The sequence below is a fragment of the Paeniglutamicibacter sp. GQ140 genome, from assembly GCF_059759235.1.
The window spans coordinates 1-109,252 of sequence record NZ_JCAXDW010000012.1 but is presented as its reverse complement, the minus strand read 5'-3'; the positions used below and the strand labels follow the sequence as shown (position 1 = coordinate 109,252).

The following is a 109,252-nucleotide window of genomic DNA, read 5'->3' as shown; positions in this document are numbered from 1 at the left end:
CATCGGCGGTTCCCGCGACGGCGCGCAAGCGCGAGGGGTGACCGATCTGACCGCCCGAGGACTTGCCGCCCGCGTGCAGGGTGTGCGATCTTGGAACTATTCCCGACTCGGGGATTCCGGACGATGGGTGCCGTACCCGGTGTGCGACAAGACGGCCCGCAAGGGGTCTTGTCATGGCATGGTTGATTCTCATTGTTTCCGGCGTTCTCGAGGCCGTATGGGCCACCGCACTGGGGAAGTCCGAAGGATTTACGAAGGTGGCACCCACTGTTGTCTTCGGGGTGGGGCTGGTATTGAGCATGGCCGGGTTGGCCTATGCGATGCGGGAACTGCCGGTCGGCACCGCGTACGCCGTGTGGGTGGGCATTGGCGCGACACTGACCGTGATTTACGCGATTGCCACGGGTGCCGAGTCACTCTCGATTCTCAAGGTGCTCTTCCTGCTGATGATCGTCGGCGGCGTCGTGGGGCTGAAATCCCTTCATTCCTGACCGGTTGACCCGCGGCCGTCTCGGGCACTGATATCCGGCTGCCGGTTCAATGCGTGCCAGACCGCGATCTCCGAGCGCGAGGAGAACCCGAGTTTGCGCAGGGCGCTGCTGACGTGGTTCTCCACGGTCCGCTCCGAGAGATAGAGACGTTCGGCGATCGCCCGGTTGCTCAGGCCCCGGGCCAGCAATCCGGCGACCTCTTCTTCGCGCGCAGACAACTGGCGCGGGAGGTCAGGCAACCTTTCCATCAGTTCCGTGGCCTGCTTGGCGTAGTGGCGTGAATTGAGCGACGAGGCCTGGGCAAGGGCGGCCCCGAGGTGCTTCCGGGCGTCTCCGGAGTCACCCAACATCGCGGCCAAACGCCCGAGGTAGAGTGCCACCGGTCCGCGGGAGGGCGTGAGTGCATTGCCGATGGCCTGGAAGCGGGCGAAGGGCAAAAGCTCGCCGTAGAGCCGGGCGCCGGTTGCCCGGTCGCCGAAGGCTACGCATAGGTCCGCATGCGTGGTCGTTGCCACGCGGATCATGGAGGCATGGTCCATTGTGGGGGACCCGGACCGGCGATTTGACTACGATTCCTGGCTGCTGGGCGAACCTCCGCCAGGCGAGCGATACCTGCCGGCGGAGTTAAGGCACGCCGTGGAACCTGTTCACCGGGCCGGGCCGCCACGGGCCGCCTCCGACGCCGCCAGGCAGCGCCGGATACCGGGATCACTTGCACCCGAACCTACTGCGGGATCGCCTTTCCCCGCAGCCGATGGCACCCGTACCGTCCAATCCGCTGCGCCGCCCGCGGGTGGGGCCCCGGCCGCCGGGACGCCTGGGTCTCCACCGGATTCACCGGCGCAGGCCCAGCAGCCGTTTGACCCGCAACAGCTGTCCTGGTGGGAGGCTGCCCTGGACAAAACGGAGACCATCGGGCCGGGCTACAAGGGTCTGCGCCTGCTGGTCGACCTCGGCGTCATGGCCATGGTCATCGGTCCCCTGATTGGCCCGGCGATCTCTGCACCATCGGTTGCCACGACGCTGCCCATCGGGCTGTTCGCGCTGTCACTGCTCTTGCTGGGGCGCCTCTGGCCACGGGCGGTCTCGCGCCGGGCAGCGAACCAGCGGGTGTTCGGCGTCGGCGGCGGAACATTGACCAGTGGCCGGAGTCGGTTCAGCAAGGAAAACGTGGCCAAGGGCGTGGCGGGCGAGCGACGCACCGCGTTGGCCCTTGAGTCGCTCTTGCGCATCCCGGGAACGCGGATCTTCCACGGGCTGCGGTTCCCCGGCAGCAAGGTCGCGGACATCGACCACGCGGTGGTCAACGGCGACCGGGTGGTCTTCATCGACAGCAAGTTCTGGAAGCCGGGGGAGTACCGGTGGCTGGACGCTGACAAACTTGGCTACGTCCGTGGCCGCCGCGTCGACCGCCGCGACATCCACATGGACCACCTCCAGCGGCATCCGGCGACGGCGAAGGTTGCGGCCGAGGTCGGCTGCCACGTACTGATCCATTCCAATGCCGATGGGCCCATCACCTTTACGCCGGATGGGCACATCTCCCCGACCGGGATCCCGGCAACGGATATCCGGGACGGCATGGAAATGATCGGATGCTGGCTGCTGGAGGGAAGGAAGTCAGGGCTGGTCGACCGTTATCTGGTGGCGCGGATGATCGCCATGCTGAAGTAGGGGCGCGTGCGAATGATCCACTGGCCCGTGGGTCTGCGGACATGGAAGGGGGAACCGCCGAGAGGTGGTTCCCCCATCCTGCTGCTTGCCGTTACGGGCCGGAGTGTCCGCACTCGCCGTTGAGCTTGTGCCCAAGCCAAGCGGGGCTGCTCAAATCGGTGAATCCGTCTGAAGTGGCGATCAGCGACCTCAGGTCGCTTTGGGTTGAGTGGTGGCCGTACCCGGGTGTAACCCCGGGAACCTCCGCCACATCGCCGAGCGGGTGGTGCTCGTTTGCGGTGGCGTTGGCGCAGTCGACCGACTCAACGATCGGGTGGATGGTCGCCGAGGCGGCCGGCAAAAAGGCGAAGGTTGCCATGGCGAGCACGGCACCAGCTGTCAATGATTTCCTCAAGAGTCCCATGTGCAAATTTTCTGTGCGAGAAGGGTGGAAGGCGGGGTCGCGTTCCACCCCCAGTAAGCTCCCGGCGAGGGTGTATTGCAAGGTTTGGCGAGGCCCAAATTTGCGCCGATCCATCATGCGCTGGCACCAATGGCCAAGCCCACGCTTGGGTGCCTAAAGGCAGCCGCCCTGTTGCCGAAAGTAAACGAAGGACCATATGGCCGGGGCCGGATGCAGCGCCGCTGCATCCGGCCCCGGCCGGCCCGCTACTCGGCGACGGAGTGCGTCAGGACCTGCGCCTGGTCGGCAAAGCGGACGGTTAGTTCAGCCTCACCGCCGGTCACCGAGGTGCTCGAGCTGCCCGCAACGATGGACCAGGGCCCGCCGGGGCAGGTGTTCAGCTTCTGGCCGTCGGTTTCCGACACGGAGCTGGATCCGTCGGCCAACCCGGTGAGCAGGAAGCCGGTGACCTTGTCCTGTGGATTGGTCCGGGCGTCGTGCAGGAGTCCGCCGGTGATGCTGGCGGTGACAGTGTGCCAGCGCGCCTGGGTCTGCTGGTTCTTTGAGTTGAGGCAGGACCAGGTGGTGGTCGTTGTTGATTCGGCGGTCAGCGCGAACGCGACCCCCTCGTGGTTTGCCTGCAGATCGTGGTCGTTCCAGCCAAACGCGTCCTGCACGTCGCCCTTGCCGACGAACCCGGTTCCGGTGGACGCGTCCACCGACCAGTCCGCGGATGCCGGTGTGGCGGCAAACAGGGCAGCAGCGGCGAATCCGGACATGGCAAATAGAGCCAATGATTTCTTCATGGTTTCCCCCAAGATTAAGTTGTTTCCCCAAAAACACGATCTTAAAAAGGTCGCTGACTTGGACAGTAGCAGACGGCAAACCGCCGTGTAAATGGTCGGTGCGCTCCGCGGCGGGACCGGCCGAAGCGGCGGCCGCCCGTGGGGCAGACAGTGTCACGGATCGCGGCTAGGCTGGGCCGCAAACACCGGCATCCCGCGGCGCAGCGCGCCGCACGAGCATGAGGAGCACGGCCATGGGATACACGCACAGCATCACCGTTTCGCTGGATTGGGAGGAAGCCGTGGCCCGCACCAGGGAGGCCCTGGGACGCCAGGGCTTCGGGGTGCTCACCGAGATTGACGTGCATGCCGTCTTGGCGGCGGAAATCAGTCCGGAATCGGCCGACAGGATCGGCGACTACATTATCCTGGGGGCCTGCAACCCGCACCTGGCCAATCGGGGCCTGCTCACCGAGCCCGAACTCGGGGCGTTGCTGCCGTGCAACGTGGTGGTCCGCCGGGCACCGGGCGCGGACGAAACCACGATCGAAACCATTGACGCGCAGGTCCTGGCCCGGGTCAGCGGAAACCCGGCCATTCGCGAGGTGGCTTCCGATGCGGATACGCGGTTGAAGGCGGCGCTGGACCAACTGCGTGCCGCCTGAAAATTGCCCTTTTCCGGGGGCCTGCCCGCCATTGAATGACCACTCCGCGAGTCCTACCCTGTAGGTGACTCACGAGAGGCAGGCACACCATGAAGCGCATGTTGGCAGCGATGGCGGTCTTGGCATTGGCCCCGTTGGGTGCCGCTCCGGCGGCCGCGGCACCGAACATCTACCACGTGATTTCCTCCACCCACGGGGGAGCATACGTGGCCGTGGAGGACGGCTGTGAGCTGACGGAGGTGTTCCTGTCCTCAAGCGTGGGCAAGTTTGCGGCCCAGCCGGGTCCCGTCAACAAGCAGGGGCTTACTTCCGTCTTCGTTCGCGTCACGGATACTTGCGGTCCCGCGGCGGCGGCCGGCGGCGGTGCCGTCCTGTTCGAGGCCGAGGCCATGAACATGGCGAAACTGGTGGCCGACCCGAGGCTGCGCCATGCTTCGGTGTCCACCGTCATGGAGGGCACGGACGCCGCAGGCAACGCGGTCACCGTGGAACTGGACGCCACGTGGACCGGGACCGGGGAGCTGGAGCACACCGTCATCAGCAGCCCTGGCCATTTCCCGGAGGGCAATGTCATCGCGGTCGACAACAACCTGCGCCGCGCCGCGATCGCCGAGGTCAACGTGGAGGTCGCTGGTCGGTCGGTGTCGGGGACGGATCCGGCCGCGAGCCTGGAACTGGTCAAGGCCAATTGCGTGGAGGTGGCCCGGCCCGGGGTCGAGGGGTTCTTCCCCTGCTTCGGCTTCCCCGGGTAGTGCCGATCCCGGCCACCAAGGCCGAACACCACGGAACACCCCGCGTCACACGGAAGGGTGACCCCGATGTGCCCCGCGGCTACGAGGGCGTGGTGTTTGTTGCCGCCCGGGTGGCGGCGGCGTCCAGGTATTCCTCGGCCCCGTTGGGGTCCAGGAACCACTCGCCGAAGTCCGCCGGGTTATCGAAGCCATTGGCGAAGCGGGCCGCGATCTCGGGGTACCGGCCTGCGGATCCCAGCAGATTGAGGACGTGGGGCGGAGGCGGGGCAAGCAGGGCGTTGGTCCAGTCGACGATGGGCTTGGCCTGGGCGAAGTACGCCTCGAAAGTGGCCCGCTGAAAAGCCGCATCGAAGGCGGCATCCCCGTGGGCGAGAATCTGCTCCAGGTAAACCTGTGCGCAGCGCGACGCGTTGTTTGTCCCCTGCCCGGTGATCGGGTCGTTGAGCACCACGACATCGGCCATGCCCAGCACGGACCTGCCCGAGGGCAGGGTTGCGACAGGGTGGCGCACGGTGGGCGGGTACCGGCCCTGCAGCACGCCCATCGGGTCGGTCAGCGATGACCCGGCGGCCCGGTCGGCCTCCCACGGCAGGAAGGTCCGCAGGATCCGCAGCGAGTTTTCGAAGTGCTCCTCGGGGCCGAGGTTGGCCCAGGAATCCATGGGGCCACCCGGAACACCCTCAAAGACCATGATGTGGCAGGGGCCGCTGAGCGTCAGCGCGGGGAAGACGAAGTATTCGCCGACTCCGGGAATCAGGTTGAAGCTCACCGTCGAATACTCGGGTTCCGGGGCAAGCCCGTGGACATAGGTGAGGGCAAGCGCCCGCTGCGGGGCGTCGTGGACGGAGCGGGCCGCATCGCGGGTGAAGAGCCGGGCGATCTCGCCCTTGCCGGCGGCGACGATCACCAGGTCGTCTTCCCGGGCGTAGCGTTCGAGCTTCACGACATCGGCGTCCTCGAATACCAGCTCGCCGCCGCGTCCGGCGAAAAGCTCCATCAGCGCCGGGTACTTGATCCGCTGGTCGATGGACTGGGCGGGTGCGTCAAGCCGGGCGCGCCAGCCGAAAAGTTTGGTGCCGGACGTGTCCGGGTGCGGGAGGCTGACGCCGATGCCTTCCACCGGCGGGGCGTCGAGCCACTGGTCGATGCCGACCGAGCGCTCGTGGGCGAGCGGGGTGGCGAACATGCACTGGCTGGAAGCCACCCGGCCGTCCCGGATCTCCTCGGGCGTCCGGTTGGACACCAGGCGGACCTCATATCCGGCTTGGAGTAGCCCGAGGCCGAGCTGCAGGCCCGATTGGCCGGCCCCGACGATCGTTATCTTTCGCTGGCCCATGTCTCTTGCCTTTCGTCGTGGAAACGGGGGCGTAAAGCGCAGGAAGCTGCTGGCGGCGATGAAGCGAGGCACGGGTCGGGGCCCACGGTGCCTGGATGCCCGTGGGCACCTGCGTCCCCGGCTTGCCCTTAGACCGCCTCCCAGGGGTTAGCCACTGGTCAGGCCGTCACTTGAGGTTCAGGCCCGACAGATTCGAGCGTACCTTTGGGGACCGGATTTCGATGCCAAAAAAGTTTTCGGCGTGCCCGCTGGATCCGTCCGCACCAATGGCAGAGTTCCAGATCCGGGTCGAAGGGTTCCCTCCTGCGGCTGATGGAGGGTGTCTATAGTTGCGGCACGCAGGCGCCGGTGCCCAGCAGGGCAAGGCCGGCCCGGTCCCCGTCCGCCAGCTTCGCGCGGTCGTTACTGCCGCCGTACATCAGCTGGCCAGGGTCATCGACATGGTCGAGCCCCAGCACGTGCCCGAGCTCGTGGATGACGACCGCACGAATCAGTTCGGGCCCTCCGGGGTACCCCAGGATCGGGGCCAGCCCCGGTGCATCCAGCACGACCTGGCCGGCCACGTAGACGATGGGATGCCCGGGGACATGGGCGTAGTCGCTTCCGCCAAGGCCACCCACGTCGCCTGCCAGGTCAGGGGTTTCCTCGGGATCCGACCAGGTGAGCAGCACCGGCGCCCAGCGTTTGCCGTAGCGCTCGGGTTGGTAGGTTTCCCGTTCCTTGCTTGGCCCCTCCGCGGTGGGGCCGTCGTAGACGAAGCGCAGGCCGCTGGCGGAGGAGATCTCGGCGACAGCCTGGTGGATCAGGGCCTCACCGCCGGCCGGGGAATTCTCCGGACGGATCACATAGTGGATGGGGCGGCAGGGGTCGTAGGCGACGAAGTCCTGATTGGGATCGGGAGACTCCTGCAGTCGGAACGAGCCGGAGCCGGTGCCCGCCGGCGGCCTGCCCAGGGGATCCGCCGCCGCCTCGACCCCGCGCGGCGGAACATTGGAGCCGGGAACCAGCGGCGTAATCGCCGGCATGATGTGCCGCTCGAGGACCCCGGGGCTGTAATAGAGCCCCACCAGAACTGCGATGACGAGCCACAGGTTCGGGCCGCGACCGCGCCGGGATTTCCGCCGTCTGGAAGGCTTCGGCGGGGCGGTGGCGCGGGCACCGAAAACCAGTGCCTCGGCACGGCGTGCATCCTGGTCAAGGACCCATTGCGGGACCCTTCCGCTGGGCGCGGTGCGCGGATGCGGACCCCGTTTCGCGGAGTCGGCATCGTGGTTCCACTGTGGTTCGTGCGGCATTGTTCCCCCAAGGTTGGTGCCCGTGCGGGACTCCCCAGCCCCACACCACCCAAGCATAGGCCGAAAAATGCGAAAAACCGGGGGCGGGAATGAACTTCCCGCCCCCGGTCCGTCGACGGCTACGCCGCGAGCGCCGCCTCCCGGCGTGCCGCGACCCGCAGGCCCGACCCGTCGGCGGTGACCTCCACGGTCCCGCCGCCGGCCAGCTCGTCGCTGACCAGCAGGTCCGCGACCTTGTCGTCGAGCTCGCGCTGGATCACCCGGCGCAGCGGGCGGGCGCCGAACTCCGGTTCGTGGCCCTCCTGCGCGATCCAGCCGACCGCTGCCTCGTCGACCTCCAGGCCGATGCCGTGGGCGGCGAGCCGGGCCTCGGTGCGGCGCAGCTGCAGCCGCACGATCTCCCGCAGCTGCCCGGCCTCCAGCTTGCGGAAGAGCACCGTCTCGTCGATCCGGTTCAGGAATTCCGGGCGCATGGTCTCGCGCAGCCGGCCCATCACCTTGGCGCGGAGCTCGCGCTCGGACCCGGCCCCGGAATCGGAACCGAAGCCCAGCGGGGCGCCGCGGCTGGCCAGGAACTCCGATCCCAGGTTGGAGGTCATGATGATGACCGTGTTGCGGAAGTCCACGGTGCGGCCCTGCCCGTCGGTGAGCCGGCCGTCGTCGAGCACCTGCAGCAGCAGGTTGAACACGTCGGGGTGCGCCTTCTCCACCTCGTCCAGCAGCACCACCGAGTAGGGGCGGCGGCGCACGCGCTCGGTCAGCTGCCCGGCCTCGTCGTAGCCGACGTACCCCGGAGGGGCGCCGACCAGGCGGGAGACCGTGTGGCGCTCGCCGAACTCGCTCATGTCGAACCTGACCATGGCAGACTGGTCGCCGAAGAGCGACGCGGCCAGCGCCTTGGCCAGCTCCGTCTTTCCCACGCCCGTGGGGCCCAGGAAGAGGAAGCTGCCGACCGGGCGCCCCTCGTCGCCCAGGCCAGTGCGGGAGCGCCGCACGGCCTTGGCCACGGCGGCCACGGCATCGTCCTGGCCGACGACTCGCTCGTGGAGCTCGTCCTCGAGCCGGGCCAGGCGTGACTTGTCGTCCTCGGTCAGCCGCGCGGCGGGGATGCCGGTGGCGCGGGAGATGACCTCGGCGATCTGGGTTTCGTCGACCACCGCCGCCGCGGTGTCGGCGCCGCCCTCCCGTGCCTCGGCCAGGCGGGCGCCCAGTTCCTCGGCCTCGTCGCGCAGCTTCGAGGCGTCCTCGTAGCGCTCCTGGGCCACGGCCCGGTCCTTGGCCGCGCCGAGCTCGGCGATCCGCGACTCCAGGGACTCGGTGTCCACGCCGGGGCCGCGTTTCAGGCCCAGCCGGGCACCTGCGGTGTCGATCAGGTCGATCGCCTTGTCCGGCAGGAACCTGTCGGTCACGTAGCGGGCCGACATCTCGACCGCGGCACGGATCGCCCCGTCGGTGTAGGTGACCTGGTGGTGCCGGGCGTACCTGTCCTTGAGCCCGTGCAGGATCGCCACGGCGTCCTCGACCGAGGGCTCGCCGATGGTCACGGGCTGGAAGCGGCGCTCCAGGGCCGGGTCCTTCTCCACCTTGCGGTACTCGGCCAGCGTGGTGGCGCCGATGAGGTGCAGCTCGCCGCGGGCCAGCCGCGGCTTGAGGATGTTGCCCGCGTCCATGGAGCCCTCGCCCCCGCCGCCGGCGCCGACCACGGTGTGCAGCTCGTCGATGAAGACGATCACTTCCCCGTCCTGCGCGGCGATCTCGTCCATCACCTGGGTGAGCCGTTCCTCGAAGTCGCCCCGGTAGCGGGTCCCGGCAACCATGGCCGGCAGGTCGAGCGCGACCACGCGCTTGCCCGACAGCTGCGCCGGGACCTCGCCGGCGACGATGGCGCGGGCCAGGCCCTCCACGACGGCGGTCTTGCCGACGCCGGCCTCGCCGATCAGCACCGGGTTGTTCTTGGTCCGGCGGGCCAGGATCTCGATGGCCTGCTCGATCTCCTCGGTGCGGCCGATCACCGGGTCGAGCCCGTCCGCCGCGGCACGGGCGGTCAGGTCCATGCCGAACTTCTCGAGCAGCGGCGTCTGGCCCTTGACGGGTGTGCCTTCCTCGGCGGGCTTCTGCGGTGCCGTGCCCGAGGCCGGCTGTTCGGCGCCCTCGGCGGCGGCCTGCAGGGACTGAGGCGTGACCCCGGCCGCGCCCAGCACCTGCCCTGCGGGGGACTCGGTGTTAAGCACGAAGGCCAGGAACAGGTGTTCCGGATCAATGTAGGTGGAGCCGAAGGCGCGGGCCACCTGGTAGGCGTCCAGCAGGGCGCGCTGGGCGGAGGACGTCAGGGCGGGGGCCGATTCGTTGTGTCGCGGCCCGGATTCGGGCAGGCGCTGTTCGGCGTCGCGGGCGATTGCCGCGGCGTCGGCACCCGAGCGGCGCAGGGCCTCGCCGACGGGCTCGGTCTCGAGCATCACGCGCAGCAGATGAAGCGCGTCGATGTCGGTGTGTCCGTGTTCGACGGCGAATTGCGCTGCACGGGTCAACACCTCGTGTGTATGGCGGCTAAGCAACCGGGTGATGTCAATGGGGCGCCCGAGGCGGCTGGTGCGCTGTCCTTGCAGATAGCGCGCCAGGAAATCCTCGAAAGAGCCGTTGCCGGCGCCTGACGGGCCAAAAAATGCTGGCATGTTTCCTCCTATGGATACTTGAGTGCCATCGACTCAAGTTAACGCGGATGCCAACAGATTATTCCCGTGCATCAACCCGGAGGGGTCGTGTTCGCCCACGGCGAGACGAAGGGGCGGTGCGCGCCGGAGTGCCCGGCCCTTGCGGATTCGCCGGGCGCAAAGCGGTCGGTCGACGGATGTATATGCCCGGTGCCGATGAATTCCATCCGTTCGGGGCCCGCCGTGCCGGCGCGATCCTTGCTATGCCAGGGTGAGGAAAAGCTTTTCCATGTCGACCCGGTCGGCCGCGGGGTTCTCGCTGGAGAGGCACTGCTCCAGCCCGGTGGCGATGATGGAGAATCCGGCGCGGTCGATCGCCTTGGAGGCGGCGGAAAGTTGTGTGACCACGTCGCGGCAGTCGCTGCCTTCTTCGAGCATGCGGATCACGGCGTTGAGTTGGCCTTGGGCTCTTTTGAGTCTGTTGATTGCCGGTCTCATGGTGTCAGAATCCAACTGCATGACAGGTTCCTCCTGGGTGGTCGACTTCCCCATCCTATACCCCCGGGGGTTTCAACATTCCCGGCAGTCCGCGATTTTCTATACCCCTGGGGGTATGAAACACTCGGACATGTCAGGGCGTTTGGCCCTGGCCTGAACCCTGGAAACAAGGAGCAATTGCATGTGTCGAGTAGTCAAGTGCCGCAAGTGCGGAAAGGCCACTTGGGCTGGTTGCGGCCAGCATGTCAAGCAGGTCATGGTGAACGTGCCTCGGGCCGACCGCTGCTCCTGCGATGCGAACCGGTCCGCGAAGAAGGGCGCCGCCAAGGGCTTTTTCGCGCGCCTTATCGGCCGATAGTCCGGGGCATTCGGCGGCCTGGAGTCACGACCCGGGCGCGGGAAGTTGTGGGTGCCCGCTGCGAAGCGCTGCCCGTGGCGTGCGTTTGGGACGTGGCTATCGCACAGGGTGGCCGTCTCGCTGGCGTTCCGGGCGCCGGGACATCGTTGCGGTGGACGCCCTCCGTGTGGCCGGGGATTGCGGTGGCCCTCCGGCTAAGAACTGCACGCTCGACGAAGCGGCTGGCGCGCTTTTTGCCGAAGGCAAAGATTCGCCCTTGCCTGGTGAAAGGGTTTCGGCGTGGCCGTCGAACAGCGCGCATGGTGTCGCACGTCACTTCCGGGTCGGGAATGGGGGTGCCCCGCGGGCGGTTGAGTTTGATTGACGTATCAAGCACAGCCCCCGAAACAGGAGACTCTCCCCATGGCAACCACAGTCCTTACCCTCGTCGGATCCCTCCGCAACGGTTCCACCAACCAGCAGCTGGCCGAGGCGACCTCCGCGAACGCTCCCGAGGGCGTCGAGGTGAACATCTACTCCGGCATCGAGGACATTCCGTTCTACAACGAGGACATCGACGTCGAGGGCCAGGTTCCGGCGGCCGCTGTCGCCCTGCGCGAAGCCGCCGGTGCGGCCGACGCCCTGCTGCTGGTCTCCCCGGAGTACAACGGCACCATGCCTGCAGTGCTGAAGAACGCCATCGACTGGCTCTCCCGCCCGATGGGTGCCGGCGCCGTCTTCGGCAAGCCGGCCGCCGTCATCGGCACCGCCTACGGCCAGTTCGGCGGCGTGTGGGCCCAGGACGAGGCCCGCAAGGCCGTCGGCATCGCCGGCGCCACCGTGCTGGAAGACGTCAAGCTCTCCATCCCGGGTTCGCTGGTCCGCTTTGCCGAGACCCACCCGAACGACGACGCCGAGGTCGTGGGCCAGGTCGCAGCCGTGCTCGAAGGCATCCGCGCCGCCGCCGAAAGCAACTAGTTCCCACATCCCGTTGCCCCCCTCCGGGGCGATGAACCACGCCAGTGGCCGGCACCTTATCCCCAAGGTGCCGGCCACAAGCGTCTTCGGCGCAGGTATGGTGGACCGACGCGGTTCCGCGGGCGTGGCTAGTATTGGCACATGAACGACGTCATGACGCTGCGTTTCCTCGCCGCCCCGACCGATGTTTCCGAAGACGGGCTCACGGTCCAGGCCGGACGGGTGCTCGAGTGGATCGACAAGGCAGGGTACGCCTGCGCGGTCGGCTATTCCGGCGGGTACTGCGTCACCGCCTACGTCGGGAACGTCCACTTCACCCGGCCCATCGAAAACGGCGACCTGATCGAGGTCACCGCCCGGATTGTGCACACCGGGCGCAGCAGCATGCAGGTGGTGGTCACCGTCGACGCCGCCGACGTGCGCGAACGGGTCTTCAGGCCGGCCATGGACTGCATCCTGGTCTTCGTGGCGATGGACGAGAACCGCCGCGCCAAGGCGGTGCCGCCGTGGGAGCCAGCCGACGCCGAGGCAGCCCAGCTGGCCCAGGGGGCCGCGGCCCGCGTGGCCGCGCGTGCCGAGATCCGCGACGCCATGCTGGCCCAGGAGTACACGGATGCGGGCACCGCGCCGCGGGAGAGGTTCAGGTTCCTGGCCTCCCCGACCGACGTGAACTGGGGCGGGAATGCGCACGGCGGGATCGTCATGCGCTGGATCGACGAGGTGGCGCGGGCCTGCGCCATGGGCTGGTGCGGCGACGATGCGGTGGCCGTCTACTCCGGGGGCATCCACTTCATGAACCCCATCCACATCGGCGACATCGTCGAGCTCGAGGCGCGGCTGATCCACACCGGCCCGCATTCGATGCACATCGCCGTGCACGTGCGCGCCCGGGACCCCCGCGAAACGCAGTGGCGCGACACCACCCAGTGCATGACCATCTTCGTCACCCGCGACGACTCCGGCCGCGCTTCCGAGGTGCGGCAGCTGGTGCCCGCCAGCGAGGAGGACCGTCGGCTTGATGCGCACGCCGTGGACCTGGTCCGGCGGCGGGCGGAACTGAGCCCCCTGCAATTCGCCACGGCCCGGGTCTACTGAGGCCGGCGCGGCCCGGCGGCGTTTACGCCGGTTCCGGCGAATCCTCCCGATGCGGCTCGTCCCGGCGGGCGGCGAGGGAGGCGACGGCGACAGTCTTCAACCCGGGGTGTGCAGGGTCCCCGTCCCGCGCCACCCCGGTAAACCAGTTCAGCGCCAGCCCGTCGCCGGTGTCCTCGAGGATGGCCAGGTTGTTGTCGAACCAGGGGCCCTTGATCAGGTCCCACTCAAAGGGAGGGCTTGGCACGTGTGTCCGGCGCGCCATCCAGGCCCCAAAGGGGACCGCGGGACCAAAGGCAAGGGCCGCGGCAAAGTAGCGCAGGAACCGGGGCAGCGGGTTGCGGATCGGGGAGCAGACGGCCTGCAGGATCCGGCTGCCGTGCCCGCGTTCGATCTCCGACACGTAGGAGAAGTGCACGTCCCCCGAGAGGAACGTGACGGTCTGCGGCGCGGGTCCGCGCTTGCCGTCGGCGACCTCGGTGACGATGCGAGCCACCTCCTGGAAGGAACGCTGGAACGCCGCCCAGTGCTCAAGGTCAAGCTTGCGGCGCAGCCGCTCGCCCAGCCACGCCCCCGGCCGCCCCCGCCCTGAACTGGAGATCGCCTCGTCCCAGGACTCGACGTGGTGCAGGCCCATGGGCAACAGGAAGGGCAGCGAGGTGCCGATGAGCAGGTGGTTGAAGCCGCCGCGCATCCGCTCATCGAGCCAGGCAAGTTCCCCCGGGTCCAGCATGGCGCGCTGCTCGGGGTCGAGCCTGCGTGCGGCCCGCGAGTCGAGTACGACCAGGCGCACCCCGCCCCAGTCCCGGCAGTAGCTCCAGCGGTGGCTTTCGGGTTCGGCGTCGACGCGCTCGGCGAATGCGACCAGTTCCGGGCCCAGATCCAGCTCTCCGGGACCCGTATGGTCCGCGACGAGCCGCCACAACGGGTCTTCCGCCCGTTGGCCGGGCGAGAGGTTGCCGAGGTGCTGGTAGATCCAGTACGAACCGAGCCCGGAGACGAGGCGCTCGTGCCACCATGTGGTCTGCTCAATCTCGCGCTTGGAGCTGATGGAGGAGTTCCAGTCGTCGCGGATGTCGTGGTCGTCGAAGATCATGGCGCTGGGCAGCGTCGAGAACAGCCAGCGGTTGGCCGGGTCCGACCAGGCCAGGCGGTACAGGTGGGCGTATTCCTCGAAGTCCTTCAGCTCGGCGCCGGGTTCCTCCTTGATGTCGCGCCGCCTGCGGATGAACTCCTGCATTTCCAGGCTGGTCGAGTCGGCATAGACCTGGTCGCCGAGGAACAGCACCGCATCGGGCCAGCGGCCGTGCCCGGGCGCCGCCATGGACAGCGCATAGGCACGCATCGCGTCGATTCCGTGGGTGCGGTTGCCGGCTTCGTCGTGCGGAATGCTGGTGCGGCAGGAGCCGAAGGCCAGCCGCGGCGCCCGACCCGGGTCCAGGGTGGCGATCATCGAGTCGGGGAAGCCGTCCCTCAGGGGCCAGACCGGCACCCCGTCCAGGTGCACGGTGTAGGGGCACACGCTGCCCGGCTCCAACCCCGAGACCTCGACCAGGGCGTAGTGGTGTCCGTGGGCGCCAAAGGTCGCCGCGCGCCAGGCCTCCGCGCCGCAACGGACCTCGACGGTGCAGGCCATCGCGGTTTCGACCCAGATGCTCGCGTTGGTTTCGTCCACGTGGCGAAGCAGCGGGCCGAGCAGCAGGCCCCGGGACGGCTCCTGGCCAGTGGTTCCAGTGCTCATCGGGTTCCCTCCAATGGTGCCGGTCAACCCAGAATGGCACACCGGAAACCTCCGGCATAGACCGATCCCCCATGAAAGCCAGGACGGCCCCTGTCCCGGTCCGATGTGCCCCGGCGCGGTCCGGGAGGTGCATAGGATGGGCTGATGACTCCCTCCCGCTACCTGCAGACCCGCAGTCGGTTCGTCCCCGCCGCCCCGCACGAGGTCTTCGAGCTGCTCGCGAATCCCGAAATGCACCCGGTCATCGACGGCTCCGGAACGGTGCGGGCCTCCAGCGGCCGGCAGCAGCGGCTCGCCCTGGGCAGCGAATTCGGCATGCAGATGCGCCTGGGCGTTCCCTACCGCATCAGCAACACCGTGGTCGAATTCGAGCAGGACCGGTCGATTGCGTGGAGGCATTTCAGCGGACACCGCTGGCGCTACGAACTTGAGCCCCAGGATTCCGGGACAATGGTCAGCGAAACCTGGGACGCCAGCCGGCTGCGGCATAAATGGATGCTTCGGCTCCTGGGCTTCACCCGGACCACCGGCCCGAACATGGAAAAGACCCTCGAGCGGCTCGCCGCGCAGTTCCCCGGCCGCGAGTGGTAGGCATTCCGGAGGGCAAAACACCGTGCGCCACCGCGCATCACGCACCGCCGAGTGCCGGGCACTAGGCTGAAAGCCATGAGGCAACCACCCGCCCCGGGCCCCCCGAAGCCGCGGCTCGCCCCGATGCGCATCACCGTGCCGAGCCGCAGCGACGCCTTCCTGCGCAAGTTCACCGAGGTCATCGGCGGGCCGCTGGGCAGGCACTCCAGCCCGGGGCGGATCACCCCAGGGTTCTTCACCGTCGAGCGCGTTCTGGTCATCTTCACCGTCATCGCGGCCCTGCTGGCGGTCCTGGCGAAGAACGCCTGCCGGATCAACGGCTGGGGTGGCACCAACCCCTACGCGTGGGCCTGCTACTCGGACTGGACGGCGCTCTTCCACGCCCGCGGCTTCGCCGATAACGCCTTCGCGCCCTTCGCCTCCGGCGCCGAGTTCGAGTACCCGGTGCTGATGTCGGTCATCGCCTCGCTGACCGCAGCGCTGGTCCCGGCCGGCGAGTACAACAGGTCGCTTGCCTTCTTCGACCTGAACTTCTTCCTGGTGGCGGGACTGTGGCTGGTGGTGGTCGTGGCCACCGCGCGCACCGCCGGGCGCCGGCCCTGGGACGCCGCAATGGTGGCGCTGGCCCCGGGGATGATCCTGGCCTCCTCCATCAACTGGGACATGTGGGCCGTGGCGTTCCTGGCCCTGGCCATGCTCGCCTTCTCGCGGCAGAACACCTTCCTGGCCGGGGTGCTCATCGGCCTGGGCACGGCGATGAAGGTCTTTCCGCTGCTCTTCTTCGGCGCCGTGATCGTGCTGGCCATCCGCACCGGCAGGTACAGGCCGCTTCTGGTCTCCCTGGCCGGGGCCGCACTGTCCTGGCTGGTGGTGAACCTGCCGTTGGCCCTGGCGAACTTCGAGGCGTGGAAGCACTTCTTCACCTTCACCGAGGACCGCGGGGCGGGACTGTCTTCCTTCTGGCATATCTTCAACGTCACCGCCGGCGTCGTGCCGCAGATGCAGGAGCTGGATGCCTCCGCCATCAACGCCCTGGCCCTGGGGCTCTTCGTGGCCAGCTGCGCCTTCATCGCCTACCTGGGCCTGAACGCCCCGGTGGCCCCGCGGCTGGGCCAGCTGGTGTTCCTCATCGTCGCCTCCTTCATCATGTTCAACAAGGTCTACTCCCCGCAGTTCGTGGTGTGGCTGATCCCGTTGGCGGCGTTGGCCTGGCCGAAGTGGAAGGACTTCCTGCTCTGGCAGCTCTTCGAGGTGCTGCACTTCTGGGCGATCTGGATGTACCTCTATGCCACCACCGCCGACATCCAGGCCTCCAACACGTTCCCCACTTCCTTCTACGTGTTTGCCGTGCTGGGGCACATGATCGCCACCGGGTACCTGATGTACCGGGTGGTCCAGTCGATGTACGACCCCGAACTGGACCCGGTGCGCCGGGTGGGGCAGTTCGACCCGCAGGCCGGCGCCTTTGCCGGGGCGGAAGACAAGTTCGTTTTGGGAGCAAAGCATGGCGCATGACGCCGCAGTGATCGGGGCCGGACCCAACGGGCTGGCCGCAGCCCTCACGATGGCCCGGGCGGGGCTTTCGGTGCGGCTCCTTGAGCGCAACGACACCGTGGGAGGTGCCGCGCGCACCCGGGAGCTCGGGTACCCCGGCGCCATCCACGACCTGGGCTCCGCGGTCCACCCGATGGCGCTGCTCTCCCCGTTCTTCGGGCAGATCGGCCTGCGGGACCGTGTGGACTTCGTGGTCCCGGAAATCTCCTTCGCCCACCCGCTTCCCGACGGCCGGGCCGGCATCGCCTGGCGCGAGCTGGAGCGGACCGTCCGGGAGCTGGGGGCCGACGGCCCCGGGTACCAAAGGATCCTGGGACCCGTCGTCGAGCGCATGGAGGGGACCGCGGAGCTGCTGCTCCACCCGCTGCTGCGCGTGCCCCGGCAGCTCGGCGCCCTGTCCGTCTTCGGGCTGCGCGCAGCGCAGCTCATGGTCCCGGGACTGGGAACCGGGGAGATCGCCGCGGCGATGGTCGCCGGCTGCGGCGCCCACACCGCCGGGGGAGGGCGCGGACCGGCGGCCACGGGTGCAGGCCTCTTCCTCGCAGCCGCGGCGCACTCCGGGGGGTGGCCGATCCCCATCGGCGGCTCGCAGGCGATCTCCGATGCGCTGGCGGAAATGTTCGTTGAGGCCGGGGGGAGCATCGAGCTGGACACCGAGGTCACCGACCTGGCCCAGATCCCCGAAAAGACAGTCCTGTTCGACACCTCGCCGGAGGCCCTGGCCTCCATCGCGGAGAAGGCCCTGCCGCAGAAGTACAAGGACATCCTCACCGGCACGCGCCGGGCGCCGGGCTCCTGCCTCATCCACTACGTGCTCAACGCCCCGGTGCCGTGGCGCAACCGGCAGCTCGCCGATGCCGGGACCATCCACCTGGGCGGCACCGCCGCGCAGATCGGGCGGGAGGAACGCCGGGTGCGCACCGACGTCTCGGCCGCGCCCTACGCCATCGTGTCCCAGCCCAGCCGCTTCGATGCAGGCCGGGCACCGGCGGGCAAGCACGTGCTCTGGGCCTATTGCCACGTGCCCAACGGCAGCCCCGCGGACCTCACCGCCGTGATGAACCGCCAGCTGGAGGCAGTGGCCCCGGGCTTCACCGACACCATCGAATACAGCGAAGCTGTCACCGCGCCGGGACTGGCCGCGCAGAACCCCAACCTGGTCGGCGGGGACCTCTCGGGCGGGGCAACCGACATGCGCGGCATGCTGATCCGCCCCACGCTGTCCACCGATCCATGGAGGACACCGGCGCAGGGGATCTACCTGGCTTCCAGTTCAACCCCGCCGGGTCCCTCGGTGCACGGAATGAGCGGCCACCTGGCCGCCCTTAGCGCCCTGCGCCACGAGTTTGGGATCCAAATGTAGGCAGCGAGAATCTGCGGGGAGAGAGTATAAGAAAAAACCTATACTCCCGTATAAATCCATAGACTTCACTAGTTTCCGCTATGAACAGGGAGAGCTCCGGCCGTTTCCTGAGGGAGACGACGCTTGGACTCAACCATTTGGTGGAACCGGTCGGTGAAGGTGCGGCGCTACGCTGGGTGATGTGACAGATCCTGCCCAGCAACCAAGCCCCGGTGCCAAGCCGGGCCTTGCAGACGCCCCAACGGCCTCGGCCGGCGAGATGGTGTTGCGCGTCCTGCGGGTGGGGTTGCACGTAGGCTTCGCCGCACTGCTGGGTGTCGGGCTGGTGCGCGTGCTGCTTTCCGAAACGACGATGCCCCGGCGGATCACCGCCGTCGCCCTCACCGCCTTGCTGGCCGCGCTGTACCTGGCCGGGACCATCGCGGAGAAGCGGCATGCCGCCGGACGGGCGCCAAGCACGGTGCGCTGGGCACCCTGGTGGCTTGCGGGGGTCGTGCTGCTGTGGCTCGTGCTGCTCTACCTGCACGCCGACTACTCCTGGCTGGCGTTCCCGCTCTTCTTCCTGCACCTGCACATCCTGGGCCAGCGCCATTCGCTCGTCGCTGTCGCGTTGCTGACCGCCGCGGTCGTGGCCGCCGGCTGGTACCACTCCGGCTCCCTCGCCCTGCCCCAGATCCTGGGACCGGTGGTCGGCGCGATCTTCGCCGTCGTCATGGGCATGGCCTACCGGGCGCTGTACACCGAGGGCGTGAACCAGCGCCTGGCGCTGGACGAATTGCGGGCCACCCGGGCGGCGCTCGCCGAGGAGCAGCACCGTGCCGGGACCCTGGCCGAACGCACCCGGCTGGCCCGTGAAATCCACGACACCCTGGCCCAGGGACTCTCCAGCATCGTGCTGGTCTCCCGCTCCGCCTCCGCGGCCCTGGCGGCGGGGGACACCGCGGCCGCGGCAGAACGGCTCGAAACCATCGGAACCACCGCGTCCGAGAACCTCGCCGAGGCCCGCGACTTCGTGGCGGATTTGTCCACGGCCGGCGACGGCGCCCAGTCCCTGGCCGGCAAGCTGCGCCGGCTCTGTGCCTCCACCCAGCGCACCGCCGCCGCTGCCGGCCACGGGTTCGACGTCGCCTTCCGGCAGGACGGCACCGCCACCGCCCTGCCGGCCCAGGTGTCCGCAGCGCTGACCAGGGCCGCGCAGTCCGGGCTGGCGAACGTCGCGGCCCACGCGCATGCCAGGCGCGCGGTCCTCAGCCTCGGGTACCTGCCCGATGCCGTCACCCTGGATATCTTCGACGACGGCGACGGCATGGACACCGGCGACCTCCCGGCCGGGCCGCGGCCCGACGGCACCGGCTACGGGCTGGCCGGCCTGCGCGAACGCCTGGGACTGCTCGGCGGATCCCTGGAAATCGAATCCGCGCCGGGCGAGGGCACCGTCCTGGCCGTGCGCATCCCGCTCACCACCGCAGAAAGCAGGCCCTGATGCCCACCCTGAAGATCATGCTGGTCGATGACCATCCGGTGGTGCGCGCCGGCCTGCGCGCGGTGCTCACCGAACAGGGCGGGCTCTCGGTGCTGGCCGAGGCGGCGGACGGGGCCGCCGCCCTGGCGCAGCTGGAGCGGCTGAAGACCCTGGGCCAGCGGGTTGACGTGGTGCTGATGGACCTGCAGATGGACGGCATGGACGGGGTCGCCGCGACGGCACGCATCCGCGCGATCGGCGGCCCGCCGGTGTTGATCCTGACCACCTACGACTCGGATGCGGACATCCGGGCGGCACTGGACGCGGGGGCCGCCGGCTACCTGCTCAAGGACGCCCCGCTGCCCGAGGTGCTGGCGGCCGTCGAGGCGGCGGCGGCCGGGGAACAGGTGCTCTCGGCGGACATCGCCGCGCGGGTGACCCCCGAGGCACGCGCCAACTCCACGGACTTGAGCCCGCGCGAGCTCGAGTTGCTGCAGCTGCTGGCCCGCGGGCGGAGCAACAAGGAAATCGCCGCGGAACTGTTCATTTCCCAGTCCACGGTCAAGACGCACCTGATCCACATCTACGACAAGCTCGGGGTGGACAACCGCACCGCGGCGATCGACAGGGCGCGGGGCATCAGGCTCATCCGCTAGCCGGCCGCGGCGGACCCCGCGCGCAGCGCCTCCAGCATGAGCGGCTCCATCTTGTCGCGCAGGTGGTGGTTTCCCTCCACCGTGGGGTGCAGGCCGTCGGGCCCCACGAACCGGTCGAGGTCCTCGACGAGCCAGCCCTCGGCTATGGGGTCGACGAAGCGTGCCCCGGCGGCCAGCGCCTGGCGCTTGACCAGGTCCCTGACGGCCAGGCGCCTGGCCTCGGGCAGGGCGCTGTAGGCCGGCGGCCCGACCACCAGCAGGGTGGCCTGCGGGGCCCGCTGCCTGGCCGCCGCATAGATTTCCGCGACGGCCGGCTCCAGCGCCGCGGGGTCGTGGTGCAGGTCGTTGACCGAGCCGAAGAACATCACGAGCTCGGCCTCCGGTGTCACCGCCTGCTCCACCTGCCACGCGAAGGTGGTGCCGGTGAGGCCGACGTTCAGGTATCCGCTCCCGTTTTGTGCGCTGTTGCGGATCTCCAGCGGCGGGGCATCGTCCCGGGGCGAGGTGGCGATGAGGTTCGGCCACCCGTGCTGCGGCCCGGTGCCAAATCCGGTGCTCAGCGAATCCCCAATGACCACTACCTGCTGGCGCACCGCGTTCGGGGACGCCGAAGGGCTTTCCGCGGACGGTCTGTCGGGCCCGACTGCCTGGCAGCCGGTGAGGACCAGTGCCGCGCACAGCACCAGCAGGCCGCGAGCCGCCGTGCCGTGCCTGTTCTTTCGCCGGGCCATGAACTTTTCCTTTCCTCGGCTGGTGGAGTCCCCGGCTCCGCGCCCGCGATGAGTCACTTCAGTCCTCCTGGCAATATTCTTCCCGGGCCAAGGCCGTGGGGGAACCAACCGGCTCCTCGGGAGCCAGGGAGCAGTCGAGGATGCCGGACTCGAGGTTGGTCCAAGTGCGGAGCCTTCCGAGCGCCTCTTGGCTCCCGCATGTCAAGGTGAACGGCAGGCTTGCCTCCTCGACGGCACGGTAGGTCACGATCCTTCCCGGTCCTTCGACGTCTTGGAAGGTCGTTGTCAGCGAATCAACCCCAGCCAGGAACCCGTCTGCGGGAAAGCCGGTGTCCTCGCTGATCCGCTCGGTGAAGCGTGCAATGTTTTGCGGGCCTCCGTCATCGAAGGTGACGACCGGGGTGTGGTTTCCGTCCAGGAGCGAGGTGTCGGAGATGCCTCCGGGTTCCGTGTCCACCGCCATGGCAGCGAAAATCTTCCAGCCCTCGATGAGAACCTCACCGGCCGTGGCGACGGGATCCTGGCAGTTCTCCCAACCGAGGGTAGTCGCGGAGGCCGATTGCCTGGGTGCGGGGACCGGGGGGTTCTGGATCGGCACAGGTTCGGGCGAATCCAGCGGGACACACCCGGCAAGCAGCAGGGCCGTTGCCGCCATCGTTGAAACGCCCAGGGCACGCCTTGCCGTGCCGCAAACAGTTGCCTTCACCGATATTCCCCCTGATGTTGCTCTTTGGCCCCAACCTATATCGTGGTTGCGCTCGAACCCCGCAAGGATCCTCAGCGCGCCGGTGGTGCGTTCCCGTCCCCGGGCTGTACCCAGTGTCCCGGTGCTGCGAGCGCCGGCGCCGGCGCGGGCGGGACGCTGAGTCGCTGGATCTTGCGCTTGTTGGCCAACCGCACGATGACCAGGACGAACACGATGGTGGTGGCCATCGACGCGAGCAGGCTGGGCAGGTCGCTTTCGGTGACGCTGACATCGACCAGGCCGACGGCGCCGAGTGCGAAGATGACGGAGTTGTTGACCACGTGCAGGGCGATGGCGGCCTCCAGCCCGCCGGTGCGCCACGTGAGCCAGCCGGCGGCCAGGGCAAAGAAGCCCACATCCAACTGCCCGTAGATGTCATAGGCGTGGCCCAGGACAAAGAGCGGGATGGGCAGCAGGATGGCGAAGGCCGGGTGGCGCAGCCAGCCGCCCACCAACTGCATCAGGTACCCGCGGAACACGTATTCCTCCGCGGTGGCCTGGAACGGCACCAGCAGGAGGGTCAGCCCTAGCAGGAGCCACATGTCCGGGGCGCCGAGATCGGGCGCGAAGGGATGGCCGGAAAGGGTCTCGATGAGAAAGCCGATGCCGAAACTGAGCGCCAGGACCCCGAGGGCCACCGCTGCACACTCTCCCAGCCAGCGCCAGCGCATGCGCCCGGCCACCGAGGTCAGGGAACCGACCTTTTGGACGTTCATCATCCGGGTGGCCAGGAGGATCACCGGCAGCATCAGGATCAGCGAGACCATGGAGATGACAAACACGAACGGGTCGGACATGTCGACCGAATCAATGGAGATCATGGACTCGTCGACTGCGCTTTCCAGCTCCGGATTGGCCAGGGTCGCGGCCAGGAAAACGATCGCGGCCAGGAAAATCAGGGCCAGGTACAGCCCCAGGGCGATGAGCCCCACCATCACCGGCTTCCACCAGCGGTAGGCGGAGTAGGTGCGTGCCATGCGGTGGAAGGGCAAGGGCTCGGCCGGGGGCGGGGGCACCGGAACCCACGCGGCCGGGTACTGGCCGGGAGCCGGGGGCTGGTGCGGCGGCGGAATCGTGTTCATGCCACCATTCTGTCTCACCGGGGGTCCAGGGCGCCTCGCCAATTGGGAGGATCTTTCCGTGGCCGGGAAGGCGGTCCCACGTGGTCCTTTCGGTCGATACCGGCCCTCGGGCCCCGCCGGTAACGTTAAGCCCATGACCACCGCACACGAACCGGCCGCCCCGCGCACCCGACTGCGCCGGTTCCTGTCCGAGGCCTGGCGCGTCGGTCTGGGCCTCGTGCTCGGATTCGTCTTCTTTGCCTTCGTCTACGAATCCTATTCGCCGGACTCCGAGGCGGACATGGACGCGGTGGGCCTGCTGGTGGGGCTGGACATGCTGTGCGGACTGGCAGCCCTTCTGCTCTATCCCTTCCGCCACCGCTTCCCGGTGCCCATCGCGGCGGCCCTGGTGCTGCTCTCGATTCCGTCCTCCATCGGCGCGGGGTTCACCATGCTGGGCGTGGTTTCCCTGGCCACTCGGCGCAGGCCCTGGGAGATCGCCGGCATTTCGGCGTTGTTCCTGGCCGCCGTGCCACTGGGGGATTACCTGGTGGGTGCCGAGCTGGTGACCGAAGACGACACGACCACTTGGTGGCAAGTGGGCATCGTGGCACTGGTCATGGTCGGGTTGATGGTGCTTTTGGGGATGTACATCGGGGGACGGCGGCAGCTCGCCGTTTCCCTGCGCCGGCAGTTGCACAGTGCCGAGCGTGAACGGGAGGCACAGCTCCACGCGGCCAAGGCCGACGAGCGCACCCGCATTGCGCGCGAAATGCACGACGTCCTGGCCCACCGGCTCTCGCTGGTCGCCCTGCACTCCGGGGCGCTGGAATTCCGCAGCGACCTGACGCCGGAGCAAACGAGGCAGACGGCCGGAGTCATTCGCGAAAACTCCCACCTGGCCCTGGGCGAGCTGCGCGAGGTGCTGGGCATGCTGCGCGACCCCAACACGCTCTTTGACGGCGAGCTGGCCAGGCCGCAGCCGAACCTCGGGCAGCTGCAGGAAATCCTGGAGGCGAGCCGGGCGGTGGGCACCGCGGTCCAGCTGGTCATGGAACCGCAGGCGCGGGATCGCCTGGACGCCCTGTCCGAGGCCACCGGGCGCCACCTGTACCGGATCGTCCAGGAGGCGCTGACCAACGCCCGCCGGCACGCGCCCGGGCAAGATGTCAGGCTGGAGATCGGGGGCCACGCGGAGGAGCGGCTTTCCCTGCGCGCCTCCAACAGGCTGGCCGAGGTGCCGCCACCGGCCCCGGGTGCAGGGGCCCTGCCCGGCTCCGGGCTGGGATTGACCGGCCTGGCCGAGAGGGTGCGGCTGGCCGGCGGGGAACTGCAGATTGATCCGGGAAGCAAGGGAGAATTTGTGCTGAAGGTGTGGCTGCCATGGGGACGATAGGCGAATCGGTTCGCATCGTGCTGGTCGATGACGAGAACCTGGTCCGCGCCGGCTTGCGCATGATCCTCGAATCCGACCCGCGCATCGAGGTCGTGGGCGAATGCGCCGACGGCCGTTCGGCGGTGTCCCTGGTCGGGAAACTGGCGCCGGACCTGGTGCTCATGGACATCCGCATGCCGGTCATGGACGGGCTGGCCGCCAGCGAGGAGATCCTGCAGGCCGACCCGGGGCAAAAGATCCTGGTCCTGACCACCTTCAACACCGATGACATGGTGCTTTCGGCGCTCAGGATGGGAGCCAGCGGGTTCCTGCTCAAGGACACGCCGCCGGCCGAGCTCATGGAGGCCATCAACCAGGTCGCCGCCGGGCGCACCATGCTCTCGGAAACGGTGACCAGGCAGCTCATTGCCGTCGCCGGCTCGCGGCCGGAATCCACGCGGCGCAACGCCGCACTCGAACGGCTCGCCGTGCTCACCGAGCGGGAACGCGAGATCGCCGCGGCGATGGCGCGCGGCAGCTCCAACCAGGAAATCGCCGAGGAGCTGTTCATCTCCCTGGCAACCGTGAAAACCCACATCGGGAGGGTGCTGGAAAAGCTCGACGCGGACAACCGCGTGCAGGTGGCGCTCTGCGTCTTCGAGTCGGAGGCCCGCTAGCGTCCCCCGGCTAAAGCACGGGAAGGGCGTAGTGGTCGGCGATCAGCTCCACGGTCCGGGTCTGGGCCTGGCGCGAGTGGCCGCCGACCACGAGCATCACTTCGTCGACACCCGTCTGCCGGTGGAGCAGCTCCAGGCCCTGGGCCACGTCCGCGGCGGTGCCGTGCAGCGTGCGGTCGGTCCATTCCTCGAGGATCGCGCGCTCGTGCTCGTTGGCCGGGTAGGCCTCGACCTCGTCCGGCGGCAGCAGGGCAAAGGGCTTGCGCTGGAACATGCGCATCATCGCCATCGCCGTGGACGTCGCCTGGCGGCGCGCCTCGGCCGGGTCGTTGTCGGCGATCGCGCCCACGCTGACCAGGCTGTACGGCTCGCCCAGCAGCTCCGAGGGCTGGAAATTCTCGCGGTAGAGCCGCATGGCCGTGACGACGTCGGCGCTGCCGAACTGCAGGGCGAAGGCGTAGGGGCGGCCCAGCTGGCCCGCCAGCTGCGCCGAGTACGGGGACGAGCCCAGGATCCAGACCTCGGGATTCGTCTCGGGCCGCGGCACCCGGTTCTGTTCCGCGGGCCAGGGACCCGGCACGGCGTGGACATCTTGGTACGGGTGTCCCTGCGGGAAGTCGTCGTCGATGAAGCCGAGCAGTTCCAGCACCTGCTGGGGAAAGTCGTCATTGGCGTTGTGGCGCCGTCGCAGCGCCGCCGCCGTCTGCCCGTCGGTTCCCGGCGCGCGGCCCAGGCCGAGGTCGATGCGTCCCGGGGCGAGCGACTCGAGCATGCCGAACTGTTCGGCGATCACCAAGGGCGCGTGGTTGGGCAGCATCACGCCGCCGGCACCGAGGCGGATCCGCTGCGTCTCGCCGGTCAGGCGAGCGACCATCAACTGGGGCGAGGAGGTCACGGCACCGGGCATGGCGTGGTGTTCGGACATCCAGAAGCGCTCGAAACCGCGCTTCTCGGCCAACTGCGCGAGCGCGATGATTTCCCCGAAGGTCTCCTGTGCCGTGTGCCCCACCCCGGTGATGGCATTGTCGAGCACCGAAAGGACGAAGGGCGCGTGGCCCAAGGGGCGTGACTGGATCATGGGTTCTCTCTCACTTCTCATGGAAAATATGCAAATTAAGCGTGATTATCAGGCTAGCGTCTTATCACGGAAAAATACAACTGATACCATGAGATCTATGTCAAGGATCCCACTTCCCACTGTTCCCGGCGCCGACGACCACCCGAGCCTCGCCCTGGTCAACAGCGCCGTGAGCCTTCCCGGCGGACACGTGGCGGACGACCTGGGGAGCCCGGCCGAAGCCACCGCGTGGCTCGTGGGGCAACGCCTGGTTCCGGCCGAAACCGCACTGCTCGCCTATTGCCAGGACCAGCTCACGACCCTGCGCGGAAATTTGCGCACCCTCTTCACGGCCCGGGTGGCGGGCGGCGCTCCCGCGCCGGAGGCCGTGGAGAGCGTGAACCGGGCGTTGGTGAAGGTGCCGAGTGCACCGCTGCTGCAGTATGACGCCGGCAGCGGACTCCGCCGGGTCCCACAGCACCCGGTGACCCGGCTGGTCGAACACGCCATGGCCCAGATCGCGGAGGACGCTGCCGCCTTGCTGACCGGCGGCCAGGCCGAGCTGATCGCACAATGCGAGGCCACGTCCTGCGACCGTTTCCTGCTGCGGACGCACGCCCGTCGATGCTGGTGCTCCACCCGCTGCGGCGACCGCGTGCGCGCGGCCCGGGCCTACGCCCGCAAGCTGGAACGGGCCCAGGCCAGCTGACCCCGGACCCGCGTCGGGCGGCGCCAGCGCCGGGGGTTGCCGGTTCCCTGGGGGGATTCCCGTACGCCGGAAGAGTGACTGGGAAATCCGCGAAGATCATCCGCTTGGGCGGCGACCGCACCGACGTTCCTCCGTAACGTTGAAGGCATGATCACAGCAGAGGCATTGACCAAGAACTACGGCACCAAGCGTGCGGTCGACGGCATTTCCTTCACCGTCCAGCCGGGCAAGGTCACGGGATTCCTCGGCCCGAACGGCGCGGGAAAATCCACCACCATGCGCATGGTCGTCGGACTCGACCGGCCCTCCTTCGGCAGCGTCAAGGTGAACGGCCGCAGGTATGCGGAACACCGTGCGCCGCTGCGTGAGGTCGGCGCCCTGCTCGAAGCCAAGTCCGTCCACCGGTCGCGCAGCGCGCGCACCCACCTGCGCGCCCTGGCCGCGACCCACTCGATCCCCAACACGCGCGTCGACGAGGTCATCGAACTCACCGGGCTCGGTGCCGTCGCGACCAAGAAGGTCGGCGGCTTCTCCCTGGGCATGGGCCAGCGCCTGGGCATTGCCGTGGCGCTGCTGGGCGATCCGCAGACCCTGATCCTCGACGAACCTGTCAACGGCCTGGATCCGGAGGGCGTGCTGTGGGTCCGCAACCTCGCCCGCCACCAGGCGGCGCAGGGCAAGACCGTGTTCATCTCCTCCCACCTGATGAGCGAAATGGCATTGACCGCCGACCACCTCATCGTCATCGGCCGCGGCCGCATCATCGCCGATGCGCCGATCGAGCACATCATTGGCGGGGCAAATGTGCCCACCTGCAAGGTCAAGACCGATTCCGCCGAGCAACTCATGAACGGGCTGGCCGCCCACGACGTCCAGTTGACCCGGGTCGACGCCCAAACCATCCAGGTCACCGGCCTCGACGGCCGGGCAATTGCAACCCGTGCGCTGGAACTGCAGATCCTCGTCCACGAGCTCACTCCCGTCCGGCAGTCCCTCGAAGAGGCCTACATGGCCCTGACCCAGGACGAGGTCGAATACCACTCCCACCTCGGCAACGAGCTTGCCGCCACCTCCACCCGAAAGCAGGGCCAGTCATGAGCACCGCAACCATGAAACGACCGCGTTCGGCCGCGCCCGGTGCCGCGGGAGGCGGAAGGCTCACCTTCGCCGGCGTGCTGCGCAGCGAATTCATCAAGTTCTTCTCGCTGCCTTCCACGCTGATCCTGATCCTGTCCACCCTCGTGGTGATGGTGGGAATCGCCGCCCTCAGCGTGTGGGGCGTCGGCGCCTCCCTCAAGGCCATGGGGTCCGACCCGGAAATGGCTGCCCAGATGGGCGACCTCAACGAGCTCACGGCCTCGCTTCCGTCCAGCGGGCTGATCTTTGCCCAGCTGGTCATCGGCGCCATGGCCGTGATGGTGATGAGCTCCGAGTTCGCGACCGGCTCGGCCCGCTCCACCTTCGTGGCGACGCCCACCAGGCAGCCGGTGTTCTGGGCCAAGGCGCTGATGGTCGCCGTCGTTTCGGCGCTCGTTGCCCTGGCCTCGCTCCTTGCGGCGTTCTTCGTGGCCAGGCCGATTGCCGAGAACTACGACCTGCCGCTGGACTTTGCTTCAGAGATGTCCCAGCGCAACCTCTGGTTCGGGGTGCTTTACGTGGTCATGGTGGCGTTGATCGGCCTGGCGCTGGGAACGCTGCTGAGGAACTCGGCCGGCGGCATCGTGGTGCTCGCGGCGCTGTTCTTCGTGCTTCCGCTGGCCGTGGACGGATTGTCGATGGCGGTTTCCTGGTTGGCCGACGCCGCCCGGTTCCTGCCCGACAAGGCCGGAACCGCGCTGATGCAGGTGCCCGGCGCCGCGGGCGCACTGGAGCCCTGGGCCTTGGGCCTTGTGGTCGGGGCCTGGATCGTCCTCCCGCTGGCCGCCGCCGCAATGTTGCTGCAGCGCCGCGATATCTAGAACACGCCCGGCTCGGTAGGCTCAGGGACATGAGTGAAAACACGGCGCCCGCCCCCGGGAACCCGGAGGCGAGCTTTGCCGAGATCTCGGCACAACGCATCGGACCGCTGCGCGCATTCATGCGCCGCCGCCCGGCGCTCGTCGACACCTCCGTGGTGGCGCTCTACTTCCTGATGTCCGCCCCGAGCATCGTCGAGGCGGCGATTTCGGGGCACTGGGCCACCCTGGGCCTGCTCACGGCCACCGGCGCCTCGCTGTTTTTCCGGCGCAGCCGCCCCATGTTCGTGCTGATCGTGGTGATGCTCTTCGACTCCGGCGCGATCCTGTTGGATTCCGAGTACTTCGGCGGAAACATCGGGCTGTGGATCGCCCTGTATGCGGCGTCAACCAAGTATGCCGCGCGGCGCATGTTCGCCCTGACCGCCCTGATCACCGCGCTCCAGGGCCTGGTCTTCGTGACCATGGGGCTGCCGTCGATGTTCACCGACTCGCCCGAGGACCAGGCCGCCCTGGCGGAAATCGGCGGCCTGACCCTCACCATCACGCTGTCGCTGACCTTCCTGCTGGGAACCAATGCGGCCGCGGTGGCCATCGGCGCGGCGGTGCGCAACAACCGGCTTCACGAGGCCGAGCTGGACAACTGGGCCAAGCGGGTCCAAACGCTGGCGCAGCTGCGCGAACGCAACCGCATTGCCCGGGAAATGCACGACGTGGTGGCGCATTCGCTTTCGGTGATGATCGCGCTGTCCGACGGCGCGGCGGTGGTGCTCAAGCGCGACCCCGTGCGGGCCGGGGAGGTCCTCGGCGAGCTGTCCACCACCGGGCGCCGCGCCCTGGGGGACATGCGGCGGGTCATCGGCGTGCTGCGCACCGGCGACGGGGCGTCGCTGGAACCGCAGCCGGCCGGCGGGTCCCTCGAGGAGATGCTGGCGGGATTCCGGGTTGCCGGCCTGCCGCTGCGCTACACCCAGTCCGGTCCCGCGCTGCCGGAGGACGCCACCTTCCAGCTCACCGTCCACCGCATCATCCAGGAATCCCTGACCAATGTGCTGCGCTACGGGCGCAACGTCGGTTCCGTGGAGGTGGCGGTGCACCGGGTGCGCGACGACGTCACCGTGCGGATCCACGACGACGGCACGGACCAGGGAGCCCGTCGCGAGCTCATCGGCTCGGCCCAGGGCATCCGCGGAATGAAGGAGCGGGCCGCGCTCTTCGACGGCACGCTGCGCGCCGGACCCGCCTCCCGCGGCGGCTGGACCGTCGTGGCTAAACTCAAGTTGCCGCAAACGACCCGCTGCCCGCAGGACACTGCGCCGCCGGCGGGCACGCATCCGGCACCCAAGGACCAACACCAAGGATCGTGAACACCAGCATGACCGAAACCACCTCCACCTCCGCGGCCCGCATCGGGGTGCTGCTGGTCGACGACCAGCCGCTGCTGCGCATGGGATTCCGGCTCATCCTTGAGGGCGAGGACGACCTGGAAATCCTCGGGGAAGCCTCCGACGGGGCCGAGGGCGTGCGGCAGGCCCTCAAGCTGAAGCCCGACGTGGTGCTCATGGACGTGCGGATGCCCACCATGGACGGCATCGAGGCCACCGCCCGCATCGTCCGGGAGCTGCCCGAGGCCAGGATCATCATCCTGACCACCTTCGACCTGGACGAATACGCGTTCTCCGGGCTGCAGGCCGGGGCCAGCGCCTTCCTGCTCAAGGACGTCGCGCCCGAGGAGCTGGTGAACGCGGTGCGCCTGGTGGCCTCCGGCGACGCCGTGGTCGCCCCCCGGGTCACGGCCCGGCTGCTGGAAACCTATGTTCGCGACGGCGCCCCGAACCGCTCCACGGCCCCGGTCCCGGAACGCGACCCGCTGCTGGGGGACCTGACCCCGCGTGAGCTGGAGGTGCTCGGCGCCATGGCCGAGGGCCTGTCCAATGCCGAGATCGCGCACCGTTTCTTCCTCTCCGAGGCCACGGTGAAGACCCACGTGCGCCGGATCCTGACCAAGCTGCACCTGCGCGACCGCGTGCAGGCAGTGGTCTACGCGTACGAAACCGGGCTGGTCATTCCCAGCCAGGGGCTGGACTACTAGGGAGGCATGCCCATGAATTCCGAATTCCTGCGCAGCCCCTGGCTGCTGCTGGCGGTGGTGCTGGGGGTCCTCGGCGCCTTCCTGCTCACGCTCTTCGCCCTGCCCGTCCCCGGGTGGGCTAGCATCGTGCTGGGGGTCGGGGCGCTCGTGGTGGCCCTGGTCCGCACCCACGCCTAGGCGCCCCCGCCCGCATCCACGCCCGTCAGTCCACGAGCCAAGGAAACACGCATGTCCAGCGCAGCACTCGAGCACATCAACGACCTTTCCGCCTTCGTCGCGGCGTCCCCCTCCTCCTTCCACGCCGCCGCGGAGGCGGCCCGCCGACTGGCCGCCGCGGGCTTCACCGAGCTGCTCGAGACCGAGGCCTGGGAGCCGGCGGCGGGCGGGCACTTCGTGATCCGCGACGGCGCGATCATTGCCTGGGTGCAGCCCGAGGACGCGACCGCCACGACGGGTTTCCACATCGTGGGCTCGCACACCGACTCGCCCTCCTTCAAGCTCAAGCCCAAGCCCACCACCGGCGCGCACGGCTGGCTGCAGGCCGGCGTGGAGGTCTACGGTGGCCCGCTGCTGAACTCCTGGCTTGACCGCGAGCTGCTGCTCGCCGGGCGCCTGGTGCTGCTCGACGGCACCGAGGTGCTGGCGCGCACCGCACCGATGCTGCGCTTCCCGCAGCTGGCCATCCACCTGGACCGCGCCGTGAACGACGGGCTCGCGCTGGACAAGCAGCAACACATGAACCCGGTGTGGGGGATCGGGGACCCGGGCCAGGGGGACGTGCTGGCGGTGCTGGCCGAGGCGGCCGGCGTGGACGCCGCGGAGATCGGCGGCTACGACGTGGTCGTTGCCGATGCGCAGCGCGGTGAGGTGTTCGGCGGCTCGGGCGAGTTCTTCGCCTCCGGACGCCTGGACAACCTCTCCTCGGTGCACGCCTCGCTCACCGCCCTGGTGCACCACGCGGCCCTGGGAAGTGGCGAGCACATTGCGGTGCTGGCGGCCTTCGACCACGAGGAAATCGGCTCGGCCTCCCGCTCCGGTGCCTCCGGCCCGTTCCTCCAGGACGTCCTCGAGCGCATCGGGCACGGGCTGGGCGCCACGCTGCAGGACCGCAACCGCGCCTACGCCGACTCGGTCTGCCTGTCGGCCGACGCAGGGCACTCGGTGCACCCGAACTATCCCGGGCGCCACGACCCGGCCAACCGCCCGCTGCTGGGTGCCGGGCCGCTGCTGAAGATCAACGCGAACCAGCGCTATGCCACAGACGCGGTGGGCGCGGCGCTCTTTGCCCGGCTCTGCGCCACCGCCGATGTCCCGTACCAGGAGTTCGTGTCCAACAACCAGATGCCCTGCGGGTCGACCATCGGCCCGCTGACCGCCACCCGGCTGGGCATCCGCACCGTGGATGTGGGCATCCCGCTGCTGTCGATGCACTCGGCACGCGAAATGTGCGGCGTTGCGGATCCGCTGCGCCTGGCCAGGATCTCCGAGGCGTTCTTCGCCGCCTGAGAATTCCCCGGGAATCGCGCGGTTAACACCGGGCGGTTACCCGCCGTTAACCGGTACGTGCTTTGCTCGCGGACATGATTGCCGACCCGAAGCCACCACGCCGTTTCCTGCCCGAGGTCCAGTCGCTGCGTGCCGTCGCGGTGCTGCTGGTGGTCGCCTACCACCTGGAGCCCCGCATGGTCCCGGGCGGCTTCGTCGGGGTCGACGTGTTCTTCGCGATCTCCGGGTTCCTGATCACCGGGCACCTGCTGCGCGAGGTGCGCAGGACCGGGCGCATCGACCTTCCCGGCTTCTGGGCCGCGCGGGTGCGCCGGATCCTGCCCGCCGCGTTTGCCGTGATCCTCGCGGTGCTGGCCGCGACGCTGGCCTTCCTGCCCGCCACGCAGTGGAAAACCGTGGGCACCGCGGCCCTGGCCTCCGCATTCTCGGTGGAAAACTGGGTTCTGGCGGCCAACGCGGTCGACTACCTTGCCGCCGAGGAAGAGCCCACCGCGCTGCAGCATTTCTGGTCCCTCGGCGTCGAGGAACAGTTCTATCTCTTCTGGCCGCTGCTGGTGCTGCTGGCCGTGTGGCTGGCCCGCAGGCGGGCCGGGACCCGCGGGCGCGTGGGCCGGCGCGAATCGGGCGGCGGGCTTCCACGCACCACGCTCCTGCTGGTCTTCGGTACGGTTGTCCTCGCCTCCCTGGCCTACTCGATGGTGCTGGTTGCCGCCGGGAACCCCGCCGCCTACTTCATCACCCCCGCCCGCGTCTGGGAAATGGCCGCCGGCGGCCTGCTGGCGCTGCTGCTCGCCGAGCCGGAAACCGGCAGCGAGCCCCGCGGCCGCTGGCTCGCGCTGCCCGGCGTGCGGACCGCGCTGGCCTGGGGCGGCTTCGCCGCAATCGCTGCCGCCGCCTTCGGCTTTGATCCAAAGACCCCCTTCCCCGGCCTGTCGGCGGCACTGCCGGTGGCCGGAACCCTGGCGGTGATCCTGGCCGGGGAGACCCGCGGCGCCCTAGCCCCGCAGAAACTCCTGGAACTGCCCGCTGTGCAATGGGTGGGCAACGTGTCCTATTCGCTGTACCTGTGGCACTGGCCCGCACTCACGTTCTTCCTGGTCCTCGCCGGCCGCGAGCCGGGTCCCGCCCAGAGCATCGGGCTGCTGGTGCTCTCGCTGCTCCTGGCCTGGGCCAGCTACCGCTGGATCGAGACCCCGGTGCGCACCCTGGCCCCGCTGGCCGCCTCGAATTGGCGGGCCCTGGGTGCAGGGGCCGCCGCCCTGGTGCTGGTCGCCGCGCTGGCGGTGGCCCCCGGAACCCTGGCCGAGCGCGGCATCGCGGCCCAGGAGCGCGCCGCCGCGACCCTGCTGGCCTCCCCGCCGCCCGGTTTCGGCGCCGCCTCGGTCCCCGCCGGGGCACCGGCCTACCTGGAGGGCGTGCGACAGATCGTCCCGCTGCCCGCCGAGGCCGGGGCCGACTTGCCTGACCTTGGCGATTGCGTGCAGAAACCCAAATCGCCAGTCACCGTCGAATGCGCCAAGGGCGTGAAGGACGGGAAACTGACGATTGCCTTGGTGGGGGACTCGCACGCCACGCACTGGTACGAGGCGATGGAGGCCACCGCCAAGAAAAACGACTGGACGCTGCTGACCTACCTGAAGAACTCCTGCCCCTTCAGCGCCACCAAGCGCATCGCCGAGGCCGACGGCAGCATTTCCTGCCACCAGGCCAACAAGGACACGCTCAAGCGGATCCTGGCCCGTGGGGACGTGGATGCGGTGGTGACCAGCCATTGGGCCGGAGCCGCCTTCGAGAAGGGCGCCGCCGAGGGATTCGCGGACTATTGGGGCCAGCTGGAGGACGCCGGCATCCAGGTCTATCCGATCATCGACACCCCGCGCCCTGGGACCAAGGCCTACGCGCGGGACTGCGTGGCAAAAAATCCCGAGGAACTCGAAACCTGCGGGGCCCCGGAGTCACGGGCCTTCGAGGCCAACGACTACACGCTGGCCGCTGCCAAGCGCGAGCCGCGCACGGAGGTGCTGGATTTCTCCGACCAGTTCTGCGCCGACGGCTTCTGCCCCGCAGTCATCGGGAACGTCCTGGTGTACCGGGACAAGCACCACGTCTCGGACACCTATATCCGCACGCTCGCCCCGGTCTTCGGCGACAGGCTCGTGGATCGGCTGCGCGCCGACGGGCTCATGGAAGCCGCGCGGTGAGCCCCGTGATACACCGCACCCGGCCCAGTCGGGTGCGGCGGTGATTTTCCGCTAGAATGGTTGAGGCTGTTTCTGCCGCGCCCGGCAATCGGGTTGTGGCGACAGCAAATGCAAAGAACCTCCTGTTGCGGAAATGCCGTGACCGTTTAGCCCAAAGGAGGTGGGTTCACATGCGTGCTTATGAATTGATGGTGCTGATCGACCCCGAGGTCGACGAGCGAACCGTTGAACCGACCCTCGGTAAGTTCCTCGATGTTGTCCGTAACGATGGTGGAACCATCGAGAACGTTGACATCTGGGGCCGTCGCCGCCTGGCCTACGACATTCAGAAGAAGAATGAGGCCATTTACGCGGTAGTTAACTTCACCGCTACCCCCGCTACTTCCGCAGAGCTTGATCGCCAGCTGGGCCTCAATGAGACCATCATGCGCACCAAGATCACCCGCCCGGAAGAGGCAAAGGTCGTAGCAGAGTAATTCTGCTGTCCGATCTTCGTAGAACAACACTTTAGGAGGCTCCAATGGCAGGCGAGACAGTCATTACGGTTATTGGTAATTTGACCGCTGACCCGGAACTGCGTTTCACCCCGTCAGGATCGGCAGTGGCGAACTTCACCATTGCTTCGACCCCGCGAACCTTCGACCGCCAGACCAATGAATGGAAGGACGGCGACACGCTGTTCCTCCGTGCGTCGGTGTGGCGAGAGGCGGCCGAAAACGTCGCCGAGACGTTGACCAAGGGCATGCGCGTCATCGCCCAGGGTCGTCTCAAGTCGCGTTCCTACGAAACCAAGGAAGGCGAAAAGCGTAACGTCACCGAGCTTGAGGTCGATGAAATCGGCCCGTCGCTGCGTTACGCCTCCGCAAAGGTCACCCGCACCCAGCGCTCCGGCGGTGGCAGTGGTGGTGGCTTTGGTGGCCAGCAGAACGCGGGCGCAAATGCCGGCGGGTTTGCCGGCGGCAACCAAGGCGGCGGCGGTGGATTCGGTGGCGGCAACGCCGGCGGAAACTCCGGCGGCGGCTGGAATGCACCGGCCAACGATCCATGGGGTGCTCCTGCCGGAGGAAACAACGGCGGATGGGGCAACCCGGGTTCCGACGAACCACCTTTCTAAACAAATTTATTCACCATCCCGCAGAAAATTCTGCGGGCTCCACCTGATAAAGGAGCTCCACGATGGCTAAGGCTGAACTCCGTAAGCCCAAACCAAAGTCCAACCCCTTGAAGGCCGCTGACATCACTGTCATCGACTACAAGGACGTAGCATTGCTGCGCAAGTTCATTTCCGATCGCGGAAAGATCCGTGCCCGTCGCGTTACCGGTGTTTCCGTACAGGAACAGCGCAAGATCGCACAGGCCATCAAGAACGCGCGCGAAGTGGCATTGCTGCCTTACTCCGGCGCTGGCCGCGGCTAAGGAAGGTATACCAACATGGCAAAGCTCATTCTGACCCACGAAGTTACCGGCCTCGGCGCCGCAGGCGACATCGTCGAGGTGAAGGATGGTTACGCACGTAACTACCTTCTCCCGCGCGCCTTCGCCATCACCTGGACCAAGGGCGGTGAGAAGCAGGTTGAGTCGATCAAGGCCGCCCGTGCTGCTCGCGCCGTTGCGAACCTGGAAGATGCGCAGGCACTTGCTGCTTCGATTTCCGCCAAGCCGGTCAAGCTGACCGTCAAGGCCGGCGCTACCGGTCGCCTCTTCGGCACCGTGAAGACCGACGACATCGCCAAGGCTGTTGCAGCCGCTGGCCTGGGCGCGATCGACAAGCGCAACATCGAGATCAACGACCACATCAAGTCGACGGGTAACTACTCGGCGACCGTGCGTCTGCACACCGATGTCTCCGCAAAGGTTGCACTGCAGGTTGTTGCCGCAAAGAAGTAATTCCTTGCGCACCCGCCGTCTTGATTGACGGCAACCCACTGTGGACCCCGCCAATGGCGGGGTCCACAGTGGGTTAAGGCAAGGTTCCGCTCCCGGGGCTGCGGCGGGCAAAAGGCCGGACTCTGGCGCCGGGGCTCCACGTCAAGTAGTTTTGCCCAGGGGAGCAGCGCCCTCCCGGCGTCGCCCGCCCGGCGATTCCCGGGGAACGGGCAGCGCAACTACCAGGAAGGCACGTTCATGAAGCTGACATTGACGGAGTTCGTAAGTCTCGACGGGGTGTCGCAGGGCCCCGGGTCTCCCGAGGAAGACCCGACCGACGGGTTTACCCAAGGCGGGTGGCTGGTCCCGCACATGGACGAGGCATTCATTGAGCAGGCAGCGCAATGGCTCGGGGAAGCCGACGGGCTGCTGCTTGGCCGTCGCACCTATGAGGCCTTCGCCCGGGATTGGCCGCAGATCACCGACCCGGACGACCCGTTCACGGTGCTCATGAATTCGCTGCCCAAGTACGTTGCATCGCAGACACTGGCCGAGGGAAGCTGGGACCCGACCACGGTTCTCTCCGGCGACATTGCCGCCAGGGTTGCGGAGCTCAAGGCCCGGCCCGGCAGGGAGCTGCAGATCCACGGCAGTGCCCGCCTCGCCGGCTCATTGCTTGCCGAGGGGCTGATTGACGAACTCCGGCTTGTCGTGGCTCCGGTTGTCCTTGGCCGCGGGCGACGCCTCTTCCCCGAGGGCTGCGCGCCGGCCGGGCTGCGTCTTTCGAGCAGCAAGACCACCCCGGGCGGGCTTGCCATCCTGGTCTACCAACGTGCCGGCGAGGCCGCCTATGCGACGTACACGGGGGTCTCGGACGTCGCCTAGGCCGGGAATGTCGCGGCGTCGCAATGGCGGCTTGGTTGCGGATCCGCAGCCCGTGCGGTGCAGGCGTCTTCTTCGGCCGTCCCGAGGGGTCCCGGCGTTCACGTGCGGACAAGGGCCTCTTGACCCTCATGGGCGGGATCGGGGCATATGGTCGCACAATCTTCGATTCTTACGCTTCGTGACTTAGTGTGTCGAAACAAACTTTGACGAGACGTAATTATTTCTTCTAACGTTAGTGATGAATCAAGAGTGTCAACGCAAGGCCCTGGCCCGTTGACCGGCAACCCTCTCACGGTGGTGGGGTGCTCCAGGTGATGATTCGGCCTACCGGGACCCGGGAGGCAAGTACCGCACACCTTGCTGGTTGGCGCGTGGATTGCGCGCACCCGCGAAGGTGGGCCGAAGCCGAAGGATTGAGCATTATGACACTCACCTCTGACCTCACCCCCGATACCCTGCGCAACGTCTTTGCCCAGCACCCCTCGGGCATTGCCGCACTCTGCGCCATCGTGGACGGGCAGCCGCAAGGGATTGTGGCTTCGTCCTTTACGGTTGGCGTGTCCATGGATCCGCCGCTGGTGATGTTCGCGGTCCAGAACACCTCGAAGACGTGGCCGTTGGTGCGCACCAGCGGGCGCATTGGCGTCTCGGTGCTGAGTGAAAAGAACGAGGGCGTGTGCCGACAGATCGCCTCGAAGTCGGGGGACCGTTTTGCCGGGCTTCGCCTTGATTCGACCGACGAGGGTGCGCTCTTCCTGCATGACGCCACCCTGTGGCTCGACTGCTCCATCGAGCAGGAGGTCCCCGCGGGGGACCACCATGTGGTGCTGCTGCGCGTGCACGGCCACCAGACGCACGACAACGCCAACTCGCCGCTGGTGTTCCACGGCTCGGCATTCCGTCGCCTGGATGCCGAACAGCTGGTCTCCTAGGGCACCTGACACGTGGGGGCTCCCGGTCCGCCGCAGCGAATCCTGGATTCGCCGCCGCGGGCCGGGAGCCCCTGTCGTTGCGCGGCGGTTTGCCTATGAACCTCTGTGCACCACGCCCATCATGTATCGGTAGCCGTCGCGGGCCAGCTGGGCCAGGACCTCCAGGTCGACGTCGGCAAGCTTGTTCACGTAGAGGCATGATGCCCCGACTTTGTGCTTGCCCAGTTTCGCCAGCAACTTCCCGGCGGTCGGGGCGATGGTCAATCCGTAAAGAGCCAGGTTCGACGCCCGTGGAGAGAAGCCGATCGCGCAGGCATCACCTTCGCGGCCGGAATCGTATTTATAGTGGTAGCTGCCATACCCGATGATGGTTGGCCCCCACATGGTCGGTGGCTGTCCGCTGGCCTCTTCCATCATCCCCAGCAGGACCTCGGCGTCCGCGCGCCTCGTCGGATGTGCCACCGCCGAAACGAATTCCTCCGGGTCATCGGCTGTTGGGACGGTCTTGTTGGCGCTCATGCGGCCCAGTATGTCAGGCGACGGTGATCTCTATCAATGCCCGCTATCCCCAGAACCCCGGCAACTTCCGGCGTGTCTGTGGATAGGTTGTGGGTAACTGTGAAAACGCGACCGGTTTAACCCCGGAATCTCGGGGTTTTTGTGTGTATAACCGACGATTACGCCCGTGGTGGATGTGGATAAATAGTTTGTATCCACAGGCGTGGATTCAGGTAATGCCTAGTCACGCGCGTTTTTTGCTCAAAAAAATGGTGTAATCCACAACCTTCTCCCCAGACTGTGCACACAACACGCCGCGAGGTTCACAGGTTATCCACATGGCCTGTGGATAACCGTGTTGGGTTTGGTGGAAAACAGGTCTAGGGTGACAGTGTTCCCCACCTATTTCCACAGGTTCGCGGTGCCCTTGCGCACGTGTGAGATTGAACCTAACGAATCGTCCGTGCTCCTTGAGACACTGACTGGGTAATGAAGCGGAAAATTGGGAACCCGCGAAGCTTGAAGGGAAAAACCCGTGTCGCTAGCCAGCACCGAAACCAGCTCCGATTCACATGGATCGGACTATGGCCGCACTCCACCGCAAGACCTCGTAGCCGAGCAAAGCGTCCTGGGCGGCATGATGCTGTCCAAGGACGCCATCGCAGACTGCGTGGAGGTGCTGCGAGGGCTGGACTTCTACCGCCCGGCACACGAGGCGATCTACGAGGCCATCATCGACCTCTACGGCCGCGGCGAGCCCGCCGATGCCGTGACCGTCTCTGACCTGTTGACCAAGCGCGGCGAGATCACCCGCATTGGCGGCCCGGCGTACCTGCATACGCTCATCCAGTCCGTGCCCACCGCCGCCAACGCAGGCTTCTACGCCGAGATCGTGCGTGAACGCGCGGTCCTGCGCCGACTGGTTGATGCGGGCACCAAGATCGTGCAGCTCGGCTACTCGCAGGACGGCGAGGTCGACGCCATCGTGAACGAGGCCCAGGCCGAGGTCTACAAGGTCGCCGAGCGCCGCACGGCTGAGGACTACGTCCCGCTGCGCGACATCATCGAGGGCACCGTCGATGAAATCGAATCCGCCGGCAGCCGCGGCGAGGGCGTGATTGGCGTTCCCACCGGGATCTTCGAACTCGACGAGTTGACCCAGGGGCTGCACGGCGGTCAGATGATCGTCATTGCCGCCCGTCCCGCCGTGGGCAAGTCGACGTTCGCACTGGACTTTGCCAGGTCGGCATCGATCAAGCACAACATGACGTCCGTCTTCTTTTCGCTGGAAATGGGCCGCAACGAGATCGCGATGCGCCTGCTGTCGGCAGAGGCAAGCATCGCCCTGCAGGATTTGCGCAAGGGGACGATCCAGGACGAACAGTGGTCGAAGATCGCCACCACGATGGGACGGCTCAACGACGCCCCGCTGTTCATTGACGATTCGCCGAACATGTCGCTGATGGAAATCCGCGCCAAGTGCCGGCGGCTCAAGCAGAAGCATGACCTGAAGCTCGTGGTCCTTGACTACCTGCAGCTGATGAGCTCGGGCAAAAAGGTCGAGTCGCGCCAGCAGGAAGTCTCCGAGTTCTCCCGAGCGCTCAAGCTGTTGGCCAAGGAACTCGACGTACCGGTCATCGCCCTCTCCCAGCTGAACCGTGGTTCGGAGCAGCGCACCGACAAGAAACCGATGATTTCCGACCTTCGCGAATCCGGATCGATCGAGCAGGATGCCGACATGGTCATCCTGCTGCACCGTGAGGATATCTACGACAAGGAATCGGCCCGCGCCGGCGAGGCCGACGTGATCGTGGCCAAGCACCGTAACGGCCCGACCAAGACCATCACCGTCGCCTTCCAGGGCCACTACTCGCGCTTCAACAACATGGCCCAGGACGGCCTCGGGTAACTCCCCGGAACATCCGGGAAAACGGGCGGTTGCCCTGGCCCTTGCGGGGCAGGGCAACCGCCCGCAGCCGTTTAGCTGCGCCGGGCGAGCCCGCGCGTCCCATGAAAACGCTGCGTGAATAGTCATGGTGCGATAGCGTGGCGCCATGTTGATGTCCTTGCAAGCGCTCATGTGGGGCACCATCGCCGGGTCGGCGTTGCTGCTCGGTGCCGCCGCGGCCTGGTGGTTAAACATTCCGCGGAAGGTTGTCTCCAGCGTCATGGCATTCGGCGCCGGCGTGCTGATTTCCGCCCTCACCTTTGAACTGGTCCAGGAGGCCGAGGAGGCCGGCGGGCTGTGGCCCACCGTGGCCGGATTCCTGGCGGGGGCCGTCATCTATGTCGGCGCGAACGCCCTGCTGGTGCGCCTCGGTGCCGAGCACCGACGCCGCGGAAAGCCTCCAGCCCGGGCAGGCGCCGGCGCCGGCGCCGGCGGAACTCCCAACGGGGGAGCGGCCATCGCGGTCGGCGCACTGCTGGATGGCATCCCCGAGTCCATCGTGCTGGGCGTGGGACTGCTCTCCGGCGCCGCAGTCAACCCGACCATGCTGGCGGCAATTTTCATTTCCAACGTCCCCGAGGGACTGGCCAGCACCGCCGACATGAAGCGCGCCGGAAAGGGACCGAAGGAGATCTTCGCGATCTGGGGGAGCATCGCCGTGCTTTCGGGGCTCGCCGCGATGATCGGCTACCTGGCCCTCGACAACGCCCCGGGAGAGGTCATCGCGGTGGTCACCGCGATCGCCGCGGGCGGCATCCTGGCCATGCTCGCCGACACCATGATCCCCGAGGCCTTCGAGGAGCAGCACATGCTCACCGGATTCATTGCCGCACTGGGATTCCTCGCGGCACTGGTGCTGCACTACAGCGCCTAGCTTGATGCGCTCGACCAGGTCGAATGGTGCCCGGGCCCGCCGGAGCAGTCCGGCCACCACACGTGGCTGCGGCACCGGGCCGGTCTTCGGCGGGTTCGGCGGCACCGCGCGCGCAGGCGTTCAGCAACCGGACGTTGCTACGCTGGGGCCATGACCAGCCATCCGTTGCCCAGGATCTCCGCACCCGCCGCCCGCGCCCTGGAAGGGGCGGGAATCACGACGCTCGAGCAGGCTTCCGCGTTTGGGGAAGCCGCGTTGCTGGGGCTGCACGGTTTCGGACCCAAGGGCATCGTGATCCTGCGCGCGGCTCTGGCCGAGTTGGGCCTCGAACTGGCGGATTGACCCCGGCCGCTCATCCCTGGGGCAGGATCGCCAAGTGCTCGGGCGTGGGCTTCACCAGGTCGGCGTCGTACTCGTGGTGCCTGGTCAGGTAGGCCTTGATGTAGGGGCAGACCGGCACGATCTTGTGGCCCTGCTCCACTGTGTCGGACAGCGCCGCGGCGGCGAGCTTTCCTGCCAGCCCCTGCCCGGCATATGCCTCATCGACCACCGTGTGGAAGAAGACCCGCTCGATGCCGCCGGTGGTTGCCAACTCGCGGTAATGTGCCGCGCCGATTGACTTCTCCCCGTCCAGCAGTGCGTAGCGCCTGCGTTCGGGCCTGTGTTCCACCTGGATTTCGACCTGGATTTCGCTCACGTGTTGCTCCTTCTTCCCGGTTGTCATTGGTTTCCGAACAGCCGACCGAAGAACCCCCGGGGTTCGCTGTCGGCGGCGTCGATGAACATGGCACCGAACCCGTCATAGCTCCCGCCATGCTTTTCGGTGATGGCGTGCACATTGCGCAGGGCGTGTTCCGCGTGTTCCACGTCGATGGCCTGCTCGCGGTAGACCCGCAGCAGGTAGCGGGAGTTGGCGTCCTGGCCCTCGGTCCGGTCGATCTGCCAGCCTGCCCGTTCAAAGTGGGCGGCGGCCTCGTTCATCTCGCGCAGTGCGCGAAAGGAGACGAAGTGCTCCATCTCGCGCTTGGCCTCCAGCTGGTCGCCCAGCGCCGCGCGTTCGGCCAAGGCCCGGCGCAGCTTGCCCAGTTCCTCTTGAAGTGACACGATCCCCACCGGCTCCTTGTCTGGTTCCTGGGGCCGGCGCTTGCGCCCCCGGCCCGGTGCATGTTGGCGCATCCGTCATTCGCGTGGGCGCAGCCGCACCGAGGGCAGCACCGGGGCGGGCAGCGCGGCGGGCTGCCCGGCCGGGAAGTCCCCGAAGCGCTGGGTGGACCCGTCCCCGGGCTCTGCGCCGATCTCCGCCTGCCACTGCCGGCGGTATTCGACGACCTCCTCGTGGGTGCGCCCCACGAAGTTCCACCACATCAGGATCTGCTCGTTCAGCGGCTCCCCGCCAATGAGCAGGGCGCGCACGGGTGCCTGGCCCGCGGTGAGGGTGATCTCCTGGGTCCCCGTCGGCAGGTAGGCCAGGTGGTCTTCGGGCAGTTCGTCGACACCGACGGAAAGGGATCCCGAATCGAGCAGCACCCCGTGCTCGTGGTGGGCCTTCACCGCCAGCCGAATGCTCGTGCCCGGCTCCAAGCGGATCTCCGCCCCGAGCAATTCGGTGTGGGTGGCAACCGGGGATTCGGAGTGCTGGTCGGCACCGCTGTGGTTCGCCACGGTCAGCTCGCCCAGGAACACGCTGACATACCACCCGTCCCCGGCCAGTGGCTCGGGGCGGTAGTGGTCGAAGGTCGGGGGCATGTGCCGGGCGGAATCGGGCAGCGCGACCCACAGCTGGGCGCCGTGCAGCATCGTGGTCTCGGGGGTGGAAAACTCGGAATGGCTGATCCCGCGGCCCGCTGTCATCAGGTTGACCTCGCCGGGGCGCACCATGGCGTGGAAACCGGCGGAATCCCGATGCTCGATTTCCCCGGTGAAGAGCCAGGACACGGTCTGCAACCCGGTGTGGGGGTGGCGCGGGACCTTCATCCCGCCGGATTCGCCGACCGGGTCGGGGCCATAGTGGTCGAGGAAGCACCAGGCGCCTATGAGGCTGCGCTGCTTTTGCGGCAGCGTGCGGCGCACATCCATGGCCCGGGGCCCGCCGAGCGGGACATTGCGCGGGACCAGCAGCTCGATTCCGGCGTGCGTCGCATCCGATCCGCAAACCAACTCGTCAGGGGCAGCCTCGAGGTTACTCATGTCATCAGCGTAGTGCCGGCGGCGCGTTTCGGCACCCCTGCGACGCGCCCGCCCCGTTGCCCTGGGTGCGTGCCCACCGCGCCCCGCGCACGAACACGCGCGACGCTGTCATTGCGCCGGCGGGCACCGGGTGAAGCGCCGCTAGCCGCCGGCCACCGACTGCATGATCAGCACGTTTTGCCCCTCCCGCACCGCGGAGCCCAGCCCCTGAAGGGTGCGGATGTTGTCCTGCCCGACGAAGACGTTCACGAAGCGGCGCACCTGCCCGCGCTCGTCGCGGACCCGCCGGGCGAAGAGCGGGTACTGGACGCCGAGCGCATCCAGAAGCCCGCCCACCGTCCCGTCCTCGGGCAGCGGGACCTGCAGGCTGCGTTGGCCGCCCAGCGTGGAAGACAACACCGAGGGCACCTCAACGGTAATGTCCGTCATTGCCCCGCACCGTTGGCTTGGGCCGCCCGGACACTGAGTACATCCGGCAGGCGCTGGGCCACCGTGACAAAGTGGGCGCCCTCGTCGTTGCTGGCGAAGACCTCACCGCCGCGGGTGCCGAAGTAGACGCCCACGGTTTCGGGGTGATCGTCCACCGCCGCCGCGTCGCGTAACACCGCGTTCCAGTCGGCATCGGGCAACCCGGCATGTTGCTCGCTCCAGGTGTCCCCGGCGTCCCTGGAGTGGAAGACGGAAAGCCTTCCGCCCACCGGATTGCGTTCCTCGGCGCCCTTCAGCGGGATGGTCCATACGCTGCCGCCCGTGCGGGGGTGTGACAGGAACACGAATCCGAATTCGGCAGGCAGCCCGTCGGCGATGCTGTTCCATTGGTCCCCGGCGTCGTCGCTGCGGTAGACCCCGCCGTGGTTTTGCGCATAAAGCCGGTTCGGGTCTTCGGCATCTGCGGTGATGTGGTGGACGCATTGGCCAAACTCCGGGTACGGCTCGGGGTCGAAGTCGACGTGGATGCCCTTGTTCCGAGGTTCCCAGGAGGTGCCGCCGTCGGTGCTTCGGTACACCCCGCCGGTGCTCATGGCGGCATGGACGACGTTTTCGTCCAGGGCGTTGGGCACGATGCTGTGCACCGCGGCCCCGCCGGCACCCGCGCCCCATTTGCTGCGGTGGGGATGGTCCCAGAGCCCGCGGTTCAGTTCGAAGTTTTCCCCTGAGTCGGTGGATTTGAAGACCGAGATCGGTTCGCATCCGGCCCACACGACACCGGGGCGTTCAGCCGTGTCGGGGCGCAGGTGCCAGATGCGCTCCAGCGCGGTGTCGGTGTCGGCAGGGAACTTGATGGCGCCCTGCTCGGGTTCGGACCAGGTGGTGCCCGCGTCGTCGCTGTAGACGACGGTGGGTCCCCAGTGCCAGTCGTTGATCCCGGCCAGGATGCGGGTCCTGCCCTCCCGGGTGTCGATGGCCACGGAAGGGACCTCGAGGTTGGCGAAGTGGGGTCCGGTCAGCGTCCAGGTTTCGCGGTCGGTGCTTTCGGCGAGCCAAAGGCCCTTCTTAGTCCCGATGGCAAGGATGGTGCGTGCGTCGTTGTCCATGACATGTAGTCCAGCATCGCGGCGGCCCGGTTTCAAGGGTTGGGGTTGCCCCAAAGTGGAACCATCGTATCCACGGTCAGTGTTTTCGGTGTTTGCACTGATTCGTCGTCGGCATGGGACCGTGCGGCGGAAGGGTGTGCCGATGTGGAAGGCTGGATCAATGATGGCCCAGAACCCGGACAATGCCCGACGGCGGTTTGCCGCCGCAGCCATGGCCGGCGTCGCCGTCTACGTCCTGGTCGACGTGGTGCTCCAGTTCCTGCCACCGCACTACAGTGTGGTCAGTGACGCCGAAAGCAACCTGGCGGTGGGTCCGTTCGGGTGGATCATGAACCTGAATTTCCTGGGCCGCGCCGTCACCACGTTGTGTGCCATCGTTGCCATCAACCGGACCGGTCAGGTCTCCGGCCTCCGTCGGACCGGGGTGCTCTTGATGGCCGCCGGGGGCCTGTGTTCGGCGGTCCTGGCCTTTTTCCCGACCGACGTTGATGCCGGGTCCGGCCTGCATGCGGCGACTACGGCGGGCACCGTGCATCTCTACGTGGCCGGCGGGGGATTCTTGGCCGCGCTTGCCGGCATTCTCGTGCTGACCCGCTGGATGCGCGCCGCCCCGGAGCTGGCAAAGGCCTACCCGGCGGCGTTCATTCTCGCGGCAATTACTGCCGTCGGACTCGCATCCCTGGGTCTTGCGGCCGGCCTTGGGTCGGATCTGCTGGGGCTCGCCGAGCGGGTCTGTCTCGCCGGAGTGCTCGGCTGGGTGCTGGTGGTGTGCAGGGCTATCCGGCGGTTGTCCCCGAGGGCATGGCCGGCACCCACGGTTCTTCCCGGAGGGGATCCCCTGTCCGAGGGGACGGCCGATCCCGGCCGGGGGATCCACGGTTCCTAGGCCCCGCGCGGGCCGTACATGATCAATCCGACCCCGGCCAGGGCAACAATGGCCCCGGCGATGTCCCAGCGGTCCGGACGGAACCCGTCCAGGAACACCGCCCACAGCAGGGATCCGGCGATGAAGACGCCTCCGTAGGCTGCCAGGATGCGGCCGAAGTTGGCGTCGGGCTGGAGCGTGGCCACGATGCCGTACAACCCCAGTGCCACTGCGCCGGCCCCGATCCACAGCCAGCCCCGGTGCTCGCGGATTCCCTGCCAGACCAGCCAGGCGCCGCCGATTTCGAGGAGGGCGGCCACGCCGAAGAGCAGGATTGATTTCATCACGGTCATGACCCCAATCCTTTCATCAAAGGGTGGCGCGTGTTTGCCCCCACAGAAGCGACGGATTATTCGGTCCGCGGCTCGAACCGGGGTAATCTCGTGCGCATGGATATGGGCAAACTGGTTATTGAACGCGAATTCTCCGCACCCCGAATCGCAGTGTGGGCAGCATTTACCGAACCCGAAATTTTGGCCGAATGGTTTGGCCCGGAGGGCTGGGGCGTACATGTGGATACGGTGGACATCGAGCCCCGGGTCGGCGGCGTGCAGAAGTTCGTGATGCACCTGGTCGAGGACCCCACCCAGACCTCGCCGGTGCATGCGACGTTCACCGAGGTCAGGGAACACGAGTTGCTGGTCGGGGAAGACGGGCCGCATGAAATGACGCTGAACCTGGTCATCGAGTTGCGCGTGGAGTTTTCCGATTGCCCGGCGGGCACCGCCCTGAGGATCGTCCAGGGTCCGCTGCCGTCCGAGGTCCTGGAACCGGCGCGTGCCGGCTGGGAGTCATCGTTCACCAAGCTCGACCGCTTGTTCGCCGCGCACCTATAGGCTGCCGCGTCCGGCCTGGCCTAGCCGCGGCCGATGAATGGCATTCCGGCGGCGGTGATGGTGATGTGGTTGACTGACACCTCGGACGGGGCGGCGGCAATGAACTCAATGGTTGCCGCCGCCTGTTCCATGTCGAAGGTGGGCTCGACCTTCCGGCTTCCGTCGGCCTGCAGCGCACCCGAGGTCGCGCCGACATCCTTCATCATCTCCGAGGCGGCGTTGCCGATGTCGACCTGCGAGCAGGCAATGCCGTAGGGGCGGCCGTCGAGCTCGATGGACTTGGTCAGGCCCGTGATCGCATGCTTGGTGACCGCGTAGGCAACGGACGCGGGGCGCGGCACCTGCGCGCTGATCGAACCGTTGTTGATGATGCGACCGCCGCCGGACGCCTGCATGTGCCTGAACGCGGCACCGGCGCAATGGATGGCGCCGCCGAGGTTGACGGCGCAGACATCCTGCCATTGCTGCGCCGTGAGTTCGCCAATGGTTGCGGCGGGGCCAAAAACCCCGGCGTTGTTGAAGAGCACGTCGATCCTGCCGAAGCGGTCGATCCCGGCGGCGAAAAGCCGCTCCACCGCTGGTGGGTCGGTGATGTCGGTGGGCACCACGAGCGCGTTGGGGTGCGCACCGGCACTCTGCTCCAGCTGCGCCGTACGCCGACCGGCAAGGACCACGTTCCATCCGGCCCCGAGCATTCGTCGCGTGACTGCTCGTCCGATTCCGGAACCGGCCCCGGTGACCAGCATGGTTCGCCGCGCGGGCGCGGTCTGATTGGGGACGGGATTCAAGTGGAATCATCCTTTGGGAGTGAGGCTGAAATTGATCGGCGGTGCCTGCTGGCGAAGTGTTCGCGCACGGCATTCGGCTCCCAGCCTACTGAGGCCATTGGCACAGCAAGGAGACCTTGGCCTGGTGGCGTGGCGGTTGCCCGGCGGGGACACGTAAGCGGGGGGACGCCCGTGCCGTGCCGGGAATCCCACAGCAGTGGAGCCCGGGACTCCTCGGGCTGGACGTTCGGTGGCTAGCTGCGTGCGGTGCGCAAGCGCGACCAAAGCCCGACGCGTGGCTTGGGCCTCCGCGGGCCGCGGCTCATGTCCGGGTCCAATCCGCCGATTGGGTGGAACATTCCCATGCTGAGTGCCGTCGAGGTTTCCGGAAGTGCGCGCGCTGTTTTCTCGCTGGATGCTTCAGCAATGGGCTGGGTGGTGTTCATGCGGTCCTCCTCGAAACGGCGAAGATTCCAAGATATGAAATCTAAATATTGGTTGGTGAAATTAAGTATGTACGCGGAGTGCGGCAAAGGCAAGGGTTTAACGTAATTTGCTTCACACCTGCCCCCCGGGGGAGGAGTCGGCGGGCTGCGGGAAAAGATTCGGCCAAGCCCTTGACGGGAGGGGTGTGATCCGAGTTACATGGTGTGAAAGCAAAGTTCCACCATCCAGAAACATCGAGTCGAAGCCGGTTCCAAGCCGGTGGTAAGGGTGTTCAGCCCTGGATGGTGCAGGAAAACCACGCAGGATTGAAAGAGCTGATCACCCCATGGATATTTCCCGTTTCAACACCCTCGGCTTGAGTGACGCGGCCGCAGTGCTTCGGCCATGCGCAGACATTGCTCGCTGGATTGAGGCGGTTCTCGGCGCCCGCCCCTTTGGTTCCCTCGAAGAACTCCTGGCCTGCGCCCAAAACGCCGCGGATCCGTTCACCGAAGCAGAGATCGACGCGGCACTTGCCCACCATCCCCGCATCGGGGAACGCGCCACCGGTTCGTCCGCGGAAGCAACGCTCAGCCGCGGCGAACAATCAACGCTGAATCTCGACGAAGGGATTGCCGCCGAGCTTCTCGCCGCCAACCGCGCCTACGAAGATCGGTTCGCCCGTGTATTCCTTATACGCGCCGCCGGCCGAAGCAGCGAAGAAATTCTCGCCGAATTGCGCCGCCGACTGGACAACGACCCCGACATCGAACTGGCGGAAGCCGGCGAACAGCTGCGTGCCATCGCCCTCCTGCGCCTCGCCGCGGTCTTCAGCCGCGTGCCCTCGAGCTAGACCGCGTCCACCGGGATATACAGCTTTTTCCTACCCCCTCAACGAATCCAAAGGAGTCCTCGATGAGCGCCACCCAGGCTGCGAGAAGCCACATCACCACCCATGTACTCGACACCGGGACCGGGAGGCCTGCCTCCGGTGTCAGGGCCACGCTGGAAGCCAAGACGGCAGCCGGCTGGCAAGAAATTGGATCAGGAGTCACCGATGCCGACGGCCGCATCGAGTCGCTTGGTCCGACAAAGGTTGAAGCCGGTCGCCACCGAATCGAATTCGGCACAGGTGACTACTTCGGAAAGACGGGCACGGAAACCTTCTTTCCCGCGGTCAGCATTGATTTCGTCGTCACCGACACCTCTGCTCACTACCACGTACCACTTCTTATCAGCCCGTTTGCATATTCCACGTACCGAGGGAGCTAGAGAACATGAACACCTTTGCAGCCGAGAGCCGGACCGGCACCAAGATCGTGCTTGGAGCCAACCAATACGGCAAGGCGGAAGTCCGGCTGGTGAAGATCACCCGGGACACCGACCGTCACGAGATCGAGGACCTGAACGTAACCTCGCAGCTTCACGGAGACTTCCTCGCCGCGCACGTCGACGGCGACAACCGGCACGTCGTCCCCACCGATACGCAGAAAAACACCGTTTACGGCCTTGCCCGCGACGGCGTTGGCTCGCCGGAGGCCTTCCTGCTGCGGCTCGGCACGCACTTCACCACGGAATTCGACTGGGTCACCGGCGGACGCTGGGCGGCCGAACAGTACTTCTGGGACCGCATCCAGGACCACGACCACGCATTCTCCCGGAACAAATCCGAGGTCCGCACCGCGGTGCTGGAAATCAAGGACGGCGAGGCCTCGGTGCTCGCCGGGATCAAGGACCTCACGGTCCTCAAATCCACCGCCAGCGAATTCCGCAATTTCCCCGTCGACCGATACACCACGTTGCAGGAAACCGGCGACCGGATCCTGGCCACCGACGTCAGCAGCCGCTGGCGCTACAACTCGGCCGCGGTTGCCAACGGGGAACTGGACTTCAACGCCGTCTACGCCTCGGTGCGGGAACTGCTGCTGGCGGGATTCGCCGCCAAGCATTCCTTCGCCTTGCAGCAGACAATGTTCGACATGGGCCAGGCGGTCCTGGAGGCGCATCCGGAAATCGAGGAAATCAGGTTCTCGCTTCCCAACAAGCACCACTTCCTGGTCGACCTGTCCCCGTTCGGCCAGGAGAACCCGAATGAGATCTTCTTTGCCGCGGATCGCCCGTACGGCTTGATCGAGGCCGCCATCACCCGCGAGGGTGCCTCCGCAGCCCATCCGATCTGGGAAAACACGCCCGGATTCTGCTAGCCGAAGAGGTCTCGGGGGTGCCTGCGCTGCAACGCGGGCACCCCCGATGCGTCGCAACCCATCAAGGAGTCAGACATGAAGGCCGCGCAAGTCAAAAGTACTACACACCGTCCGGAGGACGAACGGCTGCCCCTGGGCAGGACGATCGCCTACGGGCTCCAGCACGTACTGACCATGTACGGCGGAATCATCGCCCCGCCACTGATCATCGGCGGTGCCGCCGGGCTCACCCCGGAACAAATCGGCGTGCTGGTCGCCAGCTGCCTCTTTGTCGGCGGCCTGGCCACGATCCTGCAAACCGTCGGCGTCCCGTTCTTCGGCGCCCAGCTTCCCCTGGTCCAGGGCACCTCCTTCGCCTCGGTGTCAACGATGGTGGCCATCGTCAACGGCGACGGCGGAATCCAGTCGGTCTTCGGCGCGGTCCTCGCGGCCTCCCTGATCGGCTTCCTGGTGGCCCCGTTCTTCGCGAAGATCGTGAGGTTCTTTCCGCCGGTGGTGACCGGCGTGGTCATCACCATGATCGGGCTCTCGCTCATCCCGGTGGCGGCCAACTGGGCCATGGGCGGAAACGCCAAGGCCGACGACTATGGCTCGCTGGCAAACATCGGGCTGGCCGGAATGACGATGGTCATCGTGCTGCTGCTCTCCAAGGTCGGAAAGGCGGCGATTTCGCGCCTGTCGATCCTGCTGGCCATGGTCATCGGCACCATCATCGCGGTGTTCCTCGGTGTGGCGGACTTCTCGGCCGTGGGCCACGGCGCCATCTTCGCCTTCCCGCAACCCTTCGCCTTCGGGTGGCCGGTGTTCGAGATCGGCGCCATCGTCTCGATGACGATTGTCGTCATCGTGATCCTCACCGAAACCACCGCCGACATCCTCGCGGTGGGGGAGATCGCCAAGACCCGCGTCGATTCGCGGCGCATCGCCGACGGCCTGCGCGCCGACATGGCTTCCAGCATCCTGGCTCCGGTCTTCAACACCTTCACCCAGAGCGCGTTTGCGCAGAACGTCGGGCTGGTGGCCATCACCGGGGTGAAGTCCCGCTTCGTGGTCACGGCCGGCGGCGGCATCCTGGTAGTCCTCGGCCTGCTCCCGGTGCTCGGCCGCGTGGTCGCCGCGATCCCCACCCCGGTCCTGGGCGGGGCCGGCATCGTGCTCTTCGGCACCGTTGCGGCCTCGGGAATTCGCACCCTGGCGAGCGTGAAATACGACAACAACCTGAACATGATCATCGTCGCCACTTCCATCGCCTTCGGTGCGCTGCCGATCGTCAAGACCGATTTCTACGATGCGTTCCCGACCTGGTTCGCGACCATCTTCCACTCGGGCATCAGCTCGGCCGCGGTCATGGCCGTGGCACTGAACCTGTTGTTCAACGAGCTGAAGACCGGCACCCCGAAGCGTCACGGTTCGGCCTATGCGGCGGCCCCGCCGCGCATGCTCATTGCCGACCAAGTCCCGCGCATCGTCAAGGCGGAGGAAGTCCGCGGGCTGCTGGACGGGGACCGGTTCAAGTCCGGCAAGCTCATCGCCGCCGACGGCGAGGAAATCCCCGTCGTGGACGACGACGAATTCAAGGGCATCGTCGAGGAGTACCGCAAGAAATGCGAGGCGGCCGGCGTCCGGTGCCCGGACGAGTCCGAGTTCGTGCGATCCGGGAAGCCCCCGCAGCTTCACTGAGCGACTCTGGCCCCTGCGGCCACTGGGCACGGATCCAGGAATCACAGTCGACCCGGTTCCCTGGGTCCGTGCGGACGCGCATTATCGGGTTGTCCACATCGATTCCACTGCCGGTTCTGCCCACCCGCGAGGCAATGGGCCTAGTCGGATAACACGTCCAGTGAAAGCGACGTCGGATGGGCATCCGACATGTGCACGGTGTTTTCGGCCACGATCTTGATCCTGTCGGCGGCAACCAACCCACCGGTATTTGAGTTCACATCAAAGCGCGGAAAGTTGCTCGACGAAACATCAAGCCGGATCCGGTGCCCGACGGCAAAGAGATTTGCCGTCGCCGGCGCCTCGACCGTAATGCGGTAAATCTGGTCGGGCTCCAGCAGTTCAGGTTCGGTGAAGGACTCGCGGTAACGCACGCGCATGATTCCCTCGGTGAGATTCATGGCAAAACCCTGAGGGAAGTCATGACTCGGCGGGTACTCGTCGATCAACTTGATGGTCAGGTCCGTGTCCCTGGCCGAGGACGACAGGAAGATCTCGGCAGTCACCCCACCCGCGATGCTCACTTGTTCCCGGAGAGGATCGGTGCGGAACACCAACACATCGGGTCTGGCGCTCAGTGGCAAGTGCGGCCGGCTGGCTCCGAAGATTTCGTCGCTGGGCACCTGGTCGTAAGCCCCGCCGCGCATGACTGGTTCGCCGCTGGTGACTTGCCCTCCGATGGTCGGAACCGGGTGGCTCGGGTCAAAGGCGTAGGTGATTGAGGCATCTTGTGAAACCGGTTCGGGAATCAGTCCCCCGTCCGGCGAGCAGTACAGGGTGACCCTATGCGCGTTTTCCGGAGGCCATGAGGCCGCGCGTTCCCATCGGCCGCCATGATCAAGCCGGCCCTGTGGGGTGGCTTTTCCGCTGCCGCCACCCATCAGGAAATAGGTGACGGCGGTCCGTTGCACGGCAGTGGTGCTGCGTCCCAGGACCTCATCCATCCAATCAGCCCTAAAATCCAGGTAAGACGGCGCGAGATTGCCGTCAAAATATGAGGCAGGGCCAAAGTCGACATCGCCTGCGTAGCTCTGGCAACGTTTCCCGTGGGTCCAGGGTCCCAGGAGCAGGTAGGCCGGACTGGACTTGCGGTCTCCAAGCTGCTGAAAATTCTCAATGGCTGAAGAAATGTAAGGGTCGTACCAGCTGGAGATGTGGAAACTTGGCACATCGGGGAACTTGTCGTAGGAACCGCGGGCATAGATTGCAGGCTGTGCCCAGTAGTCGTCAAAGTTCTCATGGGCCCACTGCTCCAGCAAATAGCCCTCGTAAGCGGGGGCCAGGCTCAGCGGTGAACTGCCCCGCCGCCATGGTGTCTGGTGGAACCAGTCCGCCACGTTCAGCGCGGTCAGTCCCGAAGCGATTACGGGATCGACCATCGCTTCCGGACTTCGCGCCGCATGGCGAAAGGCCCAAGTGGCCTGCTTGAGTTCGAAGGCCCCGCCCATGCGCATGCCCACTTCATAGGCCGAGGAGAATCCGCCCGAGTCCATGAACATGGCAGCCAGTCCGGAGGGTGCCAAAGCCGCTGCGGCCGTTTGCACATGGGCCGAGTAGGAAACCCCATTCATCAGAACACGCCCGTCGCACCAAGGCTGCGCCGTGATCCAGGAGATCGTATCCGCCCCGTCCTGTCCCTCGTTGAGGTATTTGACGAACTCACCTTCGGAGCCGCCTCGTCCGCGGCAGTCCTGGCGAATCACGATATAGCCGCGGTTGACGAAAAAGGCAGCTATTTCCGCCGGCAGCGGTATTGGTTGGCCATGCATGGACTGATCTGAATCCCGCGTTGAACGCTTCCCATAGGGTGTGCGCTCCAACAGCACGGGCCGGGGTTTTTCGCTGGCGTCACCTAGATATACATCGGTGGCAAGCCGGCATCCATCACCCATCTCAACCATGAATTCCTGCGGATGGCCGGCGTCCTCAGACAGCAAGGATCTGTCGTCGATATAGCTAGTCAACTGTGATCTCATTCCTTGATTTTCACTTCCCGGTGTTACTTTTAGGTTGCGCCGGCGGAGCCTTACATCATGAAGTTAGCCAGTGAACCGGCGATCCGCGCGACAATTGGCGAAATTGAGCCAACTGTTCGTAACAAGGCAGGCATGGCAGAGGAGGTCTCATGGCCATTGCACTTCAATTTGCAGGATTCGACATCAACAACCTGCGCGTATCGGTCTCACCCCTGTCCGAACTGATGGCGGTTCTCCACGTATTGGCGGAACCTGACCATCACTTCGAATCGTCCGCAAAAGTTCAGGCGATCGCGCGAAATCTGGACGATCGGCTGATCGCCGAGTTCAACGCTCTCTCGCCCCTGTGGGCACGGTTCCGTGCACGATTCTTCTTTCCAGTGTCCACCGAACCAAAACAGAATCTTGACCGAGAACTCGATGGCATGGCCGCCCTGCCGCTTGAGGCTTTCGTCTCCATGGCGGCCGAAGCCATTCGCGGTTTCAGCAAGGACCTCCCCGCAGCCCGGGAGCTGCTGCAGGATGAAAAAGTCCGTCGCGAGTTCCTGGATACGTGCCGATCTCGTTCTTTGGGACGATTCGAGCTGGCCGAACAACTTCTGAATGACCCGGAGCAGTTCAGGCAAAGGATCATCGAATTCTGCCTGGATTGTTGGAATTCGTTCTTCAAGGTGGAGTGGGAAGAGCTCGCCCCCACCATCGGCCGCGCCGCGGCCCAACTCGCGGGCAAGCTGAATCAAACCGACCCCATTGCGACGATCGCGTCGCTCAGTGTCACCGCCAAGGCCTTTCGCGGAGCGTCCGAGGTTCGCTTCGACAAGCTCCAACAGCGCCGGGTCAAGATGGCCGAACGCGAGCTGCTGCTCGTCCCTTCAAGTTGGATCGGCAACCATCTCACGGTTAAGGACAATGCCGGATACCCGGTCATTGTCCATTTTCCGGCGCAGACACGGCAGGAGGACCTCCTACAGATCCATCAGGTGCGTGACAGGCTCAGCGCGCTCAGTGCCGATTCCCGGATGGAACTGTTCCGGCACATTTCGGCCGAACCCATGACGACCTCCGAACTTGCCGTCCGGCTTGGCCAGCCTGCGGCACAGATATCCCGATCCTTGCGGGTGCTGCGCGAAGCCGGACTCGTAGTCTCGGACCGCCACGGGAAGCTGGTTTACCACCGCATCGACACGGCAACGGTGCTCAGGATCGGTCCGGACTTGCTGGCCACACTGACCAGATGAGTTCCGCCTACCGGGCGGCGCCTTCCCGAAGTCGGCGAATGGTGTGCATCATTGGTGTGCATTCATTGACCCGTCCATATGCATCTCGCAGGACAGTTTCCAAATCCTCGTCGCAACTTCCGGAACGATTGTCGAAAATTGGATAATCATCTCCCAGAACCGCGGTGCTTGTAATACAAATCACGGGTGGGGTTTTCGACTCCCACGCTACTGGGCAATCCGCGGCTCAGGGTTACCGCACTACTGGAGGATCCATGACCATCACCAAAATCGGAGGCCGAAGCGAATCGCTGGGGCTCCGTTTGCTCGCCAGCGTGGAACGGGCAGGCAATGCACTGCCGCATCCGTTCTGGCTGTTCTGGATTCTCTTCGGAGTGCTTGCCGTAGCCAGCTGGATATTATCGAGCGCAGGGGTGCGCGTCACGGATCCCGCGACCGGAGAGACGGTCGGGGTCAACAATGCGTTGAGCGTCGGGGCCATTCGCTCCCTGCTGACCGGCGCGGAGGAATCCTTCGTCACGTTTGGGCCGCTGGGGACGGTGCTGATCGTCATGCTGGGCGTTGCAGTGGCGGACAGGTCCGGACTCTTTGAAGTAATTGCCCGACGTGCGCTAAGCAATGTGTCGCCGCGTTCCGTCGTATTTGCCGTTGCTCTGGGCGGCGCGCTTTCCAAGTTCCTCTCCGACTCCGCCTACGTTGTGTTGATTCCGCTGGGCGCGGTGGCTTTTAAAGCCGTAGGCCGCTCTCCGATGCTGGGCATGATCGTAGCCTTCGTCTCGATCAATGCAGCCGGAGATGCCAATCCACTGATCGCCCCCGGCGATGTGGTCTTTGCAAAGGTAGCCACCGAGGCCGCCCACCTCATCGATCCGAGTGTCACCGTTCGAGCCACGGACAACATGTACTTCACGACGGTCTCAGCCATAGTGTTGGCGATTACGGTCACCCTGGTCACCGAGCTGATCCTGAAGAAGCGTGAGCACACCCTGGTGGTCGACACCGAGCAGGCCGACACGGCGGCAATGTCCGCCATGGCCCCCAGTGCTCTGCTCTCCGACGAGCAGGAACGCCGTGGACTGCGCGTCACGGGACTCTCCGCGGTGGCCTTCCTCGCGCTGCTGGCCGCGGCCATCATTCCTCCGGGATCACCGCTGCGTGGAGCGGGCGGGGAGTTCCTGGAATCGCCGTTTCTGGACGGCATAGCATTCTTCCTGTCGATGTTCTTTCTGGTTCTGGGCACGGCTTTCGCCTCTGGTTCCCGGCAACTGGACTCCGCCTCAGACATCCCTCGCTTCATGGCCGACGGCGTTCGTTCGATTGCGCCGCTGATCGTCCTGTTCTTTGCCGTCTCCCAGTTTTTGGCGTTGTTCAAGTTCACGAAAATCAGCACCGTAGTGGCCGTGGTCGGTTCCGATGCCATTCAAGGCCTGGGGATCAACAGCGTTGGCCTCTTCTTGATTGTTGTGGTCTGCATCGCGGTCCTTAACCTGATGATCACTTCCGGTCAGGCCCTGTGGGCGCTCGTTGCACCGGTCATCGTCCCGATGATGATGCTGCTCGGGACGAATCCTGCCACCACTATGGCGCTCTACCGCATCGCCGATTCGTGCACCAATTCCATCACCCCGATGAGCACCAGCTTCGTTCTCTGTGTGGGCTACCTCCAAACGCTGAACAAGAAGGCGGGCATTGGCACGCTGATCTCCTTCACGTTGCCCTGTGCGTTGATCATGTTCGTGGTGTGGCTCGGTTTGTTCCTCGCCTGGTGGGCGCTGGGCATTCCGCTCGGTCCCGGTGCCCCGGTGCGGTAGCGCGGGCGACAACCGGCCGCCTGCGGCTCGATGCCGGGGGCAGGTTCAAGGGATGAAACCAAAGGGATCATCAGTTGCTGGGCCCACTTTCCGGGTCGGAACTGGCGGGGCCGCAAGGACCATTCCACCGATCGCGGACTTCCAGCGCCCCACTTTCCCCGGAGGATCCGCCCATGGATCCCGGCCCGACGGCGATCGTCGCTGCCTTCTCGACGTTCCTTGGGGCCCAAGGGGCCGACCTCCCTGGCGGGATCTTGGATGACTTGGTCCACGGGAACGGACGCCCCATCGTTGTGAGGTGTGCAATGCACCGTTTCGTGGAGCCCGCGGTCGGCAGCAGAACGACGATCTTGGTTCCGGAGGCCTTGGCGGGTGATGCCAAAGAACACTCCATCATGACTAGCCAGACCTCACTGGCAGGAGTGGGCTACATAGAAGCTGCCCTCTGGCAGTCCTCCACGGGGAGTGTTTCGGGTCCACGCGGCGTCCCCATTTGCAGGTGGTAGCCCCAGCGCCGGTTCACCCGCAGCCCGATGATCCGCCGCTCGGTGCGCACGCGGGTGCGCCGCGGGGACCGGGCGGGTCTGCTGGAGCGGTCCCGCATCCCGGCCTCGCCGTGATCCCGGTAGCGGGAGGCCCAGCGGGCGTCGGTGGACACGGAGACCTGGAACCGCTCGGCGGCACGGCGCAGGGGCCAGCGGTCCTCCACGATGCACCGGGCCAGCTTCAGGCGGCCCTTGGGCGCGAGGATGGCATTATTATGGGACATGAAGAAGACCTCCGGGATGTCGTGAATGTTGTCGCAAACACCACTTCACTTGGAGGTCTTCTTTTTGTCATTCAGCCACGCAGCAAGTCCCCAACGACCGTGGTCAATACACCTAGCCCGTAGTGACGGCCAGTGCCGCGGAAAGCTGGGCCGTGGCCGCACGAAGGTGCGGTATCGCCCGGGAGGTGAACTCGTCAGTCACGCGGGTGACGGGCCCGGAGACGGAAATGGCCATCGGCGTCGGTGCGCCCGGGACCGACATGCCCAGGCAACGAACGCCCAGTTCCTGCTCTTCCTCGTCGATGGCATAGCCGCGGGAGCGCACCTGTTCGAGTTCGTCGAAGAGCTGGTGCATGGTTGTGATGGTCTTGGGCGTGTGGGCGGGCATGCCGGCCTGGTTGACCAGCCGCTGGACCCGGTCGTTATCCAGCACCGCCAGGATGGCCTTGCCCACGCTCGTGCCGTGCAGCGAGGAGCGGCGTCCGACCTCGGTGATCATGCGCATCGCGTGCGGCGACTGGGCCTGGGAAATGTAGGTGACCATGTCGCCGTCGAGCACCGCGATGCTGGCGGATTCGCCCAGGTCGTTCACCAGGTTCTGCAGGATGGGCGTGGACAGGGCCCCCAGCTGGCGGTTGGCGACCTCGCCCAAGCGGATCAGTCGCGGGCCCAGCGCGTAGCGGCGGTTGTTCAGCTGGCGGACGTATCCAATGCCGACCAGGGTGCGCAGCAGCCTGTGGATGGTGGGAAGCGGAAGCGGGGTGTCCATGGCAAGTTCACTCAGGGCCGCCTCTCCGCCGGCCCGGCCAATGAGTTCAAGGAGCTCGAAGGCGCGCTCGACGGATTGGACGCCCGATGTCGTCTTTACTTCGGCCATGGCGATGCTCCTGGGTCTGCTGGTGCGCGGGCGGGAACCGTCAAAAGGTCCCGCAAACGGTCAAGTCTTGTGATGCAACACTACCGGAACCCTGGCCTGTTCTTCCACGATCCGAAACTTTGGTGCAAAATTCCCGTGACCCACTCCACATAAGTGCTTGTAATTTCACTCCGCAGATAATAGTATCCACTATACGGAAACTTTTTTCAGGAGGACGATATGGCTGTACCTAGCCCGGGATATTCACTGACGCTGCGTGTCCAAACGCCCGTCTCGATCACTGCAACCAGCGAACTGGCCGCGGCCGTGGGCCGCGCCGGAGGCTCGATCACGGCACTTGACGTGGCCGAATCCGGCCATGACCACATGGTCGTCGACGTCAGCTGCAACACCACCGACGCCGCACACGGCCAGTCCGTCCGCGATGCCCTCGATGCGCTGGACGGCGTGAACGTGCGCAACGTCTCGGATCGCACCTTCCTCATGCACCTGGGCGGCAAGCTCGAGGTCGTCCCGAAGGTGGCCCTGCGCAACCGCGACGACCTCTCCCGCGCCTACACCCCCGGGGTGGCCCGCGTGTGCATAGCCATCGCCGAGAACCCCGAGGACGCCCGCAACCTCACCATCAAGCGCAACACCATTGCCGTGGTCACCGACGGCTCCGCCGTCCTGGGCCTGGGCAACATCGGCCCGGCCGCCGCGCTTCCGGTCATGGAGGGCAAGGCCGCGCTGTTCAAGCAGTTCGCCAACGTCGATGCCTGGCCGGTCTGCCTGGACACCCAGGACACCGAGGAGATCATCATGATCGTCAAGGCGCTCGCCCCGGTCTACGGCGGCGTGAACCTCGAGGACATCGCCGCACCGCGCTGCTTCGAAATCGAGGCCCGCCTGCGCGAGGAACTCGACATCCCGGTCTTCCACGACGACCAGCACGGCACCGCCATCGTCACCCTCGCCGCGTTGACCAACGCGCTGCTGGTGGTCGGCAAGCAGATCGACAAGGTCCGCATCGTCGTCTCCGGCGTCGGCGCAGCGGGCAACGCCATCATCCAGCTCCTGGCCGCCCGCGGCGCCAAGAACATCATCGCCGCCGGCCGCAACGGCGCCATTAGCCGCACCGATGTCTCCGCCGACCCGCACCGCCAGTGGCTGGCCGACAACACCAACCCGGAGCAGTTCACCGGAACGCTCAAGGAAGCCATGGTTGGCGCCGACGTCTTCATCGGCGTCTCCGCCCCCAACGTCCTGGACGAGGCGGACATCGAGGCCATGAACGAGAACGCCATCGTCTTCGCCATGGCCAACCCCGACCCGGAGGTCGACCCGGCCGCCGCCGGCCGCCACGCCGCCGTGGTCGCCACGGGCCGTTCCGACTTCCCGAACCAGATCAACAACGTGTTGGCCTTCCCGGGCTTCTTCCGCGGACTGCTCGACGCACGCGTTTCAGACATCACCGACGAAATGTTGTTGGCTGCAGCCGATGCCATTTCCGCCCGGGTAAGCCAAGATGAACTCAACCCAGGTTTCATCATTCCCTCCGTCTTCGACCCGCACGTGGCCGCAGACGTTGCCGAGGCCGTCTCCTCCGCGGCAGCGAAGAACAAGTAGCAAGAAAGTCTGGTCCACCACGATGAGCATCACACTGACCCACACCCCGTCCGTTGCCAAGGCCGATGAGATCCTCTCCGCCGAGGCGCTGGCCTTCGTCTTGAAGTTGCACGAGAAGTTCACCGGAACCCGCGAGGAGCTGCTTGAGGCACGCACCAGGGCCCGCGCCGAGGTCGCCAAGACCGGCACCATGGACTTCGATCCGGCCACCGCGCAGGTCCGCGCCGGCGACTGGAAGGTCGCCCCGGCGCCGGCCGCCCTGCAGGACCGCCGCGTGGAAATCACCGGCCCGGCTTCCCCGGCCAAGATGGCCATCAACGCGCTGAACTCCGGTGCCAAGGTCTGGCTTGCTGACCTCGAGGATGCCTCGACCCCGACCTGGCACAACGTCATCGACGCGCTGGTGAACCTCACCGAGGCGGCCGCCGGCACGCTGTCCTTCGAGGACGCGGGCAACGGCAAGTCCTACGCGCTGCGCACCGACGCACCGCTGGCCACCGTCGTGGTCCGCCCGCGCGGCTGGCACTTGCCGGAGGCCAACGTGCTCATCAACGGTGCACCGGCAATCGGCGCGCTGGTCGACTTCGGCCTGCATTTCTTCCACAACGCCAAGGTGTTGGCAGAGTCGGGCCAGGGCCCGTTCTACTACCTGCCCAAGATGGAGTCCTACCTCGAGTCCCGACTGTGGAACGAGGTGTTCGCCTTCGCCGAGGCGGAACTGGGCATCGAACACGGCACCATCCGCGCCACCATGCTCATCGAAACCATCCCGGCCGCGTTCCAGATGGACGAGATGCTCTACGAGCTGCGCGACTACGCCTCGGGCCTGAATGCCGGTCGCTGGGACTACCTCTTCTCCATCATCAAGTACTTCCGCGAGGCCGGCGAAAAGTTCGTCATGCCCGACCGCGCCGACGTGGCCATGACGGCGCCGATGATGCGCGCCTACACAGAACTGCTGGTGCAGACCTGCCACAAGCGCGGCGCCTTCGCGATGGGCGGCATGGCCGCCGTCATCCCGAACCGCCGCGAACCGGAGGTCACCGCCGCCGCGTTCGAGAAGGTCCGGGCCGACAAGACCCGCGAGGCCAACGACGGCTTCGACGGCTCCTGGGTGGCGCACCCGGACCTGGTCCCGATCTGCGTGGAGGTCTTCGACTCCGTGCTCGGCGCGAAGCCCAACCAGATCGACCGCCAGCGCCCCGAGGTCGCCGTCACCGCCGGCCAGCTGCTCGACGTCGCCTCGGCACCGGGCTCGGTCACCGAGGCCGGGGTCAACACCAACCTCTACGTGGCCGTCGCCTACACCGCGGTCTGGCTCTCGGGCAACGGGGCCGTGGCCATCCACAACCTCATGGAGGACGCGGCAACGGCCGAGATCTCCCGTTCGCAGATCTGGCAGCAGATCCGCAATAAGGTCGTCGCCGCCGACACCGGCAACACCATCACCGCCGAGCTCGTCGCCAAGGCACTCGAGGTCCAGGTCGAGAAGCTGCGCGGCGAGGTCAACGACGAGGAAACCTTCGCCGCGTACTACGCCCCCGCGGCAGACCTCATCGGCCGCCTGGTCTCCGGGCGCGACGAGGACTTCGAGGACTTCCTCACGCTGCCTGCCTACCGCCTGCTAAGCACCGAGCTGGTGGCAAAATGAGCCGGGAAGGCGCGCTGGGCGCAGCCGCACTGGCACGCATCGAAAGCGATCTGGCCGCCACCGACGAGTTGCTGGAGCAGAACTACCCGGGCGACGACGGACGGCGCCAGCCGATCCACACCGCCTATGTCCCGGCCGACCGCTTCACCCCCGGGCTGCCCGCGGCCTGGGGCGCCGCTGCCCTTGAGGCCGCCGGCGGCGTGGCGGGCCTGGCTGCCCTGGCCGAAAAGCTGGGACTGGCACAGCCGGAGGAACTTGCCGCGCTGGTCGCAGCGAAGCTTGGCCGCGAGCCCATCGAGGACCTGCGCCTGGACTTCGAGGACGGATACGGCAACCGCGGCGACGAGGCCGAGGACGCCGCTGCGGTTGCGGCGGCGGAACAGGTCGCCAAGACCGTGGCCGCAGGTCTCGCCCCGCCGTTCATCGGCATCCGCTTCAAGTGCCTCGAGGCACCCACCCGGGCCCGCGGACTGCGCACGCTGGATTTGTTCGTCTCCACGCTGGCACGCGCCGGCGAATTGCCCGAAGGGCTGGTGCTGACCCTTCCGAAGGTCACCACCGTCGCCCAGGTCCGCGCCATGGTCTTCGTCTGCGAGCAGCTGGAGGCGGCGCACTCGCTGCCCGCCGGGCGCCTGCGCTTCGAGGTCCAGATGGAAACCCCGCAGCTGATCCTCTCGCACGAGGGCACCGTCCCGTCGGCTACGCTGCTGCACGCGGGCCAGGGGCGGATTTCCTCGCTGCACTACGGCACCTACGACTACTCGGCCTCGCTGGGCATCGCGGCTGCCTACCAGTCCATGGAGCACCCGGCCGCCGACTACGCCAAGAACGTCATGCAGGTGGCCATCGCCGGCACCGGCGTGCACATGTCCGACGGCTCGACCAACATCCTGCCCCTGGGCGACCCGGAACAGGTCCAGGCCGCCTGGGCACTGCATGCCCGCCTGGTGCGCCGCCACCTGGAGCGCGGGATCTACCAGGGCTGGGACCTGCACGAAAACCAGCTGCCCACCCGCTACCTGGCGACCTACGCGTTCTACCGCGAGGGCTTTGCCGCCGCGGCGGCACGCCTGCGCAACTACGTGCACCGCATCGAATCGGCCATCATGGACGAACCGGCAACCGCCAAGGCGCTGGCCAACTTCATCCGCCGCGGCCTGGTCTGCGGCGCACTGACGGCCGAGGAGATCGCCGCGGAGGCCGAGATTTCCCTATCCACCCTTGAATCAATCGCCCTGGCGCGAGCAACACAGACGGAGGACTCGAATGTCTAAGATCCAGACTCGTGCGGATGCAAGCTACTACACGAACTACGGAGGGCACCCGCCGCAGACCGACCTGTTGACCGACCGCGCCATCGTCACCGAGGCCTACACGGTCATCCCGCGCGGGGTGCTGCGCGACATCGTCACCTCCGTCTTCCCGGAGTGGACCGGCACCCGCGCCTGGGTGCTGAACCGCCCGGTCGCCGGCGGCTCGACCACCTTCGCCCAGTCCATCGTGGAGGTCTCCCCGGGCGGCGGCTCGGATCACCCGGAGCCGCAGGCCGAGGTCCAGTCCTTCGTCTTCGTGGTCTCCGGCCGGCTGACCGTGACCATCGACGGCGCCGCGCACACCCTGGAGGAGGGCGGCTTCGCCTACGTCCCGGCCGGCACACAGTGGCAGGCGCACAACAACGGCGTCGAGGTGGCAACCTTCCACTGGATCCGCAAGCGCTACGAGGTCCTGGCGGGCGTCGCCGCCCCGGGTCCGGTCGTCGGCAACGAGCGCGACATCGAGCCTGGCGCGATGCCGGAGACCGAGGGCAAGTGGCGCACCACGCGCATGCTTGACCCGCAGGACGTGGCGTTCGACTTCGGCGTGAACATCGTGACCTTCGAGCCCGGCGCCTCGATCCCGTTCGCCGAGACCCACGTGATGGAGCACGGCCTGTACGTGCTGGAGGGCAAGGCCGTCTACCGGCTGAACGCGGACTGGGTCGAGGTCGAGGCGGGGGACTACATGTCGCTGCGCGCCTTCTGCCCGCAGGCTTGCTACGCCGGCGGACCGTCGAACTTCCGCTACCTGCTCTACAAGGACCAGAACCGCCAGATCGCCTTGTAACGCGGCACGCCGCTTAACACCGTCGGGCCCCTCGAACGCGATGCGTTCGAGGGGCCCGACGGTGTTTGGGGGAGGGGGAAACCCTGCCCCCGTCTCGGCCGGCGCCCGTTGGGAAAGGGGTGGTGCCGGAGAGATGCGTTTCCTACCAGGCCGGGAGCACCGGCAGGGGTCCGCTGGCTTCAATGTAGCGTGCCTGGCCGCGCGCGAGCCACTCGATCAGGCCCTCGCGGTCCGACTTGACCTGCAGGGCGCCGTCGCCGATGACCCACTCGTCGCCTTCCTCGGTCACCAGGGTCATGCCCGGGGCGTCCTTGGCCCGCATGGTGCGCACCGCCGCCTCCACGGCGTTGAGCTGCGAGTCCGGGTCGGCCTCCTCGATGGTCCAGGCGGTGTCCAGGTCGTGGTGGTGCACGACGACCTCGGCGATGCGCAGGGCCACGATGGAGGTGGCGGGGATGACCTTGCCGTGCAGGTCCACTTCCTGGACCGCGAGCTCCCCGGCCAGGTGCTCGGCCTGCTCGGCGAAGTACTCCGCGGCGCTGCGGAATTTCCCGACCAGTTCCTCGCGCGGCAGGGCCGCCAGCGCGGCGATCTCCTCGTTGCGGGCCTCGGGCGAGGCATAGAGCTGCTGCTCTTCCCCGGTGGCGGCCCAGTCGATGAGCTTGACCAGCGAGCGGCCGTTGGAGGCCAGGTGGGCGATGACATCGGCCCGGCTCCACCCCTCGCACAGGGACGGCGCGGACATTTCGTCGGCGGACAGGGTGTCGATCGTGGCCAGCATCATGTTGGTTTCGCGGCCGAGTCGGGAAAGGTCCGAGTGCAGGCGGGCAGTGTTGATCATGCAGACACCCTACCAATGTGCGGGCCGGGGATGGGCCCGGAATCCAATACATATCGAACCGGTATTGACTCATATGCAGGCGCGTGGCGCGGTGCCGGACCCGCCGGGGCCCGGAGTCGCCATTCCCGGCTTTTTGCCGCCCGGGCGGTAGTTTGGTGGGATGATCCCGGACCGGCAGATGACGCAACGACTACGGCTCGATCCACCGGTGCCCGGGGACCTGGAGGAGGTCTACGCGATCTCCGGCGATCCGCGGACCTGGGCGCACATCCCCGGGGAACGGGTCACGGATCCGCGGCAGACCGAGGCCTCGCTGGAAACGTTTGGCGCCGGCTGGCGGGAGCACGGCCTCTCGCACTGGGTCGTGCGGCTGGGGGAGGCCGGCGCGTACCCGCCCCTGGAGCCCGGCCGGGTACTGGGCACCGGGGGAGTGCACCTGTTTGCGGCGGTCGCCGGCAAACACGTCTGGAACCTTGGCTACCGGCTGGACCCTGCCTGCTGGGGACACGGATTCGCCACCGAACTTGCCCGGTACGCGGTGGAACGCGCCCACGCCGCCAGGGAATCGGTGCCGGTGATCGCCCGGGTGCTTTCCACCAACCCCGCATCGGTCAAGGTGGCGCAGAAGGCCGGGCTCCAACTCCGTTGGGAAGGACCTCCGTCGCCGAAGACCGCTGCAGCAGTCGGTGACGGGTCGGTTTCCCGGCTCATCCTTGCGGACCGTGAGCTGGATGGCGACGTGCTGGCATGGCTGGTCTCCCGCGGCTAGGAAGCCGCAGGAACAAACCCGGCGCCTGCGGAACCGCGGCGCGTGGCTAGGGGCGGGCCGGCAGGCCCGCGCCGGTTGATGCGCGCTGCACCAATTTGGGGGTGAACACGAACTGCTCGCGCACCGCGTCGGGCCCGGCTTCGGCCTCGCGCAGCAGGACGTCAACAGCGGTCCGCCCGATTTCGACGGCCGGCTGGCGCACCGAGGTAATGGGCACCACCGCCGATTCCGCGAAGGCGATATCGTCGTAGCCGACCAGCGCGATGTCCTCCGGGACCCTGACCTTTCCGCTCATGACCAGTGCCTGTAGCACGCCCATGGCCAGGAGGTCGTTGGCGGCGAAGATGGCCTCGGGCCGGCGGGCGGCGGGCAGCGCAGCGATCCGTTCCCCGGCGGCGCGGCCCTCGAACACGCTCAGCGCTTTCGTGCCGAAGATTTCAAGGCTGGCACCCGGCACCGCTGCAACCACCGATTGGGCGCCCTCCAGGCGGTGGCGCACCTGTTCGATTTCCATCGGGCCGCCGACAAACCCGATGCGTCGCCGTGAGGCATCAATCAGGTGCTGGGCAGCAATGCGCCCGCCTTCGACGTCGTTGACCGAGACCGAGGAGAAGGACTGGTCGCCGCTGCCGCGGTCGACCAGCACCACGGGGGTCCCGGCCTCGCGAATCCGCCACAGCCTGCTCAGGTCCGTGCGCACCGGGGAAATGAGCAACCCCGCCACGCGTTGTTCCTCGAAAAGATCCAGCAGTCGCCCTTCATTGGACACCGAGTCGTCGCTGGCGCCCATCAGCACACTGTAGCCGTTGTCCAGGGCCCGCTGCTGCGCGCCATGGGTTACGTCCATGAAAAAGGGGTTGCGGGCATCGAGGACGACCAGGCCGAAGCTGCGGCTTCGGCCCGCGCGAAGTTGCCGGGCCGCATCGTTGCGCACGAAGCCCAGGCGTTCGATGACTTCGGTGACGCGGGTGACAGTGGAGGGCGAGACCATGGCCGGGCGATTGAGCACATTGGAGACGGTTCCCACGGAGACGCCGGCCTCGCGGGCCACGTCCCGGACACTGATTGCCAAAGTGGGCCCCTTCCGCCTGCCGTGTATGCGTCATTGCGAGTATATCGCCCGGGGCCGCCGCCCGGGCCCGGACGACACCTATTGAAAGGATTCAATTTATTTGGTTCCGGCGGCCCAAAGCACTTGAAATTCATTGTGATCTTGGTCTAGTATCGGGACGTTCCATTGAATTGAAACGATTCATAATCTGGTGCCGGAGCCCCGAATGTGACATCGGCACGCAAGCACACGAAGGGGGAAGCGGCATGACGAGGGTCTGTTTCCAGTTGCAGGTGAAGCCCGAGCGGCTCACCGAGTACATCGAACGCCACGCCGCGGTATGGCCCCAGATGCTCCAGGCCATCGAGCAGGCGGGCCGCCGCAACTACTCGCTCTTCGTGCGCGGCGACGGTTTCCTGGTCGGCTACTACGAGACCGACGACGACCAGGCGGCCCAGCGTGCGCTGGATGCCGACCCGCGCACCGCGGCCTGGGAAGCGCAGATGTCCGGGTTCTTTGTGTCCCTGGACGGGCGCCCCGACCAGGGCGCCGAACGACTGACCGAGGTTTTCCACCTCGAAGACCAGCTGGCGACGCTCAACTCCTGAGCGCACCGACACCCCCCACCCCACCAACGAAAAGGAGACCTCATGGGCACGACGTTGAGCCCCGAGATCCTCGCCACCCTTGAACGCCAGGCCATTGAAGTTCCCTCCTGGGCCTACGGAAACTCGGGAACCCGCTTCAAGGTCTACGGCACCGACGGCACCCCGCGCGATCCGTTTGAAAAGATCGCCGACGCGGCCGAGGTCAACCGGCTCACCGGCCTGGCCCCGTCCGTGGCACTGCACATCCCGTGGGACAGGGTGGATGACTACGGCGCCCTGCGCGTCTACGCGAACGACCTGGGCATCGAGCTGGGGACCATCAACTCAAACACCTTCCAGGACGACGTCTACAAGTTCGGTGCCCTGACCCACGAGGATCCGGCCGTCCGCCGCAAGGCCGTTGACCACCACCTCGAATGCGTCGACGTCATGGACGCCACCGGCTCGCGCGACCTGAAGATCTGGCTCGCCGAGGGCTCGAACTACCCCGGCCAGGCAGACATGCGCGGCCGTCAGGACCGCCTGGCCGAGTCCCTGCAGCAGATCTACGCCCGCCTGGGCGGCGACCAGCGGTTGATGCTCGAGTACAAGTTCTTCGAGCCGTCGTTCTACCACACCGACGTGCCCGACTGGGGAACCTCCTACGCCCAGGTCGCCGCACTCGGGGACCGAGCCAAGGTCTGCCTGGACACCGGCCACCACGCGCCGGGCACCAACATCGAATTCATCGTGATGCAGCTCCAGCGCCTGGGCAAGCTCGGCTCCTTCGACTTCAACTCGCGCTTCTACGCGGACGACGACTTGATCGTGGGTGCCGCCGACCCGTTCCAGCTCTTCCGGATCATGTTCGAGGTCATCCGCGGCGGGGGCCTTGACGCCGACACCGAGATCGCGTTCATGCTCGACCAGTGCCACAACGTCGAAAACAAGATCCAAGGCCAGATCCGCTCGGTGCTCAACGTGCAGGAAATGACGGCCCGCGCCCTGCTGGTGGACCTCGACGCCCTGGCCGCCGCGCAGCGTTCAGGCGACGTACTGGCCGCCAACGCGGTGTTCATGGACGCGTTCTACACCGACGTGCGCGCCGAGCTCGCGCAGTGGCGCGAATCCCGCGGACTGCCGGCGGATCCGGAGGCCGCATTCCGCGCCTCGGACTACCAATCGCGAATCGAGGCCGCCCGCGTCGGCGGCGTCCAGGCCGGATGGGGTGCCTGAGATGGGCACCGGCACATTGGCCCCACGCAAGGCCCCGCGCTCCATCAGCGGCTGGAAGGCCACCGCGGCCGTTGCCATGTCCAACTACATGGAGGCCGGGGCGATCATCGCGCTGGCCACCAGCCTCACGCTCTGGCAGGGCGCCTTCGGCTTTGACGACGCACTAGTCGGCGTCATCGCCGCGGTGTCCGCCAACGCCTTCGGCTCGGCACTGGGGGCGGCGATCGGCGGCCCGCTCTGCGACCGCCTGGGCCGCAAGTTCATCTACACCTACGACCTGCTGGTCTTCATGCTCGGCGCCCTGATGCTCACCTTCGCCACCGGCGTCGTGCCGCTGATGATCGGCGTGGTCCTCATGGGCATCGCCGTCGGCGCCGGGGTGCCCGCATCCTGGACCTACATTGCCGAGGAGGCACCGAGCGAACACCGCGCGGCCCACGTGGGCGCCGCGCAGCTGGCCTGGTCGATCGGCCCGGCCATCGGATTCGCGCTGGCCATCCTGGTCGGACCGCTGGGGGTCACCGGAAGCCGGCTGATCTTCTTCCACCTGTTCATCATCGCCGGCATCACCTGGTGGGTACGCCGCGGGCTGCCCGAATCCAGGTCCTGGAAGAACCAGCGCAAGGAAGACGTGCGCCTGGGCGTGAAGGTCTCCTTCTTCTCCGGCATCCGCGGGCTGCTGGGCAACCGCAAGAACTTCGGCGCCCTGGCGTTCCTGCTCGGCGTCTACGGACTGTGGAACACCGTCGCAGGCCAGTCCGGCATCTTCCAGCCGCGCGTCTACGCCGCCGCGGGCGTGGAAAGCGCCACCCACCAAAACCTGCTGCAGGTCCTGGTCTGGACCCTCACGGCCCTGGCCACCTACTTCGGCTTCATGCGCTACGGGGACCGGGTCAGCCGCCGCTGGCTGTACTTCGCCGGCGCGCTGCTGGGCGTCGCCGCCTGGGCCGTGCTGATCTTCGCGCCTCCCGGCGCCTTCTCGCTCTTCTTCTTCGCCATCGGCTGGGGCATCTCGGCGGGCCTGGGGGCGCAGGCGTTCTACGGCCTGTGGGCCGCGGAGCTCTTCGCCACCCAGTACCGCGCCAGCGCCCAGGGCGTGCTGTTCATGCTCGCCCGCGTCATGGTCGGCTTGCTGTCCCTGGTCTTCCCGGTGCTGCTGAACACCATCGGCCTGGAGAAGGTCGGGCTCATCATCCTCGGCCTGCTGCTGCTCGCCCTGCTCATCGGCACCATCTGGGCACCGGAAACCCGGGGCAAGTCCCTGGAAGAGATCGAAGCCGAGCGCTACGGCACCGAGCGTGCCCGGGCCAACGCCTAAACATTCACCAAGCTGGAGAAAACAATGACATCGACGACTGCACAAGAGCTGATCACCCGCTCCAACCGACTGGGCGCGGACAAGAAGAACACCAACTACGCCGGGGGCAACACGTCGGCCAAGGGCACCGACTGCGACCCGGTCACCGGCGAGGCCATCGAGCTGCTCTGGGTCAAGGGCTCCGGCGGGGACCTGGGAACGCTGAGGGAATCCGGGCTCTCCACGCTGCGCCTGGACCGCATGCGCGCCCTGGCCGGCGTCTATCCCGGGCTGGAGCGCGAGGACGAGATGGTCGCTGCCTTCGACTACTGCCTGCACGGCAAGGGCGGGGCGGCCCCGTCGATCGACACCGCCATGCACGGGCTGGTTGACGCGGCACACGTGGACCACCTGCACCCGGATTCGGGCATCGCCATCGCCACCGCCGCGGACGGAGAGGCGCTGACCGACAAGATCTTCGGTTCCAAAGTCGTGTGGGTGCCCTGGCGCCGCCCCGGCTTCCAGCTGGGCCTGGACATCGCGAAGATCAAGGAGGCCAACCCGGAGGCCATCGGCTGCATCCTGGGCGGCCACGGCATCACCGCCTGGGCCGAGACCAGCGAAGAATGCGAGGCGAACTCGCTGTGGATCATCGACACCGCCGCCGCCTACATCGAGGCCAACGGCGCCCCCGAGCCCTTCGGCACCGTGGTGCCGGGCTTCGAGGCCTTGGGCGAGTCCGAGCGCCGGGCCCGCGCGGCCGCCCTGGCCCCCACGATCCGCGGGCTGGCCGGCGCCGACAAGCCCATGGTCGGGCACTTCAGCGACGATGCGCGCGTGCTCGACTTCCTGTCCCGCGAAAAGCTCACCGCCCTGGCGGCCCTGGGCACCTCCTGCCCGGACCACTTCCTGCGCACCAAGATCAAGCCGATGGTCCTTGACCTGCCGGCCACCGCCACGCTCGAAGCACAGCTCGAGCGCCTGCGCGAACTGCACACCGAATACCGGGCCGACTACCGGGCCTACTACGAGGCGCATGCCGATGCCTCCAGCCCTGCGATGCGCGGGGCCGACCCGCTGATCGTGCTGGTGCCCGGGGTGGGCATGTTCTCCTACGGGGCGAACAAGCAGACCGCCCGGGTGGCCGGGGAGTTCTACCTCAACGCCATCAACGTGATGCGCGGGGCCGAGGCGCTGTCCACCTACACCCCGATTTCCGATGCGGAGAAGTTCCGCATCGAGTACTGGGCGCTGGAGGAAGCCAAGCTGGCCCGCCTGCCCAGGCCCAAGACCCACCAGGGGCGGATCGCCTTCGTCACCGGCGCGGCCTCGGGCATCGGCAAGGCCATCGCCACCCGGCTGGCCGCCGAGGGCGCCTGCGTGGTGGTCGCCGACCTGGACCTGGCCAAGGCCCAGGCGGCGGCGGCCGAGCTGGGCAATGAAGATGTGGCCATCGGCGTGGCAGCAAACGTCGCCGACGCCGCGGGCGTGCAGGCGGCCATCGACGCGACGGTGCTGGCCTTCGGCGGCATCGACCTGGTGGTCAACAACGCCGGGCTCTCGCTGTCCAAGCCGCTGCTGGAAACCACCGAGGCCGACTGGGATCTGCAGCACGACGTGATGGCCAAGGGTTCCTTCCTGGTCTCCAAGGCCGCCGCGAAGGCACTGGTGGAACAGGGCATGGGCGGGGACGTCATCTACATCTCCTCCAAGAACTCCGTCTTCGCCGGCCCGAACAACATCGCCTACTCCGCCACCAAGGCCGACCAGGCGCACCAGGTGCGCCTGCTGGCCGTGGAACTCGGCGAGCACGGGGTGCGCGTGAACGGGATCAACCCCGACGGGGTGGTCCGCGGGTCCGGGATCTTTGCCTCCGGCTGGGGCGCGAACCGCGCGGCCACCTACGGGGTCGAGGAGCAGGACCTGGGGCAGTTCTACGCCAACCGCACCATCCTCAAGCGCGAGGTCGTCCCGGAGAACGTGGCCGACGCCGTGTACGTGCTCACCGGACCGGAGCTCACCCGCACCACCGGCCTGCACATCCCGGTTGACTCCGGCGTCGCGGCGGCATTCCTGCGATGAGTCGGCACGCACCACGCCCCTCCGGTTCCCTTGCGCCGGTGGCCGCCATCGACCTGGGGGCGACCAGCGGCCGGGTGATGCTCGGGGAGCTGGTTGGCGGGAAGGTGGTGCTCACCCAGGTGCACCGCTTCGCCAACGGGGCGCACCCGCTCTCGGACTTCGAGGACGCGGCGGCGCCCGGCGCCCTGGCCTGGGACCTGGACGGGTTGTGGGCCGAAGTCCGCCGCGGCCTGGCCCTGGCCTTCGCCCAACGCCCCGACATCGCCTCCATCGGCGTTGATTCCTGGGCCGTTGACTATGCGCTGCTGCGCGACGGCGAGCGTCTGGGGCAGGTGCGGCACTACCGCGACCCGCGCAACGAGCGGGCGGTGGCGCAGCTGGAACAATCGTTTTCGCGCGCCGCGCTGTTTGAGCGCAACGGACTGCAGTTCCTGCCGTTCAACACCGTCTACCAGCTCGAGGCCGAGCGCGGCGAAGGCCGCCTGGCCGCGGCCGACACGCTGCTGTTGGTGCCCGACTACCTGAACTGGCTGCTGACCGGGGCGGTGCGTGCCGAGCGCACCAATGCCTCGACCACCGGGCTGCTCCACATTTCCACCGGCACCTGGGATGCCGAACTGGCCGGGCACCTGGGCGTGGCCGGGCTCCTGCCGGACCTGGTGGAACCAGGGGACACGGTCGGGATGCTGCGCCCCGAGTTGGCACACGAGCTTGGCGCCACCGGGGAAGTGTCGGTCACGGCCGTTGCCTCGCACGACACCGCCAGCGCCGTGGCGGCCGCACCCCTGGGTTCGCCGCGCTCGGCCTACGTCTCCTGCGGCACCTGGGGCCTGGTGGGCGTGGAACTGCCGCGCCCGGCCCTCACCGAGGAGGCCAGGCAGGCCGGCTTCACCAACGAGCTTGGCCTGGACGGGACGGTCCGCCTTCTCAAGAACGTGACGGGCACCTGGCTGCTGAGCGAGTCGATCAGGTACTGGAACGAATCCGCCGCCGCCGGCACCACCGGAGGGGTCACCCTTGAGTCCCTGTTGCCGGCCGTCGAGGCCCTGGAGGCCCCGGCCGTCTTGATCGACCCTGCCCAGGAGCGCTTCATGGCGCCGGGGAACCTGCCCGAACGGATCGTTGCCGCCGTCCTTGAGGCCGGTGGCGACTTGCCGGAATCGCGCGAGCAGATCCTGCGCATCATCCTGGAGAGCCTTGCGGCCAGCTTCGCCACCGAGGCCTTCGCGGCGGCCGGGCAGGGCGGTTTCGTACCCGATGCCATCCACATGCTGGGCGGCGGATCCCAGAGTGGACTCTTGTGCCAGCTCACGGCCGACCGGGCGGGCGTCCCGGTCTTCGCGGGACCTGTCGAATGCACCGCGTTGGGCAACGTGCTGGTGCAATTGCGTACGCGCTCGGGCGAGCCATGGACGATGGGCCGGATGCGCGCGCTGGTGCGGGACTCGGTTGAACTGCGCCGCTACGCGCCGAGCGCAGTGAAGAGCCCGGTTTAGTCCGGACCCCTGAATCCGGGCCAGGTGAAAAGGTGGTTGCGGGCACCGCCCGGGCGGGCGGGCCCGGCAACCACCCCGGGATCAGGCGTTGTCGCGCACGCGCCTGGCGAAGTTCAGCACATGTTCCCGCAGCACGTCGATGCGCCGATTGACCTCCGCCTCGCGATCGAAACCGAGGTAGGGCAGCGATTTCATCATGCGGACGTTGGCGGGGCACTGGAACTCGGCGCACACCAGGATGCCGATGGTGTCGCCGTCGCGGCCGGCCTGGCCACCCTTCCTGGCGTTGAAAAACACCACGTCGTTGGGCAGGTCAACGTCCTCGCACCACGAGCACTGCGGCCGGTTGCGGATCTTGCCCTCGGTCTTGCGGAACATGATGCCCACGGGCGCATCGTCAAGGACGGTGACGACATAACCGACCAAGGGCAGCTTCGGATCCCGCCACCCCAGGAACTCGAGGGTGTCCCAACCCAGGGAGTCGAAGTTCTCCGGGAGCGTGATGGCCTTGCGCTCGCGCAGCGAGGCATTGATGAAGGATGAACGGATCTGTTTTTCGGAAAGTGAATGCATGGAAGTTCTGGGCCTGACTGTCGTGCCGCCTCGTCGCCGCGGCGAAGGGAGGGGGCATGCTTCGGGTGGGGCAAAAGATCCGCGCGCGGTCGGGCGACGAGTCGCCGAGAACCCGGCAGCGGATGTGGGCGCGCCAAATGGGCGCGAAGAATCACCGAAAGTGGACAGCCTTATCTCGAGCCGGCGGAAAAGACGCCGGCTACCTCCGAACGCCCGCGGGGCGGTTGGGTCGAGATCAAAATGGACATGCGAAAAAGTATACGCCCACGCTGCCCGCGCTCTGTCGGACGCGACTGGGCGCACCGCAGCCTCCGCAGCGGGGAAGTGGAACATCGGTTCACGATGCTGTAGACCGGTCATATGTTTATCCGGCAACTCGAGTACATGGTCGCCCTCGCTCGAGAGCGACACTTCGTGCGCGCCGCGCAATCCTGTTCGGTGTCCCAGCCGGCACTGTCGGAGGGAATCCGGAAACTGGAAAAGGAGCTTGATGTTCCGCTGATCCGCCGTGGCAACAAGTTCGAGGGCCTGACCGCCGAGGGCAGGAACTTGTCCTCTGGGCCCGGAAAATCCTTGCAGACCGGGACGCGATGAACGACGAGATCGGTGCGATGCGCACCGGCGTCCGCGGCCAGCTTCGCTTCGGATCCATTCCCACCGCCTCGATCGCGGTGTCGCTGCTCAACGCGCCATTTTGCGATTCGCACCCCTTGGCGCGCGTCCAAGTGGTTTCCAACCTGACATCCGACGACGTTGTGGCGCGGTTGAGGTCCTACGAAATCGATGCCGGAATCACCTACATCCAGGACCCTGTGCCCGACGAATTCCGGGTGTTCCCGCTGTACCGGGAACGATACGTCCTGCTGACCGCGACGGATGCGGGCTCGCCGCCGGCCGTCTCTGCCACGTGGACGCAAGCTGCGGCACTCCCGCTTTGCCTGCTGGCCCCCAGCATGCAGGGACGGCGGCGCCTCGACGACATCTTCGCCGAGGTGGGAATCAGCCCGGAGCCACGGCTGGAAACCGACTCGGTGGCCTCGCTCTTTGCCCATGTGACGACGGGTTCATGGGCAACCGTCGTGCCCGCGGCTTGGCTGCATGCCTTCGGGGTACCTGCCAATTTGCACGCCGTCCCGTTGGTGGGCCCGGAGCGATGCGTTCCGGTCGGCTTGCTCACCCTCGCCCGGGATCCGACACCGATACTCGTGCGTGCCCTGGCATCCGTGGTCGAATCGACGGATCTCACATTCCTGGAACACCTGCCGGACGAACATAAGCGATAGGCACTGCTTATCTAACCATCACGGTTGCCTCTTTGACGCCGATTGCTTAGGGGCGCAAAGTGGTTCCCCGGGGCACGGTGCCCTTGCGTGGGAGGCGAAATGGCAAAGATGACGGGGGTCCGGGTAATGGGGCCACAAGGTGGCGCTGCTCCCCGACGTGCAACCGTTCGACGTTCCTTGCTGGCCCTGGGCCCGGCCCAGGGCGACCGGATGTCCGCATGGCGCGTCGGGCTGAGCGTCGCCGTCCCCTCGCTGGGACTGTTGGCCCTTGGCAGGCCGGGCCTGATCATTTATGCCGTCTTCGGCGCCTTCATCGGCATGTATGGCAGGAACGAACCGCACCAAATGAGGCTCGTCCACCAAGCTCAGGCGGCTGTGCTGCTCGTGGGAGGAACCCTGATCGGCATTGGATTGTCCGCCCTGGGTGTGAGGCCTTGGACGCTCGTCCTGACCGAGGCCTTCATCGCGGGTGTGGGCTCGCTCTTCGCCGACAGGTACAGGCTCAAGCCCGCGGGCCCATTCTTTTGCCTCTTTGCCCTCGGCGCCTGTGCCTCTGTTCCGCTGGCGGTGCCGTGGTGGGGCGCCGCAATCGCCTGCGTTGGCTCGGCCGGCTTCGCCGCAATGGTCGGGTTTGCCGGCTGGTTCGGCGCCCAGACCTGGGCGTCGGGGGCCGGCCGGCCGGTGGTGCCCACCGTTTCGGCCGCTGTCCTCGTCCACGCACTGCGCTATGTCCTGGCCGTCGGCACCGCCGGTGCCGCAGGAATCCTCATGGGTATCGGGCACCCCTACTGGGCCATGGCCGCGGGAGCTGTTCCGCTGGCCGCAGAGACTCTTGGGGCGCGCGTCCAACGCGGCATCCACCGGGTGTTCGGAACTCTTGCCGGAGTGGGGCTGACGGCCCTGGTTCTCCTACCCCGGCCATCCGTCATGGTGCTGGGGCTGCTGGTGGTTGCGCTGCAGTTCCCGAGCGAGTTGTTTATGGCGCGCCACTACGGGTTCGCCCTGGTCTTCTTTACGCCGCTGGTCCTGGTCATGACCTATCTGGCGGCACCAACTGATCCCGGCATCCTCATGGCCGACCGGGCCGTGGAGACGGCCATTGGGGCCGCCGCCGGCGTGCTGGTTGCCGTGTTCATCCGCGAACCGGGGACGTCGCGGAACCCCTTGCGCTGAGCCCGGGCGTGGGGGCACGAATCGGCCGTGGTCACCACTTTTTCTCGAACTCGGAGGATGGTCAGGGATTCATCCGGGTCGGTTTCGGGGTGATCCCCGCCGAGCGCATTCCCGAGGGCATGCAGAGGCTTGCCGCCCTGCTACCCGGGCAAAAGACTGCCTCCCTCGACTAGGCGAGGGAGGCAGCCAGGCGGTTTCGGCGCGGTGCCGGGGCGTGGTGCTAGCGGGCGTTGACGGCGGCCTTGGTGATCGGCCAGCCGGTGACGACCTTGGGTCGCGGGGTGGCGTAGGTGCGCACCTTGGAGGTGCTCAGCCCCAGCCGGACCAAAGATTCGGCGATGGTCACCGCGGCGCGCACGCCGTCCACGATCGGCACGCCGGTCGCCTCGGCGACCTTGGCCTCGAGCTCCGCCATGCCGCCGCAGCCGAGCACTATGACCTCGGCCTTGTCGTTCTCCACCGCCTGGCGCGACTGCTCCACGATGGCGGCCACGGCGCGTTCGGGATCGGATTCGAGCTCGAGCACGCCCAGCCCGCTGGCGCGGACCGAGGCGCAGCGGTCGGTGAGGCCCGCCAACTTCAGCCGGTCCTCGATCAGCGGAACCGTCCTGTCCAGCGTGGTGACCACGGAGTACTTGTGCCCTAGGAACTGGGCGGTGGAGGCCGCGGCCTCGGTGATGTCCACGACCGGGACATCAAGCAGTTCCTGCAGGCCCTCGCGGCCGTGTTCTCCGTAGCCGGCCTGGATGACCGCGTCGTAGGGCTCGGTGTAGTTCACGACCTTATCCATCACGGCGATGGCGGCGAGGTAGCTCTCGAAGTTTCCCTCGCAGGAATCGGCGCCGAAGTCAGGGGTCAGTTCGACGATCTCGGTGCCCGGGGACGCCGCCGAGCGGGCGGAGTCGCCGATGGACCGGGTCATGGACGCGGTGGTGTTGACGTTGAGGACCAGAATGCGCATGGGGTAACTCCTGTGTGGCGGTGGATCTGAAGCGGGCGGTGGGCCCTAGTGGGTGGGAGCGACGGCGATGGTCTCGCCGTCGACGTCCTGGTGGACCTGGCCGCGCTTGGCGATGGCCAGGTAGACGAGGGCGCCGAGGCCGGAGCCGATGAACCAGGCGAAGGCCGAGACGTGGCCCAGTGCAGGGGAGAAGGCCAGGATCAGTGCCGCAACGGCGGAGATGCCCAGGGCGATGATGGCGCGGAAGTTCACGCCGCGGGTGAAGAAGTACGTGCCCTCCGGGTTGGTGCGGTACAGGTCCGGGATGTTGATCCGGGCACGGCGCAGGATCCAGTAGTCGGCCATGATGATGCCGAACAGGGGGCCGAGCAGGGCGCCCAGGCCGCCGAGGAAGTAGGTGATGACGGCGGGGGAGTTGTAGAGGTTCCACGGCAGGATCAACAGGCCGATGACGCCGGAGATGATGCCGGCACGGCGGAAGTTCAGCACCTTGGGGAAGAGGTTCGTCAGCGCATAGATCGGGGCGACGAAGTTGGCCATCAGGTTCACCGCAATGGTCAGGATCAGCAGGGCCGCCGATGCTGCCAGCAGCAGGAAGGTGTTGGGGATGGCGGCAACGACGTCTGAGGGGCTGTCGATGATGGTTCCGTCGATCTTGAACTGCGCACCGGTCATGACCACGACGATCACGCCGAAGAGCAGCATGTTCAGCGGGATGCCCCAGAAGTTGCCGCGAACGATCGAGCCCTTGGAACGGGCGCTGCGGGTGAAGTCGCAGAAGTTCAGCACGAAGGTGGCGTAGATGGAGACCCACAGGGCACCGCCGCCGAGGATCCCGAGCCACATGTCGACGCCGGTCTTGGCGTCGCCGGTTGACCATGCGATGGAGCCGCCGGCCTGGATGAACATCCAGATGGCGAGCGCGCCCATGGTGACGAGGATGACCGGGCCGGCGAAGGCCTCGTACTTGCGGATCATTTCCATGCCGTAGCTGACGATGACCAGCTGCAGTGCCCACAGGGCGACGAAGCAGATCCAGCCCAGGGTGGAAAGGCCCAGGAAGCTGTTGGAGTTAAGGCTCGCGGCGGACGGGGCGACGGCCAGGATCATCACCACGAGCACCACGGATGCAAGGTAGGTCTGGATGCCGAACCAGGCGATCGCCACGGCACCGCGCAGGAGGGCCGGGATCTGTGCTCCGCGGATGCCGAAGGCAATGCGGCTCATGACCGGGAACGGGACGCCGGTCTTTTCGCCCATGAAGCCGGAAAAATTCAACAGCCCAAAGAGCAGGACTGCGCCGAAGCCCAGGGCCAGCAGGATCTGCCAGCCGCCCAGGCCGAGTGCAAAGAGCCCAATCGCAAATGCGTAGTTCCCCAGGGAATGGACGTCGTTGGCCCACAGCGTGAAGATGCTGTAGCTGGACCAGGTCCTTCCCGCCTTGGTGGTTGGTGCCAGGTCGCTGTTGTATAGCGACGCGCTGAGCCCATGGGGATTCAGTTCGTGCTGGACCACGGGCGGGACGCTGGATTCTGACGTCGCTGTGCGCACATCTGGATGGGTCATGAGAACTCGTACCTTTCACCACAGGGGGTGTGACGGAGATTACTTCGTGGATCGATGATGGCACGATTCCATGTAAAAGAAAAGGATTTTCATCAGGTGGAATTCCTGGAGAAATCATTCGGCCTGGATTTGACTGGTCACGGCCGATTTGCACCGACTCCGGTCGCCCGGGGCGTGATGGCGGGCAGGTGGGTGCGGGTGACTCGGGCCCTTGACAGTGACTCAGCCCACTCGCTAGAGTTCTCATCAAGCAATAAACATATTTCACAATATGGAAGTTGGAACCATGAAGGAGTCGAAGATGGCCTACACCGTCAACTGTTCAATCCTGCTCACCGAGCTCCCCCTGCTGGAGCGCGCCGCCGCGGCCAAGGCGGCGGGCTTCGACAGCGTTGAATTCTGGTGGCCGTTTGCCACGGCCGTACCCGCCGACTCCGAGGTCGACGCCTTCGTGGCCTCGATCAAGGACGCAGGCGTCACCCTCGAGGGCCTGAACTTCTTCGCCGGCGACATGCCGGCCGGGGACCGCGGACTGGTTTCCTGGGTCGGACGCGAATCCGAGTTCCTCGACAACATCGACGTCGTGGCAGGCATTGGCGAGGCCACCGGCTGCAAGGGCTTCAACGCCCTGTATGGAAACCGGCAGCCCGGGATCGACGGCCAGGCGCACGACAAGCTGGCCGTTTCCAACCTGGTCGCCGCGGCCAACGGGGTGGCACGCATCGGCGGCACCGTGCTGCTCGAACCGATCTCGGGCTCCGAGGCCTACCCGCTGAAGACCTCCGCCGACGCGTTCTTCGTCCTCGAGAAGGTCCACGCCGCGGGGGCAGCCAACGTCAAGCTATTGGCCGATTTCTACCACCTGGCCGTCAACGGCGACGACGTCGCCGCGCTGATCGAGGGCCACGCCCACGAATTCGGCCACATCCAGATCGCCGACGATCCGGGACGCGGGGCACCGGGCACCGGAACGCTGCCGCTGGGCGAATGGATCACCCGGTCCCGCGACCTCGGCTACGCCGGCGGCGTCGCCCTGGAGTACAAGGCCGCCCACGCCGAGGCCTTCAACTGGCTCATCCGCCAGCCCGCCTAACCGGCACCCCAAGCACTTTCGGGCACACGCTGCCCAAGCCACCAGCACGCACAAGTTTTCAGGAGCACGGCATGTCGAACACGCACAAGATCGCATTCATCGGCCTGGGCATCATGGGCCTTCCCATGGCCATCAACCTGGCCAAGGCAGGCTTCGAGGTCACCGGCTACAACCGCAGCCCGGAAAAGACCGCCGAACTCGTGGCCGCCGGTGGCAAGGGCTCCGGGTCCATCCCCGAGGCAGTGGCCCACGCCGACGTCATCATCACCATGGTCCCGGACTCCGCCGACGTCGAAGCCGTCGTCACCGGCGAGGCCGGGGTCTTCGCGCACGCCAAGTCCGGCGCCCTGTGGATCGACAACTCCTCCATCCGTCCCGACGTGGCGGCACGCCTCTCCGACGAGGCCCGCGCCGCGGGCCTCCGCCCGCTCGACGCACCGGTCTCCGGCGGCGAGGCCGGCGCCATCGGCGGCGTGCTCTCCATCATGGTCGGCGGCGAGGAAGCAGACTTCGCCGACGCCGAGGCGGTCTTCAATGCCGTGGGCAAGACCATCGTGCTGGTGGGCCCCTCGGGCTCCGGCCAGACCGTTAAGGCTGCAAACCAGCTGATCGTCGCGGCGAACATCCAGGCGCTTTCCGAGGCCGTGGTGTTCCTTGAGGCCTACGGCGTGGACACCGATGCCGCGCTGACGGTCCTGGGTGGCGGGCTCGCCGGATCCAAGGTCCTGGACCAGAAGGGCCAGAAGATCCTTGACCGGTCCTTCGAGCCCGGCTTCCGCCTGGCCCTGCACCACAAGGACATGGGCATCGTGACCTCCGCTGCCCGCGAGGCAGGCGTCGTGCTTCCGCTCGGCGCCCTTGTCGCCCAGCTCGTGGCCTCCACCGTGGCCAGCGGCGACGGCGCACTTGACCACTCCGGGCTCTTCCGCGGCGTACAACGCCTCAGCGGATCCGCCGACGTGCCGGCCGAACCCGTGGCCGCCAGCTAGCAAGCAGGGCAGTCGGTGCGGTGCAGGCCCGGAAGCCTGCACCTTTCCATCCGCCCCAGGGATCCTTCGCGGCAAGCAACCGCTGTGCGCCATCGGTCCACCTAAACCCACACCCTCCCCCCGCCAGGCAAGCGCCGGCGCCGGGGATTGACACAAGGAGCTCTACACCATGGCAAAGTTGCGCGTCGTTGATGCAATTGTCCTGATTCTGGAAAAGGAAGGCGCCATCGAGGCCTTCGGGCTGCCCGGTGCGGCCATCAACCCCCTGTACTCGGCCATGCAGCGCCGCGGCACCATCCGCCACACGCTGGCCCGCCACGTCGAGGGCGCCAGCCACATGGCCGACGGCTACTCCCGTGCCACCGGCAAGATCGGGTTGTGCCTGGGCACCTCGGGCCCCGCCGGCACCGACATGATCACCGGCCTCTACGCCGCGATCGCCGACTCCATCCCGATGCTCTGCATCACCGGACAGGCGCCGACCGACAAGCTGCACAAGGAAGACTTCCAGGCCGTGGACATCGAGTCCATCGCCAAGCCGGTCACGAAGTTCGCCGCCACCATCCTGGAGCCGGGCCTGGTCCCGGGCTACTTCGCCAAGGCCTTCCAGATCATGCGCTCGGCACGCCCGGGCCCGGTCCTGCTGGACCTGCCGATCAACGTGCAGATGGCCGAGATCGAATTCGACATCGACGCCTACGAGCCGCTGGTCCCGGACAAGCCGGCAGCCACCCGCGGCCAGGCCGAGAAGGTCCTGGACCTGCTGGTCGCCTCCAAGCACCCGATGATCATTGCCGGCGGCGGCGTCATCAACGCCAACGCCTCGGAGAAGCTCGTCGAGCTGGCCGAACTGCTGAACATCCCGGTCTCCCCGACCCTGATGGGCTGGGGCACCATTCCCGATGACCACCGCCTGCAGTCGGGCATGGTCGGCATCCAGACCCACACCCGCTACGGCAACGTCTCCTTCCTGGCCTCCGACTTCGTGCTGGGCCTGGGCAACCGCTGGGCCAACCGCCACACCGGCGGCCTGGACACCTACCGCAAGGGCCGCAAGTTCGTGCACATCGACATCGAGGGCACCCAGATCGGCCGGGTCTTCTCCCCGGATCTGGGCATCATCTCCGATGCAGGGGCGGCGATCGACCAGCTGCTGGCCGCGGCCCGCGACCGCAAGGCCGCAGGCACCCTGCCGGACTACTCGGCGTGGGCCGATCAGTGCACCGCCCGCAAGGGCACGCTGCACCGCAAGACCAACTTCGAGAACATGCCGATCAAGCCGCAGCGCGTCTACCAGGAAATGAACGAGGCCTTCGGCCGCGACACCACCTACGTCTCCACCATCGGCCTGTCGCAGATCGCCGGGGCACAGATGCTGCACGTCTACGGCCCGCGCCAGTGGATCAACGCCGGCCAGGCCGGCCCGCTGGGCTGGACCGGTCCCGCGGCCCTGGGCGTGGTGCGCGGCAAGCCGAACTCCACCGTCGTTGCGCTCTCGGGCGACTACGACTTCCAGTTCATGATCGAGGAACTGGCCGTCGGCGCGCAGTTCAAGCTGCCCTACATCCACGTCGTGGTCAACAACTCCTACCTGGGCCTGATCCGCCAGTCCCAGCGTCCCTTTGAGATGGATTACCACGTCTCGCTGGGCTTCGACAACATCAACTCCCCGGAAACCAACGGCTACGGCGTTGACCACGTCAAGGTCGCCGAGGGCCTGGGCTGCAAGGCGGTGCGCGTGGAGGACCCGTCCAAGCTGGCCGAGGGCTTCGCCGAGGCCGGACGCCTGGCCGCGGAGTTCCAGGTGCCCGTCGTGGTCGAGGTCATCCTGGAGCGTGTGACAAACATCGCCATGGGTGCTGAACTGGATGCAGTCAACGAGTTCGAGGACCTGGCCACCGCGGCGGCCGACGCCCCCACGGCGCTGGCCCCGCTGGAAGCATCGCACGGCGTCCACGCGGGCGCATCGGTCTAGGCAAGAACCACACGAGAGGAGGCGGCACACCATGTTGGTAGTAGTGGCACCGGACAAGTTCAAGGGATCGCTCACCGGCGCGCAGGTTGCCGCCGCCATCGAGGCGGGGGTGCGCGCGGCAATGCCCGAGGCGCGCACGCTCGCGGTGCCCGTCGCCGACGGCGGCGAGGGAACCCTCGCCGCCGCCGCCCAATGCGGCTTCGAGCTGCACCATGCGACGGTCGCCGGGCCCACCGGGGAGCCGGTGCGCGCGGCCTTCGGGATCCGGGGCGAGGTGGCCGTCGTGGAGATGGCCGAGGCCTCCGGCCTGGACCGGCTGCCCGGCGGGAAGGATGCGCTCGGGGCCACGAGCCGCGGCACCGGCGAACTGATCGCCGCGGCCCTGGACGCCGGGGCAACCCAGGTCATCCTCGGCGTGGGCGGAAGCGCCTGCACCGACGGCGGGGCCGGCATGCTCCAGGGACTCGGTGCCAGGCTGCTGGACGAGCAGGGCAACGAGCTGCCACTGGGCGGCGGGGCCCTTGGCGCCCTGGAGCGCGTCGAGCTCGGTGCCCTGGATCCGCGGATCGCCACGACCTCCTTCACCCTCGCCGCCGACGTGGAGAACCCGCTGACCGGACCCAACGGGGCCGCCCGCGTCTTCGCCCCGCAAAAGGGCGCAAGCCCGGAGCAGGTGCCGGACCTCGATGCGGCACTGGGCCGTTGGGCGCAGGTGCTGGGCCGCGGGCTCGGCGCCGATCGGATCAACGCGCTTGCCGCATCCGCCGGTGCCGGGGCCGCCGGCGGCGTGGGCTTCGCCGCGATGGCCGTGCTGGGAGCCACCCGGCGCCGCGGCATCGACGTGGTGCTGGAGCTGACCGGCCTGGAAGAGGCGCTGTCCGGGGCCGTCGCGGTGTTCACCGGCGAGGGCAGCCTCGACACCCAGTCGCTGGAGGGCAAGACGCCGGTGGGCGTGGCCCAGCTGGCCGCCGCCCACGGCATCCCCGTCTACGCAATTTGTGGACGCAACCAACTTTCCGCCGAGCAGGCAACCGACGCGGGCTTCACCGCGGTCAGGTCGCTGCTCGAGCTGGAACCAGATGTTGCCCGTTGCATGAGTGAGGGTGGACCACTTGTGCAACGGGCGGCGACCCTCTTGGCCGAAGAATTCCTGGCCACCCACGCGGCCACCGCGTAACCCCGCTTACCACCGCATTTTCCAACGCACGAGATGTAAGGACGAGACCATGGGCAACACCGAGCTCACCGAGGCAACGACGCCACGGTCGGAAGAAAACACAGGCGCGGACTTCGACCTGGTGATCCGCGGCGAGCGGATCGTCACGGGCGCCGGAACCGTCGCCCGCGAAATCGGCATCCGCGACGGCAAGATCGTCGCCATCGAGCCCCTGGGCAACAACCTCTCCGGCGCGCAACTCATCGAGCTGTCCGCCGAGGAGGTGCTGATCCCGGGCCTGGTCGACACCCACGTGCACGTCAACGAGCCCGGCCGCACCGAGTGGGAGGGCTTCGAGTCCGCCACCAAGGCCGCCGCCGCGGGCGGCGTGACCACCATCGTGGACATGCCGCTGAACTCCATCCCGCCGACCGTCAACGTCGAGGCCCTCGAGCTCAAGCAGGCCGCCGCCCGCCCCAAGGCCTTCGTTGACGTGGGCTTCTGGGGAGGCGCCATCCCGGGCAACAAGTCCGACCTGCGCGAGCTCCACGACGCCGGCGTCTTCGGCTTCAAGTGCTTCCTGCTCCACTCCGGCGTCGAGGAATTCCCCTACCTCGAACCCGACGAGATGGAAGAGGACATGACCGAGATCGTGTCCTTCGACTCGATGATGCTCGTCCACGCCGAGGATTCGCGCGCCATCGACCGCGCCCCGAACGCCGAGGGCGACCACTACGACAGGTTCCTGGCCTCCCGCCCGCGCGGCGCCGAGAACGTGGCGGTGGCCGAGGTCATCGAGCGCGCCCGCTGGACCGGCGCCCGCGCCCACATCCTGCACCTGTCCTCCTCCGACGCCCTGCCGATGATCGAATCGGCCAAGCGCGACGGCGTGAAGCTGACCGTGGAGACCTGCCCGCACTACCTCACCCTGCTGGCCGAGGAAATCCCCAACGGCGCCACCGCGTTCAAGTGCTGCCCGCCGATCCGCGAGGCCTCCAACCGCGAACTGCTCTGGAAGGGCCTGGAGGACGGGATCATCGACTGCATCGTCTCGGACCACTCGCCCTCGACCATCGACCTCAAGGACGTCGAGAACGGCGACTTCGGCGTGGCCTGGGGCGGGGTTGCCTCGCTGCAGCTGGGGCTCGCGCTGATCTGGACCGAGGCCCAGCGCCGCGGCATCAAGCTCGAAACCGTGCTGAACTGGATGTCCAAGCGCCCGGCCGAGATCGCCGGACTGCACCACAAGGGTGCCATCACGCTGGGCAACGACGCCGACTTCGCCTTCTTCGCACCCGAGGACAGCTTCCTGGTCGACGTCAACAAGCTGCACCACAAGAACCCGATCTCCCCGTACCAGGGCAAGGTCCTGGCCGGCAAGGTCCGCCGCACCTTCGTGCGCGGCACCGAGGTCGACTTCAAGACCCCGCAGGGCAAGCTGATCCGCCGCGGCGAGGTCTAGGCCGCCGAAGCGACACAAACTTCCGGGCCGCCTCGGCTTCCCCCGCCATCTTCAACGCGTCTCCTTGGTCAGTGATCGCGTTGAAGGTGCGGGGGTCGCCAGGGCGGCCCGGTATTCTTAACTCCGGGTCGGCCCGCCAATCGCTTTATCCAAGAGTTTGACTATATGCTGGTGTGGCGCGGGTTTGCACCACGCATCGCACCACATCGACGTGGGGCCGAAGAACTTCTAGCCAGGGGGAGCACCATGGCGTGGACAGGCAAGACGCAGCGCCCCTCCGCGACCCCGCAGGGCGGTCCGGGCGGGGTCGCCCCGGCCCCGAGCTGGCAACGGGTCAACTGCCTCGGGATGGGGCTGACTGCAGCGCTCACCGGCGCGACTCTTTTCGTCCTCGCCGGCAACGGCCACGGCGGCCTGCACGAATTCCGGATGATCAACACCCTGCTGCTGGTGGCCTTCAGCTTCGTGGCGCTGGCCGCGGTGTTCAGCGCGCTGGGGGCGAAGTTCCTCGGGCTCACGTCCCGGTGCACCTGCATGCTCGCCGTGGTGCTGGCCTGGTTGTGCTCCGCTCCGATGGCCGCCTGGATCAACATGGGAGGCGCAACGGCCGAGGCCTTCGAGGTGGAGCTGGGCGACTGGGCCTGGGCGCTGCTTCCCGCGCTGGTGTATGCCATTGCCATTCTCGCGTTGCAGCTGCGCAACCTCCGTCGCGCCAGGGACGCCGCCTCGGCCTGAATCGCCCGTGGCTCAGCGGCTGGTGAAACGGGTGCGGTACGAGGTCGGAGTGGTGGAGTAGGTGGCGACGAAGTTCTGGCGGAACGTCACCGCACTGCCGAAGCCGCACGACTCGGCGATGCGGGCAATGCTCCAGTTGGTGGTTTCCAGCAGTTGGCGGGCGTCGTCGAGCCGGCGACCCAGCACCCAGCGCGCCGGGGAGAGCCCGGTGATTTCCTTGAACCTGCGGGTGAAGTTGCGCTTGCTCATGGTCGCGTGGGCCGCCAGGGCCTCGACCTCGAGGTCCTGGTCCAGGTTCGCCAACGCCCATTGGATGGTCCGGCCCAGCGGTCCATCCAGGTCGGGATCCGGCAGCGGGCGGGCAATGTACTGGGCCTGGCCCCCGTCGCGGTGCGGCGCGACGACGATCTGGCGCGCCACGGTGGCCGCGGCCGCCGAGCCCAGGTGGGTGCGCACGATGTGCAGGCAGGCATCCAGGGCCGAAGCGGTGCCGGCCGAGGTGAGCACATCGCCGTGGTCGATATACAGGGCAGAATCATTGAATTCCACTGCATGCGGCTTGGCTTCCACCTCCCGGGCGGCTCCCCAGTGAGTCACCGCCGTGCGGCCGTCCAGCACGCCGCTGCACGCGACCGGGTATGCGCCGAGGCACAGGCCCGCAATCGCGGCCCCGCGCCCATGGGCGTTGCGGATCAGCCGAAGCAGGTCCCCGGAGGGATCGGGCAGCTCCGAGAGCCAGGACGGGAACACCACGAGGTCGGCATCGTCGGCGGCCCCCGCCCCGGAGACGTCGCCAATCAGGTGGCCCTCGGCGCTGCGCACCGGACGCCCCCGCTCGTTGAAGACCAGCGTGTTCCAGTTATCGGCCAGGCCCAGCCGGGCAACCTCGCCGAAGACGAGCAGCGGGGTCGCGAGGTGGAACATGGTCATGCCGTCGAAGGCATGGATGGCGATCTTCATCTTGGCCCGTTTCCATCGAAGATGTGCATATACGCCACTCACTGTACCCGGGGGCACGATGCCAAGCTGGAGTCACCAACCAACCACAACGAATGGGAGCCCACCATGGCTGAACTGCGCCGCGCACTGGTCATTGTCGACGTGCAAAACGACTACTTTGCCGAGGAAGGACCCTTGGCCATCCAGTACCCTGACCGCAACGAGTCCCTGGCCAACATCACCCGGGCCATCGACCTGGCCGACGCGCAGGGCATGCCGGTTGCCGTGGTGCAGCACCAGTACCCGGCCGGGGCGCCGGTGTTCGCCGAGGGCTCCGAGGGCTGGAAGCTGCACCCCGAGATCGCCTCCCGCCGCAAGGATTCCTGGAAGCGCCTAGTCAAGAGCTACGCCAGCGTCTTCGCCGGCACCGACTTCGAGGCCTGGCTGCGGGCCAACGATGTCCAGGCCATCACCGTGGTCGGCTACATGACCAACAACTGCGACCTGGCCACCGCGGCCGCGGCGGAACCGCTGGGCTTCGGCGTGGAAGTGCTCTCCGACGCCAGCGGCGCCATCCACCTGGCCAACGAGCTCGGCCAGGTCGAGGCACGGCAGTTGCACGAAACCCTCATGGTGCTGTTGCACTCCAACTTCGCCGCCGTTGCCACCACCGACGACTGGGCACGTGCGGTCGAGGGCGGCACCGCACTGCCCCAGGGCGACCTGGGTTCCTCCGCCGTGCAGGGACGCGCGGCATTCGCACCGGTCGGCTAGCGCGACGGACTGCGGGGTGACGCCACGTAACCCCGCAGCCTCCCTGCGACTGTCCCGGCCCTTTCATGCGATGGTGTTTCGGGAGGAATCCGCCGATCCCTTGGCGGCATTTCGGCATGAATTCAACCGCGGCGCCTCGTGCCCGCAACGATGAAAGGCAAAGAAAACAATGACTGATACAAACATGGACGCACTCCCTGCGGGGGAGAACTTGTGGCTGGTCCAGGTCGACTTCCCCTCGGACGGGCCCTTTGGGGAGGACATGGCCAAAGGCTATGCCGAGCTGGCCCACAGCATCGCACAGGAACCCGGCCTGATCTGGAAGCTGTGGACCGAGAACAGCGAGACGGGTGAGGCCGGGGGAATCTACTTGTTCACCACGGAGGAAGACGCCCGGGCCTATCTGGCGATGCACAGCGCGCGGCTGGCAGGATGGGGGATCACCGGCATCCGCGGGAAGGTCTTCCAGGTGAACCGATCCCTGTCGCAGATCACCCGGGGACTACCTTCGGCCTAGTCGTCCGTTCCGTCCCTTCGCTGCCCGGCCTCGAGCCGGGGCCCCGCGGCGGCTTGCACGGGCCACGTTCGCCCGGGGCGGCGCGCGGTCCAGTAGCTGGAAACGTGGATGCGGCGCTGTTCGATGTCCCAATGCGAGGCCAGTTTGCGGATGTCGCGCACCGCGTCGCGCCCGCCCAGCGCCAGGACCTCCACACGTCCATGCGGGGCCGGGATGTCCCGCAGCGCGTCGGACAGCAGGTTGCTGCTGGCCGCGGGCTCGCCGTTGCGGTGGAGCCAGGTGAGTTCCATGTGCAGCGGAAGGTCGAACTCCTGTTCGTCCTCCGGGCCGTCCACCTCCAGGAAGACCCGCCCCGATGCCGTGCGCGGCAGCCTTTCCAGCGCCGCGGCGATGGCCGGGATCCCGGTGTCGTCTGCCGCGTAGAGGTGCTGCTCGGCCTTCGGGTCGGGACGGAACTTGCCCTTGGGCCTGGAGAGCACCAGCTGGTCGCCGGGCTGCGCTGCCGCGGCCCAGGCGGCGGCAGGCCCGGCGGGCTCGTGGATGAAGAATTCGATGGCCAGTTCCCGGGCCACCGGGTCGTGGCGGCGGATCGTGTAGGAACGGGAGGCCGGGAAGTCCTCGCGACGCAGCGACTTGCGCAGCGAACGCAAGTCGTAGGGCGGCAGCAGCCCCAGGGAGGGATTCGTGAAGTACAGCTTGACGTACTGGTCGGCCGCGCCATTGGATTCGAAGTCGTCGAAGCCCTCCCCGCCGGCGACGATGCGCACCATGCTGCGGCTGGGCCGTTCCACGCGCAGGACGTCCATGACGACCTGCGATCCGGGCATGCGCCGCGGCGGAGCAGCCACCGCTCCGGCGGCGGGCCCCGCACCGGTCGGCGAACCGAAGTCAGCTGCGGCGTGTCCGGGAGCCGGCGCCAGAGCCATCCGGGAACCGGCCCGGCGCAGTGCCTTGGTCGCGGCCGCGTAGGCGGCCCGGCCTCCGGCCTTCTCCGCGTCGCGAAGCACGGATTCGCGCAATGGCTTGGAGAGCTGTAGCCCTCCATGCCTGGCCGCGCGCTTCAGCTTCCTCTTCGCCGCCTTGCGCCCGGCCCGCCGACCGGCCTCCACCGCGGCCTCAAAGACACGGGCATGCTCGGTGGCCAGGGACTCGGCCTCCGGGCAGGGCTTGCGGCGCTTCTTGTGGTGCGACATGTCGTGGCTCCTTCCGGCCGGCGCGTGCGTGGGGCTTCGCCGGTACCTCGAGTCTGGCCCGAATGCGGGGTGGACACAAGCGGGCGCCCGGCCCCGGATGGGGACCTGGTGCGCCCCCCGGCCTCAGCTGCCCAGGGTCCGGAACTTCGCCCGGCGCCTGGCCAGGCGCTCGTCTTCCGGGATCGAGCGGGCATTGGCCAATTCCCGCTCGATGGCCAGGCCCATCCGGGTGCAGAACTCCCGCGGCTCCAGCGCGGCATCCGGCTTCTCGTCCACCACGTGGTCGACGAGTCCGATGCGTGCGAGCGAGGCAACCTCCACGCCCTGCGCTGCCGCCACCCCCGGGGCGAATTCGGCGGTGCGGTGGATGATGGCGCTGGCGCCTTCGGGGGGCAGGGGAGAGAGCCAGGAATGCCGGGCCGCGATGATCCGGTCGGCGGGCAGCAGCGCGAGGGCCCCGCCGCCGGTTCCCTGGCCCAGCAGCACCGACACCGAGGGCGCCTTCAGGCCAATGAGCTCGTTGAGCGAGCGCGCGATTTCCCCGGCGAGTCCGCCCTCCTCCGCTTCCTTGGACAACGCTGCCCCGGCGGTGTCGATGATGGTCAGCAGCGGCAGCTGGAGTTCCGCGGCAAGCTGCATGCCGCGCCGGGCCTCGCGCAGGGAGGCGGGTCCCATGGCAGGGGTGTCGGCGTGCCGCGGGCGCTGGTGGCCCAGCACGACGCATGACTGCTGCCCGAACCTGGCCAGCGCCAGGCCCAGCCCCGGGTCATTTTCCCCCTGGCCGGTGCCGTTGAGCGGCAGCGCGTCGTCGGCCCCGGCCGCCAGCAGCATGCGCAGGTCGGGGCGCCGGGGGTTGCGGCTGATCAGGATGGACTCCCAGGCGGACGCGTCGCCCGGGGTGCCCGAATGCACCTCGGGCGCCACCGCAGTGCCCCGCTCCCGGGCGGGCAGGAGGATCCGCAGGGCGCGGTCGATGATCGCCGGCAACTCCTGCGGGGTCACGACGGCGTCGATGAGCCCCTTGCGGTAGAGGTTCTCCGCCACCTGGACGTTGGGTGGAAACTTCACGCCGTTGAGGGTCTCGAACACCCGCGGTCCCAGGAACCCGAGCAGGGCGCCGGGCTCGGCGACGGTCACGTGCCCGAGGGACCCCCAGGAGGCCATGACCCCGCCGGTGGTGGGGTGGCGCAGGTAGACCAGATAGGGCAGCCCGCTTTCCTTGTGCCGGCGCACCGCATCGGTGATGGCGACCATCCCGAGGAAGGCCAGGGTACCCTCCTGCATGCGGGTTCCCCCGGAGGCAGGCCCGGCCAGCAGCGGCAATCCCTCGGCGGTGGCGCGCTCGATGGCCGAGGTGATGCGCTTGGTCGCGGCCTGGCCGATGGAGCCGGCCAGGAACCTGAATTCCGAGACGATGACCGCCACCTTGCGGCCGCGGATCAGGCCCTCGCCGGTGAGCACCGATTCGTCCACGCCGCTCTTGGCCTCGGCGGCGGCGAGGTCCGCGGCGTATTCGGCGCCGAGGGGCGGGGGCCTGACCGGGATGTCCCACGAGGTGAACGATCCGGGGTCAAGCACCGTGTCGAGGAGTTCGGCCGCCGTCATGCGCTTTTCCTTCACGTCCGTGGCGTTCACCGCGCCACCTGCGCTTCCCCGTCCAACCAGGTCAGGATGGACTGGGCATCGGCGTCCAGCAACGGCGGCGCGGTGTGGCTCCTCCGGGTGGTCTCGGCCTCGGTGGCCGGGTCGAAGAAGCGCAGCGGCGGGCCGGGCAGGGTGATCTTGCCCAGCACCGGGTGTTCGACATCCACCAGCAGGCCCTGCGCGGCGACCTGGTCCCACGCATAGACCTCGTCCAGCGTGCGGACCTTGCCGGCGGGGATGCCGGCGGCATCCAGGTTCGCCAGCAGGTCCGCCGGCTCGTGGCTGGCGAAGGCCGCCTCGATCTCGGCCAGCAGCAGCGCGTGGTTTTTGACGCGGTCGGCATTCGTGGCGAATTCCGCGCGCGTGCCGTCGATCCCAAAGGCCGCGGCGAAGGTGAGCCACAGCTTCTGGCTGCCCACGCTGATCTGGACCTTGCCGTTGCGGCAACCAAACAGCCCGTAGGGGGCGATGGACGGGTGGTGGTTGCCCTGGGCGCGGGGGACCTGACCCGCCACGGTGGCCCGGGTTCCCTGGAAGGCATGGACCCCGACGATGGCCGCCAGCAGGGAGGTGCGGACCACCTGCCCCTTCCCGGTCTTTTCGCGCTCCAGCAGGGCCGCGAGGGCGCCGTATGCCCCGTACATTCCCGAGAGCAGGTCGGCGATGGGAACGCCCACGCGCTGCGGGTCGTCGGGGCCGGACCCGGTCAGGGACATCAGGCCCGCCTCGCCCTGCAGGATCTGGTCGTATCCGCTGCGGTGCGATTCGGGGCCGTCGTGGCCGAACCCGGTGATCGAGAGGATGACCAGCCGGGGGTTGAGCTCGTGCAGGGCGTCGATGCCGAATCCCAGGCGTTCCAGGACGCCGGTGCGGAAGTTCTCCATCAGCACGTCGGAGCGCTCGATGAGCCGGGACAGCGTGTCCCTGCCATCCGTGCTCTTGAGGTCAAGGGCGATGGATTCCTTGTTGCGGTTGCAGGAGAGGAAGTAGGTGGCCTGCGGGTCCTCCTCGGGTCCCACGAACGGGGGACCCCAGCTACGGGTGTCGTCCCCGGTCCCGGGCGTCTCGACCTTGATGACGCGGGCGCCGAGGTCTCCCATCATCATGCCCGCATGCGGGCCGGCCAGGGCGCGGGTCAGGTCCAGCACGGTGTAGCCGCTCAGCGGTCCGGTGATTGTGGAGGGAACGGTTGGCAGCGTCTTGTACGCGGTGGTGCTCACGAAGACTCCTTGTAACTGGTGGCGAAGGGGGAGAAGGGAAGGGCGGTTAGAGCCAGCCGGGCACGACCAGGGTGAGCCAGGCCAGCAGCGGTCCGACCGCGACGACGATGCCGCCGTAGCCAAGGATCTGCTTGTAGAAGCGGTCCTTGTCGGTGCCCTCGGGGGCGTTGGCCAGCACAAGTGCGCCGTTGGTGGAGAACGGCGAGACATCCACGATGGTGGAGGCGATCGCCAGGGCGCAGACCACGCCCACGGCGCTGACGGAACCGGAATCGAGGAACGGGACCGCCAGGGGAATGAGTGCCGCAAGGATCGCGGTGGACGAGGCGAAGGCCGAGACCACCGCGCCGATGTAGCAGATCATGAGCGCCGCAAGCAGCGGCATGCCCATGTTCGCGACGCCGTCGGAGACGTACTCGATGGTTCCGGCTTCCTCGAGGACCCCGACAAAGGTGAGCATTCCGCAGATCAGCAGCACGGTGGACCAGCTGATCTTGTTGACAGCTCCCTTTTGTGCCTTGGGATTCACCAGCGCCAGGATCACGGCAATGGTGATGGACACGAAGCCGACATCGACCTTGAAGCCCAGGGCGATGACCGCCAGCGCGACGAGTCCCAGGATCGTCATGACCTGGGGGAAGCGTTCCTGGGACGGCTTGGTGGCGGAGGCTCCGTCGCCGGCCGGGTCGCGGGGGCCGTAGGTGCCGCTGCCCGAACCCTTGAAGTCCACGTCCGCGGTGCGGGCCCCGACCGAGACCTGCAAGCGGGCCTCGGCGACGCGTTCGGCCAGCTGCCCGGCCCTGGAGCCTGCGAGCTTCCTGCCGCCCAGGACGATGAAGAGCACCAGTGCAATGAGGAGGTTGAAGATGAAGCTGGAGAGGAAGAGCGCGGTGGGGCTGAAGGCAAAGCCGGTTTCGGCGATGAGCCCGTTGACGATGACTCCGTAGACGGCAATCGGTGAGAACCCGCCGGCCTGCGCGCCGTGGACGATGAGCATGCCCATCATCAACGGATTGATCTTGTACTTGGCGGCGAAGCTGAGGCCGATGGGGGCCATGATGGCCACGGCCGCCGGGCCCAGGGCGCCCACCGAGGTGATGGCGGCGGTGATGATGAACATGACCCACGGGATCAGGGCGATGCGGTTGTCGACAAGTTTCACCGCCCTGTTGATCAGCAGGTCGATGGTCCCGTTGTTCTGGGCTATGGCAAAGAGATAGGTGACTCCCACCAGGGTGAGGAACAAGCCTCCGGGGAAGCTGGCCAGGATTTCCTTGGAGTCCATTCCCAGGAAGACCGCGCCCAGGAGGAACGCGCCAACAAATGCCAGTGCCCCCATGTTGATCGGGAGCACCGTGGCAATCAAGAACATCACCGCCAAGACGATGATGGAAATAACGGCGGGGGACATATGCGCTTCCTTTGTTCAAGGCCAATGGTGTGAGTCGAGTCACGATGACACTGGACTAGCCTCCTAGACAGTAGGTGTCTTTGTCAATGGGAGTCCGGTGTAGATTGGAGCTAGTACATGAATGCTGGGAGGTCTATCGTGGCTCGGGAAAAGCCTGCATCGCTGGGCAAGGTTGCGCGTCCGCGGCTCTATGAGCAATTGATGAAGCAGATTCTCGGCTACGTCGAGTCCGAGCAATTGGGCCCCGGCGACCACCTGCCGGCGGAGCGGGATCTGGCCGAGCAACTGGGAGTCTCGCGCGCCACGCTCGCCCAGGCGCTGGTGGCGCTGGAGGTCCTGGGTGTCATTGACGTGCAGCACGGGACCGGGGCGGTGCTGGTCTACCGGCCGAGTATCGCGACCGTCCTGCGCGACCTGCGGGAACACCAAAACAGGCTTCCCGAGATCGTGGAGGCGCGCAGCACCCTGGAGGTGAAGCTTGCCGCCCTGGCCGCCGAGCGGCGCACCGACGAGGACCTCGACCGCATCGACGAGGCCCTGAAGGTCATGGCGCGGGAGATTGCGGAGGGCGGCCGCGGCGAGCGCGGCGACGAGCTCTTCCACGAGGCGGTCACCGCCGCCGCGCATTCGCGCGTGCTGGCCCAGCTCATGACCTTCATTGCCGAAATGGTGCTCGAGACCAGGTTGGAGTCGCTCGGGCAGCCCGGCCGGCCGGAGCGCTCGCTTGAATCGCACCAGGTCATCGCCCGGGCGATCAAGGACGGCGATGCGGCGGCCGCGGCCGCCGCCATGCAGGCACACATCGACCTGGTGTCCGACGTCGCGCTGCTGAAGTAGCGGCCCCGACGGCCCGCGGCCGCTGGTTAGTCCTCGAGCAGGACCTGGGTCATCGTTTGGATGAATGCCGCGGCCAATGCCGATTGCCGGCGCCTGGGCATGGTGAGGATCTGTGCCCGGCGCTCGCCGAGTGCCGGGTGGTCCACGGGAATGAAGCACAGCCCGTCGGTGAGTCCCTCCCGCCGGGCAAAATGGCTCAGCAGCGTTGCCCCGACGCCGGAGCGGGCGAACTCCATGGCCGGATTGATGTGGTCGGTGACCATCGCGATCCGCGGGACCAGTCCCTCCATCTGGGCGGCAATGTCGAACAGTTCCCGCTGGCTGATGCCCTTGGCGGGAAGCGAGAGCGGGTATTGGCAGAGCTCGGCCAGCGAGACCTTGGCGTGCGCGGCCAGGGGATGGCCCGCGGCGACCACCGCGTAGGCCGGTGCCGGGCAGGAGAATTCCACGGTGACGTCGCGCTGCGGGCCCAGGGCGAAGATCATGGCCACGTCTGCACTGCCATCGACGATGCGGCGCGTTGCCTCCGGTGACGGAAGCACCGTGAGCTGGATCGACACGTCCTGGTGTTCGCGGCAGAATGCGGCGATGGCCGACGGCACCCGATAGGCGGCCAGGCCCTCCGAGCTGACGATTTCCAGCGTCCGCTGCTTCCCCGAGGCCTGTTCGCGCAATTCGCCCAGCAGTTCCTCGGCCTCCGCCTCGCTGCGGCGGGTGTGGGCAAGCAGGAGCACGCCTGCATCGGTCAGCTGCATTCCGCGCGGGTGGCGGCGGAACAGCGCGACCCCGGTGGAGTGCTCAAGCTGGGTGATTTGCCGGCTGATGGCCGAGGCCGAGACGTGCTGCGCTTCGGCCGCATCGGTGATTGAGCCGGTGCGGGCCACCTCATGGAAGTAGACCAGGGACGTGGGCAGCATCTGCACGATTCGATTCTCATTTCATCCGGTTTGACTTCAAGTCAACGGGGTTGCGAAAAATGCTACTGGTGGATGACCGCTGCAGCTCTTAGTGTGATTCACGATACAACAACCCAAAGGATGTGCGGCCATGAACAATCGCAAGGAACTCTTGAAGAAGGCGGCGTCTTTTGTCGATGGCGGCGGATTCTTCTCGGAGCTGGCGGCCTTGGTCCGGCATCGCACCGTCAGCACGAACTCGGCCAACAGCCTTGAACTGAATTCATACCTCGCCGACAAGATTGCTCCCAGGCTCCAACAGTTGGGCTTTGATACCCGGATCCACCCGGAGTGGAACGGCGGGGCCAACAGCTTCCTTGTCGGACGCCGGATCGAGGACCCGGATCTTCCGACCATGCTCTGCTACGGCCACGCCGACGTGGTCGACGGACACGAAGGCCAATGGGACGAAGGCAGGGATCCATTCACCCTCAGTGCCGCCGGCGAACGCTGGTACGGGCGCGGCTCGGCGGACAACAAGGGCCAGCACCTGGTCAACCTCAAGGCCCTGGAATTCCTGCTGGAGGCGCACGGGAGCCTCGGGTTCAACGCCGTGTTCCTCTTCGAATCCGGAGAGGAAATCGGTTCCCCGGACCTGGCGGAGTTCGCCGATGCCCACCGCGAGGAGCTTGCCGCCGATGTCTTCATCGCCTCGGACGGACCCCGGCTCTCGGCCGAGGCCCCGACCATTTTCCTCGGGGCCCGCGGCGGGGTCACCTTCGAACTCACCGCCGACCTGCGCGAGGAGAGCTACCACTCCGGGAACTGGGGCGGACTGATCCGCAATCCCGCCACCACCCTGGCCGCCGCCATTGGCGTGCTGGTCGACGGACACGGCAGGATCAGGCTCCCCGCATTGCTTCCTTCCGCCCTGCCCGCCGCGGTCCGCAGCGCACTGGATGGCATCCAGGTTGCCACGGGTCCGAACGACCCGAGCGTGGATGCGGGCTGGGGGGACCCGGGCTTGACCCCGGCCGAACGCGTCTACGGGTGGAACACCCTCGAGGTGTTGGCCATGGGCGCGGCGGATCCGCAAAACCCCGTCAACGCCATCCCCGGCACCGCGCGTGCCATTCTGCAGCTGCGTTTCGTCGTGGGCACCGACGTGCAGGACCTCGAGGGCCAGGTGCAGCGCGAGCTCGACGAACACGGCTTCCCAACGGTCAGGGCCAAGGTGCTGACCAGTTTCCCGGCAAGCAGGATCGAACCCGATGACCCGTGGGTTTCCTGGGCCGCCGAATCCCTGCGTGAAAGCACCGGCCTGCCGACGACCATCCTGCCCAACATCGGCGGTTCGCTGCCCAACGCCGTCTTCGAATCGATCCTTGGCCTGCCAACCCTCTGGATCCCGCATTCGTACCCCGGCTGCCTCCAGCACGCCCCGAACGAACACATGCTCGAACCGATCGCCCGCCAGGGACTGCAGCTCATGTGCGGTCTCTTCCACGACCTGGGGGTCCGCGCCAACAGCCCGTTCACGCCCCGGGTCCTCACCGCCAACGCCTGACACCGCCTCCCGAGGGGAATTCCCATGAACCGCAGTCAGAACCAGATCGCAGCAGTCCCGCAAACGGCGGGCGCCCCGGCGCCCCGCAAGCAGTCCATGGCCCGCGGCATCGCCGCCGCCACGATCGGCAATGCCCTCGAGTGGTACGACATGTCGATCTACGCCCTGTTGGCGATCTACATCGGCCACAACTTCTTCCCCTCGGACAACCCCGCGGTCGAGGTGATCCAGGCCTTCGCGGTCTTCGGGGTCTCCTACCTGATCCGCCCGCTGGGCGGATTGATTCTCGGTTCGTACGCTGATCGCCACGGCATGAAAAAGGGCCTGATGCTCACCATCCGGTTGATGGTGCTGGGAACCGCCGTGATCGCCTTCATGCCCGGCTATGACGCCATCGGCATCCTCGCGCCGATCGGCCTGATCCTGGGCCGGCTCATCCAGGGCTTCTCGGCCGGCGGCGAGTTCGGGGCTGCCACCTCGTACCTCATTGCGCAGGGCGAGGGAAGACGTGGATTCCTGGGCAGCTTCCAATTTGCCAGCCAGGGCCTGGGAGCATTGATGGCCGCCATCACCGTGGTCATCCTGACCTCGGTGTTCAGCGAGGCCGAGATGAACGCCTGGGCCTGGCGGATCCCCTTCATCATTGGCCTGCTGGTGGGACCGGCCGGCTGGATGATCCGCCGCTACGTGGACGAGGCGCCGCTGGCCGAGGTGGCGCCGGAGGAAAAGCACACCCCGGTGCGCGATGTCTTCGTCTCGCAGAAGGCCGGCGTCCTCATGGCCGGCGGCGCCCTGGCGATCTCCACCGCGCTGAACTTCGTCATCCAGTACATGCCGACCTTCGGCATCAAGCAGCTGGGGATCAGCCCGTCGATTTCCTTCACCTCGCTGATCCTCACCGGCGTCATCCTGACCTTCCTCACCCCGCTGGTCGGGCACCTTTCCGACAGGTTCGGGCGGATCCGGATCATGGTTCCGGCGGCGATCGCGATCGCGGTGCTGACCATTCCGCTGTTCATGTGGCTCATTGCGGGCCGCACGTTCCTGGTGCTGGCACTGGTCATGGTGGTTCTCGGCCTGTTGAAGTCCGTCTACTTCGGCGCCCTGCCCTCGGTCATGGCGGATGTCTTCCCGGCCAAGACCCGAGCGACCGGCCTGTCGTTCAGCTACAACACCGCGGTGGCGGTGTTCGGTGGATTCACGCCGATGATCTGCGCCTACCTGATCGAGGCCACGGGACAGGCGATGGCACCGAGCTACTACCTGGCGGTGCTGGCCGGCGTCAGCATCGTTGCCCTTGCCTCCGCCGTGAAGTTCCGCGGGGTTCGCTGACACGGCGTTGCCTCGGCACGCGTGGCAGGGTCCCCGGGAGGGGGCCCTGCCACGCGTTAGGCACGGCAACCGCGGATACCTTGGGGGAGGGTAGGCGCGTAGCTGTTGCGCAGCCGCTCGAGAACCAGCGCCAGGGCCGGCCAGGCGCTGCGTCCCCGGCGGGTTCGGGCGAAGGCGCGCAGCTGCAGGTCCGGGTGGTGCAGCGGCAGGATACCGATCCCTTCCCGCTGCGGGCGGTCGGCCGGAAGCAGGCCCACGCCCAGGCCCGCGAGGATCAGGTCCTCGACCAGGTCAAGGCTGTCGGACTGGTGGCGCAGGGCAGGCTCGAACCCGGCCATCGAGGAGATGAGCCGCAGCACGGTTTCGTCGGCGATGTTGCGGGAGTTCCCGATCCAGTCGCGCTCCCGGAAGGCGGAGAAGACCGCCGCGGCGTCAGGCATCCGGCCACCGGCTGCGAACCGTTGCGCCTCGGCGGTCGGCACGCCCAGCCCCCACGCGGTGCTCCACAGCGGCAGGGTTTCGACATCAGCGCCCACCTCGTCCGGGGCGAGGTTGTAGTCGTAGGTCAGGGCCAGGTCGAGGTCGTCGGTGGCCAGCAGCTTCAGCGCCTCCGCCGGCTCGTGCTCGAGCACCACGATGCGCACCCGGGGATGCTGCTCGGCCAGTTCCTCGATGACCGGCATCAGCGTCCGTCGGATCGCGGTGGCGAATCCGGCCACGCGCAGCGTTCCGGAGGGTTCGGCCCCGGAGTCCAGGTCGAGCCGGGCGGCGTCGACGGCGGCGAGGATGGTTTGCGCGTGTTCGGCCAGTCGGCGTCCGGCCGGGGTGAGGCGCACCCCGCGTCCATCGGGCTCCAGCAGCCGGGCCCCGGTCTCCCGGGACAGTTGTGCGATCTGCTGGGAGACGGTCGAGGTCGTGGTGCCCAGGATGTCCGCCACCCCGCGCATCGATCCCATGCGGGAGAGCTCGTAGAGGTATTGCAGGCGCCGGGTTTCCATGACAACCATTGTGCAGTAATAACGAACGATATGTTGATGATTCTCGCGTGGACATGGACAGCCCGTCTCGGATCTACTTGAAACCATGAGTCCCACACCCGCACCCGCCGCCACGTCCGCCTCCGTCGGCTCCTTGATGGCGTTTGCCGCAATGGGCTGCGTCCAGCTGGGCCTCGCCGCGTCGATCGGGCTCGCCGGAACCCTGGGATCCGAGGGCGTCGCCTGGCTGCGCCTGGCCTGGGCCGCCGTCATCCTGGTGGCCATTGCCCGCCCGTGGCGCATGCGGTTCACCCGGGCCACGCTGGGGGTCTGCGCCCTGCTGGGCCTGGCCACCGCGGGCATGACGCTGGCTTTCATGAAGGCGGTGGAGACGATCCCGCTGGGCACCGCGAGCGCGCTGGAATTCATGGGCCCGCTGGCCGTGGCCATCGTCCAGGGCCGGGGAGCCGGCCGCTGGTGGGCGCTGGTCGCGGCCGCCGGCGTGCTCGGGCTGACCGAACCGTGGCACGGTGCGGCGGACCTGGCCGGGGTGCTTTTCGCCCTGGCCGGTGCCGGCTGCTGGGCCCTCTACGTCCTGCTCACCCAGCGTGCCGGGGACGCCGTCGACGGGATCGGCGCGCTGGCCATTTCGATGCCCGTCGCGGCACTGGCCGCCACGCTGGTGGTGGGGCCGGAGGTGATCGGGCGGATGGACGTGCAGGTGTTGGCGATCGGGCTGGCGCTCGCGCTGCTGCTGCCGGTGATCCCGTTCAGTCTCGAGCTGCTGGCCCTGCGCAGGTTGACCACCGCGGCGTTCGGGACATTGATGTGCCTGGAGCCGGCCATTGCCATGGTTGTCGGGCTAATCTTCCTGCACCAGGTCCCGCGCCCGGCGGCGATCGCGGGCATCGTGCTGGTCATCGTTGCCGGAATAGGCGCCACGCGCACCGGCAGGCGCGACCCGGTGAAGCCCGTGCCGACGATTGGCCATGCGCCCCCGGCGGTCGCCGCCGCGCAATCGCCCCGGTAGCCGTCAGCCGGTCGGGTTTGCCGGGTCGGTGCCGTGGAGGGCCGCGGTGAGCAGTTCCGTCAGGTTTTCCGCGGTGACGGTCCTCGGGTTGTTGGCCGGGACGACCGGAAGAATGAGCGAAACCGCCTCGGGGATGTCAGCCGCGTCGAATCCGTGGTCCTTCAACGCACGCGGCGCATTTAGCCGGGTGCGCAAGGCATTGAGTCCCTCGAGTGCCGTGGAGCTGCCCAAGGCCGCTGCAATGCGGGACTCGGCCTCGGGCGCGGCCGGTGCATTGAACGCCAGGACGTAGAGCAGCACCGTGGCGTGGGTCTGGGCGTGTGGCATGTTCCAGGTTCCTCCCAGCACGTGGCAGATCTTGTGGTGCAGGCCCGAACCCGCCGAAGCGAAGGCCACCGCCGAGAGGTAGGCGCCGTAGAGTGCCTGCTCGCGGCCCTCGATTCCCGCCGGGTTATCGGTGATCGCGGGCAGCCCGGCGGCCAGGGCGCGGATTCCCTCGGTGGCGAGTGCCGCATTGATCGGGTCGGCGCGCGGCCCCCACAGCGAATCGATGCAGTGCGCCATGGCGTTCAGCCCCGAGGCGACCGAGAGCCCCGCGGGCAGCGAGAGACTGAGCTGCGCATCGTAGATGACGGTGGCGGGCAGCACCCGGGCGTCGACACCGGTCTTCTTGCGGCCGTCCTCGGTCAGGCCCCAGACGTTGGTGGCCTCGGAGCCGGCATAGGTGGTGGGGATGGCGATGACGGGCAATCCGGTGTCCAGGGCGATGGCCTTGGCAAGTCCAACGGCCGACCCGCCGCCGAGGCACACCAGCAGGTCGGCGCGGTGCTCCCGGGCGGCGGCGCGGGCACGTGCCGCGCTGGCGATCGGCACGTGCTGGACGATGTCGGAATAGTGCAGGGCAACCGGGAGTCGGGCCGAAAGGCCTGCAGCCGTGTCGGCGTCGCGTCGCCCGGCGATCATCATGACCCGCGAGGCACCAAACCCCGCCACCTCCGCGGCCAGGTGTTCGGCGGCCTTGCCGGTGCCGAAGAGCACGCGCTGGGGCAGGGTGTCGTGGCTGAAGAGCATTCCCATGGAGGCATTCCTTGGTTCGGGATCCCGTGCGGGGGACCGGTGGCGCTGACTGAAACGCTACCCGATACGCATGTGGTCCCCGGCCCCGGAAGATCTTCATTTCGGGACCAGGGACCACATGGGTGGGGAGGAGGCTAGAGGCTCGAGTCGTTCAGCTTGGCCAGCAGGTCGGTAAAGCGGCGGACCTCGCCCGGTTCCCATTCCGCGAGCCGGTCGTGCAGGACCCGGCGGGCATTGGCCAGCGTTGCGTCGAAGCGCGCCAGGGCCTCGGTGGTCATGGCAACCAGCAGGGCACGGCCGTCGTTCGGGTCGATGCTCCTCTCCACCAGGCCCAGGGCCTCGAGCTGCTTGATGGTCCGGCTCATCATCGCCTTGTCCGCCTCCGTCTCCTCGGCCAGGGCGCCCTGCTGCCGGGGGCCGGAGCGGGAGAGGATCGTGAGGACCTTGAAACCCAGCGGATGCAGTTCCGGGTGGATGGCCGCGGCACGGGAGCGGATGCTGTTGCGGGCGTTGACGAACATCGTCGCGAATTGGTGCTCGACCTCGTCGATCAGTGAAGTCATGACGGGGTCGCCGGCCGGTGCGGATTCCGCGACGGCGAGGGGATCGGCCAGGGCGTTCATGTCAGTGGCGGGCCGAGGTGTCTTCGCCGGCCGGTCGCGGGGTCGCCGCGATGGCGGCCTCGCTGACCTCGGCCAGGTTCCGCTCCGCGGCCTCGGCTTCCTCGCGCTGGTGGCGGGTCTGGCTGCCCAGCTCCAGGTTGGGCATGAAGGCCACCGCGAGGATGGTCAGGATGCTCAGCGGGGCAGCCACCATGAAGACGTGGGCCACGGCGTCGCCGTAGGAGGACTCGATGATGGTGCGGACCGACTCGGGCAGGGAGTGGACGGCAGGGATGTTCCCGGAGGCCAGTGACGCGGCCAGGTCCTTGCCCTTCTCGCCCAGGGCCGCGATCGCGGCGCCCAGTTCGGCGCTCTTGGCGCCCATCAAGTCCGCGACCTTGGTGGCCATCAGGGCCCCGAGGACCGAGACGCCGATGGTGCCGCCCAGGGAGCGGAAGAACGCGATGCCGGAGGAGGCAACGCCGATCTCGGCCGGGGTGACGGCGTTCTGCACGATCAGCACGAGGTTCTGCATGACCATGCCCAGGCCCGCGCCGAGGAGGAACATGTAGGCGGAAACCAAGACGAAGTTGGTGTCGTAGTGGATGGTGCCCAGCAGGTAGAGGCCCGCCAGCTGCAGCACCGAGCCGATGACCATGATGGCCTTCCACTTGCCGTGCTTGGAGATCATCGCGCCGGCAATGGTGGAGATGACCAGCAGGCCGGCCATCATCGGGATGGTCATCAGCCCGGATTGGGTGGCGTTGGCGCCGCGGGCGAGCTGCATGTACTGGGCCAGGAAGACCGAGGTGCCGAACATCGACACGCCCACGGAGATCGAGGCGATGACCGAGAGGGTGAAGGTGCGGTTCCTGAACATGCTCAGCGGGATGATCGGCTCGGAGGCCTTGAACTCCACGATCACGAAGGCGGCCAGGGCGACGACGGCGCCGCCGACCATCCAGGCGGAGGTGGCCGAGGCCCAGTCGAAGTCCTTGCCGGCCAGGGAGACCCAGATCAGCAGCGACGAGACGCCGGCGGAAAGCAGCACGATGCCCGCGTAGTCGATGGAGACCTTGCGCTTGGCCTGGAGAGGGAGGTGAAGCGTCTTCTGGATCAGGAAGATCGCGATGGCCGCAAAGGGCAGGGCGATGAAGAAGTTCCAGCGCCAGTTGATGGCGTCGGTGATGAAGCCGCCGATCAGCGGGCCGCCCACGGTGCCCAGCGCCATGACGGCACCGAAGAGGCCCATGTACTTGCCGCGTTCGCGCGGGGAGATGATGTCGGCCATGACGATCTGGGTCAGCGCGGTCAGGCCGCCGGCGCCCAGGCCCTGGAACACGCGCATGGTGATGAGCATGTTGGTGTCCTGCGAGAAGCCGGCGATGGCCGAGGCGATCACGAAGACCAGCAGGGAGAGCTGCAGCAGCAGCTTGCGGTTGGCCAGGTCCGCCAGCTTGCCCCAGATCGGGGTCGAGATCGTGGTGGCCAGCAGGGTCGCGGTGACGACCCAGGTGTAGGAGGTCTGGTCGCCGGCCAGGTCCGAAACGATGACCGGAAGAGAGGTGGAGACCACGGTTCCGGCGAGGATCGAAACGAACATGCCCATGAGTAGGCCGGTCAGTGATTGCATCACCTGGCGGTGGGTCATGCCCGATTCGGACTTCTCCGGTTCCGCCTTCGTGGGGGTGGGTGTCTGGGACAAAAGGGGCTCCAAAAACAGCAGGAATATGGTTGATTGATATCAACTATATTGAATTGGTTGCCAAAGAGCAACCAATTTAGCTGTGATCTGAAGCTCGCTCGAAGTGCCCGTCCGGCTCGTCGAAACGCACGAGGGGCCGGGACATGGCCATGTCCCGGCCCCTCAAACCCGCTGTCGCGGGGCTCTGCCTAGTTGCCGAACGCCGGGGGGGCGACGTCGTGCGGCTCCTTGGGTTCGGGCTCCGGCACCCGGTCCTTGGGTTCGGCCGGAACGGTGACGATGATCGCGGCGATGGCGATGACCACCATCAGCACGTTGAACAGCAGGCCGATGGCACCGCCGAAGCGCAACGCCACGTTGTCCTGCCGGCCGATGAACAGGCCCCAGGACTGGATGAGTTCCGGATTGACAGCCTGCCCCGCGACGTAAAGAGCCGCGGAAATCGCGACGCCGATCGCGTTGCCCAGCGAGGAAGCCATCTTGTAGATGCCGGAGGCGGCACCCACCTGCGCGTCGGGGACATTGGAAAGGGCCGCGTCGGTGGACGGGGTGGCATAGAAACCAAGGCCCACCCCGAAGAGGGTGAATCCGATGACGGAAAGCACGATGTACTGGTCGATGTACAGGAACGTCATCGAGCACATCAGGATGCCGACGCCTGTGATCATCGAGCCCCACAGCATCGGCTTTTTCGGCCCGAAGCGCTGCAGCAGCTTTTCGCCCACCCGGATCGTGGCCAGGATTGCGATGAGGTAGCCCAGGGTGAGCAGGCCCGACTGCAGGGAGCTCATTCCGGCGGCGATCTGCACCAGTCCCAGGGACACGATCAGCGTGCCTGCCGCACCGTTGAGCAGGAAGTTGGACAGCGTGGCTCCGGTGAAGGTGCCATTGGAGAACAGCTTCAGGTTCACGAACGCGCCCGCGCGGTGCGTCTCGATGTACAGGAAGACCAGACCGGAGACCGCGGCCAGGGCGATCAGACCCAGTCCGCCCAGGCTCAGCCAGCCCAGCGCCGGACCCTGCGAGATGTAGATGTTGATCGAGACCAGCAGCACGATGAAGGCCGCCAGCCCGCCCCAGTCAAAGCCCTGCTCGGCCGCGGCCGGATCGCGCTCGGCCCTGGACTCGGGGGTGCCGCGCAGCAGCCACAGGGCCAGGATCGAGAGGACCACGGAGATCCAGAAGATCGAGCGCCAGCCCAGTGCGCTGGTGGCCATCAGCCCGCCGAAGAGCGAACAGAATCCGGACCCGCCCCAGGAGCCGATCGACCAGAAGGACAGGGCGCGCTGCCGGGCCTTGCCCTCATAGAAGGTCTTTACCAAGGCCATCGAGGAGGGCATGATGCAGGCCGCGGACAGGCCCTGGACCACCCGCCCGCCCAGCAGCATGGTGCTGGTGATTCCGCCCAGGTTTTCCGGGGTCAGGGCGATCAGCAGCGATCCGGCGATGGACAGCCAGATGCCTGCGTAGAGGATCTTGACGCGGCCGAGCCGGTCGGCCAGGCCGCCGGCCACGACGATGAAGATTCCCGAGAACAGCGAGGTGACCGACACGGCCAGGTTCGCCAGGGTTTCCTCGACGCCGAGCTGGCCGCGGATGCCGGGGATGACGTTGAGCAGCGTCTGGGCAAAAAGCCAGAAGTTGATGACGGCCAGGACGATGCCCAGCAGCCACTTGTCGGTTGGCTTCCAGGTGGTGGCGGCGGGTGCGTTTGCTGTGGTTCCCATGGCCTAGCCTTCCTTGCTTTGTTGGTTTTTGCCCAGGTAGGCAAGGGCTGCGAGCACCTGGGTGCGTGTGGCGGTTTCCAGCGTGGGGTCGATGGCGGGGGCAAAGAAGGGGGAGTGGTTCGCCGGGATGTCAGCGGACACGCTCCCGTTCTCGACGGCCTTGCGATACGCCTCGGCCGGGACGTATCCGACGGTCCAGTAGGCATAGGGGACGCCGAACGCGTCGGGGATGGTGCTGAAGTCCTCCGAGGCGGTGGCCGGGGTGGCCTGGTAGACCTGCCCGTCGGGGAAGTGCCCGGTGAAGGCCGTTGTCACGCGCTCGTTCACCTCCGCGTCGTTCTCGGTTAGCGGGAACTGGTCGTAGTACTCGAACTCGGGTTCCTTGGGCGAGCCGGCGGCGGCGCATTCGCCGCGCACGATCCGCTCGATGGAGGCCATGATGTGCTTGCGCAGCGCGAGGTCGTAGGTGCGGATGTTCAGGCGCAGCTCGGCCTTGGCCGGAATGATGTTGGCCGCTGTCCCCGCGTTGGAGGATCCGACGGTCACCACCGCGAACTGCCCGGGCATGGTTTCGCGCGACACGATGGTCTGCAGCTTCAGCACGATCGAGGCGGCCAGCACCACGGGGTCCACCGCGTTGTGCGGCATCGAACCGTGGGCACCGCGGCCGTGGACGGTGATTTTCAGGCTGTCGCCGGCGGAGAGGATCGGCCCGGCGGTGGTGCCGACGAGTCCGGCCTCCACCGGCATGACGTGCTGGGCCAGTGCCACGTCCGGGCGCGGCACCTTGTCCACCAGGCCGTCGGCAACCATCGCCTTCGCGCCGGCGGCGGTTTCCTCGGCGGGCTGGAAGAGGGCGATGTGCGTGCCTGACCAGGCCTCGCGGTGGTCGGCCAGCACCTTTGCGGCGCCCAGCAGCGTGGCCATGTGCATGTCGTGGCCGCAGGCGTGCATGACGCCGTCCACGGTGGAGGAGTATTCCAGTCCCGTGTCCTCCGTGACCGGAAGTGCGTCGGTGTCGGCCCGGGCCAAGACCACGGGACCCTCGCCGTTGGCCAGCACCCCGACCACCCCGGTCCCGCCGATGCGCTGCACGTCGTAGCCCAGGGCCGCGAGCTCGGTCTCGAGGCGTGCGGCGGTCTGGTGCTCCTGAAGGCCGAGCTCCGGGTTGCGGTGGAAGTGCTTGTATAGCTCTCGCTGCCATTCAAGCTGGCCGTCCAGGGAGTCAAAAAGTGCGGGGTCAACCACGGGGATCGCCTTTCCGTTTCGGCCACGCACGGGCACTGCGGGATGCCGATACCCTGGCTGCGGATCCAGTTAAACAACGTATCGCCGCAGGTCATCCGGTGTCCATGTCATGACGCGGAATTCATGCACAGTTCGGTGCCCGGTGCGCAAGTGGTTGCCGGGCGCCGAGGTTGTCCCGGCCCGGAAGCGGCGCCGCTCGAGGGGGCGGGGGCACAGGCCGTCCCGCCGCGACGGCCCTCGGCCGGGGCATCCCTGTGCGCCCGGAAAAACGGGGCCGTGGCCGCAATTGCAAGTGGGACGGCAATGAAATCCACGGGTTGACCGGGGCGTTTGGGGCAGCCCCGGCGACGAGCGGGAATGGGCCATGTGGGGGTGCCCGATCGGCGTCTTGACAGCACTTTGTGAGGAGTGACATAGTTCAACACATGAACCTGTCAGACAGCCGGACGGCCGGACCGCAGCCCGTCGTCCGGGTCAGCGCGGCCGAGGCCGTATTCACGGCCATCCGCGATGCCATCGAGTCCGGGGAGCTGCCCGTGGGGCACAAGCTGAGCTCCGAGTCGGTGCTCGCCGGAAAATTCGCCGTCAGCCGTTCGGTCGTTCGCGAGGCACTGCGCTCCTGCGCCGCCCTTGGCCTCACCGAGACGCACACCGGCAAGGGAACCTTTGTCATCGCGGGCAAGGCCAGCGACGACCTGGTGCTGGGCAAGTTCTCCGCGCGCAGCCTCATGGAAGCGCGCCCGCACATCGAGATCCCCGCGGCGGAACTCGCCGCCACCCGCGCCACCCCCGACCAGCTCGAGGAGCTGCGCGGCATCATCGAGGCCATGGAGGACGAGGACGACGCCGAGCGCTGGGTGGCCCTCGACGCAAGCTTCCATGCCACGATCGCCGCGGCCAGCGGCAACGGGGTCTTTGAGCGGGTTGTGGGCGACATCCGCGAGGCCATGGTCAACCAGTCAGAGACCATCAACCTCATCACCGGACGCCAGCACCCCTCGCACGCCGAACACCGCGAGATCCTCGCCGCCATCGAGGCGCGCGACGGCGCCGCGGCGGGCAAGGCCATGGCCGGTCACCTGGCCGCGGTCGACGAAGCACTGACCACGATCCTTGGAGCGGAAACCGCATGAGCACTCCCACCTTCCCGGCCCACGCCCCGCTGGCCGTGCAAACCCGCGGCGAGCTGGTGGAAAGCGTCCACTACGGATCGCTGGTAGCCCTGGACGCAGCCGGCCGGACCGTGCTGACGCGCGGCGAGCCGACGGCCCCGATCTATCCGCGCTCGGCCCTGAAGCCGCTGATGGCCGTGGCCATGGTGCGCGCCGGACTGCAGCTCTCCGCCGAGCAGCTGGCACTGGCCTCCGCCAGCCATTCGGGCTCCGCCGACCACCGCGACCTGGCCGCGAAGATCCTCGCCGACGCCGGGCTGGAACCCGGCGCGCTGCGCAACTCCACCGACCTGCCCTACGGAGTGGCCGAGCGCCGGGAATGGATCGAGGCGGGCAACGGTCCCACCCACTTGGCGCAGAACTGCTCGGGCAAGCACGCCGCGATGCTGGCCACCTGCCTGCTCAACGGCTGGGACACCGAGACCTACCTGCGGCACGACCACCCGCTGCCCACCCTCATCCGCGAGGTCGTCGCCGAGCTCACTGGAGAACCGACCACCGTGGTGAGCACCGACGGCTGCGGCACGGAGGTCTTCGCCCTCTCCCTGGCTTCCATGGCCCGGGCCTTCGGGACACTCGTGACCGCACCCGCTGGCACCGCCGAGCACCAGGTCGCGAACGCCATGCGCACCCACCCGGAGATGGTTGCCGGCCTCGGACGCGACGTCACCGCGCTGATGGAAACCTTCCCCGGGGTGCTGGCCAAGGACGGGTTCGAGGGCATCCAGCTCATCGCCCTGCCCGACGGCTCGGCCGTGGCGCTGAAGATCTCCGACGGAGGCGACCGGGCCCGGATGCCCGCCGCCGTCCCCGCGTTGCTGGCCCTGGGACTGGATCCGGCCAAGCTGGCCGCATTCGACAACCTGCCCGTGCTCGGCGGCGGAAATCCCGTCGGCACGCTGGCCGGGCTGCCCTTCCCCTAGCGCCCCGTCCACCCGCTTCACGCAAGCCCGCGGTTGCTGGCGCGCGCCCAAAAACTTCCACCCCCTGCACATCCGCCTCACCGCCACCC

The 109,252-nt window shown here is 67.3% G+C and carries 106 protein-coding genes, 1 pseudogene and 2 riboswitches; of the genes and pseudogenes, 66 read left to right on the top strand and 41 right to left on the bottom strand.

Going from position 1 to position 109,252, the window contains the following annotated elements:
- The first annotated feature begins 94 nt into the window (after positions 1 to 94).
- A riboswitch (guanidine-III (ykkC-III) riboswitch) is annotated at positions 95 to 161 on the top strand.
- A gap of 12 nt (positions 162 to 173) precedes the next feature.
- Positions 174 to 491 (top strand): DMT family transporter, encoded by a 318-nt coding sequence (locus AC6CHY_RS15980; protein WP_217390927.1) that lies wholly within the window; start codon positions 174 to 176, stop codon positions 489 to 491.
- On the opposite strand, the gene AC6CHY_RS15975 is transcribed toward AC6CHY_RS15980, so the two are convergent.
- Positions 482 to 1,015: a helix-turn-helix transcriptional regulator gene (locus tag AC6CHY_RS15975; RefSeq protein ID WP_498227357.1), complete on the bottom strand. Its 534-nt coding sequence runs from the start codon at positions 1,013 to 1,015 to the stop codon at positions 482 to 484. The genes AC6CHY_RS15980 and AC6CHY_RS15975 overlap by 10 nt on opposite strands.
- Between AC6CHY_RS15975 and AC6CHY_RS15970 the strand changes: the two genes are divergently transcribed.
- On the top strand, positions 993 to 2,165 hold the full coding sequence (locus AC6CHY_RS15970; protein WP_498227356.1) for a nuclease-related domain-containing protein: 1,173 nt from the start codon (positions 993 to 995) through the stop codon (positions 2,163 to 2,165). The genes AC6CHY_RS15975 and AC6CHY_RS15970 overlap by 23 nt on opposite strands.
- Positions 2,166 to 2,256: 91 nt before the next feature.
- Here AC6CHY_RS15970 and AC6CHY_RS15965 read toward each other — a convergent pair whose 3' ends face one another.
- Positions 2,257 to 2,547 (bottom strand): hypothetical protein, encoded by a 291-nt coding sequence (locus AC6CHY_RS15965; RefSeq protein WP_498227355.1) that lies wholly within the window; start codon positions 2,545 to 2,547, stop codon positions 2,257 to 2,259.
- 266 nt (positions 2,548 to 2,813) lie between these two features.
- Positions 2,814 to 3,353 (bottom strand): hypothetical protein, encoded by a 540-nt coding sequence (locus tag AC6CHY_RS15960; protein ID WP_498227354.1) that lies wholly within the window; start codon positions 3,351 to 3,353, stop codon positions 2,814 to 2,816.
- A gap of 233 nt (positions 3,354 to 3,586) precedes the next feature.
- On the opposite strand from AC6CHY_RS15960, the gene AC6CHY_RS15955 reads away from it, so the two are divergent.
- Both AC6CHY_RS15955 and AC6CHY_RS15950 read left to right on the top strand, forming a co-directional pair.
- The gene (locus AC6CHY_RS15955) at positions 3,587 to 3,997 is read left to right on the top strand and encodes a DUF302 domain-containing protein (RefSeq protein ID WP_498227353.1); all 411 of its coding nucleotides are present in this window, start codon (positions 3,587 to 3,589) and stop codon (positions 3,995 to 3,997) included.
- Positions 3,998 to 4,086: 89 nt separating this feature from the next.
- Complete coding sequence (locus tag AC6CHY_RS15950) at positions 4,087 to 4,749, top strand: hypothetical protein (RefSeq protein WP_498227352.1); 663 nt, start codon at positions 4,087 to 4,089, stop codon at positions 4,747 to 4,749.
- A 79-nt stretch (positions 4,750 to 4,828) separates the two neighbouring features.
- On the opposite strand, the gene AC6CHY_RS15945 is transcribed toward AC6CHY_RS15950, so the two are convergent.
- The 4 genes from AC6CHY_RS15945 to AC6CHY_RS15930 all read right to left on the bottom strand — a co-directional run bounded on the left by AC6CHY_RS15945 (position 4,829) and on the right by AC6CHY_RS15930 (position 10,550).
- Positions 4,829 to 6,085: a styrene monooxygenase/indole monooxygenase family protein gene (locus AC6CHY_RS15945; protein WP_498227351.1), complete on the bottom strand. Its 1,257-nt coding sequence runs from the start codon at positions 6,083 to 6,085 to the stop codon at positions 4,829 to 4,831.
- Positions 6,086 to 6,408: 323 nt separating this feature from the next.
- Positions 6,409 to 7,380, bottom strand: a complete 972-nt coding sequence (locus tag AC6CHY_RS15940) for a matrixin family metalloprotease (protein WP_498227350.1) — start codon at positions 7,378 to 7,380, stop codon at positions 6,409 to 6,411.
- Between the two features lie 119 nt (positions 7,381 to 7,499).
- Positions 7,500 to 10,052, bottom strand: a complete 2,553-nt coding sequence (locus AC6CHY_RS15935; protein ID WP_498227349.1) for an ATP-dependent Clp protease ATP-binding subunit — start codon at positions 10,050 to 10,052, stop codon at positions 7,500 to 7,502.
- A gap of 240 nt (positions 10,053 to 10,292) precedes the next feature.
- Positions 10,293 to 10,550 carry a metal-sensitive transcriptional regulator gene (locus AC6CHY_RS15930; RefSeq protein WP_498227348.1) on the bottom strand — a complete coding sequence of 86 codons (258 nt, stop codon included), beginning with the start codon at positions 10,548 to 10,550 and terminating at the stop codon, positions 10,293 to 10,295.
- 160 nt (positions 10,551 to 10,710) lie between these two features.
- On the opposite strand from AC6CHY_RS15930, the gene AC6CHY_RS15925 reads away from it, so the two are divergent.
- The 3 genes from AC6CHY_RS15925 to AC6CHY_RS15915 all read left to right on the top strand — a co-directional run bounded on the left by AC6CHY_RS15925 (position 10,711) and on the right by AC6CHY_RS15915 (position 12,939).
- Positions 10,711 to 10,887 carry a DUF8730 family Cys-rich protein gene (locus AC6CHY_RS15925; protein WP_498227347.1) on the top strand — a complete coding sequence of 59 codons (177 nt, stop codon included), beginning with the start codon at positions 10,711 to 10,713 and terminating at the stop codon, positions 10,885 to 10,887.
- Positions 10,888 to 11,289: 402 nt separating this feature from the next.
- The gene (locus AC6CHY_RS15920; protein WP_498227346.1) at positions 11,290 to 11,844 is read left to right on the top strand and encodes an NAD(P)H-dependent oxidoreductase; all 555 of its coding nucleotides are present in this window, start codon (positions 11,290 to 11,292) and stop codon (positions 11,842 to 11,844) included.
- A gap of 141 nt (positions 11,845 to 11,985) precedes the next feature.
- On the top strand, positions 11,986 to 12,939 hold the full coding sequence (locus AC6CHY_RS15915; RefSeq protein ID WP_498227345.1) for an acyl-CoA thioesterase: 954 nt from the start codon (positions 11,986 to 11,988) through the stop codon (positions 12,937 to 12,939).
- 22 nt (positions 12,940 to 12,961) lie between these two features.
- Here the strand turns inward: AC6CHY_RS15915 and AC6CHY_RS15910 are convergent, their stop codons facing one another.
- The gene (locus AC6CHY_RS15910) at positions 12,962 to 14,677 is read right to left on the bottom strand and encodes an alkaline phosphatase D family protein (protein ID WP_498227344.1); all 1,716 of its coding nucleotides are present in this window, start codon (positions 14,675 to 14,677) and stop codon (positions 12,962 to 12,964) included.
- A gap of 144 nt (positions 14,678 to 14,821) precedes the next feature.
- Between AC6CHY_RS15910 and AC6CHY_RS15905 the strand changes: the two genes are divergently transcribed.
- The 5 genes from AC6CHY_RS15905 to AC6CHY_RS15885 all read left to right on the top strand — a co-directional run bounded on the left by AC6CHY_RS15905 (position 14,822) and on the right by AC6CHY_RS15885 (position 20,303).
- Positions 14,822 to 15,268, top strand: coding sequence for an SRPBCC family protein (locus AC6CHY_RS15905; protein WP_498227343.1), 447 nt, complete (start codon positions 14,822 to 14,824; stop codon positions 15,266 to 15,268).
- Positions 15,269 to 15,343: 75 nt separating this feature from the next.
- Positions 15,344 to 16,783 (top strand): glycosyltransferase family 87 protein, encoded by a 1,440-nt coding sequence (locus AC6CHY_RS15900; RefSeq protein WP_498227342.1) that lies wholly within the window; start codon positions 15,344 to 15,346, stop codon positions 16,781 to 16,783.
- Positions 16,773 to 18,185 (top strand): phytoene desaturase family protein, encoded by a 1,413-nt coding sequence (locus AC6CHY_RS15895; protein WP_498227341.1) that lies wholly within the window; start codon positions 16,773 to 16,775, stop codon positions 18,183 to 18,185. Before AC6CHY_RS15900 ends, AC6CHY_RS15895 begins: the two co-directional genes overlap by 11 nt.
- 259 nt (positions 18,186 to 18,444) lie before the next feature.
- Entirely contained in the window at positions 18,445 to 19,668 is a 1,224-nt protein-coding gene (locus AC6CHY_RS15890) for a sensor histidine kinase (RefSeq protein WP_498227378.1), read from the top strand.
- Entirely contained in the window at positions 19,668 to 20,303 is a 636-nt protein-coding gene (locus tag AC6CHY_RS15885; protein ID WP_498227340.1) for a response regulator transcription factor, read from the top strand. Before AC6CHY_RS15890 ends, AC6CHY_RS15885 begins: the two co-directional genes overlap by 1 nt.
- On the opposite strand, the gene AC6CHY_RS15880 is transcribed toward AC6CHY_RS15885, so the two are convergent.
- The 3 genes from AC6CHY_RS15880 to AC6CHY_RS15870 all read right to left on the bottom strand — a co-directional run bounded on the left by AC6CHY_RS15880 (position 20,300) and on the right by AC6CHY_RS15870 (position 22,861).
- The gene (locus AC6CHY_RS15880) at positions 20,300 to 21,034 is read right to left on the bottom strand and encodes an SGNH/GDSL hydrolase family protein (RefSeq protein ID WP_498227339.1); all 735 of its coding nucleotides are present in this window, start codon (positions 21,032 to 21,034) and stop codon (positions 20,300 to 20,302) included. The genes AC6CHY_RS15885 and AC6CHY_RS15880 overlap by 4 nt on opposite strands.
- Positions 21,035 to 21,092: 58 nt before the next feature.
- Positions 21,093 to 21,740, bottom strand: a complete 648-nt coding sequence (locus AC6CHY_RS15875; RefSeq protein WP_498227338.1) for a hypothetical protein — start codon at positions 21,738 to 21,740, stop codon at positions 21,093 to 21,095.
- Positions 21,741 to 21,811: 71 nt separating this feature from the next.
- Positions 21,812 to 22,861: a CPBP family intramembrane glutamic endopeptidase gene (locus tag AC6CHY_RS15870; RefSeq protein WP_498227337.1), complete on the bottom strand. Its 1,050-nt coding sequence runs from the start codon at positions 22,859 to 22,861 to the stop codon at positions 21,812 to 21,814.
- A 133-nt stretch (positions 22,862 to 22,994) separates the two neighbouring features.
- Between AC6CHY_RS15870 and AC6CHY_RS15865 the strand changes: the two genes are divergently transcribed.
- Positions 22,995 to 24,236: a sensor histidine kinase gene (locus AC6CHY_RS15865; protein ID WP_498227336.1), complete on the top strand. Its 1,242-nt coding sequence runs from the start codon at positions 22,995 to 22,997 to the stop codon at positions 24,234 to 24,236.
- Positions 24,224 to 24,892, top strand: a complete 669-nt coding sequence (locus AC6CHY_RS15860; RefSeq protein ID WP_498227335.1) for a response regulator — start codon at positions 24,224 to 24,226, stop codon at positions 24,890 to 24,892. The genes AC6CHY_RS15865 and AC6CHY_RS15860 overlap by 13 nt, the downstream gene beginning before the upstream one ends.
- A gap of 10 nt (positions 24,893 to 24,902) precedes the next feature.
- Here the strand turns inward: AC6CHY_RS15860 and AC6CHY_RS15855 are convergent, their stop codons facing one another.
- Positions 24,903 to 25,970, bottom strand: coding sequence for an LLM class flavin-dependent oxidoreductase (locus AC6CHY_RS15855; RefSeq protein WP_498227334.1), 1,068 nt, complete (start codon positions 25,968 to 25,970; stop codon positions 24,903 to 24,905).
- 97 nt (positions 25,971 to 26,067) lie between these two features.
- Here AC6CHY_RS15855 and AC6CHY_RS15850 point away from each other — a divergent pair, with 97 nt between their 5' ends.
- The 14 genes from AC6CHY_RS15850 to AC6CHY_RS15785 all read left to right on the top strand — a co-directional run bounded on the left by AC6CHY_RS15850 (position 26,068) and on the right by AC6CHY_RS15785 (position 38,095).
- A complete protein-coding gene (locus AC6CHY_RS15850; RefSeq protein WP_498227333.1) occupies positions 26,068 to 26,658 on the top strand; it encodes a CGNR zinc finger domain-containing protein in 591 nt (196 codons plus the stop codon).
- Between the two features lie 147 nt (positions 26,659 to 26,805).
- Entirely contained in the window at positions 26,806 to 27,756 is a 951-nt protein-coding gene (locus AC6CHY_RS15845; protein WP_498227332.1) for an ATP-binding cassette domain-containing protein, read from the top strand.
- The gene (locus tag AC6CHY_RS15840; RefSeq protein ID WP_498227331.1) at positions 27,753 to 28,616 is read left to right on the top strand and encodes an ABC transporter permease; all 864 of its coding nucleotides are present in this window, start codon (positions 27,753 to 27,755) and stop codon (positions 28,614 to 28,616) included. Before AC6CHY_RS15845 ends, AC6CHY_RS15840 begins: the two co-directional genes overlap by 4 nt.
- A 29-nt stretch (positions 28,617 to 28,645) precedes the next feature.
- Positions 28,646 to 29,980, top strand: coding sequence for a sensor histidine kinase (locus AC6CHY_RS15835; RefSeq protein WP_498227330.1), 1,335 nt, complete (start codon positions 28,646 to 28,648; stop codon positions 29,978 to 29,980).
- An 8-nt stretch (positions 29,981 to 29,988) separates the two neighbouring features.
- A complete protein-coding gene (locus AC6CHY_RS15830; protein ID WP_217390901.1) occupies positions 29,989 to 30,705 on the top strand; it encodes a response regulator in 717 nt (238 codons plus the stop codon).
- 12 nt (positions 30,706 to 30,717) lie between these two features.
- Entirely contained in the window at positions 30,718 to 30,882 is a 165-nt protein-coding gene (locus tag AC6CHY_RS15825; RefSeq protein WP_217390900.1) for a hypothetical protein, read from the top strand.
- A gap of 51 nt (positions 30,883 to 30,933) precedes the next feature.
- Positions 30,934 to 32,211, top strand: coding sequence for a M18 family aminopeptidase (locus AC6CHY_RS15820; protein WP_498227329.1), 1,278 nt, complete (start codon positions 30,934 to 30,936; stop codon positions 32,209 to 32,211).
- 74 nt (positions 32,212 to 32,285) lie between these two features.
- On the top strand, positions 32,286 to 34,412 hold the full coding sequence (locus tag AC6CHY_RS15815) for an acyltransferase family protein (protein ID WP_498227328.1): 2,127 nt from the start codon (positions 32,286 to 32,288) through the stop codon (positions 34,410 to 34,412).
- Between the two features lie 170 nt (positions 34,413 to 34,582).
- On the top strand, positions 34,583 to 34,888 hold the full coding sequence (gene rpsF / locus AC6CHY_RS15810) for a 30S ribosomal protein S6 (protein WP_071213679.1): 306 nt from the start codon (positions 34,583 to 34,585) through the stop codon (positions 34,886 to 34,888).
- A gap of 44 nt (positions 34,889 to 34,932) precedes the next feature.
- A complete protein-coding gene (locus tag AC6CHY_RS15805) occupies positions 34,933 to 35,526 on the top strand; it encodes a single-stranded DNA-binding protein (RefSeq protein ID WP_498227327.1) in 594 nt (197 codons plus the stop codon).
- A gap of 62 nt (positions 35,527 to 35,588) precedes the next feature.
- Complete coding sequence (gene rpsR, locus AC6CHY_RS15800) at positions 35,589 to 35,828, top strand: 30S ribosomal protein S18 (protein WP_007269381.1); 240 nt, start codon at positions 35,589 to 35,591, stop codon at positions 35,826 to 35,828.
- Between the two features lie 15 nt (positions 35,829 to 35,843).
- A complete protein-coding gene (gene rplI, locus AC6CHY_RS15795) occupies positions 35,844 to 36,299 on the top strand; it encodes a 50S ribosomal protein L9 (protein ID WP_498227326.1) in 456 nt (151 codons plus the stop codon).
- A 237-nt stretch (positions 36,300 to 36,536) separates the two neighbouring features.
- Positions 36,537 to 37,163: a dihydrofolate reductase family protein gene (locus AC6CHY_RS15790; protein ID WP_498227325.1), complete on the top strand. Its 627-nt coding sequence runs from the start codon at positions 36,537 to 36,539 to the stop codon at positions 37,161 to 37,163.
- Positions 37,164 to 37,404: 241 nt separating this feature from the next.
- Positions 37,405 to 37,517, top strand: a riboswitch (SAM riboswitch).
- A gap of 68 nt (positions 37,518 to 37,585) precedes the next feature.
- Complete coding sequence (locus AC6CHY_RS15785; protein WP_498227324.1) at positions 37,586 to 38,095, top strand: flavin reductase family protein; 510 nt, start codon at positions 37,586 to 37,588, stop codon at positions 38,093 to 38,095.
- Between the two features lie 93 nt (positions 38,096 to 38,188).
- Here AC6CHY_RS15785 and AC6CHY_RS15780 read toward each other — a convergent pair whose 3' ends face one another.
- Positions 38,189 to 38,614 carry a DUF1801 domain-containing protein gene (locus AC6CHY_RS15780; RefSeq protein WP_498227323.1) on the bottom strand — a complete coding sequence of 142 codons (426 nt, stop codon included), beginning with the start codon at positions 38,612 to 38,614 and terminating at the stop codon, positions 38,189 to 38,191.
- A gap of 514 nt (positions 38,615 to 39,128) precedes the next feature.
- Here AC6CHY_RS15780 and dnaB point away from each other — a divergent pair.
- From dnaB to AC6CHY_RS15765, 3 genes are all read left to right on the top strand, one after another.
- On the top strand, positions 39,129 to 40,502 hold the full coding sequence (dnaB, locus tag AC6CHY_RS15775) for a replicative DNA helicase (RefSeq protein WP_498227322.1): 1,374 nt from the start codon (positions 39,129 to 39,131) through the stop codon (positions 40,500 to 40,502).
- A gap of 145 nt (positions 40,503 to 40,647) precedes the next feature.
- Positions 40,648 to 41,415, top strand: coding sequence for a ZIP family metal transporter (locus AC6CHY_RS15770; protein WP_498227321.1), 768 nt, complete (start codon positions 40,648 to 40,650; stop codon positions 41,413 to 41,415).
- Positions 41,416 to 41,565: 150 nt separating this feature from the next.
- Positions 41,566 to 41,757 carry a helix-hairpin-helix domain-containing protein gene (locus AC6CHY_RS15765; protein ID WP_498227320.1) on the top strand — a complete coding sequence of 64 codons (192 nt, stop codon included), beginning with the start codon at positions 41,566 to 41,568 and terminating at the stop codon, positions 41,755 to 41,757.
- Positions 41,758 to 41,767: 10 nt separating this feature from the next.
- On the opposite strand, the gene AC6CHY_RS15760 is transcribed toward AC6CHY_RS15765, so the two are convergent.
- The 5 genes from AC6CHY_RS15760 to AC6CHY_RS15740 form a co-directional block, all read right to left on the bottom strand.
- On the bottom strand, positions 41,768 to 42,112 hold the full coding sequence (locus tag AC6CHY_RS15760) for a GNAT family N-acetyltransferase (RefSeq protein ID WP_498227319.1): 345 nt from the start codon (positions 42,110 to 42,112) through the stop codon (positions 41,768 to 41,770).
- Positions 42,113 to 42,135: 23 nt separating this feature from the next.
- On the bottom strand, positions 42,136 to 42,519 hold the full coding sequence (locus AC6CHY_RS15755; RefSeq protein ID WP_498227318.1) for a ribonuclease E inhibitor RraB: 384 nt from the start codon (positions 42,517 to 42,519) through the stop codon (positions 42,136 to 42,138).
- Between the two features lie 75 nt (positions 42,520 to 42,594).
- Positions 42,595 to 43,602 carry a pirin family protein gene (locus AC6CHY_RS15750; protein ID WP_498227317.1) on the bottom strand — a complete coding sequence of 336 codons (1,008 nt, stop codon included), beginning with the start codon at positions 43,600 to 43,602 and terminating at the stop codon, positions 42,595 to 42,597.
- Positions 43,603 to 43,743: 141 nt separating this feature from the next.
- On the bottom strand, positions 43,744 to 44,031 hold the full coding sequence (locus AC6CHY_RS15745) for a MoaD/ThiS family protein (protein ID WP_498227316.1): 288 nt from the start codon (positions 44,029 to 44,031) through the stop codon (positions 43,744 to 43,746).
- On the bottom strand, positions 44,028 to 45,137 hold the full coding sequence (locus tag AC6CHY_RS15740; protein WP_498227315.1) for a WD40/YVTN/BNR-like repeat-containing protein: 1,110 nt from the start codon (positions 45,135 to 45,137) through the stop codon (positions 44,028 to 44,030). Before AC6CHY_RS15740 ends, AC6CHY_RS15745 begins: the two co-directional genes overlap by 4 nt.
- Positions 45,138 to 45,297: 160 nt before the next feature.
- Here AC6CHY_RS15740 and AC6CHY_RS15735 point away from each other — a divergent pair, with 160 nt between their 5' ends.
- Positions 45,298 to 46,023, top strand: a complete 726-nt coding sequence (locus tag AC6CHY_RS15735; RefSeq protein ID WP_498227314.1) for a DUF998 domain-containing protein — start codon at positions 45,298 to 45,300, stop codon at positions 46,021 to 46,023.
- Here the strand turns inward: AC6CHY_RS15735 and AC6CHY_RS15730 are convergent.
- Positions 46,020 to 46,355, bottom strand: a complete 336-nt coding sequence (locus AC6CHY_RS15730) for a YnfA family protein (RefSeq protein ID WP_498227313.1) — start codon at positions 46,353 to 46,355, stop codon at positions 46,020 to 46,022. The genes AC6CHY_RS15735 and AC6CHY_RS15730 overlap by 4 nt on opposite strands.
- Positions 46,356 to 46,451: 96 nt before the next feature.
- Here AC6CHY_RS15730 and AC6CHY_RS15725 point away from each other — a divergent pair, with 96 nt between their 5' ends.
- On the top strand, positions 46,452 to 46,898 hold the full coding sequence (locus tag AC6CHY_RS15725) for an SRPBCC family protein (protein ID WP_498227312.1): 447 nt from the start codon (positions 46,452 to 46,454) through the stop codon (positions 46,896 to 46,898).
- A gap of 20 nt (positions 46,899 to 46,918) precedes the next feature.
- Here the strand turns inward: AC6CHY_RS15725 and AC6CHY_RS15720 are convergent, their stop codons facing one another.
- Positions 46,919 to 47,644 (bottom strand): SDR family oxidoreductase, encoded by a 726-nt coding sequence (locus AC6CHY_RS15720; protein ID WP_498227377.1) that lies wholly within the window; start codon positions 47,642 to 47,644, stop codon positions 46,919 to 46,921.
- Positions 47,645 to 47,919: 275 nt separating this feature from the next.
- On the bottom strand, positions 47,920 to 48,111 hold the full coding sequence (locus AC6CHY_RS15715; RefSeq protein WP_498227311.1) for a hypothetical protein: 192 nt from the start codon (positions 48,109 to 48,111) through the stop codon (positions 47,920 to 47,922).
- A 326-nt stretch (positions 48,112 to 48,437) separates the two neighbouring features.
- Between AC6CHY_RS15715 and uraD the strand changes: the two genes are divergently transcribed.
- The 4 genes from uraD to AC6CHY_RS15695 all read left to right on the top strand — a co-directional run bounded on the left by uraD (position 48,438) and on the right by AC6CHY_RS15695 (position 51,975).
- On the top strand, positions 48,438 to 48,944 hold the full coding sequence (gene uraD, locus AC6CHY_RS15710; protein WP_498227310.1) for a 2-oxo-4-hydroxy-4-carboxy-5-ureidoimidazoline decarboxylase: 507 nt from the start codon (positions 48,438 to 48,440) through the stop codon (positions 48,942 to 48,944).
- A gap of 62 nt (positions 48,945 to 49,006) precedes the next feature.
- Positions 49,007 to 49,363, top strand: coding sequence for a hydroxyisourate hydrolase (uraH, locus tag AC6CHY_RS15705; protein ID WP_498227309.1), 357 nt, complete (start codon positions 49,007 to 49,009; stop codon positions 49,361 to 49,363).
- A gap of 5 nt (positions 49,364 to 49,368) precedes the next feature.
- The gene (pucL, locus tag AC6CHY_RS15700) at positions 49,369 to 50,295 is read left to right on the top strand and encodes a factor-independent urate hydroxylase (protein WP_498227308.1); all 927 of its coding nucleotides are present in this window, start codon (positions 49,369 to 49,371) and stop codon (positions 50,293 to 50,295) included.
- Between the two features lie 75 nt (positions 50,296 to 50,370).
- The gene (locus AC6CHY_RS15695) at positions 50,371 to 51,975 is read left to right on the top strand and encodes a solute carrier family 23 protein (protein ID WP_498227307.1); all 1,605 of its coding nucleotides are present in this window, start codon (positions 50,371 to 50,373) and stop codon (positions 51,973 to 51,975) included.
- 140 nt (positions 51,976 to 52,115) lie between these two features.
- On the opposite strand, the gene AC6CHY_RS15690 is transcribed toward AC6CHY_RS15695, so the two are convergent.
- Positions 52,116 to 53,978, bottom strand: a complete 1,863-nt coding sequence (locus tag AC6CHY_RS15690) for a CocE/NonD family hydrolase (protein ID WP_498227306.1) — start codon at positions 53,976 to 53,978, stop codon at positions 52,116 to 52,118.
- A 161-nt stretch (positions 53,979 to 54,139) separates the two neighbouring features.
- Here AC6CHY_RS15690 and AC6CHY_RS15685 point away from each other — a divergent pair, with 161 nt between their 5' ends.
- Both AC6CHY_RS15685 and AC6CHY_RS15680 read left to right on the top strand, forming a co-directional pair.
- Positions 54,140 to 55,228: an ArsR/SmtB family transcription factor gene (locus AC6CHY_RS15685; RefSeq protein WP_498227305.1), complete on the top strand. Its 1,089-nt coding sequence runs from the start codon at positions 54,140 to 54,142 to the stop codon at positions 55,226 to 55,228.
- A 254-nt stretch (positions 55,229 to 55,482) separates the two neighbouring features.
- Positions 55,483 to 57,039, top strand: coding sequence for an AbgT family transporter (locus tag AC6CHY_RS15680; RefSeq protein WP_498227304.1), 1,557 nt, complete (start codon positions 55,483 to 55,485; stop codon positions 57,037 to 57,039).
- A 505-nt stretch (positions 57,040 to 57,544) separates the two neighbouring features.
- On the opposite strand, the pseudogene AC6CHY_RS15675 reads toward AC6CHY_RS15680, so the two are convergent.
- Positions 57,545 to 57,808 (bottom strand): annotated as a pseudogene (locus tag AC6CHY_RS15675) (leucine zipper domain-containing protein); the annotation flags it as partial.
- 112 nt (positions 57,809 to 57,920) lie between these two features.
- Entirely contained in the window at positions 57,921 to 58,685 is a 765-nt protein-coding gene (locus AC6CHY_RS15670; RefSeq protein ID WP_498227303.1) for an IclR family transcriptional regulator, read from the bottom strand.
- Positions 58,686 to 58,904: 219 nt separating this feature from the next.
- Here AC6CHY_RS15670 and AC6CHY_RS15665 point away from each other — a divergent pair, with 219 nt between their 5' ends.
- From AC6CHY_RS15665 to AC6CHY_RS15650, 4 genes are read left to right on the top strand one after another with little or no spacing between them, the layout of a single operon-like run.
- The gene (locus AC6CHY_RS15665) at positions 58,905 to 60,293 is read left to right on the top strand and encodes an NAD-dependent malic enzyme (protein ID WP_498227302.1); all 1,389 of its coding nucleotides are present in this window, start codon (positions 58,905 to 58,907) and stop codon (positions 60,291 to 60,293) included.
- Positions 60,294 to 60,315: 22 nt separating this feature from the next.
- A complete protein-coding gene (gene aceB, locus AC6CHY_RS15660; protein WP_498227301.1) occupies positions 60,316 to 61,944 on the top strand; it encodes a malate synthase A in 1,629 nt (542 codons plus the stop codon).
- Positions 61,941 to 63,218 carry a DUF6986 family protein gene (locus tag AC6CHY_RS15655; RefSeq protein ID WP_498227300.1) on the top strand — a complete coding sequence of 426 codons (1,278 nt, stop codon included), beginning with the start codon at positions 61,941 to 61,943 and terminating at the stop codon, positions 63,216 to 63,218. Before aceB ends, AC6CHY_RS15655 begins: the two co-directional genes overlap by 4 nt.
- A complete protein-coding gene (locus tag AC6CHY_RS15650; protein ID WP_217390763.1) occupies positions 63,211 to 64,047 on the top strand; it encodes a bifunctional allantoicase/(S)-ureidoglycine aminohydrolase in 837 nt (278 codons plus the stop codon). Before AC6CHY_RS15655 ends, AC6CHY_RS15650 begins: the two co-directional genes overlap by 8 nt.
- A gap of 142 nt (positions 64,048 to 64,189) precedes the next feature.
- On the opposite strand, the gene AC6CHY_RS15645 is transcribed toward AC6CHY_RS15650, so the two are convergent.
- Positions 64,190 to 64,888 carry a maleylpyruvate isomerase family mycothiol-dependent enzyme gene (locus AC6CHY_RS15645; protein WP_498227299.1) on the bottom strand — a complete coding sequence of 233 codons (699 nt, stop codon included), beginning with the start codon at positions 64,886 to 64,888 and terminating at the stop codon, positions 64,190 to 64,192.
- Between the two features lie 178 nt (positions 64,889 to 65,066).
- Between AC6CHY_RS15645 and AC6CHY_RS15640 the strand changes: the two genes are divergently transcribed.
- Positions 65,067 to 65,657, top strand: a complete 591-nt coding sequence (locus AC6CHY_RS15640) for a GNAT family N-acetyltransferase (protein ID WP_217390765.1) — start codon at positions 65,067 to 65,069, stop codon at positions 65,655 to 65,657.
- Between the two features lie 46 nt (positions 65,658 to 65,703).
- Here the strand turns inward: AC6CHY_RS15640 and AC6CHY_RS15635 are convergent, their stop codons facing one another.
- Positions 65,704 to 66,729 (bottom strand): LacI family DNA-binding transcriptional regulator, encoded by a 1,026-nt coding sequence (locus tag AC6CHY_RS15635; RefSeq protein ID WP_217390766.1) that lies wholly within the window; start codon positions 66,727 to 66,729, stop codon positions 65,704 to 65,706.
- Positions 66,730 to 66,974: 245 nt separating this feature from the next.
- Between AC6CHY_RS15635 and AC6CHY_RS15630 the strand changes: the two genes are divergently transcribed.
- The 5 genes from AC6CHY_RS15630 to AC6CHY_RS15610 are packed head-to-tail and all read left to right on the top strand — an operon-like array spanning position 66,975 to position 73,406.
- Positions 66,975 to 67,316 carry an L-rhamnose mutarotase gene (locus AC6CHY_RS15630; RefSeq protein ID WP_217390767.1) on the top strand — a complete coding sequence of 114 codons (342 nt, stop codon included), beginning with the start codon at positions 66,975 to 66,977 and terminating at the stop codon, positions 67,314 to 67,316.
- A gap of 42 nt (positions 67,317 to 67,358) precedes the next feature.
- Positions 67,359 to 68,531: an L-rhamnose isomerase gene (rhaI, locus tag AC6CHY_RS15625; protein ID WP_217390768.1), complete on the top strand. Its 1,173-nt coding sequence runs from the start codon at positions 67,359 to 67,361 to the stop codon at positions 68,529 to 68,531.
- Position 68,532: 1 nt separating this feature from the next.
- Positions 68,533 to 69,849 (top strand): MFS transporter, encoded by a 1,317-nt coding sequence (locus AC6CHY_RS15620; protein WP_217390769.1) that lies wholly within the window; start codon positions 68,533 to 68,535, stop codon positions 69,847 to 69,849.
- Between the two features lie 24 nt (positions 69,850 to 69,873).
- Positions 69,874 to 71,910 carry a bifunctional aldolase/short-chain dehydrogenase gene (locus AC6CHY_RS15615; protein ID WP_498227298.1) on the top strand — a complete coding sequence of 679 codons (2,037 nt, stop codon included), beginning with the start codon at positions 69,874 to 69,876 and terminating at the stop codon, positions 71,908 to 71,910.
- Complete coding sequence (locus AC6CHY_RS15610; protein WP_498227297.1) at positions 71,907 to 73,406, top strand: rhamnulokinase; 1,500 nt, start codon at positions 71,907 to 71,909, stop codon at positions 73,404 to 73,406. The genes AC6CHY_RS15615 and AC6CHY_RS15610 overlap by 4 nt, the downstream gene beginning before the upstream one ends.
- A gap of 81 nt (positions 73,407 to 73,487) precedes the next feature.
- Here the strand turns inward: AC6CHY_RS15610 and AC6CHY_RS15605 are convergent, their stop codons facing one another.
- On the bottom strand, positions 73,488 to 73,979 hold the full coding sequence (locus AC6CHY_RS15605) for an FBP domain-containing protein (RefSeq protein WP_498227296.1): 492 nt from the start codon (positions 73,977 to 73,979) through the stop codon (positions 73,488 to 73,490).
- Between the two features lie 360 nt (positions 73,980 to 74,339).
- On the opposite strand from AC6CHY_RS15605, the gene AC6CHY_RS15600 reads away from it, so the two are divergent.
- The 3 genes from AC6CHY_RS15600 to AC6CHY_RS15590 all read left to right on the top strand — a co-directional run bounded on the left by AC6CHY_RS15600 (position 74,340) and on the right by AC6CHY_RS15590 (position 76,435).
- A complete protein-coding gene (locus AC6CHY_RS15600; RefSeq protein ID WP_498227295.1) occupies positions 74,340 to 74,573 on the top strand; it encodes a LysR family transcriptional regulator in 234 nt (77 codons plus the stop codon).
- The gene (locus AC6CHY_RS15595; protein WP_498227294.1) at positions 74,570 to 75,262 is read left to right on the top strand and encodes a LysR family transcriptional regulator substrate-binding protein; all 693 of its coding nucleotides are present in this window, start codon (positions 74,570 to 74,572) and stop codon (positions 75,260 to 75,262) included. The genes AC6CHY_RS15600 and AC6CHY_RS15595 overlap by 4 nt, the downstream gene beginning before the upstream one ends.
- Before the next feature lie 99 nt (positions 75,263 to 75,361).
- Positions 75,362 to 76,435 (top strand): FUSC family protein, encoded by a 1,074-nt coding sequence (locus AC6CHY_RS15590; RefSeq protein WP_254456389.1) that lies wholly within the window; start codon positions 75,362 to 75,364, stop codon positions 76,433 to 76,435.
- A gap of 220 nt (positions 76,436 to 76,655) precedes the next feature.
- On the opposite strand, the gene AC6CHY_RS15585 is transcribed toward AC6CHY_RS15590, so the two are convergent.
- Both AC6CHY_RS15585 and AC6CHY_RS15580 read right to left on the bottom strand, forming a co-directional pair.
- Complete coding sequence (locus AC6CHY_RS15585; protein WP_217390774.1) at positions 76,656 to 77,396, bottom strand: aspartate/glutamate racemase family protein; 741 nt, start codon at positions 77,394 to 77,396, stop codon at positions 76,656 to 76,658.
- Positions 77,397 to 77,441: 45 nt separating this feature from the next.
- Complete coding sequence (locus AC6CHY_RS15580) at positions 77,442 to 78,962, bottom strand: NCS1 family nucleobase:cation symporter-1 (RefSeq protein WP_217390775.1); 1,521 nt, start codon at positions 78,960 to 78,962, stop codon at positions 77,442 to 77,444.
- Positions 78,963 to 79,263: 301 nt separating this feature from the next.
- On the opposite strand from AC6CHY_RS15580, the gene AC6CHY_RS15575 reads away from it, so the two are divergent.
- The 6 genes from AC6CHY_RS15575 (at position 79,264) to AC6CHY_RS15550 (ending at position 86,372) form a co-directional block, all read left to right on the top strand.
- Positions 79,264 to 80,055, top strand: coding sequence for a hydroxypyruvate isomerase family protein (locus AC6CHY_RS15575; protein ID WP_217390796.1), 792 nt, complete (start codon positions 79,264 to 79,266; stop codon positions 80,053 to 80,055).
- A gap of 71 nt (positions 80,056 to 80,126) precedes the next feature.
- On the top strand, positions 80,127 to 81,044 hold the full coding sequence (locus AC6CHY_RS15570) for a 2-hydroxy-3-oxopropionate reductase (RefSeq protein WP_217390776.1): 918 nt from the start codon (positions 80,127 to 80,129) through the stop codon (positions 81,042 to 81,044).
- Positions 81,045 to 81,213: 169 nt separating this feature from the next.
- Complete coding sequence (gene gcl / locus AC6CHY_RS15565; protein ID WP_498227293.1) at positions 81,214 to 83,019, top strand: glyoxylate carboligase; 1,806 nt, start codon at positions 81,214 to 81,216, stop codon at positions 83,017 to 83,019.
- Between the two features lie 31 nt (positions 83,020 to 83,050).
- Positions 83,051 to 84,196, top strand: a complete 1,146-nt coding sequence (locus AC6CHY_RS15560) for a glycerate kinase (RefSeq protein ID WP_217390778.1) — start codon at positions 83,051 to 83,053, stop codon at positions 84,194 to 84,196.
- Positions 84,197 to 84,245: 49 nt separating this feature from the next.
- On the top strand, positions 84,246 to 85,637 hold the full coding sequence (gene allB, locus AC6CHY_RS15555; RefSeq protein ID WP_254456390.1) for an allantoinase AllB: 1,392 nt from the start codon (positions 84,246 to 84,248) through the stop codon (positions 85,635 to 85,637).
- 246 nt (positions 85,638 to 85,883) lie between these two features.
- Positions 85,884 to 86,372: a hypothetical protein gene (locus AC6CHY_RS15550; RefSeq protein ID WP_498227292.1), complete on the top strand. Its 489-nt coding sequence runs from the start codon at positions 85,884 to 85,886 to the stop codon at positions 86,370 to 86,372.
- Between the two features lie 12 nt (positions 86,373 to 86,384).
- On the opposite strand, the gene AC6CHY_RS15545 is transcribed toward AC6CHY_RS15550, so the two are convergent.
- Entirely contained in the window at positions 86,385 to 87,332 is a 948-nt protein-coding gene (locus AC6CHY_RS15545; RefSeq protein WP_498227291.1) for a GlxA family transcriptional regulator, read from the bottom strand.
- Positions 87,333 to 87,437: 105 nt separating this feature from the next.
- Between AC6CHY_RS15545 and AC6CHY_RS15540 the strand changes: the two genes are divergently transcribed.
- Together AC6CHY_RS15540 and AC6CHY_RS15535 are read left to right on the top strand one after the other, a co-directional pair.
- Positions 87,438 to 88,085: an isochorismatase family protein gene (locus AC6CHY_RS15540; RefSeq protein WP_498227290.1), complete on the top strand. Its 648-nt coding sequence runs from the start codon at positions 87,438 to 87,440 to the stop codon at positions 88,083 to 88,085.
- 169 nt (positions 88,086 to 88,254) lie between these two features.
- Entirely contained in the window at positions 88,255 to 88,602 is a 348-nt protein-coding gene (locus tag AC6CHY_RS15535; RefSeq protein ID WP_254456391.1) for a monooxygenase, read from the top strand.
- Here the strand turns inward: AC6CHY_RS15535 and AC6CHY_RS15530 are convergent.
- The 4 genes from AC6CHY_RS15530 to AC6CHY_RS15515 all read right to left on the bottom strand — a co-directional run bounded on the left by AC6CHY_RS15530 (position 88,599) and on the right by AC6CHY_RS15515 (position 94,070).
- On the bottom strand, positions 88,599 to 89,795 hold the full coding sequence (locus AC6CHY_RS15530) for a siderophore-interacting protein (RefSeq protein WP_498227289.1): 1,197 nt from the start codon (positions 89,793 to 89,795) through the stop codon (positions 88,599 to 88,601). The two genes, AC6CHY_RS15535 and AC6CHY_RS15530, sit on opposite strands and share 4 nt — an antisense overlap.
- 123 nt (positions 89,796 to 89,918) lie before the next feature.
- On the bottom strand, positions 89,919 to 91,400 hold the full coding sequence (locus AC6CHY_RS15525; protein ID WP_498227376.1) for a carboxyl transferase domain-containing protein: 1,482 nt from the start codon (positions 91,398 to 91,400) through the stop codon (positions 89,919 to 89,921).
- A gap of 26 nt (positions 91,401 to 91,426) precedes the next feature.
- Positions 91,427 to 92,659 carry a CaiB/BaiF CoA transferase family protein gene (locus AC6CHY_RS15520; RefSeq protein WP_498227288.1) on the bottom strand — a complete coding sequence of 411 codons (1,233 nt, stop codon included), beginning with the start codon at positions 92,657 to 92,659 and terminating at the stop codon, positions 91,427 to 91,429.
- Positions 92,660 to 92,705: 46 nt separating this feature from the next.
- The gene (locus tag AC6CHY_RS15515; protein ID WP_217390783.1) at positions 92,706 to 94,070 is read right to left on the bottom strand and encodes an SLC13 family permease; all 1,365 of its coding nucleotides are present in this window, start codon (positions 94,068 to 94,070) and stop codon (positions 92,706 to 92,708) included.
- A gap of 117 nt (positions 94,071 to 94,187) precedes the next feature.
- Here AC6CHY_RS15515 and AC6CHY_RS15510 point away from each other — a divergent pair, with 117 nt between their 5' ends.
- Entirely contained in the window at positions 94,188 to 94,907 is a 720-nt protein-coding gene (locus tag AC6CHY_RS15510) for a FadR/GntR family transcriptional regulator (protein ID WP_217390784.1), read from the top strand.
- Between the two features lie 26 nt (positions 94,908 to 94,933).
- Here AC6CHY_RS15510 and AC6CHY_RS15505 read toward each other — a convergent pair whose 3' ends face one another.
- Positions 94,934 to 95,824, bottom strand: coding sequence for a LysR family transcriptional regulator (locus AC6CHY_RS15505; protein ID WP_498227375.1), 891 nt, complete (start codon positions 95,822 to 95,824; stop codon positions 94,934 to 94,936).
- Between the two features lie 130 nt (positions 95,825 to 95,954).
- Here AC6CHY_RS15505 and AC6CHY_RS15500 point away from each other — a divergent pair, with 130 nt between their 5' ends.
- A complete protein-coding gene (locus tag AC6CHY_RS15500) occupies positions 95,955 to 97,370 on the top strand; it encodes a M20 family metallopeptidase (RefSeq protein WP_498227287.1) in 1,416 nt (471 codons plus the stop codon).
- A gap of 24 nt (positions 97,371 to 97,394) precedes the next feature.
- On the top strand, positions 97,395 to 98,702 hold the full coding sequence (locus AC6CHY_RS15495; RefSeq protein WP_217390787.1) for an MFS transporter: 1,308 nt from the start codon (positions 97,395 to 97,397) through the stop codon (positions 98,700 to 98,702).
- A gap of 56 nt (positions 98,703 to 98,758) precedes the next feature.
- On the opposite strand, the gene AC6CHY_RS15490 is transcribed toward AC6CHY_RS15495, so the two are convergent.
- Positions 98,759 to 99,700 carry a LysR family transcriptional regulator gene (locus tag AC6CHY_RS15490; protein ID WP_498227286.1) on the bottom strand — a complete coding sequence of 314 codons (942 nt, stop codon included), beginning with the start codon at positions 99,698 to 99,700 and terminating at the stop codon, positions 98,759 to 98,761.
- Positions 99,701 to 99,785: 85 nt separating this feature from the next.
- Between AC6CHY_RS15490 and AC6CHY_RS15485 the strand changes: the two genes are divergently transcribed.
- Positions 99,786 to 100,709 (top strand): EamA family transporter, encoded by a 924-nt coding sequence (locus AC6CHY_RS15485; protein WP_498227285.1) that lies wholly within the window; start codon positions 99,786 to 99,788, stop codon positions 100,707 to 100,709.
- Between the two features lie 3 nt (positions 100,710 to 100,712).
- Here AC6CHY_RS15485 and AC6CHY_RS15480 read toward each other — a convergent pair whose 3' ends face one another.
- The 5 genes from AC6CHY_RS15480 to AC6CHY_RS15460 form a co-directional block, all read right to left on the bottom strand.
- Positions 100,713 to 101,786 (bottom strand): maleylacetate reductase, encoded by a 1,074-nt coding sequence (locus tag AC6CHY_RS15480; protein WP_217390789.1) that lies wholly within the window; start codon positions 101,784 to 101,786, stop codon positions 100,713 to 100,715.
- 134 nt (positions 101,787 to 101,920) lie between these two features.
- Entirely contained in the window at positions 101,921 to 102,409 is a 489-nt protein-coding gene (locus tag AC6CHY_RS15475; protein ID WP_498227284.1) for a MarR family winged helix-turn-helix transcriptional regulator, read from the bottom strand.
- A gap of 1 nt (position 102,410) precedes the next feature.
- Complete coding sequence (locus AC6CHY_RS15470; RefSeq protein ID WP_498227374.1) at positions 102,411 to 104,039, bottom strand: MDR family MFS transporter; 1,629 nt, start codon at positions 104,037 to 104,039, stop codon at positions 102,411 to 102,413.
- 242 nt (positions 104,040 to 104,281) lie between these two features.
- Complete coding sequence (locus AC6CHY_RS15465; RefSeq protein ID WP_217390791.1) at positions 104,282 to 105,820, bottom strand: MFS transporter; 1,539 nt, start codon at positions 105,818 to 105,820, stop codon at positions 104,282 to 104,284.
- A gap of 3 nt (positions 105,821 to 105,823) precedes the next feature.
- Positions 105,824 to 107,068 (bottom strand): amidohydrolase, encoded by a 1,245-nt coding sequence (locus AC6CHY_RS15460; protein WP_336245168.1) that lies wholly within the window; start codon positions 107,066 to 107,068, stop codon positions 105,824 to 105,826.
- A gap of 425 nt (positions 107,069 to 107,493) precedes the next feature.
- Here AC6CHY_RS15460 and AC6CHY_RS15455 point away from each other — a divergent pair, with 425 nt between their 5' ends.
- Both AC6CHY_RS15455 and AC6CHY_RS15450 read left to right on the top strand, forming a co-directional pair.
- The gene (locus AC6CHY_RS15455; RefSeq protein WP_498227283.1) at positions 107,494 to 108,201 is read left to right on the top strand and encodes a FadR/GntR family transcriptional regulator; all 708 of its coding nucleotides are present in this window, start codon (positions 107,494 to 107,496) and stop codon (positions 108,199 to 108,201) included.
- Positions 108,198 to 109,163 (top strand): asparaginase, encoded by a 966-nt coding sequence (locus AC6CHY_RS15450; RefSeq protein ID WP_217390793.1) that lies wholly within the window; start codon positions 108,198 to 108,200, stop codon positions 109,161 to 109,163. Before AC6CHY_RS15455 ends, AC6CHY_RS15450 begins: the two co-directional genes overlap by 4 nt.
- Positions 109,164 to 109,252 lie beyond the last annotated feature (89 nt).

What these genes read in the sequence shown, in the direction of transcription:
- AC6CHY_RS15980 (WP_217390927.1), top strand. Translation starts at nt 174, where the DNA reads ATGGCATGGTTGATTCTCATTGTTTCCGGCGTTCTCGAGGCCGTATGG.
- AC6CHY_RS15975 (WP_498227357.1), bottom strand. Translation starts at nt 1,015, where the DNA reads ATGATCCGCGTGGCAACGACCACGCATGCGGACCTATGCGTAGCCTTC.
- AC6CHY_RS15960 (WP_498227354.1), bottom strand. Translation starts at nt 3,353, where the DNA reads ATGAAGAAATCATTGGCTCTATTTGCCATGTCCGGATTCGCCGCTGCT.
- AC6CHY_RS15955 (WP_498227353.1), top strand. Translation starts at nt 3,587, where the DNA reads ATGGGATACACGCACAGCATCACCGTTTCGCTGGATTGGGAGGAAGCC.
- AC6CHY_RS15950 (WP_498227352.1), top strand. Translation starts at nt 4,087, where the DNA reads ATGAAGCGCATGTTGGCAGCGATGGCGGTCTTGGCATTGGCCCCGTTG.
- AC6CHY_RS15945 (WP_498227351.1), bottom strand. Translation starts at nt 6,085, where the DNA reads ATGGGCCAGCGAAAGATAACGATCGTCGGGGCCGGCCAATCGGGCCTG.
- AC6CHY_RS15940 (WP_498227350.1), bottom strand. Translation starts at nt 7,380, where the DNA reads ATGCCGCACGAACCACAGTGGAACCACGATGCCGACTCCGCGAAACGG.
- AC6CHY_RS15935 (WP_498227349.1), bottom strand. Translation starts at nt 10,052, where the DNA reads ATGCCAGCATTTTTTGGCCCGTCAGGCGCCGGCAACGGCTCTTTCGAG.
- AC6CHY_RS15930 (WP_498227348.1), bottom strand. Translation starts at nt 10,550, where the DNA reads ATGCAGTTGGATTCTGACACCATGAGACCGGCAATCAACAGACTCAAA.
- AC6CHY_RS15925 (WP_498227347.1), top strand. Translation starts at nt 10,711, where the DNA reads ATGTGTCGAGTAGTCAAGTGCCGCAAGTGCGGAAAGGCCACTTGGGCT.
- AC6CHY_RS15920 (WP_498227346.1), top strand. Translation starts at nt 11,290, where the DNA reads ATGGCAACCACAGTCCTTACCCTCGTCGGATCCCTCCGCAACGGTTCC.
- AC6CHY_RS15915 (WP_498227345.1), top strand. Translation starts at nt 11,986, where the DNA reads ATGAACGACGTCATGACGCTGCGTTTCCTCGCCGCCCCGACCGATGTT.
- AC6CHY_RS15910 (WP_498227344.1), bottom strand. Translation starts at nt 14,677, where the DNA reads ATGAGCACTGGAACCACTGGCCAGGAGCCGTCCCGGGGCCTGCTGCTC.
- AC6CHY_RS15905 (WP_498227343.1), top strand. Translation starts at nt 14,822, where the DNA reads ATGACTCCCTCCCGCTACCTGCAGACCCGCAGTCGGTTCGTCCCCGCC.
- AC6CHY_RS15900 (WP_498227342.1), top strand. Translation starts at nt 15,344, where the DNA reads ATGAGGCAACCACCCGCCCCGGGCCCCCCGAAGCCGCGGCTCGCCCCG.
- AC6CHY_RS15895 (WP_498227341.1), top strand. Translation starts at nt 16,773, where the DNA reads ATGGCGCATGACGCCGCAGTGATCGGGGCCGGACCCAACGGGCTGGCC.
- AC6CHY_RS15890 (WP_498227378.1), top strand. Translation starts at nt 18,445, where the DNA reads ATGGTGTTGCGCGTCCTGCGGGTGGGGTTGCACGTAGGCTTCGCCGCA.
- AC6CHY_RS15885 (WP_498227340.1), top strand. Translation starts at nt 19,668, where the DNA reads ATGCCCACCCTGAAGATCATGCTGGTCGATGACCATCCGGTGGTGCGC.
- AC6CHY_RS15880 (WP_498227339.1), bottom strand. Translation starts at nt 21,034, where the DNA reads ATGGCCCGGCGAAAGAACAGGCACGGCACGGCGGCTCGCGGCCTGCTG.
- AC6CHY_RS15870 (WP_498227337.1), bottom strand. Translation starts at nt 22,861, where the DNA reads ATGAACACGATTCCGCCGCCGCACCAGCCCCCGGCTCCCGGCCAGTAC.
- AC6CHY_RS15865 (WP_498227336.1), top strand. Translation starts at nt 22,995, where the DNA reads ATGACCACCGCACACGAACCGGCCGCCCCGCGCACCCGACTGCGCCGG.
- AC6CHY_RS15860 (WP_498227335.1), top strand. Translation starts at nt 24,224, where the DNA reads ATGGGGACGATAGGCGAATCGGTTCGCATCGTGCTGGTCGATGACGAG.
- AC6CHY_RS15855 (WP_498227334.1), bottom strand. Translation starts at nt 25,970, where the DNA reads ATGATCCAGTCACGCCCCTTGGGCCACGCGCCCTTCGTCCTTTCGGTG.
- AC6CHY_RS15850 (WP_498227333.1), top strand. Translation starts at nt 26,068, where the DNA reads ATGTCAAGGATCCCACTTCCCACTGTTCCCGGCGCCGACGACCACCCG.
- AC6CHY_RS15845 (WP_498227332.1), top strand. Translation starts at nt 26,806, where the DNA reads ATGATCACAGCAGAGGCATTGACCAAGAACTACGGCACCAAGCGTGCG.
- AC6CHY_RS15840 (WP_498227331.1), top strand. Translation starts at nt 27,753, where the DNA reads ATGAGCACCGCAACCATGAAACGACCGCGTTCGGCCGCGCCCGGTGCC.
- AC6CHY_RS15835 (WP_498227330.1), top strand. Translation starts at nt 28,646, where the DNA reads ATGAGTGAAAACACGGCGCCCGCCCCCGGGAACCCGGAGGCGAGCTTT.
- AC6CHY_RS15830 (WP_217390901.1), top strand. Translation starts at nt 29,989, where the DNA reads ATGACCGAAACCACCTCCACCTCCGCGGCCCGCATCGGGGTGCTGCTG.
- AC6CHY_RS15825 (WP_217390900.1), top strand. Translation starts at nt 30,718, where the DNA reads ATGAATTCCGAATTCCTGCGCAGCCCCTGGCTGCTGCTGGCGGTGGTG.
- AC6CHY_RS15820 (WP_498227329.1), top strand. Translation starts at nt 30,934, where the DNA reads ATGTCCAGCGCAGCACTCGAGCACATCAACGACCTTTCCGCCTTCGTC.
- AC6CHY_RS15815 (WP_498227328.1), top strand. Translation starts at nt 32,286, where the DNA reads ATGATTGCCGACCCGAAGCCACCACGCCGTTTCCTGCCCGAGGTCCAG.
- rpsF (WP_071213679.1), top strand. Translation starts at nt 34,583, where the DNA reads ATGCGTGCTTATGAATTGATGGTGCTGATCGACCCCGAGGTCGACGAG.
- AC6CHY_RS15805 (WP_498227327.1), top strand. Translation starts at nt 34,933, where the DNA reads ATGGCAGGCGAGACAGTCATTACGGTTATTGGTAATTTGACCGCTGAC.
- rpsR (WP_007269381.1), top strand. Translation starts at nt 35,589, where the DNA reads ATGGCTAAGGCTGAACTCCGTAAGCCCAAACCAAAGTCCAACCCCTTG.
- rplI (WP_498227326.1), top strand. Translation starts at nt 35,844, where the DNA reads ATGGCAAAGCTCATTCTGACCCACGAAGTTACCGGCCTCGGCGCCGCA.
- AC6CHY_RS15790 (WP_498227325.1), top strand. Translation starts at nt 36,537, where the DNA reads ATGAAGCTGACATTGACGGAGTTCGTAAGTCTCGACGGGGTGTCGCAG.
- AC6CHY_RS15785 (WP_498227324.1), top strand. Translation starts at nt 37,586, where the DNA reads ATGACACTCACCTCTGACCTCACCCCCGATACCCTGCGCAACGTCTTT.
- AC6CHY_RS15780 (WP_498227323.1), bottom strand. Translation starts at nt 38,614, where the DNA reads ATGAGCGCCAACAAGACCGTCCCAACAGCCGATGACCCGGAGGAATTC.
- AC6CHY_RS15770 (WP_498227321.1), top strand. Translation starts at nt 40,648, where the DNA reads ATGTTGATGTCCTTGCAAGCGCTCATGTGGGGCACCATCGCCGGGTCG.
- AC6CHY_RS15765 (WP_498227320.1), top strand. Translation starts at nt 41,566, where the DNA reads ATGACCAGCCATCCGTTGCCCAGGATCTCCGCACCCGCCGCCCGCGCC.
- AC6CHY_RS15750 (WP_498227317.1), bottom strand. Translation starts at nt 43,602, where the DNA reads ATGAGTAACCTCGAGGCTGCCCCTGACGAGTTGGTTTGCGGATCGGAT.
- AC6CHY_RS15745 (WP_498227316.1), bottom strand. Translation starts at nt 44,031, where the DNA reads ATGACGGACATTACCGTTGAGGTGCCCTCGGTGTTGTCTTCCACGCTG.
- AC6CHY_RS15740 (WP_498227315.1), bottom strand. Translation starts at nt 45,137, where the DNA reads ATGGACAACGACGCACGCACCATCCTTGCCATCGGGACTAAGAAGGGC.
- AC6CHY_RS15735 (WP_498227314.1), top strand. Translation starts at nt 45,298, where the DNA reads ATGATGGCCCAGAACCCGGACAATGCCCGACGGCGGTTTGCCGCCGCA.
- AC6CHY_RS15730 (WP_498227313.1), bottom strand. Translation starts at nt 46,355, where the DNA reads ATGACCGTGATGAAATCAATCCTGCTCTTCGGCGTGGCCGCCCTCCTC.
- AC6CHY_RS15725 (WP_498227312.1), top strand. Translation starts at nt 46,452, where the DNA reads ATGGATATGGGCAAACTGGTTATTGAACGCGAATTCTCCGCACCCCGA.
- AC6CHY_RS15720 (WP_498227377.1), bottom strand. Translation starts at nt 47,644, where the DNA reads ATGCTGGTCACCGGGGCCGGTTCCGGAATCGGACGAGCAGTCACGCGA.
- AC6CHY_RS15715 (WP_498227311.1), bottom strand. Translation starts at nt 48,111, where the DNA reads ATGAACACCACCCAGCCCATTGCTGAAGCATCCAGCGAGAAAACAGCG.
- uraD (WP_498227310.1), top strand. Translation starts at nt 48,438, where the DNA reads ATGGATATTTCCCGTTTCAACACCCTCGGCTTGAGTGACGCGGCCGCA.
- uraH (WP_498227309.1), top strand. Translation starts at nt 49,007, where the DNA reads ATGAGCGCCACCCAGGCTGCGAGAAGCCACATCACCACCCATGTACTC.
- pucL (WP_498227308.1), top strand. Translation starts at nt 49,369, where the DNA reads ATGAACACCTTTGCAGCCGAGAGCCGGACCGGCACCAAGATCGTGCTT.
- AC6CHY_RS15695 (WP_498227307.1), top strand. Translation starts at nt 50,371, where the DNA reads ATGAAGGCCGCGCAAGTCAAAAGTACTACACACCGTCCGGAGGACGAA.
- AC6CHY_RS15685 (WP_498227305.1), top strand. Translation starts at nt 54,140, where the DNA reads ATGGCCATTGCACTTCAATTTGCAGGATTCGACATCAACAACCTGCGC.
- AC6CHY_RS15680 (WP_498227304.1), top strand. Translation starts at nt 55,483, where the DNA reads ATGACCATCACCAAAATCGGAGGCCGAAGCGAATCGCTGGGGCTCCGT.
- AC6CHY_RS15670 (WP_498227303.1), bottom strand. Translation starts at nt 58,685, where the DNA reads ATGGCCGAAGTAAAGACGACATCGGGCGTCCAATCCGTCGAGCGCGCC.
- AC6CHY_RS15665 (WP_498227302.1), top strand. Translation starts at nt 58,905, where the DNA reads ATGGCTGTACCTAGCCCGGGATATTCACTGACGCTGCGTGTCCAAACG.
- aceB (WP_498227301.1), top strand. Translation starts at nt 60,316, where the DNA reads ATGAGCATCACACTGACCCACACCCCGTCCGTTGCCAAGGCCGATGAG.
- AC6CHY_RS15655 (WP_498227300.1), top strand. Translation starts at nt 61,941, where the DNA reads ATGAGCCGGGAAGGCGCGCTGGGCGCAGCCGCACTGGCACGCATCGAA.
- AC6CHY_RS15650 (WP_217390763.1), top strand. Translation starts at nt 63,211, where the DNA reads ATGTCTAAGATCCAGACTCGTGCGGATGCAAGCTACTACACGAACTAC.
- AC6CHY_RS15645 (WP_498227299.1), bottom strand. Translation starts at nt 64,888, where the DNA reads ATGATCAACACTGCCCGCCTGCACTCGGACCTTTCCCGACTCGGCCGC.
- AC6CHY_RS15640 (WP_217390765.1), top strand. Translation starts at nt 65,067, where the DNA reads ATGACGCAACGACTACGGCTCGATCCACCGGTGCCCGGGGACCTGGAG.
- AC6CHY_RS15630 (WP_217390767.1), top strand. Translation starts at nt 66,975, where the DNA reads ATGACGAGGGTCTGTTTCCAGTTGCAGGTGAAGCCCGAGCGGCTCACC.
- rhaI (WP_217390768.1), top strand. Translation starts at nt 67,359, where the DNA reads ATGGGCACGACGTTGAGCCCCGAGATCCTCGCCACCCTTGAACGCCAG.
- AC6CHY_RS15620 (WP_217390769.1), top strand. Translation starts at nt 68,533, where the DNA reads ATGGGCACCGGCACATTGGCCCCACGCAAGGCCCCGCGCTCCATCAGC.
- AC6CHY_RS15615 (WP_498227298.1), top strand. Translation starts at nt 69,874, where the DNA reads ATGACATCGACGACTGCACAAGAGCTGATCACCCGCTCCAACCGACTG.
- AC6CHY_RS15610 (WP_498227297.1), top strand. Translation starts at nt 71,907, where the DNA reads ATGAGTCGGCACGCACCACGCCCCTCCGGTTCCCTTGCGCCGGTGGCC.
- AC6CHY_RS15605 (WP_498227296.1), bottom strand. Translation starts at nt 73,979, where the DNA reads ATGCATTCACTTTCCGAAAAACAGATCCGTTCATCCTTCATCAATGCC.
- AC6CHY_RS15600 (WP_498227295.1), top strand. Translation starts at nt 74,340, where the DNA reads ATGTTTATCCGGCAACTCGAGTACATGGTCGCCCTCGCTCGAGAGCGA.
- AC6CHY_RS15595 (WP_498227294.1), top strand. Translation starts at nt 74,570, where the DNA reads ATGAACGACGAGATCGGTGCGATGCGCACCGGCGTCCGCGGCCAGCTT.
- AC6CHY_RS15590 (WP_254456389.1), top strand. Translation starts at nt 75,362, where the DNA reads ATGGCAAAGATGACGGGGGTCCGGGTAATGGGGCCACAAGGTGGCGCT.
- AC6CHY_RS15585 (WP_217390774.1), bottom strand. Translation starts at nt 77,396, where the DNA reads ATGCGCATTCTGGTCCTCAACGTCAACACCACCGCGTCCATGACCCGG.
- AC6CHY_RS15580 (WP_217390775.1), bottom strand. Translation starts at nt 78,962, where the DNA reads ATGACCCATCCAGATGTGCGCACAGCGACGTCAGAATCCAGCGTCCCG.
- AC6CHY_RS15575 (WP_217390796.1), top strand. Translation starts at nt 79,264, where the DNA reads ATGGCCTACACCGTCAACTGTTCAATCCTGCTCACCGAGCTCCCCCTG.
- AC6CHY_RS15570 (WP_217390776.1), top strand. Translation starts at nt 80,127, where the DNA reads ATGTCGAACACGCACAAGATCGCATTCATCGGCCTGGGCATCATGGGC.
- gcl (WP_498227293.1), top strand. Translation starts at nt 81,214, where the DNA reads ATGGCAAAGTTGCGCGTCGTTGATGCAATTGTCCTGATTCTGGAAAAG.
- AC6CHY_RS15560 (WP_217390778.1), top strand. Translation starts at nt 83,051, where the DNA reads ATGTTGGTAGTAGTGGCACCGGACAAGTTCAAGGGATCGCTCACCGGC.
- allB (WP_254456390.1), top strand. Translation starts at nt 84,246, where the DNA reads ATGGGCAACACCGAGCTCACCGAGGCAACGACGCCACGGTCGGAAGAA.
- AC6CHY_RS15550 (WP_498227292.1), top strand. Translation starts at nt 85,884, where the DNA reads ATGGCGTGGACAGGCAAGACGCAGCGCCCCTCCGCGACCCCGCAGGGC.
- AC6CHY_RS15545 (WP_498227291.1), bottom strand. Translation starts at nt 87,332, where the DNA reads ATGAAGATCGCCATCCATGCCTTCGACGGCATGACCATGTTCCACCTC.
- AC6CHY_RS15540 (WP_498227290.1), top strand. Translation starts at nt 87,438, where the DNA reads ATGGCTGAACTGCGCCGCGCACTGGTCATTGTCGACGTGCAAAACGAC.
- AC6CHY_RS15535 (WP_254456391.1), top strand. Translation starts at nt 88,255, where the DNA reads ATGACTGATACAAACATGGACGCACTCCCTGCGGGGGAGAACTTGTGG.
- AC6CHY_RS15530 (WP_498227289.1), bottom strand. Translation starts at nt 89,795, where the DNA reads ATGTCGCACCACAAGAAGCGCCGCAAGCCCTGCCCGGAGGCCGAGTCC.
- AC6CHY_RS15525 (WP_498227376.1), bottom strand. Translation starts at nt 91,400, where the DNA reads ATGACGGCGGCCGAACTCCTCGACACGGTGCTTGACCCCGGATCGTTC.
- AC6CHY_RS15515 (WP_217390783.1), bottom strand. Translation starts at nt 94,070, where the DNA reads ATGTCCCCCGCCGTTATTTCCATCATCGTCTTGGCGGTGATGTTCTTG.
- AC6CHY_RS15510 (WP_217390784.1), top strand. Translation starts at nt 94,188, where the DNA reads ATGAATGCTGGGAGGTCTATCGTGGCTCGGGAAAAGCCTGCATCGCTG.
- AC6CHY_RS15505 (WP_498227375.1), bottom strand. Translation starts at nt 95,824, where the DNA reads ATGCTGCCCACGTCCCTGGTCTACTTCCATGAGGTGGCCCGCACCGGC.
- AC6CHY_RS15500 (WP_498227287.1), top strand. Translation starts at nt 95,955, where the DNA reads ATGAACAATCGCAAGGAACTCTTGAAGAAGGCGGCGTCTTTTGTCGAT.
- AC6CHY_RS15495 (WP_217390787.1), top strand. Translation starts at nt 97,395, where the DNA reads ATGAACCGCAGTCAGAACCAGATCGCAGCAGTCCCGCAAACGGCGGGC.
- AC6CHY_RS15490 (WP_498227286.1), bottom strand. Translation starts at nt 99,700, where the DNA reads ATGGAAACCCGGCGCCTGCAATACCTCTACGAGCTCTCCCGCATGGGA.
- AC6CHY_RS15485 (WP_498227285.1), top strand. Translation starts at nt 99,786, where the DNA reads ATGAGTCCCACACCCGCACCCGCCGCCACGTCCGCCTCCGTCGGCTCC.
- AC6CHY_RS15480 (WP_217390789.1), bottom strand. Translation starts at nt 101,786, where the DNA reads ATGGGAATGCTCTTCAGCCACGACACCCTGCCCCAGCGCGTGCTCTTC.
- AC6CHY_RS15475 (WP_498227284.1), bottom strand. Translation starts at nt 102,409, where the DNA reads ATGAACGCCCTGGCCGATCCCCTCGCCGTCGCGGAATCCGCACCGGCC.
- AC6CHY_RS15470 (WP_498227374.1), bottom strand. Translation starts at nt 104,039, where the DNA reads ATGACCCACCGCCAGGTGATGCAATCACTGACCGGCCTACTCATGGGC.
- AC6CHY_RS15465 (WP_217390791.1), bottom strand. Translation starts at nt 105,820, where the DNA reads ATGGGAACCACAGCAAACGCACCCGCCGCCACCACCTGGAAGCCAACC.
- AC6CHY_RS15455 (WP_498227283.1), top strand. Translation starts at nt 107,494, where the DNA reads ATGAACCTGTCAGACAGCCGGACGGCCGGACCGCAGCCCGTCGTCCGG.
- AC6CHY_RS15450 (WP_217390793.1), top strand. Translation starts at nt 108,198, where the DNA reads ATGAGCACTCCCACCTTCCCGGCCCACGCCCCGCTGGCCGTGCAAACC.